Origin of the sequence: Bifidobacterium apri (assembly GCF_009299485.1) — a bacterium.
GTDB classification, from domain to species: domain Bacteria; phylum Actinomycetota; class Actinomycetes; order Actinomycetales; family Bifidobacteriaceae; genus Bifidobacterium; species Bifidobacterium apri.
Map to the genome: position 1 here is coordinate 1 of NZ_WBSO01000002.1, position 115,343 is coordinate 115,343.

Annotated in this window: 85 protein-coding genes, 1 tRNA gene and 2 pseudogenes (1 of these 88 running past the window's edge); 33 read left to right on the forward strand and 55 right to left on the reverse strand. The window is 60.7% G+C overall.

The features are described 5' to 3' along the window. Window positions 1-722: 722 nt before the first annotated feature. Entirely contained in the window at window positions 723-1,859 is a 1,137-nt protein-coding gene (locus tag DSM100238_RS01440; protein WP_152354989.1) for a 4-hydroxybutyrate dehydrogenase, read from the reverse strand. A gap of 300 nt (window positions 1,860-2,159) precedes the next feature. On the opposite strand from DSM100238_RS01440, the gene DSM100238_RS01445 reads away from it, so the two are divergent. Beyond that, window positions 2,160-2,465, forward strand: a complete 306-nt coding sequence (locus DSM100238_RS01445) for a YhbY family RNA-binding protein (protein ID WP_152354990.1) — start codon at window positions 2,160-2,162, stop codon at window positions 2,463-2,465. A gap of 51 nt (window positions 2,466-2,516) precedes the next feature. Here DSM100238_RS01445 and DSM100238_RS01450 read toward each other — a convergent pair whose 3' ends face one another. The 10 genes from DSM100238_RS01450 to hisS all read right to left on the reverse strand — a co-directional run bounded on the left by DSM100238_RS01450 (window position 2,517) and on the right by hisS (window position 16,089). Next, entirely contained in the window at window positions 2,517-4,049 is a 1,533-nt protein-coding gene (locus DSM100238_RS01450) for a replication-associated recombination protein A (protein ID WP_152354991.1), read from the reverse strand. Window positions 4,050-4,111: 62 nt separating this feature from the next. Continuing rightward, window positions 4,112-6,712: a DEAD/DEAH box helicase gene (locus DSM100238_RS01455; RefSeq protein ID WP_152354992.1), complete on the reverse strand. Its 2,601-nt coding sequence runs from the start codon at window positions 6,710-6,712 to the stop codon at window positions 4,112-4,114. 340 nt (window positions 6,713-7,052) lie between these two features. After that, entirely contained in the window at window positions 7,053-8,090 is a 1,038-nt protein-coding gene (locus tag DSM100238_RS01460; protein WP_152354993.1) for a PPK2 family polyphosphate kinase, read from the reverse strand. Between the two features lie 51 nt (window positions 8,091-8,141). Continuing rightward, entirely contained in the window at window positions 8,142-8,720 is a 579-nt protein-coding gene (locus DSM100238_RS01465; protein ID WP_152354994.1) for a YbaK/EbsC family protein, read from the reverse strand. A 280-nt stretch (window positions 8,721-9,000) separates the two neighbouring features. After that, window positions 9,001-10,185, reverse strand: coding sequence for an amino acid ABC transporter permease (locus tag DSM100238_RS01470; protein WP_152354995.1), 1,185 nt, complete (start codon window positions 10,183-10,185; stop codon window positions 9,001-9,003). 5 nt (window positions 10,186-10,190) lie between these two features. Continuing rightward, the gene (locus DSM100238_RS01475; protein ID WP_026502166.1) at window positions 10,191-10,868 is read right to left on the reverse strand and encodes an amino acid ABC transporter permease; all 678 of its coding nucleotides are present in this window, start codon (window positions 10,866-10,868) and stop codon (window positions 10,191-10,193) included. Beyond that, window positions 10,865-11,713, reverse strand: coding sequence for a glutamate ABC transporter substrate-binding protein (locus DSM100238_RS01480; protein ID WP_167510977.1), 849 nt, complete (start codon window positions 11,711-11,713; stop codon window positions 10,865-10,867). Before DSM100238_RS01480 ends, DSM100238_RS01475 begins: the two co-directional genes overlap by 4 nt. Before the next feature lie 79 nt (window positions 11,714-11,792). Continuing rightward, complete coding sequence (locus DSM100238_RS01485; protein ID WP_152354996.1) at window positions 11,793-12,587, reverse strand: amino acid ABC transporter ATP-binding protein; 795 nt, start codon at window positions 12,585-12,587, stop codon at window positions 11,793-11,795. A 241-nt stretch (window positions 12,588-12,828) separates the two neighbouring features. After that, a complete protein-coding gene (gene aspS, locus DSM100238_RS01490) occupies window positions 12,829-14,628 on the reverse strand; it encodes an aspartate--tRNA ligase (protein ID WP_152354997.1) in 1,800 nt (599 codons plus the stop codon). 69 nt (window positions 14,629-14,697) lie between these two features. Further along, window positions 14,698-16,089: a histidine--tRNA ligase gene (gene hisS, locus DSM100238_RS01495; RefSeq protein ID WP_152354998.1), complete on the reverse strand. Its 1,392-nt coding sequence runs from the start codon at window positions 16,087-16,089 to the stop codon at window positions 14,698-14,700. Window positions 16,090-16,179: 90 nt separating this feature from the next. On the opposite strand from hisS, the gene DSM100238_RS01500 reads away from it, so the two are divergent. Next, entirely contained in the window at window positions 16,180-17,631 is a 1,452-nt protein-coding gene (locus DSM100238_RS01500; protein ID WP_152354999.1) for a DUF349 domain-containing protein, read from the forward strand. 417 nt (window positions 17,632-18,048) lie between these two features. Here DSM100238_RS01500 and DSM100238_RS01505 read toward each other — a convergent pair whose 3' ends face one another. After that, on the reverse strand, window positions 18,049-20,649 hold the full coding sequence (locus tag DSM100238_RS01505; protein WP_152355000.1) for an ATP-dependent Clp protease ATP-binding subunit: 2,601 nt from the start codon (window positions 20,647-20,649) through the stop codon (window positions 18,049-18,051). Window positions 20,650-20,787: 138 nt separating this feature from the next. On the opposite strand from DSM100238_RS01505, the gene DSM100238_RS01510 reads away from it, so the two are divergent. Then, entirely contained in the window at window positions 20,788-21,768 is a 981-nt protein-coding gene (locus tag DSM100238_RS01510) for a universal stress protein (protein WP_152355001.1), read from the forward strand. A 182-nt stretch (window positions 21,769-21,950) separates the two neighbouring features. On the opposite strand, the gene DSM100238_RS01515 is transcribed toward DSM100238_RS01510, so the two are convergent. The 5 genes from DSM100238_RS01515 to DSM100238_RS01535 form a co-directional block, all read right to left on the reverse strand. Beyond that, window positions 21,951-23,321, reverse strand: coding sequence for a DUF3027 domain-containing protein (locus DSM100238_RS01515; RefSeq protein ID WP_338071664.1), 1,371 nt, complete (start codon window positions 23,319-23,321; stop codon window positions 21,951-21,953). Window positions 23,322-23,326: 5 nt separating this feature from the next. Next, a complete protein-coding gene (locus DSM100238_RS01520; protein WP_152355003.1) occupies window positions 23,327-23,716 on the reverse strand; it encodes a cold-shock protein in 390 nt (129 codons plus the stop codon). Between the two features lie 102 nt (window positions 23,717-23,818). Next, window positions 23,819-25,741 (reverse strand): sensor histidine kinase, encoded by a 1,923-nt coding sequence (locus DSM100238_RS01525; RefSeq protein ID WP_152355169.1) that lies wholly within the window; start codon window positions 25,739-25,741, stop codon window positions 23,819-23,821. Between the two features lie 98 nt (window positions 25,742-25,839). Then, window positions 25,840-26,586 carry a response regulator transcription factor gene (locus tag DSM100238_RS01530; protein ID WP_152355004.1) on the reverse strand — a complete coding sequence of 249 codons (747 nt, stop codon included), beginning with the start codon at window positions 26,584-26,586 and terminating at the stop codon, window positions 25,840-25,842. Continuing rightward, window positions 26,579-27,652 (reverse strand): TPM domain-containing protein, encoded by a 1,074-nt coding sequence (locus DSM100238_RS01535; RefSeq protein WP_152355005.1) that lies wholly within the window; start codon window positions 27,650-27,652, stop codon window positions 26,579-26,581. Before DSM100238_RS01535 ends, DSM100238_RS01530 begins: the two co-directional genes overlap by 8 nt. Window positions 27,653-27,749: 97 nt before the next feature. Between DSM100238_RS01535 and DSM100238_RS01540 the strand changes: the two genes are divergently transcribed. Next, entirely contained in the window at window positions 27,750-28,043 is a 294-nt protein-coding gene (locus tag DSM100238_RS01540) for a WXG100 family type VII secretion target (protein ID WP_152355006.1), read from the forward strand. Between the two features lie 304 nt (window positions 28,044-28,347). Here the strand turns inward: DSM100238_RS01540 and groL are convergent, their stop codons facing one another. The 3 genes from groL to DSM100238_RS01555 all read right to left on the reverse strand — a co-directional run bounded on the left by groL (window position 28,348) and on the right by DSM100238_RS01555 (window position 31,484). After that, window positions 28,348-29,973: a chaperonin GroEL gene (groL, locus tag DSM100238_RS01545; RefSeq protein ID WP_152355007.1), complete on the reverse strand. Its 1,626-nt coding sequence runs from the start codon at window positions 29,971-29,973 to the stop codon at window positions 28,348-28,350. A 547-nt stretch (window positions 29,974-30,520) separates the two neighbouring features. Beyond that, a complete protein-coding gene (locus DSM100238_RS01550) occupies window positions 30,521-30,724 on the reverse strand; it encodes a cold-shock protein (protein WP_015450658.1) in 204 nt (67 codons plus the stop codon). A gap of 103 nt (window positions 30,725-30,827) precedes the next feature. Beyond that, window positions 30,828-31,484: a LytR C-terminal domain-containing protein gene (locus DSM100238_RS01555; protein WP_152355008.1), complete on the reverse strand. Its 657-nt coding sequence runs from the start codon at window positions 31,482-31,484 to the stop codon at window positions 30,828-30,830. 178 nt (window positions 31,485-31,662) lie between these two features. Here DSM100238_RS01555 and DSM100238_RS01560 point away from each other — a divergent pair. From DSM100238_RS01560 to DSM100238_RS01615, 12 genes and pseudogenes are all read left to right on the forward strand, one after another. Next, window positions 31,663-32,361, forward strand: a pseudogene (locus tag DSM100238_RS01560) (uracil-DNA glycosylase); the annotation flags it as partial. 229 nt (window positions 32,362-32,590) lie between these two features. Continuing rightward, window positions 32,591-33,664: an AAA family ATPase gene (locus DSM100238_RS01565; RefSeq protein WP_152355010.1), complete on the forward strand. Its 1,074-nt coding sequence runs from the start codon at window positions 32,591-32,593 to the stop codon at window positions 33,662-33,664. Further along, the gene (locus tag DSM100238_RS01570) at window positions 33,661-34,629 is read left to right on the forward strand and encodes a DUF58 domain-containing protein (protein WP_152355011.1); all 969 of its coding nucleotides are present in this window, start codon (window positions 33,661-33,663) and stop codon (window positions 34,627-34,629) included. The genes DSM100238_RS01565 and DSM100238_RS01570 overlap by 4 nt, the downstream gene beginning before the upstream one ends. Continuing rightward, window positions 34,626-35,195 carry a hypothetical protein gene (locus tag DSM100238_RS01575; RefSeq protein ID WP_152355012.1) on the forward strand — a complete coding sequence of 190 codons (570 nt, stop codon included), beginning with the start codon at window positions 34,626-34,628 and terminating at the stop codon, window positions 35,193-35,195. The genes DSM100238_RS01570 and DSM100238_RS01575 overlap by 4 nt, the downstream gene beginning before the upstream one ends. Further along, window positions 35,192-36,277, forward strand: a complete 1,086-nt coding sequence (locus DSM100238_RS01580; RefSeq protein WP_152355013.1) for a vWA domain-containing protein — start codon at window positions 35,192-35,194, stop codon at window positions 36,275-36,277. The genes DSM100238_RS01575 and DSM100238_RS01580 overlap by 4 nt, the downstream gene beginning before the upstream one ends. Then, the gene (locus DSM100238_RS01585; RefSeq protein ID WP_152355014.1) at window positions 36,274-37,293 is read left to right on the forward strand and encodes a VWA domain-containing protein; all 1,020 of its coding nucleotides are present in this window, start codon (window positions 36,274-36,276) and stop codon (window positions 37,291-37,293) included. Before DSM100238_RS01580 ends, DSM100238_RS01585 begins: the two co-directional genes overlap by 4 nt. Then, a complete protein-coding gene (locus tag DSM100238_RS01590) occupies window positions 37,290-37,889 on the forward strand; it encodes a DUF6466 family protein (protein ID WP_152355015.1) in 600 nt (199 codons plus the stop codon). Before DSM100238_RS01585 ends, DSM100238_RS01590 begins: the two co-directional genes overlap by 4 nt. 112 nt (window positions 37,890-38,001) lie before the next feature. Further along, window positions 38,002-38,292, forward strand: a complete 291-nt coding sequence (locus tag DSM100238_RS01595; RefSeq protein ID WP_152355016.1) for a hypothetical protein — start codon at window positions 38,002-38,004, stop codon at window positions 38,290-38,292. After that, the gene (locus DSM100238_RS01600; protein ID WP_152355017.1) at window positions 38,289-39,833 is read left to right on the forward strand and encodes an alpha/beta hydrolase; all 1,545 of its coding nucleotides are present in this window, start codon (window positions 38,289-38,291) and stop codon (window positions 39,831-39,833) included. The genes DSM100238_RS01595 and DSM100238_RS01600 overlap by 4 nt, the downstream gene beginning before the upstream one ends. 60 nt (window positions 39,834-39,893) lie before the next feature. Continuing rightward, window positions 39,894-41,339: an adenylosuccinate lyase gene (gene purB, locus DSM100238_RS01605; protein WP_152355018.1), complete on the forward strand. Its 1,446-nt coding sequence runs from the start codon at window positions 39,894-39,896 to the stop codon at window positions 41,337-41,339. A 107-nt stretch (window positions 41,340-41,446) separates the two neighbouring features. Further along, the gene (locus DSM100238_RS01610) at window positions 41,447-44,011 is read left to right on the forward strand and encodes a lysylphosphatidylglycerol synthase transmembrane domain-containing protein (RefSeq protein ID WP_152355019.1); all 2,565 of its coding nucleotides are present in this window, start codon (window positions 41,447-41,449) and stop codon (window positions 44,009-44,011) included. A 127-nt stretch (window positions 44,012-44,138) separates the two neighbouring features. After that, window positions 44,139-44,420, forward strand: coding sequence for an HU family DNA-binding protein (locus tag DSM100238_RS01615; protein WP_015450672.1), 282 nt, complete (start codon window positions 44,139-44,141; stop codon window positions 44,418-44,420). A 223-nt stretch (window positions 44,421-44,643) separates the two neighbouring features. Here the strand turns inward: DSM100238_RS01615 and DSM100238_RS01620 are convergent, their stop codons facing one another. The 6 genes from DSM100238_RS01620 to DSM100238_RS01645 form a co-directional block, all read right to left on the reverse strand. Then, the gene (locus DSM100238_RS01620; protein WP_152355020.1) at window positions 44,644-46,164 is read right to left on the reverse strand and encodes a proteasome accessory factor PafA2 family protein; all 1,521 of its coding nucleotides are present in this window, start codon (window positions 46,162-46,164) and stop codon (window positions 44,644-44,646) included. Next, a complete protein-coding gene (locus DSM100238_RS01625; RefSeq protein ID WP_152355021.1) occupies window positions 46,164-46,358 on the reverse strand; it encodes a ubiquitin-like protein Pup in 195 nt (64 codons plus the stop codon). Before DSM100238_RS01625 ends, DSM100238_RS01620 begins: the two co-directional genes overlap by 1 nt. A 156-nt stretch (window positions 46,359-46,514) precedes the next feature. Continuing rightward, complete coding sequence (locus DSM100238_RS01630) at window positions 46,515-47,348, reverse strand: inositol monophosphatase family protein (RefSeq protein WP_152355022.1); 834 nt, start codon at window positions 47,346-47,348, stop codon at window positions 46,515-46,517. Window positions 47,349-47,459: 111 nt separating this feature from the next. Further along, the gene (dop, locus tag DSM100238_RS01635; protein ID WP_167510978.1) at window positions 47,460-49,067 is read right to left on the reverse strand and encodes a depupylase/deamidase Dop; all 1,608 of its coding nucleotides are present in this window, start codon (window positions 49,065-49,067) and stop codon (window positions 47,460-47,462) included. Between the two features lie 44 nt (window positions 49,068-49,111). Further along, the gene (arc, locus tag DSM100238_RS01640; RefSeq protein ID WP_167510989.1) at window positions 49,112-50,752 is read right to left on the reverse strand and encodes a proteasome ATPase; all 1,641 of its coding nucleotides are present in this window, start codon (window positions 50,750-50,752) and stop codon (window positions 49,112-49,114) included. Between the two features lie 51 nt (window positions 50,753-50,803). Next, window positions 50,804-51,544: a DedA family protein gene (locus tag DSM100238_RS01645; protein ID WP_152355172.1), complete on the reverse strand. Its 741-nt coding sequence runs from the start codon at window positions 51,542-51,544 to the stop codon at window positions 50,804-50,806. Window positions 51,545-51,581: 37 nt separating this feature from the next. Between DSM100238_RS01645 and serB the strand changes: the two genes are divergently transcribed. Next, the gene (gene serB, locus DSM100238_RS01650) at window positions 51,582-52,265 is read left to right on the forward strand and encodes a phosphoserine phosphatase SerB (RefSeq protein ID WP_167510979.1); all 684 of its coding nucleotides are present in this window, start codon (window positions 51,582-51,584) and stop codon (window positions 52,263-52,265) included. An 80-nt stretch (window positions 52,266-52,345) separates the two neighbouring features. Here the strand turns inward: serB and fmt are convergent, their stop codons facing one another. Together fmt and DSM100238_RS01660 are read right to left on the reverse strand one after the other, a co-directional pair. Continuing rightward, entirely contained in the window at window positions 52,346-53,314 is a 969-nt protein-coding gene (gene fmt, locus DSM100238_RS01655) for a methionyl-tRNA formyltransferase (RefSeq protein ID WP_152355173.1), read from the reverse strand. 119 nt (window positions 53,315-53,433) lie between these two features. Further along, entirely contained in the window at window positions 53,434-54,141 is a 708-nt protein-coding gene (locus DSM100238_RS01660; RefSeq protein ID WP_152355024.1) for an HAD family hydrolase, read from the reverse strand. Window positions 54,142-54,339: 198 nt separating this feature from the next. Here DSM100238_RS01660 and DSM100238_RS01665 point away from each other — a divergent pair, with 198 nt between their 5' ends. Further along, window positions 54,340-54,639: a DUF1805 domain-containing protein gene (locus DSM100238_RS01665; RefSeq protein ID WP_152355025.1), complete on the forward strand. Its 300-nt coding sequence runs from the start codon at window positions 54,340-54,342 to the stop codon at window positions 54,637-54,639. A gap of 45 nt (window positions 54,640-54,684) precedes the next feature. On the opposite strand, the gene DSM100238_RS01670 is transcribed toward DSM100238_RS01665, so the two are convergent. From DSM100238_RS01670 to rpoZ, 4 genes are all read right to left on the reverse strand, one after another. Continuing rightward, a complete protein-coding gene (locus tag DSM100238_RS01670; protein ID WP_152355026.1) occupies window positions 54,685-56,919 on the reverse strand; it encodes a primosomal protein N' in 2,235 nt (744 codons plus the stop codon). Between the two features lie 165 nt (window positions 56,920-57,084). Then, window positions 57,085-58,371 carry a class I SAM-dependent methyltransferase gene (locus tag DSM100238_RS01675; RefSeq protein WP_152355027.1) on the reverse strand — a complete coding sequence of 429 codons (1,287 nt, stop codon included), beginning with the start codon at window positions 58,369-58,371 and terminating at the stop codon, window positions 57,085-57,087. A gap of 183 nt (window positions 58,372-58,554) precedes the next feature. Continuing rightward, window positions 58,555-59,766 carry a methionine adenosyltransferase gene (metK, locus tag DSM100238_RS01680; protein ID WP_152355028.1) on the reverse strand — a complete coding sequence of 404 codons (1,212 nt, stop codon included), beginning with the start codon at window positions 59,764-59,766 and terminating at the stop codon, window positions 58,555-58,557. Between the two features lie 175 nt (window positions 59,767-59,941). After that, window positions 59,942-60,226 (reverse strand): DNA-directed RNA polymerase subunit omega, encoded by a 285-nt coding sequence (gene rpoZ, locus DSM100238_RS01685; RefSeq protein ID WP_015450687.1) that lies wholly within the window; start codon window positions 60,224-60,226, stop codon window positions 59,942-59,944. A gap of 236 nt (window positions 60,227-60,462) precedes the next feature. On the opposite strand from rpoZ, the gene ilvD reads away from it, so the two are divergent. After that, complete coding sequence (gene ilvD, locus DSM100238_RS01690) at window positions 60,463-62,325, forward strand: dihydroxy-acid dehydratase (RefSeq protein WP_015450688.1); 1,863 nt, start codon at window positions 60,463-60,465, stop codon at window positions 62,323-62,325. Between the two features lie 311 nt (window positions 62,326-62,636). Here ilvD and gmk read toward each other — a convergent pair whose 3' ends face one another. The 10 genes from gmk to rpsL all read right to left on the reverse strand — a co-directional run bounded on the left by gmk (window position 62,637) and on the right by rpsL (window position 74,772). Further along, complete coding sequence (gene gmk, locus DSM100238_RS01695; protein ID WP_152355029.1) at window positions 62,637-63,257, reverse strand: guanylate kinase; 621 nt, start codon at window positions 63,255-63,257, stop codon at window positions 62,637-62,639. Between the two features lie 119 nt (window positions 63,258-63,376). Further along, window positions 63,377-64,300: an orotidine-5'-phosphate decarboxylase gene (gene pyrF, locus DSM100238_RS01700; RefSeq protein ID WP_152355030.1), complete on the reverse strand. Its 924-nt coding sequence runs from the start codon at window positions 64,298-64,300 to the stop codon at window positions 63,377-63,379. Next, window positions 64,297-67,683, reverse strand: a complete 3,387-nt coding sequence (gene carB / locus DSM100238_RS01705; RefSeq protein ID WP_152355031.1) for a carbamoyl-phosphate synthase large subunit — start codon at window positions 67,681-67,683, stop codon at window positions 64,297-64,299. The genes pyrF and carB overlap by 4 nt, the downstream gene beginning before the upstream one ends. Then, entirely contained in the window at window positions 67,676-68,896 is a 1,221-nt protein-coding gene (gene carA / locus DSM100238_RS01710) for a glutamine-hydrolyzing carbamoyl-phosphate synthase small subunit (RefSeq protein WP_152355032.1), read from the reverse strand. Before carA ends, carB begins: the two co-directional genes overlap by 8 nt. A gap of 78 nt (window positions 68,897-68,974) precedes the next feature. Continuing rightward, window positions 68,975-69,604 (reverse strand): transcription antitermination factor NusB, encoded by a 630-nt coding sequence (gene nusB, locus DSM100238_RS01715; RefSeq protein WP_152355033.1) that lies wholly within the window; start codon window positions 69,602-69,604, stop codon window positions 68,975-68,977. Window positions 69,605-69,624: 20 nt separating this feature from the next. Next, window positions 69,625-70,188, reverse strand: coding sequence for an elongation factor P (efp, locus tag DSM100238_RS01720; RefSeq protein WP_015450694.1), 564 nt, complete (start codon window positions 70,186-70,188; stop codon window positions 69,625-69,627). A 203-nt stretch (window positions 70,189-70,391) separates the two neighbouring features. Further along, on the reverse strand, window positions 70,392-71,591 hold the full coding sequence (gene tuf, locus DSM100238_RS01725; RefSeq protein ID WP_152355034.1) for an elongation factor Tu: 1,200 nt from the start codon (window positions 71,589-71,591) through the stop codon (window positions 70,392-70,394). A gap of 170 nt (window positions 71,592-71,761) precedes the next feature. Beyond that, window positions 71,762-73,891: an elongation factor G gene (gene fusA / locus DSM100238_RS01730; protein WP_152355035.1), complete on the reverse strand. Its 2,130-nt coding sequence runs from the start codon at window positions 73,889-73,891 to the stop codon at window positions 71,762-71,764. A gap of 33 nt (window positions 73,892-73,924) precedes the next feature. Next, window positions 73,925-74,395, reverse strand: coding sequence for a 30S ribosomal protein S7 (rpsG, locus tag DSM100238_RS01735; protein WP_015450699.1), 471 nt, complete (start codon window positions 74,393-74,395; stop codon window positions 73,925-73,927). 5 nt (window positions 74,396-74,400) lie between these two features. Beyond that, on the reverse strand, window positions 74,401-74,772 hold the full coding sequence (gene rpsL / locus DSM100238_RS01740) for a 30S ribosomal protein S12 (protein ID WP_004269067.1): 372 nt from the start codon (window positions 74,770-74,772) through the stop codon (window positions 74,401-74,403). Window positions 74,773-75,682: 910 nt separating this feature from the next. Between rpsL and istA the strand changes: the two are divergent. Continuing rightward, window positions 75,683-76,468 (forward strand): annotated as a pseudogene (istA, locus tag DSM100238_RS09505) (IS21 family transposase); the annotation flags it as partial. Between the two features lie 260 nt (window positions 76,469-76,728). Here istA and DSM100238_RS01750 read toward each other — a convergent pair. The 7 genes from DSM100238_RS01750 to DSM100238_RS01780 all read right to left on the reverse strand — a co-directional run bounded on the left by DSM100238_RS01750 (window position 76,729) and on the right by DSM100238_RS01780 (window position 86,024). Next, a complete protein-coding gene (locus DSM100238_RS01750) occupies window positions 76,729-77,931 on the reverse strand; it encodes a hypothetical protein (RefSeq protein ID WP_152355036.1) in 1,203 nt (400 codons plus the stop codon). A gap of 831 nt (window positions 77,932-78,762) precedes the next feature. After that, window positions 78,763-78,838 (reverse strand) — tRNA-His (locus tag DSM100238_RS01755). A 546-nt stretch (window positions 78,839-79,384) separates the two neighbouring features. Beyond that, window positions 79,385-80,761, reverse strand: a complete 1,377-nt coding sequence (locus tag DSM100238_RS01760) for an aspartate aminotransferase family protein (RefSeq protein ID WP_152355037.1) — start codon at window positions 80,759-80,761, stop codon at window positions 79,385-79,387. A gap of 783 nt (window positions 80,762-81,544) precedes the next feature. Continuing rightward, the gene (locus tag DSM100238_RS01765) at window positions 81,545-82,630 is read right to left on the reverse strand and encodes an ABC transporter substrate-binding protein (RefSeq protein WP_167510980.1); all 1,086 of its coding nucleotides are present in this window, start codon (window positions 82,628-82,630) and stop codon (window positions 81,545-81,547) included. 171 nt (window positions 82,631-82,801) lie between these two features. Next, window positions 82,802-83,827 (reverse strand): ABC transporter permease, encoded by a 1,026-nt coding sequence (locus tag DSM100238_RS01770; protein ID WP_240812282.1) that lies wholly within the window; start codon window positions 83,825-83,827, stop codon window positions 82,802-82,804. Window positions 83,828-83,847: 20 nt separating this feature from the next. Continuing rightward, window positions 83,848-84,849, reverse strand: a complete 1,002-nt coding sequence (locus DSM100238_RS01775; protein WP_152355039.1) for an ABC transporter permease — start codon at window positions 84,847-84,849, stop codon at window positions 83,848-83,850. Next, the gene (locus tag DSM100238_RS01780; RefSeq protein WP_240812283.1) at window positions 84,846-86,024 is read right to left on the reverse strand and encodes an ABC transporter ATP-binding protein; all 1,179 of its coding nucleotides are present in this window, start codon (window positions 86,022-86,024) and stop codon (window positions 84,846-84,848) included. The genes DSM100238_RS01775 and DSM100238_RS01780 overlap by 4 nt, the downstream gene beginning before the upstream one ends. Window positions 86,025-86,281: 257 nt before the next feature. Between DSM100238_RS01780 and DSM100238_RS01785 the strand changes: the two genes are divergently transcribed. Continuing rightward, window positions 86,282-86,821: an Lrp/AsnC family transcriptional regulator gene (locus DSM100238_RS01785; RefSeq protein WP_240812284.1), complete on the forward strand. Its 540-nt coding sequence runs from the start codon at window positions 86,282-86,284 to the stop codon at window positions 86,819-86,821. Between the two features lie 644 nt (window positions 86,822-87,465). Here the strand turns inward: DSM100238_RS01785 and DSM100238_RS01790 are convergent. The 3 genes from DSM100238_RS01790 to purT all read right to left on the reverse strand — a co-directional run bounded on the left by DSM100238_RS01790 (window position 87,466) and on the right by purT (window position 91,723). After that, window positions 87,466-88,812: an NAD-dependent succinate-semialdehyde dehydrogenase gene (locus tag DSM100238_RS01790; protein ID WP_240812285.1), complete on the reverse strand. Its 1,347-nt coding sequence runs from the start codon at window positions 88,810-88,812 to the stop codon at window positions 87,466-87,468. Window positions 88,813-89,134: 322 nt separating this feature from the next. Further along, window positions 89,135-90,337, reverse strand: coding sequence for a glycosyltransferase (locus tag DSM100238_RS01795; RefSeq protein ID WP_152355176.1), 1,203 nt, complete (start codon window positions 90,335-90,337; stop codon window positions 89,135-89,137). Window positions 90,338-90,391: 54 nt separating this feature from the next. Further along, window positions 90,392-91,723 (reverse strand): formate-dependent phosphoribosylglycinamide formyltransferase, encoded by a 1,332-nt coding sequence (gene purT / locus DSM100238_RS01800; protein ID WP_152355177.1) that lies wholly within the window; start codon window positions 91,721-91,723, stop codon window positions 90,392-90,394. 195 nt (window positions 91,724-91,918) lie between these two features. Between purT and purC the strand changes: the two genes are divergently transcribed. The 4 genes from purC (at window position 91,919) to DSM100238_RS01820 (ending at window position 98,622) form a co-directional block, all read left to right on the forward strand. Beyond that, on the forward strand, window positions 91,919-92,671 hold the full coding sequence (purC, locus tag DSM100238_RS01805) for a phosphoribosylaminoimidazolesuccinocarboxamide synthase (RefSeq protein ID WP_152355041.1): 753 nt from the start codon (window positions 91,919-91,921) through the stop codon (window positions 92,669-92,671). A gap of 125 nt (window positions 92,672-92,796) precedes the next feature. Beyond that, window positions 92,797-96,531 carry a phosphoribosylformylglycinamidine synthase gene (locus DSM100238_RS01810; RefSeq protein WP_152355042.1) on the forward strand — a complete coding sequence of 1,245 codons (3,735 nt, stop codon included), beginning with the start codon at window positions 92,797-92,799 and terminating at the stop codon, window positions 96,529-96,531. 565 nt (window positions 96,532-97,096) lie between these two features. Then, window positions 97,097-97,717 (forward strand): hypothetical protein, encoded by a 621-nt coding sequence (locus DSM100238_RS01815; RefSeq protein WP_152355043.1) that lies wholly within the window; start codon window positions 97,097-97,099, stop codon window positions 97,715-97,717. A gap of 356 nt (window positions 97,718-98,073) precedes the next feature. Next, the gene (locus DSM100238_RS01820) at window positions 98,074-98,622 is read left to right on the forward strand and encodes a hypothetical protein (protein WP_152355044.1); all 549 of its coding nucleotides are present in this window, start codon (window positions 98,074-98,076) and stop codon (window positions 98,620-98,622) included. Between the two features lie 69 nt (window positions 98,623-98,691). On the opposite strand, the gene DSM100238_RS01825 is transcribed toward DSM100238_RS01820, so the two are convergent. Continuing rightward, a complete protein-coding gene (locus tag DSM100238_RS01825) occupies window positions 98,692-99,225 on the reverse strand; it encodes a hypothetical protein (RefSeq protein ID WP_167510981.1) in 534 nt (177 codons plus the stop codon). Window positions 99,226-99,618: 393 nt separating this feature from the next. Between DSM100238_RS01825 and DSM100238_RS01830 the strand changes: the two genes are divergently transcribed. The 3 genes from DSM100238_RS01830 to DSM100238_RS01840 all read left to right on the forward strand — a co-directional run bounded on the left by DSM100238_RS01830 (window position 99,619) and on the right by DSM100238_RS01840 (window position 103,668). Next, complete coding sequence (locus DSM100238_RS01830; RefSeq protein WP_152355046.1) at window positions 99,619-100,461, forward strand: hypothetical protein; 843 nt, start codon at window positions 99,619-99,621, stop codon at window positions 100,459-100,461. Between the two features lie 228 nt (window positions 100,462-100,689). Next, a complete protein-coding gene (locus DSM100238_RS01835; RefSeq protein ID WP_152355047.1) occupies window positions 100,690-102,783 on the forward strand; it encodes a cellulase family glycosylhydrolase in 2,094 nt (697 codons plus the stop codon). Window positions 102,784-103,176: 393 nt separating this feature from the next. Next, window positions 103,177-103,668: a hypothetical protein gene (locus tag DSM100238_RS01840; RefSeq protein WP_152355048.1), complete on the forward strand. Its 492-nt coding sequence runs from the start codon at window positions 103,177-103,179 to the stop codon at window positions 103,666-103,668. 173 nt (window positions 103,669-103,841) lie between these two features. On the opposite strand, the gene galE is transcribed toward DSM100238_RS01840, so the two are convergent. Next, window positions 103,842-104,843, reverse strand: coding sequence for a UDP-glucose 4-epimerase GalE (gene galE / locus DSM100238_RS01845; protein WP_152355049.1), 1,002 nt, complete (start codon window positions 104,841-104,843; stop codon window positions 103,842-103,844). Between the two features lie 608 nt (window positions 104,844-105,451). Here galE and purF point away from each other — a divergent pair. The 3 genes from purF to purD all read left to right on the forward strand — a co-directional run bounded on the left by purF (window position 105,452) and on the right by purD (window position 109,469). Next, on the forward strand, window positions 105,452-106,981 hold the full coding sequence (purF, locus tag DSM100238_RS01850; RefSeq protein ID WP_152355050.1) for an amidophosphoribosyltransferase: 1,530 nt from the start codon (window positions 105,452-105,454) through the stop codon (window positions 106,979-106,981). A 145-nt stretch (window positions 106,982-107,126) separates the two neighbouring features. After that, window positions 107,127-108,161 (forward strand): phosphoribosylformylglycinamidine cyclo-ligase, encoded by a 1,035-nt coding sequence (purM, locus tag DSM100238_RS01855; protein ID WP_152355051.1) that lies wholly within the window; start codon window positions 107,127-107,129, stop codon window positions 108,159-108,161. Between the two features lie 33 nt (window positions 108,162-108,194). Then, the gene (gene purD, locus DSM100238_RS01860; RefSeq protein ID WP_152355052.1) at window positions 108,195-109,469 is read left to right on the forward strand and encodes a phosphoribosylamine--glycine ligase; all 1,275 of its coding nucleotides are present in this window, start codon (window positions 108,195-108,197) and stop codon (window positions 109,467-109,469) included. A gap of 710 nt (window positions 109,470-110,179) precedes the next feature. Here the strand turns inward: purD and DSM100238_RS01865 are convergent. Beyond that, entirely contained in the window at window positions 110,180-112,306 is a 2,127-nt protein-coding gene (locus tag DSM100238_RS01865) for an LTA synthase family protein (protein ID WP_376831009.1), read from the reverse strand. 317 nt (window positions 112,307-112,623) lie between these two features. On the opposite strand from DSM100238_RS01865, the gene DSM100238_RS01870 reads away from it, so the two are divergent. Further along, on the forward strand, window positions 112,624-114,006 hold the full coding sequence (locus tag DSM100238_RS01870) for an alpha/beta hydrolase (RefSeq protein ID WP_152355054.1): 1,383 nt from the start codon (window positions 112,624-112,626) through the stop codon (window positions 114,004-114,006). Between the two features lie 174 nt (window positions 114,007-114,180). Then, window positions 114,181-115,343, forward strand: partial view of a bifunctional lysylphosphatidylglycerol flippase/synthetase MprF gene (locus tag DSM100238_RS01875; RefSeq protein WP_152355055.1) — the 5' end (the start) only. Its footprint extends 1,504 nt past the window's final position; only the first 1,163 of its 2,667 coding nucleotides appear in the window; its start codon is at window positions 114,181-114,183; its stop codon lies beyond the right edge, outside the window.

Genomic DNA, 115,343 nt, shown 5'->3' on the forward strand with positions numbered 1-115,343 from the left:
TTCTCAAACCACCACCACACACCCACCAACCAAACCCCCCGAAGGAAGCCGGCCGGCGAGCGGCAGCAAGAGAACAACATACACCACCACCACCAACCACGCAAACCAACCCCACACCACACACCCCCAAAACCCCACAAAACCAACCAAACACCGGCGTGTCGAAAACACACCCAACAACCACACCAGAACACCAACACAACCCAAATACAAACCACAACACACAACCCAAAACACCAAAAACACGGCAACAACTCGGCGAATCACACACGACCAGCCACCAAGCATCGCAGCCAACAGCACGCGCAAGCCACTACGCTCTCAGGCGCGAAACACGTCACCGCCCTTCAATCTCGGGCAACACACCACCGCAGCCCCGATTGTGCAATCTCCGCAACGCAATCATCCCGACTTGATCCCCCACCGCGAGAAACACGATGCGCACCCCAACGCATGGAAATATCGCAAGCACGGCAATACGCCATCATCTCCGAACACACAGGCCAAGAGAGCTGAGTCTTCCGCGCGGCGTCGGCCCCGGCCAAATCCCCGCGAACACCGGGCGCGCTGAGACTTCCGTCACACCGCGCCCGGGAATCTTCTCCAGTACTGCCCCCGCAATCCGCCCAACGCCAAGGCTTCGCCGCGATGCCAATCAGCGACATCAGCACCCCATCAACACCACTGACGTCGCCGCTACACCACTGCTACCGCCGCAGCAATCAATACAGTTCGGTGAAAATCTTCAGCACCCGGTCATAATCCAGCGGTACAAAGTTGTTGCGCATCAGCCGCTCCTGGGTGGTCATCACCCGCTCGGCGAACTGGGGCAAATCCTCACGGGTCACGCCATACTCATGCAACGCTTTCTTGGGCAGCAGCTTGTTGATCAGCTCCTCGAGCCGGTCGTAGACCACGCCGGTATCGCAGCCGAGAATCTTCGCGAGGAAAGCATTCAACGTGGCGATTTCACCATCGGATTTGATTTCCATATAGTTGCGCAGCACACCCGTGAACATGGCATAGTTCGATTCACCATGAGGCACATGGTATTTGCCGCCCAGCTGATAGCTCAGCGCATGTACCGCAGCGCATCCGGCGGTATCGAAGGCAATGCCCGCGAAATCGGAGGCGATCAGGAAATCGTTCATCAGCTCATTGCGCTTCGCCCGCCGTTCAGCGGATCCTGCCTTACCCGCCTCCGTCACTTGCTGATAGCCACCGACGATCATTTCAATCGCCTTATAGCTGAACATCTTCGTGTACGGGGTGGCATTCGGCGACAACGCCGATTCGACCGAATGCACGAGCGCATCCATCGAACTCGTGGCGAACACATGGTCAGGCAGACCTGTGAGCAGTTCCGGAATCAACACGGCATCATCCGCATACATCTCAGGACCGGCGATACCAGCCTTGCAACCCAGACGCGTGCGATTCACGGCGGCGATCTCCGTGACTTCGCTGCCCGTACCGCAAGTGGTCGGCACGAGCACCAGACGCACCTTGCGATGATGATCAGCCAAATGGTCGATGACGTCGTCGATACCGTCACCGCCTGCCACGGCAACGATTTTCGACATATCCATCACGGCGCCGCCGCCAACGGCGATGATACGCGAATACTCGAATTGGGACGCGTCTGCGATAAGCGCGTCAATCATCTCATCAGTGGGCTCCTGGCTGCCGTACTTGTCGACAGTGAGCACGGCAGCACCGTTGGTCAGTCCCTTGAACAAGCCGTCGCGCATCACGTCCATCGTGATGAGCAGGTCGCCCAGGCCGAGTCCGAAACCCTCGGCGAATGCCGCGACAGTGGGGAACCCGTGAATCACCGGACCAACGGTAAGCTGCTTCATACATGCCTTCTTTCAACGGCCGCCTGCACACGAGCATCAGGCGGATGCGATATGTGGCATTATCGTGCTGGACATTACCGCTGATGTGTCTGGCATGTTTCGTCCACATGTCGGCAGTCAACATTCATCCGCTTGTGTTGAATTCATGTTGAATTCATGGAGCACCGCCGGAACCGGTGATATGGGCAGATCCACGATGCGCGCCGGCAGGCATGTCACATGCGGACCGAGGCATGCGGTATGGTAGGTTCACGCGCATGCGGGCGAACCAGTTGACCCGCAATCAATACGGAGGATGTCATGGCACTGACCAAGAAACAAGTCAAACAACTGAGAGCGATGGCCAACCAGCTCAACCCGCTGCTGTGGATCGGCAAGAACGATGTCACCGACGCCTCAATCAAGCAGGCAGATGAGACGATCGACAAGCATGAACTCATCAAATGCGCGGTCCAGGACGGTTCAGGTCTGACGGCTCGCGAAGCGGCAGATCAGCTCGCCCAACAGCTCGGAGCTGACGTCGTGCAGGTGATCGGCAACCGTTTCGTGCTGTACCGCGAATCACGCCGGGACGACGTGAAGAAAATCGTGCTGGTGCGCGAGTAGGCGTTCCCGCCCTGCATCACGTCAATCAATCATCAATTCAACCAACCTCAATCAATCTGCCGGAGACGTTGCATCCGACGACGTGTGCGGCGTCCCAGGAGCGGATTGCGGTGAGCCCCCATGGTGTTCCTGCGATGCCTCCTGCTTGGATTGCGCAGGAAGCCCGGGTTCCGTTGATGCCGGACGCGGGTCGGTTCCATGGAGCATCGGCTTGATTCGTGCCATGCTTTCCTTCACTTGGCGCTCATAGCCGCGATCGTTGGGATGGTAATATTCACGACCGACCAGTTCATCGGGCATATATTGCTGCGGCGCCACCGCCCCCGGGTAGTCATGGGCATACTTGTAGCCTTCATGATTGCCCCAGCTTTTCATCAGTTTCGTCGGCGCATTGCGCAAATACAGCGGAACTTGACCGATATGCCCGGCATCGATATCCGCGAGCGCCTCGTTGATGGCATTGTAACTGGCATTGGATTTCGGCGCGGTGGCCACGGCGATAGTCGCTTCGGCGAGAATGATCCGGGCTTCCGGCATACCGATCATGGCGACCGCTTGCGCGGCGGCGACCGTGACTTGAAGGATTTGCGGGGCGGCCATGCCGACTTCCTCTGCGGCGGCGATCATAATGCGCCGGGCTATGAATCTCGGATCCTCGCCAGCCCTGAGCATCTGGGCGAGATAGTGGATGGCGGCATCCGGATCAGAACCGCGCATGGATTTGATGAACGCGGAGATGACATCGTAATGGTCGTCACCGTGCTTGTCATAGCGCACAGTCGCCACATCCATGACGCTGCCGACAACATCCGAAGTAATCATGGGAGGCTTGGCCTCGTCGGCATCACCGCGATGGATTGACTTGTCCGAGCGGTTCCGGCCTTTCTCGCCGGTGACTGCGCCAGCAGCCGCCTCAAGGATAGTCAAGGTTTTGCGCCCGTCTCCCCCACCCATACGGATGATCTCATCGCGGGCGTCATCGTCAATGGCGACGGTGCCTTCCAATCCGCGCGGGCTGGCAATCGCCCGGTCGATAAGCGTGCCGAGATCGGCATCGTCCAAGGATTCGAGTTTGACGACAACCGAACGGCTGAGCAACGGTTTGATAATCGAAAAGCTCGGATTTTCCGTGGTCGCGCCAATGAAGGTGACATCGCGGTTCTCAACGCTGGGCAGCAGGGCGTCCTGCTGCGATTTCGAGAACCGGTGGACTTCGTCGATAAACAGCACGGTTTCCTTGTGGGAAGCGACCAGCCGTTCATGGGCGCGTTCAAGGACGGCACGGACATCTTTCACGCCCGAAGTGACCGCCGACAATTCCTCAAACGCACGGCCGGACTGCCTCGCCACGATATAGGCGAGTGTGGTCTTGCCCACGCCGGGAGGGCCGAACAGGATGATCGAACTCGGGGCAGTCAGCGAGCCTTGCGACTGCGGGTCGGCAAGCCGACGCAATGGCGAGCCGGCCCCCAGCACATGCTCCTGCCCCACCACCTCATCGAGGTGTTCAGGGCGCATACGCACGGCAAGCGGACGCAACACGTCATCAGGCGCGGCGGCTGCGGCGAACAAATCATCGGTCATGCTTACACCCTACACCAATTCGAACAAGCGTTCGACTACCGCGATGCGCAACCACCGCCCGGTCAGTCCTCAATCTGGCCGTCGGAGCCGATCGGGCCGACATGGTAGTCGACAAACACCGTTTCACCGGTTTCCTGCGTGGCATCAAGATCAACCGTGCCGCCGATCGCCCAGTCATGGTCGCCATCGGAATCATCGATGATCTGCCTGACCCGCCATGTATGCTCTTTGCGCTCATTCGCATCATCGACGATGAACAGCTCCGGTGATCGTGCAGCTGCATCGATACCGACATACTCATGCTCATCGTAATAGTCTTCGAGTGCGTCCTCCCATTCATGCACGCCGTACCCCCAATCATGGTCGAGGTCACCGAGATCCTCAGGACGGTCGAGATCCATGAGCTGGATGCGGCGGAACATCGCGTTACGGATAAGCACAGTGAGCCCACGACGGTCGGCGACCACAGCGTCACGGCTTGTGGGCGCGGTCGCGTCAAGCGCTGATTCGGCATCCGTTCCGGCATGCTCCCATTCGTCCACGAGACTGGAATCAACAGATCGGACGACAAGCCGCAACCAAGAGATGACGTCACGCAACTGGTCATCAAGCATGTCCTGCGGAACGGTACGAGCGAGCGAACGGTAGGCGTCCGACAGATAGCGCAACAACGTGCCTTCACAGCGCGCGATATTGTAGCGGGCGATATACCCGTTGAAATCGGATGCCGTTTCGACCATGTCGCGCAACACCGATTTCGGGCTCAGCATATAGTCGCCCGCCCATGGCACCGATTGGCGGTATGTGTCGAACGCCTGGTCCAGCAGATCCTCAAGCGGCTTGGGATAGGCGATCTCCTGGAGACGCTCCATGCGTTCGTCATAGTCGATGTCGTCGGCTTTCATCTCCTGCATCGCCTTGTCTCTGGCTTGCCGTTGCTGTGCTTTGAGCACCGGCATCGGATCGTCGAGCGTCGCTTCGACCATCGAGATGACATCAAGCGCATAGGTGGGCGAATCCGGGTCGAGCAAGTCGAGCGCGGCGACAAGGAACGGGGACAACGGCTGATCGAGCGCGAAATCATCGGGCATATCGACATCAAGCACATAATCCGTGGTGTCGTCGTCGCGCGGGACGGCTTCGATGAAATGCTCGTCAAGCATCGTGCGGAAAATGTCATCCGCCAACTGGTGCAGATGCGCTTTCTGCTCATCGGTTTGCGCGGAATCATCGATAAGCTTGTCGACACGGGCGCGGGCGTCACCGCCTTGCGCGACCTCGTTAAGCACCATCGAATGGGTGATCTTCAAATGCGGGACCAACGTCTCCGGAGCCGCTTCGATGAGCTTGTCGAAGGTGTGCTCGTTCCACGTGACAAAACCCTCCGGCGGCTTCTTGCGCTTGACTTTTTTGAGTTTCTTCGGATCGTTGCCTGCCTTGGCCAATTGATGCGCGTTCTCAATCTCGTATTCAGGGGCTTCGGCGACCACCAGCCCTTCCGTGTCAAACCCCATGCGACCGGCACGGCCGGCGATCTGGTGGAATTCGCGGGCACGCAGACGACGGGTTTTGACCCCGTCGAATTTCGTCAGCGCGGTGAGCACCACGGAATGAATCGGCACATTGATGCCGACGCCCAAGGTGTCCGTACCGCAAATCACAGGGAGCAGGCCTTGCTGGGCAAGCTGTTCGACCAATCGACGGTATCGCGGCAACATGCCGGCATGATGCACGCCGACGCCGGTACGCAGCAGACGTTGCAGAATCTTGCCGAACGCCGTGGTGAACTTCGTGCCTTTCATCGCCTCGGCAATGGCCTGACGCTGCTGCTTGGTGGACACGCTGCTGTTGGCGAGCGCCTGCGCGGTGGCCAACGCGGCGTCCTGTGAGAAGTGGACGATGTAAATCGGGGTGTCGCCGTTGCCGACCAGCAGTTCGATGGTCGAAGGCAACGGTTTGTCGGTGTATTTGTAGGTCAGCGGGACCGGGCGCGGCGCGTCGGCGATGATGTCGACATCCGTGTCGGTAGCGTCCTCAAGCCGGTCGGCGATCGCATCGACGTTGCCGAGGGTCGCGCTCATGAGCAGGAACTGCGTGTGGGGCAGCGTGATCAGCGGGACCTGCCATGCCCAGCCGCGCTCGGCGTCACCGTAGTAGTGGAATTCGTCCATCGCCACACAGCCGATGTCAGCCTGGTCACCTTCCCTCAACGCCTGATTCGCAAGGATTTCCGCGGTGCAGCAGATAATCGGCGCGTCGGCGTTGATATGCGTGTCTCCGGTGATCATACCGACATTGTCTCGTCCGAATACCTCGACCAAATCGAAGAACTTCTCAGAGACCAAAGCTTTGATCGGCGCGGTGTAGTACGAACGGCGACCGGTGCATAGCGCGGCGAAATGCATGCCGAGCGCGACCAGCGACTTGCCGGAGCCGGTCGGGGTGTTGAGGATGACATGGTCGCCCGAGAGCAGATCCATGATGGCTTCTTCCTGGTGAGGCCATGGGGTGATGCCCTTGGTGTCCTCGACCCAGCCGAAGAAGCGATCGAATATCGCGTCGGCGTCAAGATTGCGCCGCTCGCCCTCATGCGGGGCCAATACCCCGAGCGATCCGTATCCGTTCGTCCTGTCAGCTTCCAGCTGTTGCTCGTCCTGCGTCATACCCCTGAGTCTAACGCGTGCCGTGCCTTGCGGGCGTGAGTGCAGCGCAAGCTCGGCGCGCAAGAGGGCTATATGCGATGTGATGCTCTGCTTCGTGCGATCGGAGAATCACATCAGAGGCGAATAGCGGATGACGACCCGCGGGACAAGCGGGCATCGCGACGACATGCTACTAGAGAGTCGCACGGCGGGCGGGATACCACAGGAACCGGCAAACGGACAGAAGGCGTCCAGTTGCCATGCCACCAGACAGTCACACGACAGCCAGGTTACTGGGGATGGCAACTGGGATGGCGACCACGGCGACAGATGCCAACACCCCGAGCGGCCGCGCCGGCGTCTACTCCTCGTCCAGCCGACGGCGCATCGCGTCGGCATCGCAGTTCAGCGGAGGCCAGCTCAGTCCCATGTCGCGCAGCGATGTGCGCAGCAGTTCGCTGACCACCGCCCGGGAATACCAGCGGTTGTCCGCAGGGATCAGATACCACGGCGCCTCCGGGGTGCTGGTCTTCTCGAACACTTCCTGCCACGCGTCCATATACTCGTCCCACCGGGCACGCGCGTCCAAGTCACTGACATCGAACTTCCAATGCTTGGTCGGATCGCTCAACCGCGTGAGGAAATGCTCCTTCTGCTTGTCCTTGGTGATCACCAGGAAAATCTTGATGATCGTGCAGCCGCTGTCCACGAGCTCATGTTCGAACTCGTTGACCTGGTCGTACCGCGCCCGCCACACAGCCTCCGGGAACGTGCCGTAGATATGCGGCATGACGATGTCTTCATAATGGGAACGGTCGAACAGCGAAATCCAGCCCGGTTTCGGCAATTCCCGACGCACTCGCCACAGATAATCGTGAGCTTGCTCCTCTGTGGTGGGGGCGCCGAAGCCGTGATAATGAATGCCCATCGGGTCGGTTTGACTGAAGACATGGCGGACGATGCCACCCTTGCCGGAGGCATCCATACCTTGCAACACGATGAGCATGCGCCTTGGGGACCCCTTCGTCCCGTTCGCATACAGCAATTGCTGATACCGTGCGATTTCTCCGGAACTGATGGCGATGAAACGCTCGCCCTGCGCCTTGTTGCCAGGGAATCCCGGGGTCGCGCCGCCATCGACATCGGTCAGTCGATCCCCCGGATGGAATCGCAGCAGCTGCGCCGGCGGCTCGTTCCACACCGAACTGAGCAGTTTGGACGACGCGTCGGCACGTTCGAGGCGATGCTCGATATCATCGTCATGCCGTTTCTCCAGGATTTCCATCCCATGTTCGGCTTTGCGCAGCGCTTTGCCGATCTGCTTGGCTTCGGACTTCTTCTTGTCTTTGCGGTCGTTCCTGTTGGCGCGCTCATCCGCGTGTGGCGTTGTGTCCGTCATCGTATGCCTCCTGATGCATGTGAAAGCAGGCATACCGACGATATGCCGCGCTTATGCGCGAGGTTTGCCGAGCCCTTCGATGACACGCACACCGGGAAGGTATGCGAACAGTGCGCCGTTGACGACCAGTTTCGAAGGACGTATGCCACTTCCTATGAACAGTGTAGGCGTTTCCAGAATGCGCGCGTCGACCAACACGGGCCATGCCGGCGGCAAACCGATCGGCGACATGCCTCCGGATTCCATGCCGGTCGCGGCTGTGGCATCGGCGACCGGAGCGAATGAGACTTTGCTGACTTGCAGGGTGTGTTTGACCAGACCGTTGAGATCCGCCCGGGTGTCGCCATTGACCAGTGCCGCGGCGAACTGCGGGGGCGCTTTGCGCGTCTTATGGGTGTGGACGATGACGACATTGCCCGCTTGTGCAAGATCGAGGCCATGCCTCGGGCAGAAGATATCCGTGTCCGATTCCTCGTCGAGATTCTCACTGACGCCAAGAATCTGGTCGGGATTGATGATGCCTTCCGAAGTGAACCGTGTCAGTGCGTCAACAACAGGCTGGGCGAGCAGCTTGCTGCCGTGCCAGTCGTGGAGTTCCAGATCACCGGTCGTCGTCGTGAAATCAGCCATACGTCCTCGCTTCCGTCTGCACCCTGTTCCGGGCGATTGTGGTTGTGAGCATAGCGCCGGAATATGGCGGGAAACGCCTGTGAGAGCGCTCGACGTATACGAGTTGGTTATGACCGGTGTTCACGACCGGGAAAACCGCGGCACGCCCCTGTGGGCGACGTACGACAATCAAAGGACAGCCGGACAAGCGCAACACGACATTGGTCCGGACGAGGGAATGGTTCTCCGTCGCCCGGACCAATGTCGGTATGTCATCACGCTTGCCAAGCCCTACCGGGCGTCAGCTGAGGTCCTTGTGCCCATCATGATGCTCATCATGGTTCCCGCTGTCATGGCGCTCCCCGTCAGCACGCTTTTTTCGCGTGCCGGGGACGCCGGGAAGCGGGACTTCGAGATGATGGCGCTGTTCGGGCACATCCGGGTGTTTCTCGTCATACCCTTGCATGTACCGGGTTTTCTGCCATTCATGGATGGACGCGTTCGACCCGCGGTGATGCTCATGATAGGTTCGCGGCGCGCCGCCTCGCGGCAGTTCGTCCGATTCCTTCGCAACCGCGATCTGATTGACATTGGACGGGTCCATGATGGCAATCGGGGCAACCGCCTCCGGTTCGGCTGGCGCCGCGGTGTGACGTTGCATTCGCGAAGGCAGCCATTCAGCCAGTCGGGACAACAGCCAGCACAGCACGAAGTAGATGACCGCGGCGACCACGAGCGTCTGCAGGATATTGAAGTACATCGAACCGAGACGACGGGATTCCTGGAGCAAATCCGTGTACATGATGATCGAGCCGAGTGCGGTGTCCTTGAGGACGACGACCAGCTGGGTGACCGCCGCAGGCAGCATCGCGTAAATGGCTTGCGGGACTTCGACTTGCATCAGGGATTGAGTGCGGGTCAGACCGAGGGCGAGCGCCGCCTCATGCTGGCCGTTCGGCAGGTTGCCGACACCGGAGCGCACAAGTTCGGCGACCACGGAGCCGTTATAGAGTACCAGGCCGAGAACGACCGACCAGTACGCCGGATCCTCCATGCCCATGAAGGCGAACAGACGCCAGAAGAAAATCATCATCATGAGCACCGGCACGGCACGGCAGAATTCGACGATCACCGCGGAGACCCAACGCACTGGTGCCGCCGGCAGCAAACGTCCGACGCCGAAGAGAATGCCGAATGCCACGGAACCGATCACCGCGACGAACGCCGCCTTGACGGTCATCCACAAACCCGGCAGATAGAAGTCGGTCCACGCTTCTGCGTCGAGCGCAGGTTTCCACAAATCCCATGCAAGCTGGTTTTCACCCTCGGGCGGGTTGTGCAGCCGCATGAGGATGAGAACGAGGACGATGGCGAAGATGACGATCGCCACCGCGTTGGCGATGCGGATGCGTTGGCGGCCGCGCGGGCCGGGCGCGTCGAACAGTACCGAAGTGTCAGTGTCGTTGTTGGTTGTCGCTTTCGCCATGACGGTCACCTCCGTACCGCAAGCTTGTTGGACAGATACGTGGTCAGCGCGCCGAACGGAATGATCAGGATCACATAGCCGAATGCGAAGGTCAGGAAGATCGGCACGATCAGATCCGCGTGATATTCGATCATTTCGCTCATCATGGTCGATGTTTCGGTCGCCACCGATGCCGCCGCAGCGACGGTGGAGTTCTTGAGCAGCGCGATGAACGTGTTGCCCAGTGGCGCGACCGATCCGCGAATGGCCTGCGGCAGGATGACCTGCGTGGCGGCCTGCCAGAAGTTCAAGCCCAACGCGCGCGCGGCTTCGGCTTGCCCGATCGGCACGGTGTTGATGCCCGAACGCAATGACTCGCATACGAACGCCGCCGTGTACAGGGACAGACCGGTGATGGCGAGCCAGAAGAAGTTCGTTGCGAAAGTCGTGGAGAAGCTGAGCTTGAGCTGGGCATACACGCCAAGCACCATGAACACCATGATGATCGTCAACGGCATGTTCTTGAACAACTCCACATACCCTCTGGCGATTCGACGCAACGATGAAATCGGTGAAATCCGCATGAGCAGCAGCATCACACCGAGAATCGTGGAGAACAACGCCGACCACAAGGTCAGCTCGATGTTCACCAGGAAAGCCCCCGGAATGTCATATTGGCTGAACAATTGTGCGAACGCGTTCATTTCTTCTCCCCTTCCGTTGGCGTCGGCGGGTTGTATTTCGCATTCGGCGTGTACGCGACACCCTTCGTATTGTCGTCGATCGCGCGCTTCCAAGAACCGTCCTGGATCATTTCCGTGATGGCGTTGTTGATTTGCGCCGCGAGTTTCGTATTGCCTTTCTTGATGCCCACGCCATACTTCTCGACCGTGAACGGCTTGCCCACAACCCGCAGCCTTCCGCGAGAAGCCGAAGCCAGACCCGCCAAAATGATGTCGTCGGTGGTGACCGCATCGACGATACCGGACAGCAAGGCGGTCGCGCATTCGGCATACCCGGGCTGCTCCATAAGCTGCACCTTGCTGGCGAACTGCTCCTTGACCGTGACCGCGGACGTCGAGCCGGTCACCGAGCACAACCGCTTGCCGTTGAGATCCTGCGGCCCGTTGATGCTCGTCTCGCCCTTGCGCACCAGTAAGTCCTGCCCGGCGACGAAATACGGGCCGGCGAAGGAGACCACACGCTTGCGGTCATCGGTGATGGAATACGTGGCGAGGATCATGTCGACATCGCCATTCTGCAGCATCGCCTCACGCTGTTTGGACGGGGCTTCCTTCCAGATGATCTGGTCTTCGGAATATCCCAAGCTCTTGGCGATGTATTTGGCGACATCGACATCGAAGCCGACATACGTGCCGGACTTTTTGAAGCCCAAACCAGGCTGGTCGAATTTGATGCCGATGCGGATCTTGCCCGCTTCGTCGTCAGCCCCGCAGGCGCTGACGGACAATACACACGCAAGCGCGCACACCACCGCGCAAGCAGTGCGTATGAGACGACCGGCCGTACTGCTCAATCTCTTGTTCATAACGCTCTTTTCTGATCAAACCCGGGTGCCGATTCGGTCTTCGTCAAAAACTCGGGGCACCGGCGGAAGATGCTGACGGTCAGTGGGTGAGGATCTTCGACAGGAAGTCCTTGGCACGGTCAGTCTTGGGATGTTCGAAGAATTCGTCCGGCATACCTGATTCGAGGATCTTGCCGTCCGCCATGAACACGACGCGGTCCGCCACGTTCCGTGCGAATCCCATCTCGTGGGTCACGCAGATCATCGTCATGCCCTCGTGGGCGAGTTCGGTCATCACATCAAGCACCTCGTTGACCATCTCCGGGTCGAGCGCCGATGTCGGCTCGTCGAAGAGCATGACTTTCGGTTTCATCGCGAGAGCGCGGGCGATGGCCACACGCTGCTGTTGGCCGCCGGACAGCTGCGCCGGCATCTTCTCGGCCTGGGAATCCACGCCGACGCGCGCGAGCAGATCCATGGCCAGATTCTCCGCCTCATCCTTGGGCATATGGCGCACTTTGATCGGCGCGAGCGTCACATTCTCGAGAATCGTTTTATTGGCGAACAGGTTGAAGGATTGGAACACCATGCCAACTTCGGCGCGAAGCGCAGCAAGCTCCTTGCCTTCTTGCGGCAACGGCTTGCCGTCAATGCGGATATCGCCCGAATCGATGGTCTCGAGACGGTTGATGGTGCGGCACATCGTGGATTTGCCCGAGCCTGACGGCCCGACGACGACCAGCACCTCCCCCTTGTTGACGGCGAGATTGATGTCCTTGAGCACGTGCAAATGACCGAAATGCTTCTCGACATGGGTCAGCTCGACCAGCGGATGCGTGTCCTGTCCCTGCGAGACGGCGATCTTCGCTGCTTGTTGTTCTTGTTGTTCAGACATGCATGACAGTCTAACCGGTTCGAGCAGACAATGGCGAACCTATCCCGTCATACGCGCACTCGCACGGAAACCGCGGTATCATGCGGCAATATGCATATGCCCTGCTCCGCAGTACATTGCGAAGCAGGGCATATGTTTCTTGGAGGTTAATTTTTCGTGTTCACGGCACGTGCCGATCACACATCCAAGGTCTGCGGATGTTCACATCAACAGACCCCGTAGGCAATCACCCGGATCCGGCTCAGTCCTCGTCTTCTTCGGGATCATAATCGACACCGGTTTCAGCGCGCTGCTCATCCGAAATCGGAGCCGGAGCGCCGGTCAGCGGGTCGCGGCCGCCACCAGCCTTCGGGAAGGCGATGACATCGCGGATGGAATCAGCGCCGGCGAGCAGGGACACGGTACGATCCCAGCCGAGCGCGATACCCGCGTGAGGCGGAGCGCCATACTTGAACGCCTCGAGCAGGAAGCCGAACTTCTCTTCGGCTTCTTCCTTGCCGATGCCCAGCACGTTGAGCACGCGATCCTGGATATCCACGCGGTGGATACGCACGGAACCGCCGCCCATCTCTTCACCGTTGCACACGATGTCATACGAATCGCTCATCGCATGCTCAGGATCCTTGTCGAAGTTGTCGATCCAATCGGCGCTCGGCATGGTGAACGGATGATGCATCGAGGTCCACTTGGAATGGCCGACAGCCACATCATCGTCATCCGGGTCATCGGTCGGCTTGAACAGCGGGAAGTCGACAACCCAGGTGAAGGCGAACTCGTCAGGGTGCAGCAGACCCGCACGACGGGCGAGTTCGACACGCACCGCGCCCAACAGCAGCTGGGAGGATTCGCGAGCGCCAGCGGCGAAGAACACCGCGTCGCCATCCTCAGCGCCGACAGCCTCCTTGAGACCGTTGCGCTCCTGCTCAGACAGGTTCTTGGCGACCGGGCCCTTCAACTCGCCGTCTTCGGTGAACTGCACATAGGCCAAGCCCTTCGCGCCACGCTGACGAGCCCACTCCTGCCATGCATCGAACTGGCGGCGAGGAGTCGAAGCGCCACCCTTGAACAGGACGGCACCGACATACGGCGCCTGGAACACGCGGAACGGCGTGTCCTTGAAATAGTCGGTCAGCTCGATGAGCTGGTTGCCGAAGCGCAGATCAGGCTTGTCGGAACCGTACTTGTCCATCGCATCCTTCCACGAGATGCGCGGAAGCGGAAGCTTGATGTCATAGCCGCGGGTCTTCCAGATCGCCTGGATGACCTTCTCGGCCATCGCGATGACGTCCTCCTGGTCGACATAGCTCATTTCCATATCGAGCTGGGTGAACTCAGGCTGACGGTCCGCGCGGAAGTCCTCGTCACGGTAGCAGCGCGCCAGCTGGTAGTAGCGCTCAACACCGCCGACCATGAGCAGCTGCTTGAGCAGCTGCGGGCTTTGCGGCAGCGCATACCAGGAGCCCGGCACCAAGCGGGCAGGCACAAGGAAGTCGCGGGCGCCTTCAGGAGTGGACTTGATGAAGGTCGGGGTCTCCACCTCAGTGAAGTCCATGTCCTCAAGCGCGTGCCGCGCGGCCTTCGTCATATCGGAACGCAGCTTCAGGTTGCGCTGCATCTGCGGGCGGCGCAAATCGAGATAGCGGTACTTCAGGCGCACGTCCTCGCCCGGAAGCTTGTTCTCGGACTCGTTCTCGAGCGCGGTGGACACCTGGAACGGCAGGGCGTCGGCCTTGGCGAGCACCTTGAGATCCTCGACGACGACCTCGATCTTGCCAGTGGCCAGATGCGTGTTCTCATTGCCGTCCGGGCGCAGGCGGACCTCGCCAGTGACCTGGATGACGAATTCGCTGCGCAGCGGGCGGGCGATCTCCTCGTCGTAGATGACGATCTGCACAAGACCGGTGTTGTCGCGCAGATCGATGAACGCCACGCCGCCGTGGTCGCGGCGACGGTCGACCCAACCGGCGAGCGTGACCTTTTGCCCGACCAGAGCCTCGGTCACTTCCGTGGCATGATGTGTTCTGTAAGCCGTCTGGCTCATGCTTCCTCTATTCTTGTCAAGTCCTCAGAAATCGGCGGAAAACCGGGTTTTCCAAGCATTTCAGTTTATTTACAGGTTGACAGTTTGCCGGGCATACACAGTATCCGGCTCCCACGACTTGGCATCAGCCGGGCATTGATCGCCGGTGATGATGTTCTTCACCTCGTCGCCCTTGGCCTCGCCGTCTTCACTTGCCGCCGCCGGGAACCACACGTACGGGATGCCCAGCTTGTCGGCGTATTTGATCTGTTTGCCGAGCTTCGCCGCGGTCGGGGCGACATCGGCGGCAATGCCACGAGATCGCAGCTGATTGGCGATGGCATTGGCCGCAGGGCGGTCGTCCTCGTTCCACACGGCAACCATCACCGCAGCCGGGGAGATGCGTGAGGCATGCGCGCCCGCGGTATGCAGCATGTAGGAGACCAAGCGAGACAGGCCGATGGACAGGCCGACGCCCGGGTAACGTTTGCTGCCCTGCGATGCGAGATTGTCGTACCGGCCGCCCGAGCAGATGGATCCCAGCGAATCGGCGCCCTCAAGGAACGTCTCGTAGACGGAACCGGTGTAATAATCCAGGCCGCGGGCGATCTTCAAATCAGCGATCACCGAACCTGGGCGGATGCGAGCCGCCTCGTCGACGATCATCGCAAGTGTGTCCAAGCCCTGACGGGCGAGCGCGTAGGCATCGCTGTCGGTCGCGATGCCGTGCTTGGCGCACAACGCGTCGAATTTCACGGCGAGTTCCTTGCCGTCAGCCGCAGTCAGCTCAGCGAGTTCGAGGCAGGCACGTGCCTGGGTCTCATTCGCGCCACAGCCCTCGACCAGCAGACGGGCCACCTCGTCGGCGCCGATCTTGTCCAGCTTGTCGATTTCCCGCAGCACACCTTCGATATCCGTCAGTCCGAGCCCACGATAGAACCCTTCGGACAGCTTGCGGTTATTCGCGTGGACCGTCGCCTTCGGCAGCCCAAACTCACGCAACTGTTCCAACGCGCTGACCATGACCAACGGCAGCTCGACCTCGTAATGCTCAGGCAGATCGCCATTGCCTACCACGTCGATATCTGCCTGCACGAATTCACGGAACCGCCCCTCCTGGGGACGTTCGCCACGCCAGACCTTCTGGATCTGCCAACGCTTGAACGGGAACGCCAAGGTACCGGAATGTTCGACGACATAACGGCTCAGCGGCACGGTCAAGTCGAAGTGCAGACCGAGACGTTCCTCCACCGGCGTGTCGGATTCGTGACCGACTTCCTGCAGACGCGACAGCAGGTAAATCTCCTTGCTGGTCTCGCCCTTCTTCAGCAGACTCGCGCCTGTTTCAACGGCTCTCGTCTCGATACCGATGAACCCGTTGAGCTCGAAAACCTTACGGAGCGTGTCAATGACACGCTGCTCCACAACACGTTCAGAGGGGAGCCACTCTGGAAATCCTGAAATCGATGCGCCTTTAGCCACGATTCTCTATAATAAGTGAAGTTGCGGAAAACATGCGGCACCGTCTCATGCGACCGCAACCCCTCACTACATGAGCTTAAGGAGCTGGCCATGGCCGACGAAAACGTCACCGAACCAAAGAACACCACCGAGAACGCCGGGCAGACGACGAAGACTGCCTCGCAACCGCTCACCGGCGCCAAGCCGTCAGCGGTCCCCTCTCCTGCCAATATCAAGCATCACGCGCCGTCGCCTGCGGCGTTTGCCAAGAAGAAGCCTGCACATCGCAACGCGGCGCCTGCGGCACACGTGGCATATTCGGATGCGGATGTCAAGCAGGCTGAGTCCTTCGGCCGTGTCGATGACAATGGCACCGTGTACGTCAAAGATGCAGAAGGCGAACGTGAGGTCGGCCAGTTCCCCGACGCTTCCAAAGAAGAGGCGCTCGCCCTGTACGCCCGCCGATTCCTTGATCTCAAGGAGAAGCTCGACGTTTTCGCCAACCGGCTGAAGTCCAACACCATCAAGCCCCACGAGATCGACGAATCAGTCAAGCTGTTGGGCGAAGAAACCAAGGAGCCGGCGGTCGTCGGCGATGTCTCCGCACTGCGAGCACAATTCGAACAACTCCAGAAAGACGGCGAAGCGAAGAAGGAAGAACTCGCGAACCGCCGCAAGGAGGCCGTCGCCAAGGCGGTTCAGGAACGCACTGCGATCGTGGAGAAGGCAGAAGCCCTCGCCGCCGGGCTGGGCGACAACACCAACTGGCATTCAACCGCCGACAAGTTCCGTGCGCTGTTCGACGAATGGCAGGCACACCAGCGCAATTCCGTACGCATTGACCGTGCCGACGCCGACGCGCTGTGGAAGCGTTTCTCCGCTGCACGCACGACGTTCAACCAGCAGCGCCGCAAGTGGGCGCAGGCCCGCGACAACGAACGCGCGCACGCCAAGGCGGAGAAGGAAGCGATTATCGCCGAAGCCAACGAGATCAAGGATTCCACTGAGTGGGCGGAGACTTCTCGCAAGTTCAACGAGCTGATGGATCGTTGGAAGAAAGCCGGGCGCGCGGGACGCAACGATGACGATGCCCTGTGGGCGAAGTTCCGTGAGGCGGCAGATACCTTCTTCAACGCTCGTCAGGCCGATCGCGACCAGATTGACTCCTCCGAGAAAGAGAATCTCGCGAAGAAGGAGGAACTGCTGAAGAAGGCGGAAGCGCTTGTGCCGGTCGCCGACGCGAAAGCCGCGAAGCAGGCGCGTCAGAAGCTCGCGGAAATCCAAGGCGAATGGGATCAGATCGGCTATGTGCCACGCGAAGACGTGCGTCGCATCGAGGATCGTCTCGACGCTGTCGATCGCCAGATCAAAGCGGTGGAGGATGCCGCCTGGAAGAAGAGCGACCCGGAAGCCGACGCCCGCAAGTCCAGCTTCGAGGAGCAGCTCAACGCACGGCTCAAGGAGCTTGACGACCAAATCGCCGCCGAGTCCGACCCCGACAAGAAGGCCAAGCTCGAAGCCGAGAAGGCGACCAGGGAGCAGTGGCTGAACGCCATCAAGTAGTCGGCCGCAGCCGTACATCGATATGAATCGCCGGGGTCTCGCACATAACGAGGCCCCGGCGATTCATTTGCCAGTCGCTTGAGCAGACCTTCACCCGTATCGCCGGTCTCCGAACGCAGTGAGACGCAGGCGATGAAGGGACGCCGATGCAGAACACTGCACCGCCGGGCATGTACACCACCATAATCATGCTCCCCCGCCCCTTCAGATGGCTTGTGTTGCTTGGCTCCTCGGAGTATTCGCAGAACATCGAGGACAGTGCCGTGAATGATCTGGATTGCGGCATCTCACACGCATGTCCCACGTGCCCTGATCAGGGAAAACAGCCCTGCGTCAATCAGAAAAGCCGAAGGGGTGACCCTGCACGATTCGCAGGGCCACCCCTCAACACAGTGGCGGCATAAGCGATGTCAGCCCTTATGACAGCGACGGCATATCCCCGTTGTCTCCGGCATCGCCGGATTGGGCAGGCGCATCCGCTGCAGGCGTTGTGCTGGCGCCGACCAGCGTCGCGTCCTGCTGCCCGGCATCGTCGCCCTCAGTGAATTCCTCACCGGTGAAGGTGAAATCGCCGAGAATGCCTTCACCCTCGCCGTCCACGATCACACGCTGGCCGTCGTGCAACTCGCCCAGCAGGATCTTCTCCGAGATGGCGTCCTCGATGTCACGCTGAATCACACGCCGCAACGGACGTGCGCCCAGCAACGGGTCGAAGCCCTTCTCCGCCAGCAGATCCTTGGCCTTGTCGGTGAGTTCGAGCGACATATGACGGTCGAAGAGCCGATCATTGAGCTGCTTGACATCCAGATCGACGATCTGGCGCACCTGCGGCTCAGTGAGCTGACGGAACACGATGATGTCATCGAGACGGTTGAGGAACTCAGGACGGAACTGTTCCTTGAGTTCGCTGTACACCTGTTCCTTCATGCGGTCATAGCTCGTCTCGGTGTTCGATCCGAGGTTGAAGCCTGTGTTCGCAGCCTTCGCGATATCGCGCGTGCCCAGATTGGTGGTCAGGATGATAATCGTATTCTTGAAGTCCACCTTGCGGCCCTGCCCATCGGTCAGATGACCGTCGTCAAGCACCTGCAACAGCGTGTTGAAGATGTCGGGATGAGCCTTCTCGATTTCGTCGAACAGCACTACGGAGAACGGCTTGCGACGCACCTTCTCGGTGAGCTCGCCACCCTCCTCGTAGCCGACATACCCCGGAGGCGCGCCGAACAGTCTGGATGCCGCGTACTTCTCGGAGAACTCGGACATGTCGACACGAATCAACGCATCCTCGTCGTCAAACAGGAACTCTGCCAGCGTTTTGGCGAGTTCCGTCTTGCCGACGCCGGTAGGACCGGCGAAGATGAAGGAACCCGCCGGACGCTTGGGATCCTTGAGACCGACACGAGTACGACGAATCGACCGGGCGAGGGCGGATACCGCCTCATCTTGGCCGATAATGCGCTTGTGCAGCTCGGATTCCATGTTGAGCAGCTTCTTGGATTCCGCCTGGGTGAGCTTGAAGACCGGGATGCCCGTCGTGCTGGCCACGACCTGCGCGATGACCTCCTCGTTCACTTCCATCTTCACGTTGGATTCGCCTTCACGCCATGAGGATTCCTTCTCCTTGCGCTCGGCTTCCAGCTTCTCTTGGCTGTCGCGCAGTTCCGCCGCCTTCTCGAAGTCCTGCTTCTTGATGGCTTCGTCCTTCTCTGCGGACACTTTGGCGACCTGCGCATCGAGATCCTTGAGCTCGGGCGGCGCGGTCAGACGCTTGATCCGCAGGCGGGCACCCGCCTCATCGATCAGGTCGATCGCCTTGTCCGGAAGATGACGGTCCTGAATGTAGCGCGCGGACAACTCAGCCGCAGCCTGCAACGCACCGTCGGTGATCGTCACATGATGATGGTTCTCATACCGCGAACGCAGACCCTTGAGAATCTCAATGGTTTCTGCGATTGACGGCTCATGGACCTGAATCGGCTGGAAACGGCGTTCCAGCGCCGCGTCCTTCTCGATGTACTTGCGGTATTCCTCGGTCGTCGTCGCGCCGATGGTCTGCAGTTCGCCACGCGCAAGCATCGGTTTGAGCATATCGGAAGCGCCCAAAGCGCCGTCCGCGCTGCCCGCGCCGACAATCGTGTGGATTTCGTCGATGAACAGGACGATGTCACCGCGCGTCTTGATTTCCTTGAGCACTTTCTTGAGGCGTTCCTCAAAATCGCCACGATAGCGCGAACCGGCCACCATGGAGCCCAAATCAAGAGAGTAGACCTGCTTGTCCTTGAGGGTTTCCGGCACATCGCCCGCGACGATCTTCTGCGCGAGCCCCTCGACGACGGCGGTTTTGCCGACGCCCGGCTCGCCGATCAGTACCGGGTTGTTCTTGGTGCGGCGGGACAGGACGACCATGACGCGCTCGATTTCCTCGGAACGGCCGATCACCGGATCCAGCTTGCCCTCGGCGGCTTCAGCCGTCAGATTGCGACCGAACTGGTCGAGAATCGCAGAACCGGTCTGCCCGCGCTTGTCCTGAACGCCGCCGGCATTCGCCAGCTCGCCTTTGTTATCGGTATCCGGGCCGGTTGAATTGCCGCGGATCATATCGATAACCGTGCTGCGCAGCTCACCCAGATCGACATCCATCTTGATGAGCACCTGTGTGCCGACGCCTTCGCCCTCGCGAATCAGGCCGAGCAGGATGTGCTCCGTACCGATGTAGCTGTGCCCCAACTGCAATGCTTCACGCAGACTCAGCTCGAGTACCTGCTTGGCATGCGGGGTGAATGGGATGTGGCCGTTGGGTGACGCATTGCCCTTGCCGATCATCTCCTCAACCTGTTTGCGGGTGTCCTGCAGATTCACGCCCTTGGCGGCGAGCGCCTTTGCGGCGACGCCTTCGCCCTCGCGAATCAGGCCGAGCAGCAGATGTTCGGTGCCGATGTAATTGTGCTGCAGGGAGCGAGCCTCTTCCTGAGCCAACACGATCACGCGCCGTGCACGGTCTGTAAACCGTTCGAACATGCTTGTCCTTCCACTGTTGTTTGTCCACTTCACTTTACAGATTCGCGGTGACGTTTCTTCCCGTATGCGTGGCAATTGCGCTATCAACGCAAACAAGAGGATATGCTTGGCAGTGTAAGCTGCCTCAAGGAGGATGAAATGACGGACAATCTTGGACAGGTCACCGGCCGGCAGGCCGACATCGTCGTCGGCGTGGACGGTTCCGACGAATCGTTCGCCGCGTTGCGCTGGGCCATGAACGAAGCCTCGCTGACCGGCCAGCATGTCAATGCGGTGTTCGGCTGGACCCATTCGTGGGATATGGGTTCACAGCCCGAGACTGAAAGCGCGTGGAAAGATGTACGCGAGCAGATGACCGCCCGGCTGCGTGATTGGGTCGATCAGGCCGGCGCCGACATGGATTTCAATCCTTCGACGCTCAAACTCACCTCGGTCCGCGCCACCGGCACGCATGCACTGCTCGAACTCGGATCGAATGCGCAGCAAATCGTTGTTGGCCGTCGATCGCTCAATCGTGTGGCCCGTTGGTTTCTGGGTTCGCTGTCTGCCTCTCTTGCCGAAGAGGCGAAGGTTCCGGTCACGGTCGTGCGCTTCGCCAGCGATGAGGAGGCGAATGTGCAGGACGCCATTGCCAATTCGCTGACGCCGGGCGATTCGACGGTGCATTACGCACAGCCGCCGGTGGTCGCAGACGCAGGGCGCAAGCCTATCGTGGTGGGGATTGACGGTTCGGTGATTTCCAAGCGCGCCTTGACCTTCGCCGTCGATGAGGCGCGTATCCACCATGCGCCGCTGCATATCCTGTTCTGCTGGCAACTCAAGGATCTGGACACGGTCCCAGGCTATGAGAACGCCGTCGCCCCGATGTCGGTCGATCAGCAACGTGCGCAGCAGCTGCTTGACGACGTCGTCGCCCAAGCTCATATTCCTGATGCGGTGGACGTCCATGCGAACGCGTTCCACATTCCTGCGGCGAAAGGGCTGATCAGCGCTTCGCGATACGCCAGCCATTTGGTGGTCGGGTCGCGCGGGTTAAGCGGGCTCGACGCTCATTTCCTTGGCTCGGTCTCCCGACAGCTGGTCAATTTCGCCGAATGCACGGTGACGGTTGTGCACTGAGCATCTCCACGGTTTCGACTCGCCGCCCCGGCTTTAGCCGGCTGGCAGGTCACGGCGGCGACAGGCGGAACCTGAAACGGGACAATATCAACGATATCAACGATATACAAGAGACCGCCGGTTTGCTCAAGTATGCACTTGAGCAAACCGGCGGTCTCTTTCGGTATCGAGGATCCGTCAGGTCATTCGCCGCTTTGGCCGTCTCCTTCGGCAGTGTCCGCCGCATCCGCGACGACGGCTGGATCCGCTGCATCCGAGGTTTCCGAACCATCCGTGGAGCTGCCGTCAGTCTCAGCAGCCGTATCGTCAGCTTGGCTCGCATCCGTCGTGCCGCCATCTTCATCCGCCGCTGGAGCAGCGGGATCCTCACTGCGGTCGGGATCCTCCGTGTGCGCCGGGCCAGTCTGGCCGGCTGCATTGTCCGTACCACCGTCACCGTCGTCATCGCGGTCGATGGCATCGTCATCGGGGAATCCGGCCTCATTCAGGTCATCCATGGTGATCACCGATTCAACCGGCGGAATCGTTTGAGTCTGGCCGCTGTCCTCGGTTTCCGTCTCATCGTCTTCGACGGTGTTGTCGTCGATATCGGCCTCGCTGGCCTCTTCGAGCAGCTCGATCTGGCCGCGCTCCTCACGCGGGGACTGGGCGATGACGTCGATGTGCACGTCATCGTACGCGGGCTTGGACTGCACCCACAAATGCGACGGTTCCGGTGGATCGATTTCGGAATGTTCCCCGCAACCATGGTCAAGCGAAACCACACGGCCGTCATCCGGGCTCCACTTGTTCGCGCACACGCCGAACATGCGGTCGAAATCGCCTTTCAGCGGCACGAAGAACCCACAAGTCGAGCACAGATTGCCGGCGGCGGTTTTCGTTGACAGCGCTTTGGGACCATGGGGGCCCTCATACCAACGTTTCGCGGTCTGGTCCCGTCCCAATGGGCTGAGCACGTGACGGCGGGACAGCATGAACTCCTCGACTGCGTCGTCAAGATCCTCCGACGAGGTGACCGGCGCCGCATCTTCCGGGGTGTCCGGCGCGCTCTCCATCGACGACTCGTCGCCATCGGCTTGGGTGCGTGCCTGTTCGCCGTCAGCTTGGCCTGCGTCGAGCAGGGCGGCATCCTGTGCAGATGCGGTGTCCCTCGGCTCCGTACGGCGGAACCCGTCTTCCAGCCGGGAATCGTCCGGTTCGGTCCCGATTGAATCGGTCACTGACAAGTCGGTGGGCAGCAGGCGATCCTTCCACGGCACCCAAGCGGGAGGCATCAGAGCCTGATCCGTCGGCACCAGCGATGACTCATTGACCGTCCATTCGTCGATGTCCGTGTCATGATACAGCGTCACCGACCATTCCCAGCCTTCGTACCCCCGCTTCTTGGATTCGAAACGGAAATCCGTGACATGATCGTCCTCTTCGATCGAACGGGTCAACTGCCCGACCTGATCCGGCTCGTCTGCCACAGTCATCGCCACCGACCGGGCAAGCGACTGAGGGTCGATCCGTGGCGCCTCAGACCCGTCCTGCGGATTCTCACCTGTTTGCATGCTCATCATTCCTGTACGTCGAAGTCGTCGGCCAACGCGCGCATCACCGTTGCGAGTTTCTTGCTGTCCGCCGGCGAGGGGTAATGGTGCCGCCGCAGGTCGTTGCCTGCCTTGTCGAGCAGCTGAATCAGATCCTCGACGATGGCGGCCATATCGTCAGGCTTCGGGCGGGTGGCCTTGACCAGTGACGGCCCCGCGGCGATCGGCTTGACGCCCATCGCCTGCGGTCCTTTATGCCCATCGATGACAGAGAACTCGACCTTCGTGCCCTTGCGCAGCGTCGTCGTACCTTGCGGCAGCGCCGCGGCGGGCAGGAACACGTCCTTGCCCTGATCCGTGGCGATGAAGCCGTAACCTTTGTTCGCATCGAACCAACGCACCCGTCCCGTGGGCATAACTACACCTCTCATACTCCATACCAAGGCAAGCGGCGCCTGCCGTCATTGAACCAACATATCAGTCTACCGCATAGCCTTCCGTATCGGCTGTGGGCAATGTCACTTCTTGTCCGACGCAGGCGGCAGGCCTGTGCGACCTTTTGACGACTTGCGATCCTTGCCACGTTCACGCCCCTGCACCCGCTGTTCCAAGGGTTGCACGGGCACGCCGGTCTGCTTGGGATCGATCGGCAGGACAACCGTCAGGGTCAGGCCGCCGCCAGGTGTCGTGGTCGCACTGATCAGGCCGTGGTGCGCTTTGACGACCGATTGCGCGATCGCCATGCCGAGTCCGGTACCGCCCTTCTGCCTTGCCCGAGACGGATCAGCCGTGTAGAACCGCTCGAAAATCTGCAATTGCGAGGCTTCCGGCACACCGGGACCATGATCGGCGAAACGGATGACCGCATAAGGCATCCCCGATTGCAGGCTTTGCCCAACTTCCGCCGCCTCAAGGAAGGAGGTCAGCCCCTTGGCGTTCGACTGCAACCGGGCGAGCTGCTGCGGGTTGATCGACGCCTGCAGTACGCTCAGCGCGACTTCCACGGGTGAGTCAGCAGGCGTGTACCGATGGATGTTGCCGACGATATTGGTGATGACCTGCCGCAAGCGCGAGCCATCTCCGGTGAGCGTAACCGACGGGATATCCCCGGGACTGAACGCGAGCCACGTACCTTGCTGGCCGCCTCCGTGCCGCAGCGTGAGCACGCCTTTGGTGATGCCACGCTGGGGGTCGAGCGCATGCAAGTCGTCACACGCATCATTGAGCTGCGACGTGATCTGCACCTGCTGGGTGACATCGATGCCACGACCTTCATCGAGCCGGGCGAGGGACAGCAGATCTTCCACCAACACGGTCATACGCGCGCTCGAAGCCTCGATATGGCTGATCGACTCGTCCGCGCGTTCCAATGCCCCCGGCATGTCGCGCTGAAGCGTATACAGCTCGGCGTATCCGTGGATCGCGGCGAGCGGAGTGCGAAGCTCATGGCTGGCGTCGGAAACGAACCGTTTCATCTTCTCGGTCGTCTCCTGCTGCTCGTTGAAGCTTTGCTCGATCCGCGCGAGCATGGCGTTCAGCGATGCGGCCAACGAGCCGACTTCAGTGTTCTCCGGGGCGCTCGGGACACGCTGGCTCAAATCTCCGGCAGCGATTTTCGCGGCGGTTTTCTCGATACGCTTGAGCGGCGCGAGCGTACTCTGGATCAGGATGGTCGCAATCACCGCACCGATCAATACGATGGCGATGCTGACCAACGTACAGTATTTCGTCAAGGTGTTCACGGTATCGATCTGGTCACTCAACGACAGACCGATATAAATCACGCCCTTGATCTGGGCGCTGCCGTCCTCGGCTTTCTTGCCCCACGACAAGGCGAGCACCCGCCATGGGGCGTTAGCCGCCTGCAGCGTGGCGCGGCTCACCGAGCTCGTGCTCGTGCGCACGATGGCGGATGTGGTGAACGGCTGGCCGATTTTCACGTCGCCCATCGACCCGTCCGCCGGCAAATCGGGGACGGAGATGACGTTCTCACGCATGACCGGCACCAGCGGCGTGTTGAGGACATGGTAATTCGTGTCACGGATCTGCATGAAGTAGTCGTTCGGCCCGACACTGCCCTGTTCGCTGCTGTCTTTGCTGCGTAGCACATCGATATTGTCGTACACCAGCTGCGCTTGTTCGGCGAGCTGGTTATCGGTTTTCTGCAGCAGATAGTTGCCGACAAGCTCTTTGATCGAGAAGGTGATGCCTGCTGCGCACACAGTCAGCAGCACCATCATGCATGCCAGCAGTTTGGTACTCAGCGGGATCGCGTCAAAACGGTGGATCACCATGCCGCGCAGGGCATCCATGCCGCGCGCGATGGCTGCGATCGGCCGCGGGAGCCTGCCGTATCGGTTCTGGGTTGCGGGCTGCTTGCCGTCTTGGGATGTACCGGAGGCGCCACCAGACGCGTCCGGATGTGCTGAGGTTGCATGCATGTCAGGCGCCTCCCGTGTTGTCGTTGACGCGGAATCCCCGCCTGCGGTAGCGTCGCATTGCGGGGATTCCTTGGATGTGTTTCCTGGATGGAGCGGCATCAGGCGTCTTTCTTCGCCGTCTTCGGCGCACGAATCATGTATCCGATGCCTCGCTTGGTTTCGATCAGCGGGGCGACCTTGTGCTTCTCGCCGTTGTCATCTTCCACGACCACGCCGTCGACCTTCTTGCGCAGGTAGGAGATGTAGGATTCGACGATTGCGGCGTCGCCGCCCCAATCGTACTGCCAGACGTGATCCAAAATCTGGGTTTTGGACAGCACGCGTCCTTCGTTGTCCATGAGGTAGCGCAGCAGCTTGTACTCGGTGGGGCTCAGGTCCACTTGCACCCCGGCGCGAGTCACATCGTGGGAGTCCTCATTGATTTCGAGGTCGCCGACGCGGATGATCGGGTCATCGGCCTCCTGGTGGCTGGTACGGCGCAGAATCGCACGGATGCGCGCCACGACTTCTTCGAGGCTGAACGGCTTGGTGACATAATCGTCGCCGCCCACGGTCAAGCCCATGACCTTGTCCTGCGTGTCGTCGCGCGCGGTGAGGAACAGCACCGGCGAATCGATGCCTTCCTGCCGGATGCGCCGCGTCACGGTGAACCCGTCGATGTCCGGGAGCATGACGTCGAGCACGATCAGGTCTGGCCGTACCTTCTCGATAACCTCAATCGCCTCGGATCCCGAAGCTGCGGTGTTCACCTCGAATCCTGCAAAATGCAACGATGCCACGAGCAGGTCACGGATGGACGGCTCGTCGTCGACAACTACGATGGATGCTTCAATTGGTTTACTCATGCTTCCTAGCATTCCTCTTTTGTCTTCGTGTTTCCTGAGAATGTTCTGTAACTTGCTGAGAGAATCGCTTCAGATATTCGTCGACGGCCGCGGTATGCCGCTCATCGCTTGCTGACGCGCCCGTATCGGCAAGGTCAGAAGCGCTCCCCGAAGAATCGTCATGCTTGCTCTTCTGCTCTTGCCCAAATGTACCATCCGCCTTGTCGGCATGGTCGGCATGTGCATGCTTCGATGCGCCGCCCGTATGCTGTGTCCGCTTGGCCGAGCGGCGAAGCGCCTTACGCGAACGATCCTGCTTGCCGCCCTTGCTATGGGCGCCGCGAGCATTGCGCGCCAGCACAATGATGGCGACGACCAGAGCGACCAACAACACAAGCCCGGCAACGAGAACGACAGTGGATACTGTTGTAGCGCCTTTCGACGTCGAGGTTTCCTTGAGCTTGGCGATCTCGTTCATCATCGCTATCGCCGAGCCCGACCAGTCAGGCGACCCCTTCTTGGTCAAGGGCTCGGAAGCGGCTTGAGACAGCTGGTCGACGGCTTTCTGATCTTTGAGCCACTCATCGGAATTGTTGGACACCGCCACAACGAGGTTGCCGTCAGCGCTGGCGACCGCCAGCAACACGGTGTTCGGCTGCGGACTGGTCGACTGCAACAGGGTGCTCGCCCATGTCGACGGTTTGACTGTCGTCCCGAAACTGTCAAGATACAGCAACCGCACCGAAACGCCGTACTTGTTCTTCGTTTTCGTGATCATGTCAGTGACACTGGTGACATTGTCCCCGAGGAGGTTCTCCGGATCGGTGATATCGGCGCTCAGGGTCGCGCCGGTTGACGTGTCCGATGAAGACGAGGACGATGACGAAGACGATGATGTGGAAGGGCTGGGGCTCGACGCGTCGTCCGCATCGGCGTGTACCGGCAACGCCGCCACTGCGAAGATGCAGAACAACGCGATAAGAACCGCGAGCATGCGCTGCCATAAGATGCCAGACGTCTGCTGCGGCTGCCGCCGTCTTTTGACCACATATGCCGTACGGACGTGAGACATGTTCAAAAACCGCATATTGTCCACTGTAGCGGTCGGCTGCACCAAACGGGGGACGTGCGGTCAGCGGTCCGCGACGCCAACCGGCGACAACACCGTTCAGAAAGGAACACCAATGGCACAGTATCAAGTCGATTCGGAACACATCCAGTCCTCAAGCGCTGCGGTGCGCTCGTCCATCGAACAGATCAGGCAGGCGGTCCAAGGCATGTACGCGAACCTCGAGGGGCTCAACAGCGTATGGAGTGGCTCGGCATCCGCGCAGTTCTCCGGAGTCATCAGACAATGGCGAGCCGCGCAACAGCAGATGGACGCGTCGTTGGAGGCGATTGGGCTGTCACTGACCCAAGCGTCGAATGTCTACGCGGACGCCGAGGCGCAGGCTTCGCGATTGTTCACCATGTCGTGACGGCGTAGGGCGATCGCGGCAGCTTACGTTGCAGCAGTTGGCATTGCATCATCTCGCGGCGCGAAGCCCGATGCCGTCGCCTGCGCGCCTGCCTTGCCGATATGTGGCGGAACGCATGAACGCGGAGTATCGAAGGCATATCAGAAGACATTCGCCCGTGCATTCGCCGATTGTCTGCATACCTTCGACAGTCGCTCCATAACGCCAAGGGGCGCCGACGGTTTCCCGTCGACGCCCCTGAAGCATCCATATGAGTCACATGCGTCGTTTCACGCGAATGTGAGACGAATCAAGGTCGCATGGATCAGTAGCCCATGTCAGCGCCCTGAGCAGGAGCCGCAGTCTTCGGCTCCGGCTTGTTGGCAACCACAGCCTCGGTGGTCAGGAACAGGCCGGCGATGGAAGCCGCGTTCTGCAGTGCGGAGCGGGTGACCTTGACCGGGTCGGTGACACCCGCGGCCATCAGGTCTTCGAAGGTGTTGGTGGCAGCGTTGAAGCCTTGGCCTTCCGGCAGCTCACGCACCTTGTTGAAGACCACGTCACCGGAGACGCCGGAGTTCTCAGCGATCTGCTTGATCGGAGCTTCGACGGCACGGAAGACGATAGCGGCGCCAGTGGCCTCTTCGCCGGTCAGCGAAGCCAGAGCCTCGCTCTTCTCAGCCTTCTTGGCAGCCTGCACGAGCGCCACACCGCCGCCGGGCACCAGGCCCTCTTCGACAGCGGCCTTCGCGTTGCGCACAGCGTCTTCGATGCGATGCTTGCGTTCCTTGGCCTCGACTTCGGTCGCAGCGCCGACCTTGATGACGGCCACGCCACCGGCGAGCTTGGCGAGACGCTCCTGCAGCTTCTCGCGATCATAATCGGAATCGGTGTTGTCGATCTCGGAACGGATCTGGGCGACGCGGGCAGCCACGTCTTCCTTCGAACCGCCGCCGGAGACGATGGTGGTCTCGTCCTTGGAAACGATGACCTTCTGAGCGGTGCCGAACACGTCCATGTCAATGGAATCGAGCTTCAGGCCCAGCTCGTCGGAGACGACCTGGCCACCGGTGAGGATGGCCATATCCTGCAGCATCGCCTTGCGACGATCGCCGAAGCCAGGAGCCTTGACCGCGCACGTGTTGAAGGTGCCACGAATCTTGTTGAGAATCAAGGTCGGCAGCGCTTCGCCGTCGACGTCCTCAGCCACGATCAGCAGCGGACGGCCGCTCTTCATGACCAGGTCAGCCAGGTGAACGATGTCCTGCTGGCTGGACACCTTGCCCGAGGTGAGCAGGATGTACGGGTTCTCCAGCACGGCGGTCTGGTCGTCAGCGTTGGTGACGAAGTACGGGGCGATGTATCCCTTGTCGAAACGCATGCCCTCAGTGAACTCGAGATCCAGGCCGAAGCGGTTGTTGTCCTCGACGGTCACGACGCCATCCTGGCCGACCTTGTCGAGCGCTTCCGCGATCTTCTCGCCGACCTCAGGGTCAGCTGCGGAAATCGTCGCGGTGGCTGCGATCTGGTCCTTGGTCTCCACGTCCTTGGCGGAGGCGACCAGTTCCTTGACGATCTCGTCGGTGGCCTTTTCAATGCCACGGCGCAGGGCGATCGGGTTGGAGCCGGCGACTACGTTCTTCAGGCCCTCGTGGACCAGAGACTGGGCGAGCACGGTAGCGGTCGTGGTGCCATCGCCTGCGACGTCGTCGGTCTTCTTCGCGACTTCCTTGACCAGCTCAGCACCGATGCGCTCATACGGCTCCTCGAGGTCGATCTCCTTGGCGATGGAGACGCCGTCGTTGGTGATGGTCGGAGCGCCATAGGTCTTGTCGAGCACAACATTGCGGCCCTTCGGACCAAGGGTGACCTTGACGGTGTTGGCGAGCTTGTCGAGACCCGCGAGCATTCCCTGGCGAGCTTCCTCGTCGTATGCAATGATCTTTGCCATTGTTCCTCCACATATGGCTACACGGTATGTTCTTCCACCCGAGACTTTGAGTTTGCCCGACCGTCAGCTGCCGGTTATCACTCTCGGCTTCCGAGTGCTAATTGGGAGATTAGCACTCTCAGCCGTCGAGTGCCAACATCGGGTGCGGTATTGCGCTGTTGGCATGAAACGCGTGTCGCGGGCGTCGAACGGGAATAATCCCGGCACGCCAATGCCCAGCCGCTTGGATTCCAGATTGCAGCCGCGTTCATGACAGGAATCATGCGCGATGCGGGGGCTGCAGCCCATCCAACATGTCGGGCATCGTGCCCGGGCAGCGCAACAGCAACAGGATGGCCTATGCCGCGTCGCGCCATCGCATCAAACGCAGCTTTTCGCCCCTCCCCCAATGGCAGGCCAAACCGCCGGATTGCCGCACGACATGCTGATACGCAGACAAAACAACAGGCGCCCGCCTAGGACGCCTGGATGGAAAGCGCGAATGATGGTGACCGGCAGCGCCGATCAGGATGACACGCGCGGACTCAACGACAACAGGATCGCCGGATCACAACTTGGTGACCGTAGTCGCCTGGAAGCCCTTCGGCCCGCGTTCTGCCTCATATTCAACGCGGTCGCCCTCATCCAGCTTTTTGAAGCCTTCCTGCTGAATCACGGAGTAATGCACGAATACGTCATCCCCACCCTCATCCGGGGCAATGAATCCATATCCCTTACCTGCGTTGAAGAATTTCACCGTTCCTTGTGCCATATCAATCATCCCTCACATGGGCCGGTCCGCCGCAACCATTCACGCCGGCAACCGCCCACTTGGTGCCCCATTGTAGCGGGACGATGCTAAGAAACGCCGAAGCTCAGTTCATCAGCACAACGACGACCGGCGCAGACAGATTGGTGACCTGGCTGACATTCGAAATGCCCAGTTTCGCGGCGACATCCTGTGCTGTGGCAAGATCGGACTCATTCTGATACCACACCACCGATGCGCTCGGCAAATTCCCTGAAGGATTGGCCGCCACGACGTTGGTATACCCGGCGCCGCTGAGCACCGCCGCCTGCTTGGCGGCATACCCGTTCTTACGCGTGCCGTTGACCACACGAACTTGGGTGGACAGATTCGCCGACGCCGACGAGGACGCCTGCTGCGTTGCGGATTGGGACGGCGACTGAGACGCAGACGCAGAGTCGGATGCCGACGCGGACGCGGAAGACGTGTCGCTTGCGGACGCCGAAGATGAGGCGCTCGACGACGCGGACGCGCTCGACGAGGCGGACGCACTCGTCGATGACGAGGCGCTGTTCCCGCCGGAGAACAGCTTGGAACCTTCGCCGGACATGGCGGCCCACGTACCGATACCCGCGGCGGCGGCAATGACAACGACAATCAGGAACGGCACAAGACGCGATGCAATCGACCGATTGCCGCGATGCACACCGATCGGCCCCTGCGGGGGGTTATCGAACACGTCCTGCGCGTACGACTCATCAGTGTTCCGGTCTTTGCGTGCCATATGCCGTCCTTCCGAATAAATCCATTATCGAGTGTACATGCTCGACTGGGCAGCACCGGCACAAATACCGTCCGCGATGCCGGATATCCACAGCTTCGTCACGACATACGGCGTCCACAGACGGCGCCCAGACGCCCGAATCCATGAGAACGTCCATCAACGCCATAGAGTAGAAGGCATGGAACATGCTCATGTCAAACCGTTGTCCGAAATCATCGACCCGGGGTGGGCTCAAGCGCTCGCCGACGTGGAGCCGGATATCCACCGGATGGGTGATTTCCTGCGGGCGGAAATCGCTGCGGGTCGACACTACTTGCCCGCAGGCCGCAATGTCCTACGGGCATTCACCATCCCCTTCGACAGCATCAAGGTGCTGATCGTAGGACAGGATCCATATCCGACACCTGGCCACCCGGTCGGCTTGAGCTTCTGCGTCGCGCCCGACGTCCATCCGCTGCCGAAAAGCCTGATCAATATCTACAAGGAACTCAGCGACGATTTGGGCGTCCCCACCCCAATCAACGGCGACCTGACCCCGTGGACGCAGCGCGGTGTCATGCTGCTCAACCGATGCCTGACCGTCCAGACCGGCCGTCCCAACAGCCATCAAGGCAAAGGCTGGGAGCACATCACCGACCAGGCGATCCGCGCGCTCAACGCCCGGACCGACCAGGAGGGCAAGCCGAAGCCCTTGGTCGCGATTCTTTGGGGCCGCAATGCGCAGACACTCAAACCGTTGCTCACGAACGCGGCGATCATTGAATCCCCACACCCCAGCCCATTGTCGGCCTCACGCGGCTTCTTCGGGTCACGCCCGTTCTCACGCGCCAATCAAGCATTGACAGCCATGGGGGCACAACCCGTGGACTGGGCGCTCCCACCGGCGACGTCCCCCGCCTACGGTCAGCTGCAACCGGTATCCGCCAAACCGGTACCGCCGCTCGTCGCCCACACCGACACCGACACCCCGACGACCCCGGCGCCAGCACAACCCACCATGACGCCTCTGCTGTGAGCGAGGCATCCCAATCCGCTACTATGCTGGGATACCGGTCTGCGGCCAGTGCGGCCGCCAACCGACCAGCCACCAATCGTTGGAGCACACCATGGCACTTTTCCCACCACAACCGAACGTCCCGCAACCGATGCCGCCGATGCCGCAACAACCGGCGACCCCGACATCCGCGGGCCTGTCACCCGACGATCTCAACCACGCACGGCAGCTGGCCGACCGCATCCGTGCACGCTTCGCGCAGACCCTCGTCGGCCAAGACAACCTGCGTGAAGAGCTGATCGTCACCATGGTCGCCGGAGGGCACATCCTCATCGAATCCGTTCCCGGTCTGGCCAAAACAACCGCCGCACAGACACTGGCGACATCCGTGTCCGGCAGTTTCAAACGCGTGCAATGCACTCCGGACCTCATGCCCTCCGACTTGGTCGGCACCCAGGTCTTCGACTTCTCCACACAACGGTTCAGCACACAAATCGGCCCGATCCACGCCAACTTCGTGTTGCTCGACGAAATCAACCGTTCCAACGCGAAAACCCAGTCTGCGATGCTCGAAGCGATGGCCGAAGGGGCCACGACCATCGGCGGAGAACGCATCGCCCTGCCGCAACCCTTCATGGTGATCGCCACCGAAAATCCCATCGAAGAAGAAGGCACCTTCAATCTGCCCGAAGCGCAGATGGATCGATTCACCATGAAAGCGGTGATGAGCTACCCGAGCGCGGACGAAGAACAGCGCATGCTCGCCATGCTCACCCGACGCGGTTCAGACACCATCGACACCAAACAGCTTGAAGGTGAAGTCCTCTCGCTGTCCGATGTCGAATTCCTGCGCGCCGCCGCACGCCGGGTCCACGTCTCCGAAGCGATCATGGGCTATGCGGTCGATATCGTGACGACTTCACGAGGAGCCGGCACCCACCCCATCGCCAACCTGTCCGCACGCGTCCGGCTCGGTGCCAGTCCTCGCGCCTCCATCGCGCTCATCCGCGTCGGGCAAGCGGCGGCGCTGCTCGCCGGGCGCGACTATGTCATCCCCGAAGACATCAGGATGTTCGCGCACGAGATCCTGCGCCACCGCATCCTGCTGACCTTCGAAGCGCTCGCCGACGGCGTGACCAGCGACCAAGTGGTCGACTCCGTCGTGGCGACGGTGCCAGTGCCATGACCGGCCGCATGACGGGCGACGACGCCATCCGCAGGAAAATCGAGGCGCTCGCCACCACACTCACCTTGCCCACCGTAAAACGGGCGTTGGGCACCCTCGAAGGCGAACACCCCTCCCATCGACGGTTCGGCAGCGATGACATCATGGATATCCGCCCATACGAGCCCGGGGACGAAGCGCGACGCATCGATTGGCGTACCAGCGCGCGCAACGGCAGACCGATGGTCGTCCACAGGCAACGCCAAGTCACGTCACGGGTATGGATGCTGATGGACACCGGTCGGGAAATGACCGGATCGTGCGAGTCAGGCGAAATGGCCTGGCAGGTCGCGGCAAACGGGTTGCGTATGTTCGCCGCGTTGAGTTTGCGCCGGTCCGACGATATTTCACTGGTATGCGCCGATTCGGCGAGCATCACCAGAGTGCCGTTCCATGGCGGGTTCGCCCAGTTCGAGCACACGCTCGACCGGGCGCTCGAACGCCCGTGGAACCACGCGCGCAATATGGATGCCCTGTTGGACTATGCGCGGCGTATCAGCGATCGTAACGCCTTGATCGTGCTGGCCACGGATGAGCATGCGCTCGGCGAGCCGCAACTTGCCACGATGCGCACCATCGCACGGACCCACCCCATGGTAGTCATCGACGTGGCGACCATCAACCCGTTCGTCGCCCGTCGACGGGCAGTCGCCGACGCCGACACCGGCAGGAGGTTGCCGGCGCTGCTCATCAACGCTGTCAGTGCAAGCGAAGTGGACACCCACCGAAGCTATCTCGCAGCCCAGCTCGAAGCTGAATTGCAGGCAGGCGGTTCGACACTGATGCGCGCGTCATCGAGCGAAGCCATGTTCCGCACCTTCGTACACACAGTGTCCATAAGCCTTGCACGTACCGGTTTCTCGACCCGCCCCGCAACCGTTGTGCATACCCGTGACACCGCAGGCAAGGCAGGAGACCGCGCATGAGCATCACCTTAGCCGCAATCGACGGCATCGTCGCAGGCATCAAGCTCGACGACCTCAAACCCGCCCAGCCATTCGACGGCGCCGGCATGATCGTCACCGTCCTCGTAGTCGCACTCGCCTTGGCATGTCTGCTGACGGTCCTCGCCATCATGCTGTCCAAACCACGCCGGCCCCGGTCACAGCCTGCGCGTCCCCATCGCGGTGTGCATCACGAAACCAGCGGCACCAAGGCATGGCACCGGCGCATCGACGATGTGGTGGATCGGTTCCATGCCGGCGAAATCAGCCGCGATCAGGCTTTCGCGCAGCTCGCCGCATTGGCGCGCGCATACGCGTCCGGCATGTCGGAAGACACTATGGAGACCCAGACCCTGTCTGATCTCAACCGCACGGTACCGACATCCACAGGGCGCGCGAAAGCCGGATTCATGCTGTTGCGCCAGACCATCGCCGCGCTGTATCCGCCGGAATTCGCCGATGAACGGTACAATGACGCCGCCCGCACGACAAGCGTCGAGCAGGGCGCCGAATGGGTATCCACACTGGTTGAAAGGTGGCGCCGATGAGATGGCAATGGCCTTGGGCAGCGCTGATCGCCCTGTGCGGCGCCGGTGCAATCGTGGCGCTCGTATCAATGCTCGCCGCATGGCGCGAACGCCGGGCGGCAGAACGCAACCCCGACCTCAAATCGTACAGTCTCGACGAGGATCTGAACACTGATCACGCCTCCGAGCTGTTCCGCCAGTGGAGGACCTTCAGCCGGATAGCGGCAGGCGCGCTGGTCGTAGCCCTCGCGTTGTCCGTTTCGCTCATCGCGCGCCCCTCGCACATCGACGAAGGGCAGGAACGCTCGGCAAGCCGAGATATCGTCCTGTGTCTCGACGTGTCCGGCTCCACGCTTCCCTACGACCGGCAGATCATCAACACCTATCTCAAACTCGTGTCGAATTTCCAAGGCGAACGTATCGGCATGACCATCTTCAACTCGACATCACGCACGGTGTTTCCGTTGACCGACGACTATGCGCTGGTGACCCGTGAGCTCAAATCGGCTGCATCGATCCTCAAAGACGTGCAGACGCAGGATGACATCGACAAGATGAGCGATGCGGATTATCAGAAGGTCTCCGATTGGCTGGACGGGACCCAGAACAAAACCAACGCGACGTCCTTGATCGGCGACGGGCTGGTCAGCTGCGCCGCGATGCTCCCCGGTTTTGCCTATGGCAATGCTTCGCAATCGACGTCCTCCACGTCGGACACCGCGCGGCGACGTTCGTCGTCCATCGTGCTGGCAACGGACAACGTCGTATCAGGCCAGGAGACCTACACGCTCAAGCAGGCGCTCGATCTGGCCCATACCGCATCGATCAGCGTGGACGCGGTGTATGCGGGAGCCAAGGAAAGCCTGAGCGACAAGACGACCACCGATCTCAAACGCCAGATCGAATCGCACGGCGGAACATTCATGTCCCAGGCTGACGGCTCATCCATCGAGTCGATGGTCAAAACCATCGAACAGCGGCAAAGCGCGCAACACCAGCGTAATGCGCAATCCGCCGTCGATGATGCGCCCGGATGGTGGACGCTCGCCCTTGCGGCGTGCATCCTGGTATGGCTCGTATTCGCTTGGAGGCTGAGACGATGAACGGATGGACACTATCCCCCGCACTCGGCTGGCCCGCCGGTATCGCGGTCGCGGCGGTCATGACGGCATGCGCCGTCGCTGAAGTCGCCATCCATATACGCCACCGTGCGTGCAGCGATGAAACCGTCGCGTCATGCGTACGACGAACGCTGATCTGCCTGTTCACCGCCATCGCGGTGTTGACGCCGAGCACCGTCGCAAGCACCACCAGCAAAGCGGTCAACGCGACCGATATCGTCATCGCCATCGACACGACCAGTTCCATGGCGGTCAAGGATGCGACCTACGGCAGTGCGACGACGATCAGTCGTCTCGATGCTGCGAAACACGCTGTCCATGATCTGACCAAAGCCTATCCTGCAGCCAGTTTCTCCGCGTTGAGCTTCGGGGCGAGCGCCTCGCTGGATGTTCCTTTGACGCCGGACACGCTCGCCATCGACAACTGGGCAGACGCATTGGCAGTGGAATCCTCGGCGGCGTCCTCGGGATCGTCGCTGGACACTCCGCTGGACAAACTGCTGCTCACACTCAAAGATATCCGCCAACGGCACACGGATGACACCATCGTTCTGTTCCTGATCAGTGATGGCGAACAAACCTCGACCACCACCCGCAGAACCTACTCGTCGCTGCGGCGATATCTCGACGATGCGGTCGTGCTGGGTGCCGGCTCGACCACTGGCGGGAAGATTCCCGCGGACGGCTCAGATGACAGCGCCGACGACCAGGAAACCTGGGTAACCGACCCGACTACCGGGCAGCCCGGTATTTCAACGCTCAGTCCTGACACGCTGAGCACCATCGCCGACGAACTCAGCGGCAGCGCCATCATGCTGGATGCATCCCACACCGCAACCAACTCACTGCCCAAAGCGTCCAAGGCATGGCGGACCACCGCCACCGCCAAGACGCGGCAACGCACCACGCCCGTGGTCTGGCCGATCGCCATCGTCATCGCAGTACTGCTGGCATGGGAGTTGGGCGCATGGATAGCAATGTCAAGGAGACTGCTATGAACGGCACACCGTCATCACTGCCGACCCCGCCTGCCATGCGGGCGAAGCGCGCCCCGCTCGCAATCCGCATCATCATGGTCGTGCTCGCTTGCTGCGCGCTGGCCTTGGCGTTGGCGGCAGCCGCCAACCTGCAAGCCCAAAGCGCATACAACCAAGCCACTGCGAGCCTTCAAGCCAATCTGTCAGCGTCGGCGAAGAGCACTGCCGACTGGTCGACGCTCGCGGCCCGGCAGGAACAGACCGACGAGCAGTTCGCCGAGGCGCAGACGTGGAATGCTGTGCTGCTGCCGCAGCTCAAACAGCTGATTGCAGCCAACAGCGCGACATCACGGACACTGACCAAGCGCATCACAGCGGAACTCAAACAGCAGCAGGGGGCGTCGTCTTCCACCGGTTCCAGTGACGGCTCGACGCAACAGCCGTCCGCTTCAGCATCGTCGTCCTCCTCGCAGGACGGATTGAACGACGAGCAGCGCCAACAGGTGCAGGATCTGCTCAAATCCAACCAGTCCGCCTCTCCCTCGCCATCGACGAGCTCCACGGCGGGAACATCGACGCCAACCCCATCGTCCGGCTCGAGCGTCAAACCGTGGTGATTCCGTGGTGATGTTCGCCCGCAGGAACGGCTACGCCGTCGAGGGAATCAACTTTTGACCACATTGACGCGTGCGACGTGCATGCAGACACGTCATACGCTTCGATGGACGTATGACTTCATACCTATCATGCCGTGTATTGCCAACCATGGGCGGCCCGGACACATGCACATGCCGCAGGGCCGCCAACGACGCCATCGACGCGCTGGAAACCGCATATTCGCATACGCGCGGCAGTACTGCGGCACTCGACGACAGCGCGATGACCGCAACGGCCACGCCATGGCACGGCCAAGCCGCAACGCTGATGAGGCAATCCCTTGACTCGCTTATCGCCCGGAATGACGCCGTCAGGCGACGCGCGCAGATCATGCTCACCCAGTGTCGTCAGGACCGGCCATGACCTGGCACGTCACATCCCGCATCGCAGGCGGCCCCGCGTTGAGCGTCGCCGAAACGCAGCAATTCCAAGCGCTCTGCGCGTCCCTTGCTCAAGCTTCGCGGCAGATGACAATTCAGGCACGATACTGGTCCGAGGCCCGCGAACGCATCGTCTCTTACCAACTCCAATCCGGGTTCTATCCGGCGAATCAGCAGGTCAGCCCGTTCAACGCCGGCACCGCGACCGGGCATATCCCCTTGCGGTATCGCGCGTTGTCCGCCTGGTGCGACGAGCAGACCCGCGACTGCCATGCGATCGCCGAGCGGCTGGACACGCTCTGCCGGCTTGTGGCTCGCGCCCATGGTCTGTACACGGATGCCGAACACCGCGTTTCAGCGTATGGTGCGTCAATTCCTACGAATCCGTTGGCGACATCCTCACCGAGCTTGAAACAGTTCGCCGCCTCGATCCTGCAATCCATCGGATGTATCCCCGAAAGCGACGACAAGCAGCAGGCCGCGCTCGAAGCGCTGCACATCACCGCCCCGTATCATGAGGCGATCATGGCTGGGTTCAGCGCCATGGTCCTCGGCGGCATCGCGGCGTCACGGACGAGGCGCGGCATCGGCACCGGTGCAGGCGGCGTTCGGCGGGCCGACGACCTGTTCCAAGGCATGCTCACCAAGCAACGCGTCAACATCGCCGCCGGACAACTCGCCTCAATCACCTCCTCACTGAACGACCGCAGGCAAGGCAACTGCATCGATCTGACCCGACGGCACCCTTCACGCCAGATCGCGCAACCGGTCGACGGCATTACCGACGCCATCGCACAACTGCGATCCGTTGCCGAAAGCCAATATGGCACCGGCGAAGACAACGGCCTGTCATACGCGACCGTCGCCATTCAACGCTACCGGCGAGATGATGGGGGCACGGGCTGGCTGGTCATTGTGCCGGGCACTGACGGTCATGCGGATTCCCCATTCGGCTGGGCGCAGAATATCGAGCTGATGAGCGACGACGCAGACACGCGGCTTGCAGCCGACAGCGCACGCATGGTCATGGACGCCATGCATCGCGCAGGCATCAAACCAGACGACCCCGTCGCTGTCATCGGGCATTCCCAAGGCGGCATCGTGGCGGCGACACTCGCAGCAGACAGCCCGTACAACATCAGGCATATCGTCACCGCCGGCTCCCCCGTGGCGAATCATCCGATTCGAACAGGGGTCTGGGCGACAAGCATCGAAATGGATGATGAACTCGTCGCGGCGCTGGATGGGACGCCCAATCCCGCGAGCGCATCATGGCTGACCATCCATGGATCGGTCGCCCAAGCGCCGCACAATCTCGAGGCCGGCACGGATATCACCACACCAGTGCCGCAGAGCACACAAGCGCGTGAGATGTCCCACCATCTGAAATTCCATCAGGCCGCGTATGCCAACGCGCACGCGCTCGGATCGGAAGCGGTGGACTCGCACAACCGGCATTTTCGTGAGGTCATCGCCGGCACCTTGGAGGAAACCAGCTACTGGCAGGGACGCATGGCACGATGACACCGGCGTCGGCAGGAACATGGCCGCCGCCGGTTCACGGTAGGAAGTATCCTGAGCAGTATGAAGCTTACTGACATCACCCCAGCAATCGCACTGACCCCGCTCGACGGACGCTACCACAAGCAAACCGCCCCTCTGGTGGAATATATGAGCGAACCGGCGCTCAACCGGGAACGCATGCGCGTGGAAGTCGAATGGATGATCCTGCTCGCCAACGGGTTCGCGGGCAACGGCAACCAGCCGATCGTCCCGGGTGTCAAGCCGTTGACCCAAGCGGAGCAGGATTATCTGCGTGCCATCCCCGAACAGTTCGGCGCAGAAGGCATCGCGCGGCATGCGGCGCATGAGGCGATCACACATCATGATGTGAAAGCGGTTGAATACTACATCGATGATGAGCTTGACCACGCGGCTGACGCGCTCGGCGCGGACACCCAACTGACCCATCTGAAAACCCTGGTGCATTTCGCCTGCACCAGCGAGGACATCAACAATCTGTCCATCGCCCGGTGCGTGAAGAACGCAATCGAACAGGTGTGGCTGCCAGACGCGCAGGCGATCGTCGACCTGCTCACCGAGAAAGCGGACCAATATCGCGATATGTCGCTACTCGCCCTGACCCACGGCCAGCCTGCCACGCCGACCACGCTCGGCAAGGAGCTCGCCGTGTTCGTCCACCGGCTCAACCGACAGCTCAAGCATGTGCGCGAACAGGAGTACCTTGGTAAGATCAACGGCGCCACCGGCACATTCGGCGCGCATCTGGCGGCGCTTCCGGACGTCGATTGGATCGCGGTGTCCAAGGAATTCGTCACCAACCGTATGGGATTGACGTGGAACCCGCTGACCACGCAAATCGAAAGCCACGACTGGCAGGCGGAACTGTACGGGACCATCAGCCACACCAACCGCATCCTGCACAATCTCGCCGTCGATGTGTGGATGTACATCTCCCGCGGCGTGTTCGCGCAAGAACCTGTGAAGGGTGCCACCGGTTCGTCCACCATGCCGCACAAGGTCAATCCGATCCGTTTCGAGAACGCCGAAGCCAATCTGGAAATCTCCTGCTCCCTGTTGGACACGCTCTCCGCCACGCTGGTGGAAAGCCGCTGGCAGCGCGATCTGACTGATTCCACCACGCAGCGCAATATCGGCTCCGCGCTCGGCTACTCGGTGCTCGCGCTGACGAATCTGCTCGGAGGTCTCAAGTCCATCCATCCCAATGCCATCGTTATCAGCCGCGAACTGGACGAGAACTGGGAAGTGCTCGGGGAGCCCATCCAAACAGCGATGCGCGCCGGGGAACTCGCCGGCGAACCCGGCATGGATCACCCGTATGAGAAGGTCAAGGAGCTCATGCGCGGGCACAGCATCGGAAAAGCGGATGTCGAACGGTTCATCGACGAGCAGTCCTTCGACCCTGCCACTGCGGCACGGCTCAAGGCACTGACACCGGCCACCTACACCGGGGCGGCTTCGAAGCTGGTCGATTTCGACCGCCAGTAAGTCCATGTCATGTATGGCAATCCCTACTGGGGCTTCGCCATACGTGATCCCGACATGAAGGCGCGTCACGGCCTGAAACGGCTGTGACGCGCCTTCGCCACGTTCATATGCGCAGGTCCAGCGAACCCGCGTATGTCACCATCCTGGAAAGACAAGCCGTGCATCACAACCCAGCATCACCGACAGAGGGCATCGAGTCCAAGGACGCCGACGCGCGCCAGCATCCCGAGCAAGCCTGTCAGCCAGAGCACCAAGAGACACGACAACCTGTCATTCATGACGTCGCGCCCCGCAGAACCCGTGATTTCACCGATCTGACCCACGCGTTCGCCGCGCTGCTTGGCATGGTGGCAGTCCTGCTGATCGCCGCCTATCTCAACGGCATGACCAAAGGCGTGGAAACGGACGCGCGGAACGCCGGGCAGGCGCTCGACTGGCTTATGGACGTCCCCACCACCCTACTGCAGCAACTGACCGCCGTATGCATCGTGCTCAGCGTGCTCATCCAGATTCTGATGAACCGTGAATGGCTCCACTCGGTCGTTTCGATTCTCGCGCTGCTCAGCGGTTACGGTTGTTGCGCAGCACTGAGCGCCGGACTGCACGCGACCGGCAGCATCAACCTCATCTCCGCGCTCGCATCCAACGGAACAGGCGCCTCTCCCCTCTCATTGCTGCCGGACATGTATGCCGGGCTTGGAGCGTTCCTCACCGTCGCCGGGCCGAGACGCATCCATTCCACCGTGCGCTGGGGCTGGAACACGTTGTATATCGTCGCGGCGATCCTAATCATCGTCTCGTGGCATTCCGTGCCCGGCGTGCTCGTCTCATTCGCCTTGGCACGCGTCGTCGGTATGCTCATTCGATTCGCCGCCGGCAGCGAGAACAAAGGTATCTGGGGCAAGCACTTGGCCGAAGCCCTGCACGGGATCGGCATCGACGTCGCAAGCCTGACCCGCCGCATCGATGCGAATAATGAAAACGCGGTCATCCAAACCTGCGTGGATGACGACCTGATCGAGAATTCACGCATCTACGACATGACCGACACCGCTGGCACTGCGTATGTGGTTTCCGTACTTGACGACCAAAAACACAGCGCCGGCTATTTCAGCCAGCTCTGGCAGTGGATCAAGCTCAACGGGGTTGTCGTGCGGCGTGACCGTTCCGCTCAGGACGCGATGCATCATCATCTCGCCATGATCCTCGGCTTGCGCAATACCGGCCTGCAAGTCCCGTCGGTATATGGAGCGGCGGATGCCGCCGAATCCTCCATTCTGGTGTTCAACTCCACCACCCGGCTGACGCCGTGCGATCTGCACCATCTCAGCGACGCCCAGGCACGAGAGCTGCTCGCCTACCTCAAGCACGCCAACACGCGCGGATACACCCACCGGCGCATCACCCCGTCCACCATCGCGATGCTGGATGGCAGCACCCCGGTTATCGCAGGATGGCAGAACGGTGATTGCGCCAGCAACACCGCGAATATGGCTCTTGACAAGGTCCAGCTGCTCGCCCTGTTGTGCGCGTGCATCGGCGTGGAGCGCTCCGTCGCCGCGGCACGTGACGTCTGGGGGGATGCCACCTTGATCGATATCGCCCCATTCGTGCAGAAAGCAGCCGTACCTGCAGCGACCCGCGCACTGGACGGCTGGGACAAGCATCTGCTCGGCGCCTTACGCGACCGGCTGAAAACACTGTTGCCTGAAGACGCCGACGAACAGTTGGAAACCGTCACACTCTCGCGCTTCAGCCTGCGGTCCTTCATCGCATTGACCCTGACCATCGTCGCCATCGCGGTGATTTTCACCCAGCTGCGCCCTGACGCGATGATCCAGGCGATCCGCAACGCGAACCCGTGGTGGGCGTTGTTGTGCATGGTCTTCAGTGTGGTCGCGTGGATAGGCACCGGCGTGACGCTCGCCGCCTTCATGGACCGTGGCAAACGCCATCCCTTCGGTATCTTCTGCTCACAAGCGGCATCCGGCTTCACCGCGGTATCCATGCCTGCCGGTGTCGGACCAGCGTTTGTGAACCTGCAATTCCTGCGTAAAAGCGGCTACAAGAACACCGCGGCGACCGCAATCATGAGCGCCGTCGTCGTCTCCCAGGCGCTCACCACGGTTGTGCTGCTGCTCGGCATCGGCGTTTTCTCAGGCCGCAACACCCTGACCGGCATGGTGCCTACGAACACGTTGATTATCGCCATCGCCACCGTGGCTTTGGTCATCTCCTTGGCAATGATCATTCCGCCGGTGCGCAAGACCATCATCACCACATATCTGCCGATTATCCGCTCGTATGCCCGGCAGCTTATTGAAATGCTCACCAAACCCAAAGAGTTCGGCGTCGCCATCGCAGGCGCGATTATTCTGAACCTCGCCATCGGCATGGGGTTCTGGGCGGCGCTGCTCGCCTTCGGCTACAGGACGAATCCCATCGAGACCATGTTCATCTTCATCCTCGCGAACACCTTGGGTTCGGCGGTGCCTACACCGGGTGGCCTTGGTGCCATCGAAGCGGCCCTCACCTTCGCATTCAGCTCTGTCGGTGTGCCTGCGGCGGTGGCGTTGTCGGCCACACTGCTCTACCGGATTTGCTTCTACTGGCTGCGTATTCCGCTCGGCGCGCTCGCCATGCAGTGGCTGGACCGTCATAATCTGATCTGAATGTGCCGATTTGCCGAAAAGTGACGAAAAACCCTGAAAATAGCCGCGTTTCTCTAGAACCTGCGGTATTATCTACAGTTGACACGGCCTTCGTAATGTGGAAGGCCCCCGACAAGAAGGATGCTTTATGGCATACAACAAGTCTGATCTCGTCTCGAAGATCGCTCAGAAGTCCAACCTGACCAAGGCTCAGGCAGAAGCCGCCGTGAACGCGTTCCAGGATGTGTTCGTTGAGGCAATGAAGTCCGGCGAAGGCCTGAAGCTCACCGGCCTGTTCTCCGCTGAGCGTGTGAAGCGCGCTGCTCGCACCGGCCGCAACCCGCGCACCGGCGAAACCATCAAGATCCCGGCTTCCTACGGCGTGCGCATCTCCGCAGGCTCCCTGCTGAAGAAGGCTGTCGCCGAGTGAGCTGACTTAGGCTTCACCCTGTGATTCAGGACAACGAAAACCCCGACCATCGACGGTCGGGGTTTTCGCATATACGGGGGTATCACACCGTTCAGCACGATGACGGCGATGCCCACCATTCGAATCGCGGACGCTCAGCATCCGGCACCGGCATACGTGAACCGCGAAACGTCGAAAACCGTGAAACGTCCAACATCGAGGCAGTCCAACGCCGCTCGCCGCATCACTGCGTTTGACCGGCAGCGTCCTCGAGTTGCGCGAGCATATCATCGAATGCTTCACTGGGACCGGCGTCGAAAGGATCAAGCATAACCACCTCGCCATGGACCGGCTCCGTAAGCGTCAGGCGAGTCCAATCACAGGAAAAACGCGCGCCATGCCGTTGCGCCTCCCGGATGAACCGCCCGCGCATCGCCGCACGGGTATCAGCCGGCGGCTGTCCGACCGCCCGTTCGACATCCTGCTCAGACGCCAGTACCCGCATCATGCCGCGGCGCACCAAGGCGGGATACACGCTGCCGTTGACGATATCGTGATAATCCATATCGAGCTGCTGCGCACGCCACGCATCAATCCGCTGGCCACGTCCACGCAACGCGGAAAACAGCCGGTATTTCGCCGCCCAATCGAGCTTGTCCGCGAGCGCATCCACATCGTTCGCCCTGAGACGGTCAAGCAGCTCCTGCCAATCGTCCATGACGCGAACCACATCCGTTCTGGGCAGTGAAGCGGCAACAGCATGCGAATCGGCGGCCATGGCTTGCCTGACGATATCCAGATAATGCTGCTGGATATCCAACGCGCTGGCGACACCTTGCGGGTGCCATGCCATTCCCTCGTCGCCACGGTCCTGGGCAAGCTGCACCAGTGCAGTACCTGTGATATCGCGACTGATCGCCCGATTGGCGATACTTGGATCGGCAAGCGCGCACGCTTGGAATCCCGATGCTCTGCCGGCACGCACACTGGATTCGATCGCGCCGAGAACCAGATGCGTCGTCGCCAGCTTCATGAACGTGGCGAACTGAGAACGGTTGGAATCCCCAATGATGACGTGCAGTCTGCGGAACTCCTCAGGGTCGGCGTGCGGTTCATCCCGCGTGTTGACCATGGGACGGGCCCTCGTGGTCGCCGAGGAGACGGCTTCATCAAGATAATCGGCACGTTGCGACAGTTCGAATCCATGATCGGTGATCCGTCCTGCACCGGAAAACAGTTGCCTGGTGATCAGGAACGGAAGCAACTCACGTTCGATGACCGGCAGCGGCACGTATCGGCGCACCAGATAATTCTCATGGCAGCCGAAGGCATGACCTGCAGAATCGACGTTGTTTTTGAACACATGGATGATGGCGTCGTCTCCGACCGTAGACCGAATACGCTGCTGCGCCTGAAGCGCCAGCCGCCGTATCACCGATTCGCCGGCAAGATCCTGCACGAGTGCGTCCAGAGGGTCACGCGTCTCGGCGGTCGCATATTCCGGATGCGCACCTACGTCGAGATACAGCCTCGCGCCGTTGCACAGATACGTGTTCGTCGATCGGGCTTGAGCGACCACCGGCATGAACATCGTCGAAGCGACTTGTCTGGCATCCCCGTGGCGCTCGCCGCCTGTCATGGAGACACCGTATTCGGTTTCGATGCCGAAAATCCGTGCGCCGGTCTCGTATTGCGGTGAACGGGGCACCTTGGCGGCGTCGGAACCCGTGAGCGCATGAGTACCGCTGTCGCGCAGCTGCGGCATCACTGACCGCCTTGCTGTACGAAGCTGCTCACATAATCTTGAGCGTTGGTTTCCAAGGTGGCCGCGATATCGTCAAGCACCTGATCGAGCGCATCAGCTTGGGGTTGCGCCTGTGCGCGTTCCACCGGCTGGTGTTCTTCATCGGCGCGACGTTCCTGTCGCGCTTGGCCTTGGGCTGCGTATTCCTGCGGCATGGCCCGCTCCTTTCGATGCGACCGATTGTTCACAATCCTTACCAGCCTACCGCGTTCGTGGGTCGATTGCCTGCTGCCGGCCGAAACGCAGAAGACAGACCGTACGGCATGCCGACGCTGCGGCTGTCGCAGCACCATGGACAGCACGCCGGCCGGTTAGTGCAGATATGGACGCAATTGGTCGATCAACAGGCCATTGCTGGCGACGACATCGTTCTCCTCACGCCAACGGATATCCTCACCATCCCACCGGGATACTTGGCCTTGTGCCTCGCGTACGACCACGGTACCGGCGGAGACTGCCGGGATGTCCCAAGGATGCAGATGAGGTTCGAAATACGCGTCATACGTCCCGTCGGCGACGCGGCACATATCCAACGACACCGGCCCGACCCGCTTGATGTCCGCGGGCTTGCCGGCGAGTGCGGACACCACGTGCAAGGCACGCTCCGATTCCGACGGCACGTAGGACATGCCGTAGCTGATGACCGAGCCTTCAAGGCTGGCACGTGTGGTGGGGATGATTTTCTGCCGTTTATCGCCGAATGGCGTGCGCCAGATGCGGATCGCGCCCTTGCCGCGCGCGGCAAGATAGGTCAACTCGAGCGCCGGAGCATGGACGATGCCAAGCACCGGGTTCGCGCCCCCGTGTTCATCGATCTCGAACAACGAAATCGTCACCGTCCACTCGGACATGTCACGGACGAAATTGATGGCGCCATCGATACGCCCGACGCACCAATATCGCTCCCCCGGCTGGCAATGTTCAGGACGATCGTGCCAGAAGCCGTTGAACCGGTCAAGATACGTCAACCGGTTTTCGATGAACGGCACCAGTCGTTCGTTCACCGGCAGTACGGGAGGTTCTCCTGGAACATCAGGAATATGCGCCTCGACCATATTGGATGGGTTCGCTTGCGCCTGGAACGCATGCTTGCCTACGTCCTGTGCCACGCGTGCTGCTTCCAGCGCCAGCTGTTGCAGATCCATGTTCCTCCACCTTCACCTGTCGTTCGCCGGATCCTGCCGGCTCGGACGTGACGCGACGCCGTTCAGACCAACCGTTGCCACGCCACGCATCACGAAACTTTCTTGGATATCTTACCTGTCAGCGATGATGTCACGCAGCACGTCCGCCGCCGATTCGCCCTGAGCCAAGCCGCGACGCACGGCGTGTTCGCAACGCTGACGCGTCCACACCAGCGGATCGGACATATCGAATCCGAACAATGAGCCGTCTGATTCACGTACCGTCACATGCGACCATGACGCCGCGACGACCTGCGCCGTGAACTCCCCCACGATATGCGCCCGCAACCATGCGCGCGTCGTATCCGGCGCCTGTGAAGTCGCCTGCGCGACCATGGCGTCGGCATCCGACCCGTCAAGTCGCTCGGTATGGGTCTTGACCGCTTCGAACAGCGAAACGTTCGGATCCAATGCCGCCCAACGCAAGTCAAGCGCGACGATTCTGGGATCCAACCAGGAAATCTCCTGTCCTGAAACGGCAAGGCGGCGGCGCATCCGTTCCAACAGCTGCCATTTGAGCAGCCATTCCAAGCGTGAGCCCTCATCGGCCATCGTCAGGCGCGTCTCATCGTCCGCATGTCTGACCGCGGCGACATCAGCGAGCGCCCGGCGCCACATGCCGACGATTCGGCGCGTCTGCGCGTCAGGCCACACGGGAGTGCCCTGACTGTCGGTGCCATACCGCATCGCGGCGACTTCAAAAACCGCGGTGAGCAGCCGTGTCTGGATCTGCCATGCCGTCAACGTTCCCCCATCGGCAAGTCGCAACGGAGCAGCCAATGTCAGATCATGCGAAACCTCATGCATGGCTGTCACCGGATCGTCCAATGCCACCGATGCAAGCAGCGCGTCCACGTCATAGGAGACTTCCGGCGCCGTCTCCAGCAGCCACAACAGCAGGCTCGTCGTGCCGAGCTTCAACGCCTGCGGCACATCCATGCGGTTGGCGTCCCCGACGATCACATGCAGACGGCGGTACGCATCGGTGCTGTGCGATTCGTCGCGCGTGTTGACGATCGGCCGGTCGAATGTGGTCTGCAAACCGATGCGCATATGGATGTAATCGGCGCGCTGGCTGAGCTGGAAGCCCGCATGTTCGCAACGTTCTCCCAATCCCACGCGGCCCGAGCCCGCATACAGCTGGCGGGTGACCAGATGCGCAGTCATCAGCGCCGCAACCTGGCTGAACGGTACGGAACGCAACATCATGTAATTCTCGTGCGTACCCCAGCTGGCACCCTTGCCATCGACATTATTGCGGTGCAACACCACCGGCTTGCCGGTGTTCCGTGACGCTTCCTGCGCGGCGTGGCCCATGATCACGTCACCGGCATGGTCGTAGCGGACAGCCTCGAATGGATCGGTCGTCTCAGGCGCGGAATACTCGGGGTGTGCGTGGTCGACATACACCCTGCCACCGTTGGGCGCGATGATATTGGTGATGTGCAGCTGAGGCGCGTCCGTGAGCATGTCAGGACGCGCGGCGGCACGCTCCAACCGGTGTCCGCGCGCATCATTGACCGGATCCTCCTGCCGGTAATCCCAGCGGATATCGCCGCGCGTACCGTCGTCGGCGGCGGCGACCACGTCGAAACTCAGTCTGACCGGATTTGCGCGGGCGTCGCCCGGCCGACTGACCGCATATTCGGTTTCCGTTCCCATCACCCTGCGAACGCTCATTCGTCCTCCTTGGCCTGCCTCACGTGGCGCACTATGCGATACGGTTATGCACCGTGCGCGGCGGCTCCCTCAGTATCGGCATCATAACCCGCCGTATAACCCGCCGCAGGCCGGATACGCACCACCCTGCCACCGGCGATGCCATTGATCCGCGACCACTGTGCCGGATCGGCGTCAAGTACCGCATCACGCGTCTCCCGGAATTCGCCGTCCACCGCACCGGCGAGCATCTCAACCGTCAGCGCGACATCCGCCCCGGTTTCGATGGACGCCTTGACCGCCCGGGTCTTGGCGCGATCGACGATGTTCTTGAGCATCGCACCCGATACAACATCACCCAGATACAACGGGGACCACACCCCGGAATCGTCAAGGACATCCGCCACATGCCGATGTTCACCATGAGCGAACAGGTCATGCACCAGCACCCCGACCAAGGCGGCAGTGTCAACACCGGGCTCAAACGGCAGATCATCGGTCAGATAATGCCGCACAATCTGACAAGCCTGTGCTTCGCGAGGCCTGTCGATGCGGATCTTCACATCCAGACGTCCCGGCCTCAAAACCGCCGGATCGATCATATCCACACGATTCGAAGCGCCGATCACCATCACATTGTCCAAACGTTCCACGCCATCGAGCTCAGCGAGGAACTGCGGGACGATCGTCGTCTCCACATCGCTGGAAACCCCCGAACCGCGCGTGCGCAGCAGTGAATCCATCTCATCGATAAACACGATGACAGGGCGCCCGTCCTGGGCACGCTCCCTCGCACGCCGGAATATCAAGCGGATCAGCCGCTCAGACTCACCCACATACTTGTTGAGCAGTTCCGGCCCCTTGACCGACAGGAACACCCCGGAACCGGCGTCCGTCCCCTCGGCAAGCGCATGGGCGACCGCCTTGGCGATCATCGTCTTGCCATTGCCGGGAGGGCCGTACAGCAGGATGCCCTTCGGTGCGCTGAGATGATATCTGCGATACAGTTCCCGATGCTGGAAGGGCAGTTGGACGGCATCCCGGATGCGGCCGATCTGTTCATCAAGACCGCCGATATCGTCGAAGGTGACATCGGGGACCTCCTCCAGCACCAAATCCGCATGCTCCTCAGGCGCAAGCACATCGAGCGCGAACCGGCACGCAGGGTCGACCAACACCCGGTCGCCCGGCTCAACCGCCGTGTCCAGCGACGCGCCCGCCTGACGGATGACCTGTGAGGAGCCGCCGGCATCGGCGACCAGTATTCTGCCATCGGCGAACACCTGCTTGACCTGCCGCACAGCGCCGAGCTGGTCGGCATCCCTGCGCGCGACCAGCACCATGTTCTCGTTGAGCAACACCGTATCGCCAGGTTTGAGACGCGACGCGTTCAACGTCGTAGCAACCGGCACAATCAGGCGGCGGGCACCGGAGAGGACTTCCGCACTTGCATGCTGGACACCGAAATCATCAGTGGTGCAGGATTCAAGAGCGACCATCGTCGCGAAATTCAGCGGCGGCTGAGCGAACTGGCCGAGCTGGGACTTGGCTTTCGTCAGCTCCTGGCTCGCCCGGGTAAGCGCCGCCGCCAACGCATGGTTCTTCGCCATAAGCTGGTCATTGGCTTGGGCGAGCTCATCCAGCGCACGGTCGCGCGCTTTCAACGCGTCGGCTTGGGAATCCTCCGCGTCACGCTCCTGCGGCATCCTCATCTCATCATCGCTCATGGTCGTCTCGCTTTCCTGCGATGGCTCGCGTCACCGCTCCTGCAGGTCGTCCCTCGTCGTCGCCACATGGTCAGGTTCGTCCGTCTCCTGTCCGCGCGCACGACGGCTGGCAACCAGCTTACGCGCCCGAAGCACGATGAACGCGAGCACGATCACGATGACGACCCCGATCACGACATCTTCGAACACATTGAGCACGCCCAGGATCGAGCACCAGTTATCGCCCAGCACATAGCCGGAAGTGACCAAGATCGTGTTCCAGACCGCCGAACCGAGCAGCGTCCAGCCGCTGAATTGCACCAGGCCCATGCGATTGAAACCGGCAGGAATCGAAATCAGCGAACGGACGACGGGAATGACCCTGCCGATCAGCACGGACCATGTGCCGTACCGGTTGAACCAATCACCGGCACGATTGACATCGTCACGGCTCACCCCCGGAATGATGTCGGCGGCGCGATGGATGCGATGCAATCCGACCCATCGCGACACGCCGTACAAGGCCAGCGCGCCGATCAGCGAGCCGGCGGTCGCCCACACAATGGCCGCCGCCAGGGACATCGTGCCGCGTGAGGCGGTGAATCCGGCGAGCGGAAGGATGATTTCGCTGGGAATGGGCGGGAATATGGATTCGAGCGCGATGGCAAGCATCACGCCGATACCGCCAATGGATTCCATCAAATCCACCAGCCATGTGGTGATGGTGCCGATGAGGCCGCCGTCGGATGTATCGCACATGGGGGCAGTGGTCGCAAGAGCATAAACACGCATGACGGCATTGTCCCAGTATTTTCCGACAATCGAAGGCATGATCGATGAACCTTTGCAAGCTCCGAACGAATCCGCCCCCACACTCGCCCGCCCCGGCATCCTGGTGATGGACGTGGATTCCACGCTCATCGATCAAGAAGTGATTGACGAACTGGGGGTCGCCGCAGGTGTCGGCGAGCAGATCGCCGCCGTCACCGCACGCGCGATGGCGGGTGAGCTGGAGTTCTGTCAGGCGCTGCGCGAACGGGTCAAACTCCTTGCTGGCTTGCCGGTGAGTGTGTTCGACGAGGTGTATCACAGGGTCACCTTCACCAATGGCGCGCTCGACTTGATCGATACCTTGCACCAGCATGGCTGGACAGTCGGTGTGGTCAGCGGCGGATTCCACGAGGTGGTGGACCGCTTGGTCGAAGACGCGCATATAGACCACGCGCTGGCGAATCAGCTGGAGGTCGTCGACGGCCGGTTGACCGGCAACGTCCTCGGTGAAATCGTATGCAAAACCACGAAACTCCATGCGTTGCAGGCATGGGCGCGGATGGACGGCATGCCGGTCGATCAGACGGTTGCCGTCGGTGACGGCGCCAATGACATTCCGATGATTCAGGCGGCTCAGCTCGGCATCGCGTTCTGTGCGAAACCGAAAGTGCAGCTTGCCGCCGACGTTGCGATCAACGAGCGGGATCTGCGCCACGTACTCGATCTGCTGTCAGGCGACTGAGCGTTCCGATCTGCTTGTGCCGACGCTGACGGTGTTTCCAGCGCCGGCACAAGCGGATGGCCGGAACGGTTGTCCCCGGTCTAATCGCAGTATGCTTCCTCGCTCAGCCGGGCGCCCCTCGCCCAGTCCGCCGCGCGCATCGCTTTCTTGCCTTGCGCTTTGACTTGGATCAGTTCCAGGGGCTGGCTTTTCGTGCCGATCCACACATGCTTCTTGCTCAATGCGAGTTTGCCCACGGCCAGCGCCCCCGGCAGGTTCGGGTCGCCCATGTCGGCGGGCGCGGCTTCGAGCACGTGCAAGGTTTGGGATTCGTCGCGCGTTCCCTCGGCATACAGCGTGCACCATGCGCCGGGATGCGGTGTGCATGCGCGGATTTGCCGGTCAGCCGCGAATACCGGCACATCGAAGCGGATATGCGCGTCTTCGGTGCGGATCTTGTCAGCGATCTCATACGCGCCCTGAGGCTGCTCCACCGGGCTGATACGCCCTTCCGCCATCGCCTCAAGCGATGCGGCAAGCAGGTGCGAACCATCCTCGGCAAGACGTTCCAGCAGTTCGCCGGCGGTCTCATGCGCGCCGATTTCGACCGTGGACTGGGCGAGCACCGGCCCCTCATCCATACCACGGGTGATACGGAACACCGTCGCCCCGGTAATCGTATCGCCCGCCCAGATCGCGCGCTGCACCGGAGCGGCTCCACGCCATTGCGGCAACAGCGAGAAGTGAAGGTTATACCAGCCCAAAGGCAGCGCATCCAATACCCGCTGTTTGAGGATTTTGCCGTAAGCGACCACCGCCGCGGCCTCAGCGCCGGTGGCGGCAAGCTCGGCGACGAAGCATTCCTCCGACGGATCGGATTCAATCACCGGCAGTCCCAACGCCAATGCGGCCTGTTTGACCGGGCTCGGCGTCAGCTTGCGGCCACGGCCTTGCGGCGCATCCGGGCGGGTCAGCACCGCCACGACCTCAAAATGCTCCGTGTCGGCAGCCAGCAGCTTCAACGAAGGCACCGCCACATCAGGCGTACCCGCGAACAAGACCTTGAGCATAATCCTCGATTCTTTCCATCCACTCGCCATACAGGAACCGGCATGATCGCCGTCCATATTCAACTGCACAGCACCTTACCAGAGACGCCGCATGGCTGTCGGGCCGGCGCGATCGGCAATCAATCCAGCACCGGCGCGATGGGCACGCCCGCAGCGATCAGGCAGGCGCGCAGACGCCTCGGGTCGCTAAATCTGATGCCGCGGATTCCCGCCTGATTCGCCCCGACGATATTCATCGCCTTATCGTCGATGAACACACTGTCGCAAGCCTGAATGCCAAAAGTCTGCAACGCGTATTCATAGATATCGCGTTGCGGTTTGCGCATCTTCACCTGACCGGAGACGACCTTGCCATCGAGCATGCCCAGCAGGTCACACCCCTCTTCGGCGATACGGTAGAGGTCCTGCTGCCAGTTCGACAGTCCCCATACTCCGATTCCGGCGGCATGAAGATCCTCGATCAGCACGCGGGCGCCGGTTACGACACCGGTCAGGGAGTCACGGAAGTTGTCCACGTAATAGCGCATCATCGACGCCCACGGTTCGCCTCTGTGCTCACGGACATACGCGACACCCTCCTCAAGCGAGGCACCCGCGTCCATCAGATCGTTCGCATCGTAGAAGGAAGAGACATCGTTGTCGAGGAATCCGTCGACGAGCCGCTGGCTGTACCGCGGGATCATCACCGCTTCGGGATCCCAATACAGCAATACATTGCCGAAATCGAAGATCACCTGGGTGATCGGAGCTCCGTCGGACGCCGCGGCGGCATCCAGCGCCATCAGCTCGTCATATGCCATCTGCGGTTCTCCAGGCCAGCCTTTCATATCCACCTCGCTCGGTTATCATCGCGCAACACCCGTCGGCGCGATGCTCCCTGTTCCTGACACTCCAAGCATAGCCGGACGGCAAGCGTGCAAGACATGGCGCATGGCGCATGGCGCGTGACATGCTCGTGCTAAGACTGGAGTGATGGCATCAATTCTGCGTCTCATCGCTTGAGACGCCCAACGTATGGAGGAACCATGCTGAATATCGAACAGCTTGACGCCAACGGCAAGTCCGTGCAGGGCACGATGGTGGTCGCCCCCGGCGGCGAAGGCCACCCGAATATGATTCTGGTACAAGGCAGCAAAGGCTACCTGATGTGCGGGTATCTCAATCTTGCCGCCGCCGAGAAATTCGGCGACGCCGCGGTGCTCGTGGGCGGCGCGGATTTCGCCGCAGTGCTCGCCAACCCGATCAAGGGCATGACACAAGCCGCCCGCCAGGCCGGCGTCAAAGACGGTATGACCGGCGCCGAAGCCGCGGCAGTACTCGCCTGAGACGACAGCCTGACCGGGATTGACCGTAACGGGTCCAATCCCGACTCAGATCAGGTCCTTCGGATCGAGTTGGAAGCGCAGCTCGCCGGGTTCGCGTGAAGCGACATGCCGGGCGCTTTCCCGGTGCAGACGCTCAGCGAGTTCGGCGCGTCTCGATGGAGTTACGCGTACCACCGCTTTGACCCGGTCCGCCATGGTTTCAAGCTCACGCGCATCAACCGTCCGCGGCGGTGCGATCGGCACCGGGCCCAGCACCGCCGGCATCGGGCCGAACGCCGTATCCAGCAACGCCCAATCGCCTCCCGCCAACAATCCTGCCCCTTGAAGCATCATCCGGACCGCAGGACGCGACCCCCATACGCACGCCGAAGCGAATGCAGGCGGCAATCCTGTCTGTGCGCGCTCCTCAAGCTCCTTGGCGGCAAGCAACCGCGCATTCCAAGTCATCAACGACTGGGCGACCAGCGGATCCGCCTCCCCGATCAGCATCGCCTGACCGCCATCAGACCGTGGCGCGCACCATTGCACGGCTCGCATCCACGAATCCAGTGCATCGACCCGGGCATCGACCCCGGGAGCGTACAAGCTGGTCCAGGCGTCGAGAATCGCCACCGCCCGGTATGCCCCCACGCCGCCATCGTCGGAACGCACTCGCGGCTCGGCGCCCGGAGTGGACACGACAAGCATCGGTGCATCCGCAATATCCGCAACTACCCCCTGCGGCTGGTGCGGCGAGGACACCACCATAGGGACATTGCGGAACAGGCCGCGCAACTCCTGCACGGTTCCCGCAGCACCTACCCGTACAACACGCATGCGTTCACCGTGGCAATGCGGGCACACCCAATTCACCGCGGCGGCGGCGCACCAACGGCATCTGGGCTGTGACACCCCCGGCACCATTTCCAACGGGCCGGTGCACCGCGCGCACCGCGCCTGCCTGTGGCACGCCGCGCAACTGAGCGTCTGCGCAATGCCATCCTGAGGAATGGACAACAGTACGGGACCAGTTTTCAACGCCCGCGACAACACAACGACCGCGGTGTGCGGGACCCGCGCACCGATCGTGGGGTCGGCGAGCCGTGCAAGCTCCTCACGATTAAGCCACCTGATCCAAGGCGAATGCTCCTTGAGCGCCGCCTGCAACGGCTGAACGGACGTGCTGTACCCGCTGACCGGCGTTTGAGCGACATGCCCGCCATCGGTCTCCCACTGGCTCAACGGGCTTCGTGCATTGCCGAGCGCGACGAACACCCCGTCATGCGACCTGGCCCTCAGACGCAGCACGCCACGGGCATTCGCGTACGGCATCATGCCGTCCGTCTGCTGATAGGCGGTATCGTCGACGATGACGAACATCGCGTTGCCATCGATCGGAGCATACATGGCGGCTCGCGTACCGATGACGCAACGCACCTGCCCGCATGCGACAGCAAGGTAGGAACGATACCGTTCCGCCGGGGACATCGAAGCGCCAAGCACCGCGATATCGCCCATGTACCCGCCCTGTTGCGAAGCGCGCGGGCCGAAAACCCGCAAACCGAACGACCGCAATTGCCGCACGGCATCGTCAACGGCGCGCATGGACGGCATAACCGCCACAACCCCACGGCCCGCGGCGAGCGCACGCAACGTCATCCACGCGAACACCACAGCCCAATGTCCGGGCCCTGGCATGGCGTCGACGACGAAAGCTCCTTTGCCTCCTGCAGACAACGTATCGCCGAGCATACGCAGGTTCTGATAATCAGGCTCGAGGACTTCGCCCAGATCATCCGCATGCTGGGTGCACATCGTCTGCTTCTCTCCCGCATCCCTGTCGAATGAGGCGGCTAGCCGTTGCTCATGTTCGACGCGCGCCACGCGTGGCGGGACGGCGAGTCTGACGATATTGGCGCGGGTGCCGCCGTATGCCTGTGCAATCAGCGTGATGTCGTCCCGCAGCTTCGCGGGCACGAGAATCTCGCCGCCGAGCACTTGCTCGAGATATCGCAGTGAGGAATCCGGCGTCTCGCTGTGTTCCGCCCGTTCCCAGATGATGCCGTTGACACGTCTGCCGCCGAATCGCACGCGCACCAATGTGCCCGGCAACGCTTGCGCGTCTTGGTTGTCTTGTACGAGATAGTCGAAGGTCTGTCCCAAGTGCGTGGCCTGCACGTCCAGTACGACGCGGGCGATCGGCGCATGCGCGGCACGTTGCCGCTTCGCCGTCGTGCGCTTACGTCTGCGCCGCGGCTCAAGCCCGTCGAAGGCGGGCTGTTCAGCGTCTGGGATAGTCATGGTGTTCACCATATCACCTGTGCTGCGGGCGTGCCGCCGGAGAGCGGAAGGACGCCGCATAGGCATACTGAAGGGGCGCGGGATGCGGCTTGTCTTGCCGCCCCACGCCCCTGGAAACGCATGCGATGCGATCGACCGGGCAAACGCCCGATTCAGCATGCCAGATCAGGCCTGATGTACCCACCATGGCCGAAGCGGATAGGTGTCGGTTCCTTCCTCATTCGGTTTGACGCACAAGTACTGGTGAATCTGGATGTTGTTCATCTCGAAGTTGTATGCGCACCCGGCCATGTACAAGCCCCACAGACGCGCCTTCGGCTCGCCGACCAGTTTGACGGCCTCGTTCCAGTGGTCCACGAGATTGCGGTTCCAATGGTGCAAGGTCAGCGCGTAATGCTGGCGCAGGTTCTCCTCATGAATCACTTCGAAGCCGGTATCCTGGATATTCATCTCGATCTCACCCGGGGACGCGAGCTGGCCGTCGGGGAAGATATACCGGTCTATGAACTCCCCCGCCGCATGCCCGGCATGCGAGTTGATGCGGGTGATCTGATGGTTGAGCAGCATGCCGTTGGGCTTGAGCTTGTCAAAAATCTCACGGAAGTAGGACGGATAGTTCTTGACGCCGACATGCTCCATCATGCCCAGAGAGCAGATGCCGTCGAATCCGGCTTCCGGCACGTCGCGATAGTCCATCAAGCGGATTTCAGCGAAGTCTTCAAGCCCCTCGCGTTTGATCCATTCCTTGCCCCAGGCGACCTGTTCGTCCGCGAGGGTCACGCCGATGACGTGGATGCCGCGCCGGGCGGCGACGACCTCCATCGATCCCCAGCCGCAGCCGATGTCAAGCAGCCGGTCGCCTGCTTTCAGACCGAGCTTGTCGAGTACCAGGTTCAGCTTGGCCTCCTGCGCGGCCTCCAACGTGTCGGTCGGCTTGTTGAACACAGCGCATGTGTACGTCATGGTAGGCCCGAGAATAAGCCGGTAGAAGTCGTTTGACTGGTCGTAATGGTAGCTGACGGTGGCCGCATCCCCCGCTTTGCTGTGCGGAAGCAGACCTTCAGCGGCACGACGCAGACGGCTCGGTCCTTCAATGCTCGGCGCCTTCGGATGCCGGATGCCATGCGAAGCCACCGAGGCGAGCGCTTTGGCCACTCCGACCGGATCGGGCTGATGGAAATAGGGCTTGACGTTGACCAAGTCTTTGAAGACCTCGTACGGGTCGCCCGGGATCATTTGCGGCGAGGAAATGTCACCTTGCAGATATGCGCGAGCCAGCCCCAGCTCATTGGGGTGGTCGACCATGTAGTACACCGCCCTTGAATTGTTGACCTTGATGCATATGGGTGCATCCGCCCGTCCGAATACCGACCCGTCGAACGCCTCGACGCGCAACGGCGCATTCGGTTCGACGAAAAGCCCTATCATCTGTGCAACGGTCATACCTGCCATGTGTCCTTCTCCTTCTGAGGATCGCGATGTTCCAACGTGCTTCCCATTCCAATCGCCGGCGAACTTCGTTCCGGCGAACCTATGGAAACGTGCCGGGCAGCATGGTGCGCCCGGCACGTTTCGGTCATGACAGTCGACATCGGCTCTGCGGCCGATACAGCGGCGTCATCATGGTGTCATCGCTCATTTGATGGCAGCCTTCAACTCGTCGACTTTGTCGGTCTGTTCCCATGTGAAGTCCGGATCGTTGCGGCCGAAATGGCCGTAAGCCGCGGTCTTGGAGTAGATCGGGCGCAGCAGGTCGAGCTCATCGATGATCGCCGCAGGCCGCAAATCGAAGACCTTGCGGACGGCCGCCTGGATCTGGTCGCGGGTTACACCGCCGATTTCGGTGCCGAAGGTTTCGACATTGACGCTGACCGGATCGGCGACACCGATCGCGTAGGCGACCTGGACCTCGACTTTGTGTGCGAGACCGGCGGCGACGATGTTCTTTGCCACCCAGCGGGCCGCGTACGCCGCGGAACGGTCGACCTTGCTCGGATCCTTGCCGGAGAACGCGCCGCCGCCGTGGTGGGCAGCACCGCCGTAGGTGTCGACGATGATTTTGCGTCCGGTCAGACCGGCGTCCGCGGCAGGCCCGCCCAGCACGAATGATCCGGTCGGGTTGACCAGGATGCGATAGTCGTCGTGGCGGACGTCGGTGCCCAGCACTTCGGCGAGCACCGGCTCGATCACATGCTCTCGCAACTGGGCGAGCAGCCAATCATGATCGACTTCAGGGTCATGCTGGGTGGATACCAGCACGGTGTCCAGACGAACCGGCTTATCTTCCTGGTCGTATTCGATGGTCACCTGCGTCTTGCCGTCCGGACGCAGATGCGGGACTATGCCGTCCTTGCGCACTTGAGCCAGGCGGAAGGCCAGCCGATGCGCCAGATAAATCGGCAGCGGCATCAGAGCCTCGGTCTCGTCGGTCGCGTAGCCGAACATCACACCTTGGTCGCCGGCACCCTGCGCCTCATAGCGTTCCTCACGGGAGGCCGCGGACTCCTGTTCGCGGTTGAGCCGGGCGACGCCCTGGTTGATCTCCTTGCTCTGCTCGCTGAGTGACACCACCACGCCGCAGGAATCGGCGTCAAGTCCGATATCGGAGCTGGTGTAGCCGATGTTGCGCACCACATCTCGCACGATGCGCTGGATATCGCTGTACCCTTCGCTGGTCACCTCGCCGAAGACGAAGAACTGGCCTTTGGTGGCAGACGTCTCCACGGCGACGTGCGAATGTGGATCCTGCCGCAGCATGTCATCGAGGATTGCGTCCGAAATCTGGTCGCAGATCTTGTCAGGATGTCCTTCGGTGACGGATTCCGCCGAAATCAGGCGACGCTCCATATTCCCCTCACTGTCTTTCCGCCGTTATCCGCCCTACGACGGCGACGGAAAACCGAGGCAGGTATCACAACACAACATGCAACTGGTTAGTAAGAATAATGCCCCCGGCCGAATTTCACCATACCTATATGGCAGGCGAATCCGGCACAGGGGCATATGCAGACGTGTCCAGCGATCAGTTGCCTTCGCTCAAATCATCCTCACCCAGCGTCTCCTCCAGAAGACCGCTGTTGATTTCGCGGAAAGCGATAGACAGCGGCTTCTCCTGGTTCTCGTATTCAACCAGCGGGCCGACATTCTGCAGAAGACCCTCATTGAGCTGCGTGAAATACGAATTGATCTGACGGGCGCGCTTCGCGGCGAAAATCGCCAGCGCGTACTTGGAATCAGCGTGCTGCATCAGGTCGTCGATAGGCGGATCCGCGAGTCCCTGCGGATGCGGCTCAGTGCCAAGTGCCATAGGTGTCAATCTCCCATCATGCGCATGGCCACACCCATTGCGGGCGTGGTACTTCAAAATCATCAGTATAATGTGAGGCCACGATATCCCGATTCCGCCGTATATACGGCGTCCGGCGTCACATCGGCTGTTGCCGTCCAACGAGACAACGTCAGGCATCACGCTACTCTCTTAGCGTAATTTCATTATTCGGCCCTTGACAGCCGCCTGTCCCACCAAAGCACTTGAATGGAACCATGGCAGAAATGAGATCCGCAAAATTGATGAACGGGCGAGTGTTTGCGGGCGCTCGCGCTCTGTACCGCGCCGCTGGCGTTGACGGCAAGGACTTCGGCAAGCCGATCGTGGCCATCGCCAATTCCTTCGATGAATTCGTCCCCGGTCATGTCCACCTGAACAAGGTCGGCCGACTGGTGTCCGAAGCCGTGAAGAAGGCCGGCGGCATCCCCCGCGAGTTCAACACCATCGCCGTCGACGACGGCATCGCCATGGGGCACACCGGCATGCTGTATTCGCTGCCGAGCCGCGACATCATCGCCGACGCCGTCGAATATTCCGTCAACGCGCATTGCGCCGACGCTCTCATCTGCATCTCCAACTGCGACAAGATCACCCCAGGCATGTTGATGGCCGCGCTGCGTCTGAACATTCCGACGATCTTCGTCTCCGGCGGCCCGATGGAAGCCGGCACCACGGTGCTGTCCGACGGCACGGTCAAGGAGCACACCGACCTCATCGATGTGATGTACGCGACGGCGGATGACAACTGCTCCGACGAGGACCTGCTCGCCTATGAGAAGACCGTCTGCCCGACATGCGGTTCCTGCGCCGGCATGTTCACCGCCAACTCCATGAACTGCCTCACCGAGGCGATCGGCCTGGCCCTGCCGGGCAACGGCACCACCCTCGCTTCCCATGTCTACCGCAAGAAGCTGTTCGAACGCGCCGGCGAGATGATCGTCAAGCTCGCCCACCGCTATTACGACGAAGACGATGACTCCGTGCTGCCTCGTTCCATCGCCACCAAGCACGCGTTCGAAAACGCCATGACCATGGATGTGGCCATGGGCGGCTCCACGAACACCGTGCTGCACATCCTCGCCGCCGCTCAGAGCGCGGACGTCGATTTCACGCTTGACGATATCGAGCGTATCTCCCACACCGTGCCGTGCATCTGCAAGGCCGCGCCTTCAGGCGAATGGGAGATTTCCGACGTGCACCGCGCTGGCGGCATCTGCGGTATCCTGGGCGAGCTCGATCGTGCAGGCAAACTGCATCGCGACACCCATTCCGTCGATTACCCGGATCTCGAGTCCAAGCTCAACGACTGGGACATCATGCGCGACACCTGCAAGCCCGAAGCCAAGCAGCTGTTCCACGCGGCCCCCGGTCACATCGTCTCCCCCGAACCGTGGACGCATGAGACCCTGTTCGATACGCTTGACACCGACCGCGTACACGGTGCCATCCACGACATCAACCATCCTGAAATCGCAGAAGGCGGTCTTGCCGTGCTGCGCGGCAACTTGGCCCCTGACGGCTGCGTTGTCAAAACGGCGGGCGTGCCTGAAAGCATCTGGAAGTTCCATGGTCCGGCACTGGTGGTGGAATCCCAGGAAGAAGCCATCAAGGTCATTCTCAACGACACGCTGAAGCCCGGCCAAGCGCTGGTCATCCGCTACGAAGGCCCGAAGGGCGGCCCGGGCATGCAGGAGATGCTGTACCCGACGTCCTTCGTCAAGGGCAAGGGTATCGGCAAGGATGTCGCATTGATCACCGACGGCCGCTACTCCGGCGGTTCCTCCGGCCTCGCCATCGGCCACGTGGCGCCTGAAGCAGCGAACAAGGGACCGATCGCGCTGATCAAGAACGGCGACATGATCGATATCGACATCCCGAACCGTTCCATCAACGTCGAACTGACCGACGAGCAGCTCGCGCAGCGTCGTGCGGAACTCGAGGCGGGCGACGGCTACGTCGCTCATCGCGACCGTCACGTCAGCCAGGCGCTGAAGGCATACGCAGCCTTCGCACGCTCTGCTGATAAGGGCGCAACCCGCGATCCTGACCTGATCAACAAGCTCAGCGGCCTGAAGTGATAACCATCTGAAACGCCTAACGCCTCTTGAGACGCGTGTGGCCCCTGCAGTGATTGCTGCAGGGGCCACACGTTTTCCCGGACGGCAACCGACGCAACGGTAGTACATCGGATCAGGACGTACCCCAAGAACATGCCCGACGATGTCACCGCTTCACTCGCAGCGATGACATTCCCCATTCCCACGCCATGTCGTCATCATATGCAAAAACCGGTGACGCTGATGTCAACGCTCAGCATCACCGGTCACCAAGTGCAAGGAGCACCCCACCGCGCACATTCCACAAGCCTTGCGACGCGGGCGAGGAAGCGTCAATCCGTGTCGATGCCATACTCCTGCGCGATGACCTTCCACAGATCATCCGCCGCCTGCTCAACCGTATTGTTGACGATAGTCACATCGAACTCCGGCTCCGCGGCAAGCTCGACTTTCGCGGTCTCGAGCCGCTTCTTGCGCTGCTCTTCAGTCTCCGTGCCGCGTCCGACCAGACGCCGCACCAGCTCGTCATAACTTGGCGGGGCGATGAAGACATAGACGACCTCAAGCCCCATGGCGGCAGCTTGCTGTTTGACACGGCGAGCGCCTTGCAAATCAATTTCGAGAATGGTGGGGATCTTCGCCGCAAGATGGTCCAACACCGGCTGGAGCGGGGTGCCATAATGCGCCATGCCGTGAACGACCGCTGTTTCAAGAAACTCGCCTGCCTGCTCTTTGCGCAGGAATTCAGCCTCGCTCATGAACCAGTAATTCACGCCATTGACTTCACCGGGACGCGGGTCACGGGTGGTCGCCGATACGGACACCCAGACTTCAGGATGCTTGGCAAGGAGGGCCGTCTCCACCGTTCCTTTGCCGACCGCCGTCGGCCCGGTCAGAACGATAAGACGTCCGCCTGTACTCGATGCCGAGCCGTTGTGACCCGCGATTGTCATCCCTATGCCGCCTTTCTGCTGTGGTATGTCTGTGACGTGTAATGTGTATTCCGATTCCTGCCCGCCGTACAACCGTCACGTTGCGGCGAATCCTCAATCGATACGGTGGATTGTGTTATTCACGCATCGGCATCGACTTCAAGCGTCGCATCCATCAACGCCTGCCGAATATCAAGAGCGATCGATTCCGTCGCCGCACTCAGGCTGGAAATGTCCGGCCCGTTCTTCGCGATGAAGCGCGACACCGTGACGAGGACGTTGCCTTTGGTCCCTTTGAACACCGTGCGCAAGTCATCGGCCTCCGCGCCTTGCCACCCGTATCCAGGCGAAAGGATCGGCCCGGTGAACTGGGAAGGATCGATACCGCTTTCGTCAATCCACTGGCCGATGGTCGCGCCGATGATCAGTCCGACCGATCCCATGCCGGGCATGGTGTCATTGAATTTCTGAGCGGTGCTCGCAATGCCGTAGGCTACGGTTTTGCCCGCATACTCGCCTTTCTGACGAATCGCCGTTTGCAAGCTCGCACCTTCAGGATTCGATGTCAACGATGCGACGAACACCCCTCGCCCATTGTCAAGCGCCTCATCAATCAAGCCGCTCAACGAACGCGCCCCGTAATACGGCAGCAACGTAATCGCATCGGCAAGCAAGGGTGCGCCCGGCTTGAAATAGGCATCCGCGAGGGCGGAAATCGTGGTCGGAAGACCACCGTGCAGGCAGTCGACGATGGTGATGATGCCCATCTGCCGCGCCGCGAATAGCACACGTTCGAGCGCCGCAATGCCCTTGGAACCGTACCGTTCGTACATCGAGCCTTGGAATTTGACCGCAGCGGCGCGACCATTCGCAGCTTGAAGCATGCGCATGGAGAACATTTCCGCGCCGCTGGCGTCAACATTGTAGCCCCAGTCGGTCAACAGCTTACGATGCGGGTCGATGCCTACGCACAACGGGCCGTAATTGTCCATGGATGTGCGCAAGCGCACACCGAACTCCGATCTCGTTGCTTTGCGTTCGCTGGAGGTGGGGCTGCTGGTCATTGGTTGTCACGCTTCTCAATCGCGAACAGCTGACGGGCATGCTCCTGAATGCTCATCACCTGATAGTCGTTCTTCTTGACAGCCTCAATCGCCATGAGGACTGCGGAGAACTCGGTCATCGTGGTGAATTGGGGCAGATCCGCAGCGATTGCCGCAGCGCGAATCGAATAGCCGTCAGCGCGTGAACCACGCGAGTTCGGAGTGTTGAGCACCATGTCGATGGTGCCGTCCTCAATCAGCTCCACAACGTTCTTGCCGACGCTGCCCGGGGCGTGCACCACTTGGGTCTGCGCGTTGCCTTCACCGTCAAGTCTGGTCGACAGCTTGTCGACGATCTTCGATTCGATTCCGTAGCGGCGAAGCACCGATGCGGTGCCCTCGGTCGCCCAGATGCTGAATCCAAGCTCGACCAGCCGGCTGGCGAACAGGGGCAGCTGACGCTTGTCCATATCGTTGACCGAAATGAACACGTTGCCGCCTGTCGGCAGACCGCCTTCATACGCGGCCAGCTGGCTCTTGGCGAAGGCGTGCGGGAAGTCGCGGTCGAAGCCCATGACCTCGCCCGTGGAGCGCATCTCCGGTCCGAGCAGAATATCCACGGTGCGACCCACCGGTGTGCGGAAGCGTTTGAACGGCAGCACAGACTCTTTGACGGCCACTTGCTGACCGGGGTGGATGTCCCCACCGTCGCCCTTGGGCAGCAGCAAGCCGTTGGCGCGCTGCTGGGCGATGGTTTCACCCACCATGATGCGCGCGGCGGCCTTGGCGAGGGATACGCCGGTGGCTTTGGACGCGAACGGTACGGTACGCGAGGCACGCGGATTGGCTTCGATGACGTACAAGGTGTTCGCCATGAACGCGTACTGCACGTTGATCAGGCCGCGTACACCGCAGCCCTTCGCGATGGCATAGGTGCCTTCACGCAGGCGGCGGATCTGGTCGTCGCTCAACGTGCTCGGAGGCAGGGTGCATGCAGCGTCGCCGGAATGCACGCCTGCTTCCTCGATATGCTCCATGATGCCGCCGATGTAGAGTTCTTCGCCGTCAAACAGCGCGTCGACATCGATTTCGATCGCGTCCTGCAGGAACTTGTCGATGAGCAGCGGAGAAGGCAGGCGGCCGGAGACCACCATATCGGCCTTCGCTTCGTTGAGCGCACGGCTGACGTACTTTTCGAGCTGGTCGTCGTCATACACGATTTCCATGCCGCGTCCGCCGAGCACGTAGCTTGGCCGCACCAGCACCGGGTAGCCGATGCTATGGGCGGCGTCACGCGCTTCGTCAAGGCTGAGCGCCGTGCCATACCGCGGAGCGTTCATATGTTCCTTGCGCAGCACCTCGCCGAACAGTTCGCGGTTCTCCGCCAAATCAATCGATTCTGGCGACGTGCCCAGAATCGGAACGCCGGCAGCCTTCAGACGAGCGGCGAGGGACAACGGGGTCTGTCCGCCGAGCTGGACGATGACGCCCTTGATCGGGCCCATCTTCTTCTCGGCTTCGTAGATTTCCAGCACGTCTTCGAATGTCAGCGGCTCGAAATACAGACGATCGGACATGTCGTAGTCGGTGGACACGGTTTCGGGATTGCAGTTGACCATGATCGTGTCATAGTCTTTGCCGAGCTCCTGCACGGCATGCACGCAGGTGTAGTCGAACTCGATGCCCTGTCCGATGCGGTTGGGGCCGGAGCCGAGGATGATCACGGCTTCGCGGTCGCGTGCGCGCAGTTCGGATTCGTCCGCGTAGCAGGAGTAATAGTACGGGGTCGCCGCGTCGAACTCCGCGGCGCAGGTGTCGACCGTCTTGTACACAGGGCGGATGCCGTAGCTCCAACGCAGTTCACGGATGGTGTTCTCACCCTCGTCGCCCAGCCCGCGCAAATGCGCGATCTGCACGTCGGAGAAGCCGGACTGCTTGGCTTTGCGCAGCAGGCGGGGCGAAAGCGTCTCCGCTGCCCTGATCTGCATGGCGGCACGGTTGATCAGCGCGAACTGTTCAAGGAACCATGGATCAATCTTCGTGGCTTCATACAGCTGGTCGATGCTCGCGCCGCCCCACAGTGCCCGCATAATCTGCAGATACCGCTGTTCCGTAGGAATCTTCGCCTCGGCGAGCAGCTGGTCGACCTCCTGCTGGTCTGGCTGGTCGCCGTCCCAATTGAAGCCCATATGACGCTTGTCGATGGAACGCATCGCCTTGCCGAGCGATTCCTGGAAGTTTCCGCCGAGCGCCATCGCTTCACCGACGGATTTCATTGATGTGGTCAGGGTCGGATCGGCTCCCGGGAACTTCTCGAAAGCGAAGCGCGGGACCTTGGTCACCACGTAGTCGATGGTCGGTTCGAACGATGCCGGCGTGGACTTGGTGATATCGTTCTGGATTTCATCGAGCGTGTACCCCAACGCCAGCTTGGTCGCGATTTTCGCGATCGGGAAGCCCGTCGCTTTGGATGCCAAAGCGGAGGAACGCGAAACGCGCGGATTCATTTCGATGACGATGATTCGTCCGGTCTTGGGATGGATGGCGAACTGGATGTTGCACCCGCCGGTGTCCACACCCACGCCGCGGATGATCGCGATGCCGATGTCACGCATCCGCTGGTATTCACGGTCGGTGAGCGTGAAGGACGGCGCCACGGTGATGGAATCGCCGGTGTGCACACCGACCGGGTCAACGTTTTCGATCGGGCAGACGACGACGACATTGTCCTTGCGGTCGCGCATCAGCTCGAGCTCGAATTCCTTCCAGCCTTCGATGCCTTCCTCAAGCAGGACTTCATCTGTCGGTGAATAGTGCAGGCCCGCGCCGGCGATCCGGTGAAGTTCTTCCTCGTTGTGTGCGATGCCCGAGCCGAGGCCGCCCATGGTGAAGCTCGGCCTGACCACGATCGGGTAGCCCAGTTCGGCGACGATGTCGTCGACTTCCTTCATGGAGTGGGCGATGGCTGAGCGTGCAGATTCAGCGCCGCAACTGTCGACGACCTTCTTGAACAGTTCGCGGTCCTCGCCGCGGTCGATCGCTTCGAGGGACGCGCCGATGAGCTCGACGTTGTACTTCTTGAGGATACCCGCTTCGCCGAGCGCCACAGCGGCGTTCAGTGCGGTCTGCCCGCCGAGGGTCGGCAGCAGGGCGTCAGGACGCTCCTTGGCGATGATTTTCTCGAGAATCGGTGTGGCGATAGGCTCGATGTACGTGGCATCTGCCATTTCCGGGTCGGTCATGATGGTTGCCGGGTTAGAGTTGACCAGGATGACCCGGATGCCTTCTTCGCGCAGCACGCGGCACGCCTGGGTGCCTGAATAGTCGAATTCAGCGGCTTGTCCGATGACAATCGGGCCAGAGCCGATGACCATGACGGATTTGATATCGGTGCGCTTAGGCATGGGCGTTTTCCTCCTTGGCGGAACGCATGAGCTCAACAAATCGGTCGAAGAGGTAGGAGGCGTCGTGCGGTCCGGCAGCAGCCTCAGGGTGATATTGCACGGAGAATGCCGGGATGTCTTCGCACTGCAGGCCTTCTACGACATTGTCGTTGAGATCGATATGCGAGACGAAGACTTTGCCGTACTTTCCGTCTTCATACGGAGCATCGACAGGATGCCCAACCGGGGCGTCGACCGCGAATCCGTGGTTATGCGCGGTGATTTCAACCTTGCCCGTGGTCAGGTCCTTGACCGGCTGGTTGACACCACGGTGGCCGAATTTGAGCTTGTATGTGCCGAAGCCGAGCGCTCTGCCCAACAGCTGATTGCCGAAGCAGATGCCGAAGAACGGGTAGCCTGCATCCAGCACCTGACGCAGCAGATTGACTTCAGGCTCGGCCTGCTCAGGATCTCCCGGGCCATTGGAGAAGAATACACCGTCTGGATGGAGCTCTTCAAGCTCTTGGAAGGTGATGGTGGAGGGAACGACATGCACACGGCATCCGCGTTCCGCCATACGGTGCGGGGTCATGCCTTTGATGCCCAGATCCACCGCGGCGACGGTGAACAGCGGGGTTTTGCCTTCGAATGCCCCGCACGGCTCGATGGTGTACGCCTGTTCGGTGCTGACTTCGTTGTACAGGCTCATGCCTTTCATCTGCGGAATGCCGCGCACTTCGTTCATCATCGACTCGATGGTGCGAGGTTTACCGGTTCCGCTGTCGATCAGTGCATCGCCCGAGAAGATACCGGCGCGCATAACGCCTGCGGAGCGCAGGTGACGAACCAGCTTACGGGTATCGATATTGCTGATGCCGACGATGCCATTGTCGGTCAGATCGTCGTCAAGACTGCCTGTGGCGCGCCAATTGCTCACGTTTGGGCTGGGGTCGCGCACCACGTATCCGGCGACCCAGATACGGGAGGATTCCGGATCCTCCTTGTTGATTCCGGTGTTCCCGATATGCGGGAACGTCTGCACCACAATCTGGCGATCGTAGCTCGGGTCGGTCAGCGTCTCTTGATATCCGGTCATGCCGGTCGTGAAGACGATCTCCCCGTGGGTCGTACCGATTGCGCCGTACGGCTCACCGACATACACTTGTCCGTCTTCAAGGACAAGTACTGCATCATCAAGTGAGAAATCCACGGCTTCGGAATCGTACTGGTTCACCAAAACCCCCTTATTCTTTGGGTATTCGTACCAAGGATACCGGCCGGCTGGGACTCTCACGCCGGCCGATACCCGGTGTCAGTTGGTCGTGTGCTGGTCTTGCGGCGAGTCCTGATGCGATTCATCCGATCCGCCGGGTTGTTGCCCTGTATCGGCAGGAACCGAATCGGCTGGTTCGTCATCAGACGTCTGGACAGGCGTGGGCGGCTCGATATCTGGTGAGGCGTCTGACTCGGGAGCCTCGCCGTCATGCTGTGACGAGGATTGCTCATGCTGCTGCTCCAACTGAGCCTGATGAGCAAGATGCTCCTCTTTCACGCCGCATATGGCGCTGAGCAATCCGTGGATGAAGGATGTCGAACCTTCGTCGCTTAATGTCTTGGCGAGGCTGATCGCCTCGTCGATGGCGACCTTGTCCGGCACTTCATCGTTGTACAGGATCTCCCACGTGGCGATACGTAGGACGTTCCTATCGACCACAGCCATACGCTTGACTTTCCAACCTGTGGAATGTTCGTCAAGCAGGTGGTCAATCTCGCCGCGATGTTCGGCGACGCCGCGGACGATGTCGATCGCATAGTCGGGAAGCGGTGTCTGCGTACCGGGGTTGGCGATGCGCTCAGCAAGAAGGGACAGGATATCCTGTCCCTTCTCGTCCGCTTCGTACAACGTGTTCAGAGCCCTCTTACGGGCGGTGGAACGTGCCATGAAGCCTCAAATCCTCGCTCTCAGTTCTCACGGCCGAGGTAGGAACCGTCGCGCGTATCGACCTTGACTTTCTCGCCTTCGTTGATGAACAGCGGAACCTGGATCTCTGCGCCGGTTTCGACGGTTGCGGGCTTGGTGCCGGCATTGGAGCGGTTGCCCTGCAGGCCAGGCTCGGTATGCGTGATGGTCAGGATGACGGATGCCGGCAGTTCGACGCTCAGCGGGGTGCCGTCGTGGAAGCTGACGATGCAGTCGGTGCCTTCAAGCAGATACTTGCTCTGCTCTCCGATGAGTTCCTTCGGGATCATGATCTGATCGTACGTGGTCATATCCATGAACACGTAATTGTCGCCGTCCTCATATGAATACTGGAGGGTGCGGTTGTCTACGGTCTCGAATTCCATCTTCATGCCGGCGTTGAAGGTCTTGTCAACGATCTTGCCCGACAGGACGTTCTTGATGGTGGTGCGCACGAAAGCGGGTCCCTTGCCCGGCTTGACGTGCTGGAACTTAATGACCTGCCACAGCTGGCCGTCGAGATTCAGAACAGAGCCGTTCTTGATGTCATTGGTAGTTTGTGCCACGTGTATTCACCTATTCTTCAGTTACTAGAGGCAAAACAAAAAATGCCTTGCCTATTATGGCACAACGAGTTGACCACTGCATGACGAGGGCGGTTCCATCATGATCATGGTGTGATTGTGCATACAAAAACGCCCCCGAGGCGAACCTCAGGGGCGTTTCCACTCAGCAGTTCTGCTGGTTCGTAAAATCTACGACACGCAGACTACTCGATGACCTTGGTCACACGACCGGAGCCAACGGTGTGGCCGCCTTCGCGGACTGCGAAGGTGAGGCCCTCTTCCATGGCGACCGGCTGGATCAGCTCGACCGTGAAGGTCGCGTGATCGCCAGGCTGGACCATCTCAACGCCTTCCGGCAGAGTGATCACGCCGGTGACGTCGGTGGTGCGGAAGTAGAACTGCGGACGGTAGTTCGAGAAGAACGGCGAATGACGGCCGCCTTCGTCCTTGGTCAGGACGTAGACTTCGCCTTCGAACTTGTGGTGCGGGGTCACGGTGCCCGGAGCAGCCACGACCTGGCCACGCTCGACCTGGTCACGGTTGATGCCGCGGAGCAGCAGACCGGTGTTGTCGCCAGCCTCGGCCTCGTCCATCTGCTTGTGGAAGGTCTCGATGGAGGTGACGGTGGTGGACTGGGTGTCGCGCAGACCGACGATCTCCACGTTGGAGTTCACCGGGAGCTTACCACGCTCAACACGACCGGTCACCACGGTGCCACGGCCGGAGATGGTGAAGACATCTTCGATCGGCATCAGGAACGGCTTGTCGAGATCGTGGACCGGGGTCGGGATGTACTCGTCGACGGCATCCATAAGATCCTTGACGGTCTGGACCCACTTCTCGTGATCCGGAGCGTCGTCGTGCAGGGCGCCGTACGCGGAGGTACGGATGACCGGGCAGTCACGGTCGAAGCCGTTCTCGTCGAGGAGGTCGCGGACCTCTTCTTCGACGAGGTCGATCAGCTCTTCGTCGTCAACCATATCGCACTTGTTCAGAGCGACCAGGATGCGCGGCACGCCGACCTGACGAGCGAGCAGCACGTGCTCGCGAGTCTGAGCCATCGGGCCATCGGTGGCAGCCACAACGAGGATGGCGCCATCCATCTGAGCAGCGCCGGTGATCATGTTCTTCACGAAGTCGGCGTGGCCAGGGCAGTCCACGTGAGCGTAGTGACGCTTCGCGGTCTGGTACTCGATGTGGGCGATGTTGATGGTGATACCACGCTGCTTCTCTTCAGGAGCGGCGTCGATCTGGTCGAAGTCATACTCCGGGTTGAGATCCGGGAACTCCTCGTGCAGCACCTTGGAAATAGCGGCGGTCAGGGTCGTCTTGCCGTGATCGACGTGGCCGATGGTGCCGATGTTAACGTGCGGCTTAGTACGCTCGTACTTTTCCTTTGCCATGTGTGTCCTCCTGGACGTCTCGTAGTTTGCTCGTGCGATCTTCGCACAAGGCACTCGCTACATATTACTGGGTTTCTGGGTTGTGTGCCACATCAGAGCCCGAACCCAGTCAACGCTTGTCTATTCTAGCGCTGACTGGGGACAGGGCAAGTCCGATGCGGCACAGTGTGTCACTCGCCGCGCTGGGCCTTGATGATCTCGTCGGAGACGGCCTTCGGGACCTCTGCGTACGAATCCATCTGCATGGTGAACATGGCGCGACCCTGCGTCTTGGAACGCAGATCGCCGATGTAGCCGAACATCTCGCTCAGCGGAACCTTCGCGTCGATGACCTTCACGCCGGTGGCGTCGGTCATGGACTGGATGGAGCCACGACGGGAGTTCAGGTCGCCCATGACGTCGCCCATGTACTCTTCCGGCGTACGGACTTCGACGGCCATAATCGGCTCGAGGATGACCGGCTTGGCCTTCGGAGCGGCTTCCTTGAAGCACATGGAGCCGGCGATCTTGAACGCCATTTCCGAGGAATCGACATCGTGGGTCTGGCCATCGGTGACGGTCGCCTTGACGCCGACCACCGGGAATCCGGCGAGCACGCCGGACTGCATGGCTTCCTGGACGCCAGCGTCGATTGCCGGGATGAACTCCTTGGTGATGTGGCCGCCGGTGACCTCGTTGACGAACTCGTAGGTCTTGCCGGAAGCCGGATCGATCGGCTCGAAGTTCATGAGCACCTTAGCGAACTGGCCGGAACCACCAGTCTGCTTCTTGTGGGTGTACTCCTGGTTCATGACGGCCTTGCGGATGGTCTCGCGGTACGCGACCTGCGGCTTGCCAACATTCGCCTCAACCTTGAACTCGCGACGCATACGGTCGACGATGATGTCGAGCTGAAGCTCGCCCATGCCGGAAATCAGCGTCTGGCCGGACTCTTCGTCGGTCTTGACGCGGAAGGTCGGATCCTCGTCGGACAGCTTCGCCAGAGCGATGCTCATCTTCTCCTGATCGGCCTTGGTCTTCGGCTCCACGGCGACCTCGATCACCGGGTCGGGGAAGGTCATGGAGGTCAGGGAGATCGGGTTCTTCTCATCGCACAGCGTATCGCCGGTCGTCACATTCTTCAGACCGACGAATGTGTAGATGTTGCCAGCTTCTGCGGCGTCGACCGGGTTCTCCTTGTCGGCGTGCATCTGGAAGATCTTGCCGACGCGTTCCTTCTTGTCCTTGGTGGAGTCGAGGACGGTGTCGCCGGGCTTGACGGAGCCGGAGTAGACACGCACGAACACGAGCTTGCCGTAGAACGGGTGGGTCGAAATCTTGAAGACCAGCGCGGAGAACGGATCGTCCATAGTCGGCTTGCGGTCGATTTCGACGGATTCGTCGCCAGGCTTGAAGCCCCTGATGGCCGGGATGTCCTCAGGGCTCGGCAGGTAGTCGACGACTGCATCGAGCATCGGCTGCACGCCCTTGTCCTTGAACGCGGAACCGCAGGTCACCGGGAAGGCCTCGCGGGCGATGGTGAGCTTGCGAATCGCGGTACGGATCTCATCCTCGGACATTTCGCCGGATTCGAGGTACTTCTCGAGCAGATCCTCATCGGTCTCAGCGCACGCGTCGAGCAGTTCGGCGCGATACTGTTCGGCCTTGTCCTTGAGATCATCCGGAATGTCGACGGTGTCGTAGTGCGCACCGAGATCGTCCTTGACGTCGTTCCAGACGTAAGCCTTCATACGGACCAGGTCGACGACGCCGGCGAAGTCGTTCTCAGCGCCGATCGGCAGCTGAATGACGAGCGGCTTGACGCCCAGCTTGTCCTTGATGGTCTGCACGGAGTAGTAGAAGTCGGCGCCGAGCTTATCCATCTTGTTGATGAAGCAGATACGCGGAACCGAATACTTGTCAGCCTGACGCCACACGGTTTCGGACTGCGGCTCAACGCCTTCCTTGCCGTCGAAGACGGCGATGGCGCCATCGAGCACGCGCAGCGAGCGCTCCACCTCAGCGGTGAAGTCCACGTGGCCAGGGGTGTCGATGATGTTGATCTGGAACTCATCGTTCACGTCGTGGGTCTGGCGATGCCAGAAGCAGGTGGTTGCAGCGGACTGAATGGTGATACCGCGCTCCTGCTCCTGAGCCATGAAGTCCATCGTCGAAGCGCCATCATGCGTCTCACCGATCTTGTAGTTCTTGCCGGTGTAGTACAGGATGCGTTCGGTGGTGGTTGTCTTACCGGCATCGATGTGAGCCATGATGCCGATGTTGCGGACCTTATGCAGGTCGGAAAGCACGTCCAGTGCCATAAGTGTTCCTTAGCTCTTGTTCTCTTCAGTCAATTACCAGCGGTAATGAGCGAACGCCTTGTTGGCCTCCGCCATCTTGTGGGTGTCCTCGCGACGCTTCACTGAAGCACCGAGACCGTTGGACGCGTCGAGAATTTCGTTGGCGAGGCGCTCGGCCATGGTCTTCTCGCGACGAGCGCGGGAGAAGTCGGTCAGCCAGCGCAGCGACAGCGTGTTCGCGCGAGCGGGCTTCACCTCGACCGGGACCTGGTAGGTCGCACCGCCGACACGGCGGGAACGAACCTCGAGGCTCGGACGGATGTTGTCGAGAGCACGCTTGAGCACGGCCACCGGCTCCTGATCAGTCTTCTCCTTGACCATATCAAGAGCGGAATACACGATGTCCTCAGCGATCGACTTCTTGCCGTCGAGCAGGATCTTGTTGATGAGCTGCGCCACAACGGTCGAACCGTAGATCGGATCGGGCAGCACCTGATGCTTCTTAGCGGGTCCTTTACGTGACATATCTCTTACTTCGCCTTCTTTGCTCCGTACAGGGAACGACCCTGCTTGCGGTCCTTGACGCCCTGGGTATCAAGTGCGCCACGCACGATGTGGTAACGCACGCCCGGCAGATCCTTCACACGGCCGCCGCGCACGAGCACGATGGAGTGCTCCTGCAGGTTGTGGCCTTCACCGGGGATGTAAGCGGTGACTTCGATGCCCGAGCTCAGACGCACACGAGCGACCTTACGCAGAGCCGAATTCGGCTTCTTCGGGGTGGTGGTATACACACGGGTGCACACGCCGCGGCGCAGCGGGCTTCCCTTCAGGGCCAAAGTCTTGGACTTCTTCGGCTTGGCCTTACGTCCCTTGCGGACAAGTTGTTCAATCGTAGGCAACTTCAGTTCTCCGATTCATTGATATTTCTGTTCAGGTGAAGCCGCCGCCCTGCAGCCCCATGAATCCGCAATCGGAGACAAGAAACAGCCACAGTCCACCGGCCCGATGGCCCGTCCTCCTCCTGCCGCCACGTTACCGTGCGCAATCTGACAGATTCCGGGATATCCCAACGCCCATACCTGTTACATAAGGCATGCCGCTGGCACACACGAATTCCTACTATATCATCCTCTCTTGCCCGACACGCCTATCCGCACGCCCTCCCTGAGCGCAAGTCCAGGGAATACTCGGTATGCGAGCGCCGACGGGAATATCGAGGAAACGGCACCACCCATATGCCATGACCGCTCCGACATAAGACGGCAGCAGAGTCATGCAGAATCTGACCCCAAGCGGCCACCGCGCACCGCAGAAGCGGGAAACGCCGCGCCTGACTTCCGTACACGCCCATGCCCGCATTCATGTATGCCGCGACATACGTTGCGCGCCGAACGGCAGGCGTCTCGCCCAATCCAAGAGCCGTAACACCACATCATGCATACCCAGACATACGCAACACACCGAACAGCAAACGCCCCACTCAGTCCAACCCCCATTACATTGGTTAGTGGGTCCCGCGCCGCGGAGCCCGATCGCCGAGTGTGGTATGGCCGGATCGCCCTGTCGTCCATGATCCGGGGTGTTGCCGCCGCACGCGGGGCGCCCCCCGACCGCTGATAGGGACACGACCCATCCGAAGGAATGTTTGTGTTCGCTCAGATGTGGACGGTTTCGTCACTATTTCCGGACAGTCGTGGCGTTCATTTTGGACGGTGTGGTCGGTTGCGGAATAGGGCATCGATGCCGTCCGGTTTCCTGATAGATTCCCGGGTGCCGGTAACCGTTTTCGAGGTTCCCGGGAGGAAGGGATTGACGACATCGATGCCTGTGCGACAGCGTATCAGGCAGTTGGAGGGACAGGGCACAGGCTCACGCGCGGATCGCACGCGGGCTGCATGTGTCCCGGACGACGGTGGCGGAGGTACGCCTCGGGGGAGGATTTCTCCCCTCGTCCTGCCGGCAGGGCTGGCCGGACGCCGGTCGATTCGGGGTACGCCGAAATCGTCGAGGGATGGTCGGCCGCCGATCCCGGGCTCCCGCGCAAGCAGCGGCATACCGCCATGCGGGTGTGGCAGCGGTTGCGCGAGCCACGGGTTCGAGGGTTCGCATCCGTCGGCGCGGAGTCGGGTCAAGCGGTGGCGGGAACGGCATCGCGCGGAGTCGGAGGGGTATGCGCGGCTCGCGTGGGCGCCGGGGACCGCGCAGGCTGGTTTCCGGCCAGGCGCGCGCGTCGATCGCGGGCATGGAGCGTGTGGCGCGTTCCATGGTGGTCTCGTACCCGTATCCGGACATGCGGTATGTCGCGACGTTGCCGGGCGGGACGTCGGGGTGTGTGCCACGGGCTGGGCGAGGTGTTCGCGCGTGTCGGGATGGCACCGCGCGTGGCGGTGTCCGGGCAACGCCACGGGCGTGGGGCACCGCAACGCGGACGGCACGGTCACGCAGACCGTGATGTTCCAGCGGTTCTGCGCGCAGTACGGGTTCGAGGCGAGGTTCTGCAACCCGTACTCGGGCAACGAGAAGGGCAGCGTGGAGAACGCGGTCGGGTTCGTGCGCCGTAACTTGATGGTGCCGGTCCCGTCGGCGGAGGGTTACCAAGCGTCGGCGACGCGCGTGGTTCGACGCGTGCGAACGGCTCGCGCAGGCCGACCATTACCGGCTCGGCGTGCCCGTCGCCGGCCTGTTCGAATCGGAGAAGAAGCATATGCTCCCGCTGCCGTCCGCCGCGTTCGACCCGGTCGAGTGGCGTTCGGTGAAGGCAGACCGCACCGGGATCGTGCCGGTCGACTCGAACCGGCACCTCGCCGGCGCGGGAAAAGCGTCACGAAGCATGAAAACAGGAAGCGTCATGCCATTCAGGGTAGCACCGTGCTCTGCGTCGTCGCGCTGTGGACGTATGTGCGTTTGCCCAATGTGCGCACCAGTGTCGCATTGCCGCCCACGACGATCGGCGGCCTGGAGCCCTGGGGCAGATACGACTCACGCTCCTCGGGGTCGCCCATCGCCCACACGATGTCACCAGACTGCGTCCTGAGCTTGGCCAGGTAACCGCATCCACAATACGCATCCTTCGAAAACAATGGAACGATCACAATGTCAAGGACTTGTGCGAATTCGTCCTGATGCAGACGGGGCTTGCCCACGCCACGCATCGTGTTCTGTGCATGGCCGTAGCGCAGAACATACATGATCGAGCTTGCAAGAAACACCATGAGGAAGAATGCCACGAACGGCCATGAACTCGGAATCGTCAGCTTCATCCAGGGGATAAGCTCTTGCGTTTGCGGTATCGGCTGGAATCTGGCCCCGCCGAGCGTCAACATGAATGCGAGAGCGGATACCCCCATGATCGCCCTAAGCGCACGGGCATTATGGGTCGATTCCCGTGCCACCTTCCCGTCATTCGCATCCTGCGGCTGCGACGAGGCGCCGAATGCCCTGTAGCCATCCATTCCGCTCGTCGCATAGCGTTCGCGCCATTCGGCATGACGCCACAGGCTGCCGAAGGAACGCGGGTCCTGATAATCGTCGGCTCCCGACACGTGATGCAGACGACTGCCGCCCGGCACGCCCGGCACGGTACCAGGCATGGACACGTTGAAATCCCGATAGGTAAAAATCCGGCGGATGCGGACGTCGTCGGCGCTGTCTCTGTCCGCATACTCCACCACGACACTGCTGCCAAGCGCAAGGTCACGTGCGGAATACGTCACGTCGCCGGACCACACACGCACCTGCCGGCCGCGCACGTCCGTGAAGGCCACAAGGAAGTAATGAAGCCACTCCCAGTCGTCAGTGCTGCTGTCCACGCCATGGGGAATCTCGCAGCGCAGCGCGTTGGAATCCACGACGATGCCCTTGGCATATCTGAGATTCTCATGGAGAACTCTGCCATACACGCCACCCGATCCCATGTTCAACTGAGCAATGCGCTCGTCCAGCTTGATGGCAGCTGCCAGCTCCTCATCATTCCACTGGCCGCCCCATTCGGAGGAGCCAGGGACCGAAGAAGCAGGAACAGAGGCACCAAGATTGTAATAGCTCTCCATATCACTCATTTCTTCATTGTTGCATGTTTCTCCGATTGACACAACTGACACCCCTCCCCCGCGCACACCCGTCTGACACGCATGATGTCCCATACCCCATAACCCGTGTCGCCCACTCAATCCGATACCCACAAGCGGCGTGCGGAAACCGGTATCCCGCTCCGGCACGCATCGCTCTCCCCCAATCCCCAAACGAGGGTGGCCCCGGCGGAATCAATCAACACCGCCGGGGCCACCCGAATGGAAGGAGGTAATCATCATGTTCAACGCCGCGCCACCTTGCGCGGCAACCTAAACCTTGTGCCATTGACCAACACAACATATCCGGCGCTTCAAGCGCCCGTTACGCCAGCTGGCTTCAGCGGCCCGGCCTACTATTGCCGTACTTCCTGTGCCGCACATGACCATTACTCTTACCTGTATTCAATTATCGCGAAGGCGTTGCACCGGCTTATTGCTCCAGCCAAGTGCTTCATTGGATTCTGCCGACTGCTCGACTGAATCCAACTCCGGCCTTCACTTGGGATTATACCGGATTTCCCCGTCCTGCGCGGAAACGAAACGCCGGCTGACGCCCGGAATGCCGGGCGCGCCACTAACTGCAGCCTCCGATCCCTGCGCACGGCCAACTGCAACATCGCCCTCAACCGCCAAACACTTCCGGACACACATTCTGACCTGCACCCCGTTTCTGCCGACGCTGAGGTGGCTCCGAGCGTCGGCAGAAGGTCGGACATGGTTCGCGAGACCGGATTCACGCCGTTGTCGGCCACACATGTTGGCCGATAGCTCCAACGGCACCGGCACGAAAAAACAAAACCCCGGGCGAACCCGGGGTAATGGGGTGGATAACGCGGCTCGAACGCGCGACCTTCTGAACCACAATCAGATGCTCTACCGGCTGAGCTATATCCACCATGTGGTGTCGAACCGAGGAAACCTCGTTTCGCACAACAGTGAAAGACTATACACGATGTTCGGGACGTATGCTTCCCGGCGCGTCGTTTTTATCCGCAGCCCCAGAAATCCTCGAGAGCATGTGATCCACGCGGCCGGAACCACGTCGCCGCCATCAGCAACCCGCGGCCGATATCGTTTGATTCCCGCGACGGGCGCTTACCATAGCCCCGCCGTGTACCAGCCGTTTACCCGCCGCCCCAGAAACGCTTCATAGACCAGGAACTTCCGGCACTTCGCGTATCGACAAACGCTCCCCCGTCACCGTAAATCCTGACATCCGACATTCGTGTTCACCACCATCGGTGAAACAGCTTGCGGAACCACAGCTATGCCAACACGAAACAACACGAAACAACGCAGCAGACCGCAAAACAGTGGAACGACCGTGGCCAAACAGCACCGCATATGCAATGCCGTCCGACCACGGTCGCGAATGACATCCCAAGCCGGGCAAGAGGAGTGCAGTGGATAAGAGCCCGGCTATGGGGAGGTATCAGCAGACTCACTCAGCGGTCACGTCGTGCGCCATCTCAGCGAAGGCGTTGATGTACGCATCGCACGCAGCATCGTCGTGAGCCACGGACAGCGTCCATTCCTCCTCGCGCCCCGGAGTCATGAACACACCGCGGTTGGCTGCGTACAGCCAGCACAGCTGGTTGAGGTCGGTGCGCTGGCCTTGCTTGAAGGTCACATAATCCACGATCTTGTGCGGGGAGAAGGTGACGCAGCCCTTGGCTCCGAAACCGATGGAGTAGCCCGGGAAATCATACTTCTTGATGACCTCGGTGCAGCCTTCCATCAGTCGGTTGTTGAGATGATCGAACAACTTGTAGGCTTCAGGAGTGAGCACTTTCTCAAGGTTGGCGCGGGCGGCGGCCACGCACAGCGGATTGCCGGAGTACGTGCCGACCTGATAGACTTCGCCGGATTCGACAACGCTCATCACTTCATCCGTGCCGCCGATGGCGCCCATCGGCAGACCACCGGAGATCGCCTTGGCCATGGTGACCATATCCGGGGTCACGCCGAACAGCTTGGTGGCGCCGCCAGGTCCGATGGTCAAGCCCGTCTTGACCTCATCGAAGATCAGCACGATACCGTGGCGCTTGGTGATTTCGCGCACCTTCTCCAGGTAGCCCGGCTCCGGCGGCACGATGGACATGTTCATCAGGCAGGCTTCCATAATGAGGCAGGCGGGAGCCTCGTCATCGGTTTCCATTTCACGGATGCGGGCTTCAAGCGCGTCGGCGTCATTGAACGGGACTGGCACGGTCAGCGGAATCAGGGACTTCGGGATACCGGCGCCGTACGGGATCTTCTTCAAGTGGTTCTTGTCACCGATATTCTCGTAATCACCGACGATGGAGATCATCACCGCGTCATGATGACCATGGTAGGAGCCGAAAATCTTCATGATATGATCGCGGTGCGTGTATGCGCGGGCGATACGGATCGCATCCATGGTGGCTTCGGAACCGGAGTTGGTGAAACGCCACTTCGGCAGGCCGAAACGCTGGGTCAGCTCATCGGCGACGACGAAATCATCCTCGTCAGGGAGCGCGAAATGCGTGCCCTTCGGGAAGCGTTCGGCGATGGCTTTGCCGATCTCAGGGTTGCCGTGGCCTTGCACCATGGCGCCGTAGCCGTTGTGGAAATCGTAGTATTCGTTGCCATCCACATCCCACAGCTTGGAACCGCTGCCGTAATCGACGTAGATCGGCCACGGGTCACGCAGCTGATAGGAGGATGCGACACCATTGCACAGGTGTTTGCGTGCCTCGTTGTACATCTCACGGGACTTGCCGAGTTTGGCGTTGAGTTTCTCACCTTCCTTGGCGGTGAGTTCCTTGATTCTGGCTTCACTGATGCTGGCAGTCATGCTCAATCCTTTCCTGCGGTAGACCGATGATGCGTTTTTCGTCGCGTTCCATCATCTTGACTACGAATTTCGTACATTCTTAGGTAAAACCAGCATTATTTCGTTGTGATTTCTGATTTCGGGACTGTTTTTCCGCTCGTAACAATCAGTCAACATGGATGTTCGCTTTCGATGGGGTGCTCATGGTTGCGGAGGTGATTGCGTTGCCGGCACACCGTGTGAGCCAATCCTCACAAACCCCAACCCCACACCCGGGAAATCCGGCAAATCCGACCACCAGCCACGCACTTTGTGAGCCAATCCTCACAAACCCAGCACCGCACACCCAGAAAATCCGGCAATACCAACAGCCAAACCACCCACTTTGTGAGCCAATCCTCACAAACCCAGCACCACACCCCCGGAAGCCTGGCAAACCCAACCACAAACCACCCACTTTGTGAGCCAATCCTCACAAACCAGTACGCAGAGACTGCCAATCGGCGAATCGCTACACCAACCAACGTGACGCTCGCGCCCCCGACACGATCCCCCGACACGATCCCCCACCACACCACCGACGCGCAGCCTCTGCGCAAACCGATACGCCCCAACACGCAACGACGGGCCGTCGCTCAGACTGGCCTCGGGGATGAGGATGCGGATACGCCCCAACGCGCAACGGCGGGTCATCCGGAGACGTTCCCCAGATGACCCGCCGTCTTACGCCACGTGCACCACGCGCACCACACACACCAGCGTGTCACGCGCAATCACACCCAGGCAAACCGCCCGGCCGCACGCTCACTGCTTGAAATTCTCAAACAGCTGCGTGTAATTGTCGTTGATGGCATTCGAGCAGGCTTGCTCCGTCACCGCATGTTTGAGCTCTTCCGCGCTCGGCACAATCGTGTTGGACGACCGCATCTCGCTCGGCAGCAACGCATTGCCGCCCTTGAGCACAGACCCCGCGCCGGCGGACTCGTCAATCGCCTCCTTGTTTTTCGGATCCAACATGTAGTTGATGAAGGTCTTGGCCTGATCGATATTCTGCGCGCCTGCCGCAATCGCCATATTGTCCACGAACTGGGTGGTGCCGTCGGACGGGTAGATGAACTCGAGATCCTTGTTCGACTGCTGCGCCTGATACGCGTCATAGCTCCAGATCATGCCGACCACCTGTTCGCCGGAAGCCAGGCGATCCGCCACGCCTTCGGAACTGACGACCCCGACCTTCGACCGGTAGGACTGCAACAGGTCGTTCGCATGCTGATAGGCGTGCGCATTCGTGGTGCACTGATCGGAACCGACCGCGCGCAACGCGGCGTTCGTCACTTCGATGGAATCGTTCAGCAGCTGCGATTTGCCGTATTTCGACGACAACGCAAAGAACTCTTTCCAACTGGTGGGAATCGCCGACTTCGGGATTTTCGCGGTATTGACCATGAATCCCGTGTATCCCACCACGTAGGGCGCTGAATACTCAAGTTTGGGATCGTAATACGGGCTGGAGAATTCCTTCGAAATATTCTTGCCGTTGGGCAGTTTGGACACATCGAACTTGACGAGCATATGCTCTTTGATCAGTTGGTAGACCATGTAGTCGCTCGGCATGACGATGTCATAGCCCGATCCGCCGGTCGACTGCAGCTTGGCCTCAAGCGCCTCGTTGCTTTCAAACGTGTCAACGGTAAGCGAGATCCCCGTGTCTTGTTCGAATTTCTTGATCACCTCATCCGGCATGTATCCGGCCCACGTGTAGATATGCAGCTGTCCGCCATGCGCCTCGTGGTACGCACCGTTGGCGATGACATCAGTCGTACGCGCGGAATCCGAGATACCCCCTGAGCAGGCGGCGGTGGCAAGCAGGCTTGCCGCAGCAAGAACCATGCAAGCCGTGCGGCGAAGCATGGCGACGCACCGCGCGCGCCCGCTTCGGACGGATTGGCGTGAGCGTGACGAAACGGAGGCAACAGATGGTGTAAAGGCTGGTGACGTGTTCATCATCGGCTCCTTTCTTCGATATGACGGCACATGCGCCGACGTACGTGCGAGTGTCGGTCAGTCGTCCTTGCGGTTGGTCAGGACCGAGGAGATGACGGTCACGATGACGGCGAGCAGAAGCAGCAGCGTGGCGACAACGTTGATGCTCGGATTCACCCCCTTGCGAATCAGGGAGAAGATGTAAATCGGCAATGTCGTCGTTCCGGCTGAGGTGAGGAAGTTCGAAATCATGAAATCATCCATCGAAATCACGAACGCCATCAGCGCACCGGAGACAATGGCCGGCGCCAACAGCGGCAAAGTGACGCGACGGACTGTGGTGATCGGCGACGCGCCGAGATCCACTGCAGCCTCGAAACACGAAGTGTCAATGGTTTGCAGCCTCGCACGCAACGGCATGACGACAAACGGGATGCAGAAGGTGGTGTGAGCCAGAATCAACGGGAGCATGCCGGGCTTGAGACCGATCATTCGAATGAACCCCATGGTCGCGACGCCAAGCACGACTTCCGGAATGATCAGCGACGCATTGATCAGCCATCCGGCGAGCGCCGAACCCGCCCGCGACATCTGGCCGGCGGCAAGAATGAACAGCACGCCGATGACCGTGGACAGCACCATCGCGATGACGGCGACCTCAAGCGATGTCAGAGTCGCCGAGATGATAGCCGGATCATGGAATACCGTCCCATACCAGGAGAAGGAGAATCCTTTCCACAACAAGGCTTGGCGGCCGCCGTTGAACGAGAAGATCACCACCATCAGCATCGGCAGGTACAGGAACAGGATGACGAGCACGCTGATGAACGCGACCCCCGGGAAGGTTTTCAGCCGGTTGCGTCCGGAACGCCGTGTACTCAGCGCCCGGTCAGGCTGCTTGTCCTCCAGCCATTGCGGCATCTGCGCAGACGCGTGCTCGCCACGTTCGTCGATGTTGCGTTCCACGATGGCGCCGAATTCCGCCGCCGTGCCGTACTCCATATGAAGCACCGGCACTGTTTCGCCATTCTCGGCGACACCTGCGTTCAGCGCGGCATTCGCCTCGGAATCGGGACGCTTGTTGAGCTTGTTGTTGTCACTCATTGCACTCACCTCGTTCTGTCTCATACCGCCATGCCGGCATCCCTGGCCGCTTTGCCGCCGCCGATGCTCGCCGCCACGCCGCATAGCAGCGTAATCAGCAGAATCACCGTGGACAATGCCGCGCCGAACGGCCAGTTGCGCGCTTCAGAAAACTGAGATGCGATCAGATTGCCGACCATGAGGACACGGCCGCCGCCCAAGAGAACGGGTTGTACGTACGATCCGAAGGCCGGGATGAAGCATAGTGCGACTGCCGAGGTGACGCCCGGCTTCGCGGCGCGCAGGATGATCCGTCGCATCACGGTGAGTTTGCGGGCGCCCAGATCGTATGCCGCTTCGACCAGACGAAAATCGAATCCGGACAGCGCCGAATACATCGGCATGATTGCGAACGGCAGGAACGTGAAAATCAAGCCGATCAACGACGCGCCGGACGTATACAGCAACTGTTTGCTGCCCGCGCCAATGAATTTGAGGAACCCGTTGATCGGTCCGTTCTCGTTGAGGATCAGCATCCATGCGTAGGTGCGGACGATGAGATTCGTCCAGAACGGGATGTTGATCAGCAGGACCAGCAGCCGCTGGGTCGAGGGCTTGCGCAGCGACATCCACAAGGCGATGAAGAAGGACAAGACAATGCAGATGAACGTGGTGACGAGCGCCTGCCACAGCGATGTGCCGAACACCTTGAGATACCGCGGATCGAAGGAGGTGCGTCCCAGGAAGTCTGTGGTGAACAGCAGTTTCTTGTAGGCGTTCGTGGAGAACTTGTAGACGACGCCGCCGCCGACGTCCGGCTGGCTCATGAAGGAGAACGCGACAATCACACAAATCGGGCCGAGCGTGAACAGCAGACCGACGATGATGGCGGGAATCGCATACCAGTGCGACAGCATACCCGGCTTGATGCCGCCGGATGCGGAAAACAGCGTGCGACGACGATGCGGACGTGCAACCTCGCCGCGCTGCGCCTCGCCGATGGGAGGCTTCTGACCGTCCAAGGTGGAAGACTGCTCACTCATCGTTCCACCACCCTCATATGGTCGGGGCTGACGGTCACGCTCACGGTGGCGCCGACCGTAAGCAATGCGGCGTCAAACGGCGGGTTGACCCGAATCTGCACAGGCGTGCCGTCGGCGAGGCGGACATGGCAGCGAATGTCAGAACCCATATAGGTGACGGTTTCCACGCTCGCCTGCAAGCCGCCTTCGTCCGCCGCGCCAAGCGTGATGCGTTCAGGCCGGACCGCGGCGCTCACCGCCGCCCCCTTGCCGTACTTGCTCAAGTCTTGCGCCACCGGGAGGATCTTGCCTTCGACCTCGACCGATCCGGCGTCATGCACAGCAGCGTCAAGGAAGTTGATATCGCCGATGAAGTCGGCGACGAAACGGTTAGCGGGCTTGTCGTAGATTTCTTCCGGAGTGCCGACCTGCTCAGGCTTGCCCTTGGAGAACACGGCGATATGGTCGGCCATCGACAATGCTTCTTCTTGGTCGTGCGTGACGAAAATGAACATGATGCCGGTTTCGCGCTGCAGACGCTTCAACTCGACCTGCATCTGGCGGCGCAGCTTGAAATCAAGAGCGGAGAGTGATTCATCGAGCAGCAGGACTTTCGGACTTTTCGCAAGCGACCGGGCAAGCGCGACGCGCTGCTGCTGACCGCCGGACAACTGGCTGGGCAACCGCTTGCCGATGTCGCTGAGATGCACCAAGTCAAGCATCTCCTGCGTCTTGCGTTTGATATAATCTTTCGGCTTCTTTTCCATCTCCAAGCCGAATGCGATATTCTGCTCCACCGTCATATTGGGGAAAAGCGCGTAACTTTGGAATACGGTGTTGACCGGGCGTTCGTACGGCGGCATCTCGTCGATGCGCTGGTCGCCCAGATAGATCTCCCCGGCATCCAGTGTTTCCAGTCCGCCGATGGAGCGCAGCAGCGTTGTTTTGCCGCAGCCGGAGGGACCGAGCAGCACGAAGAACTCGCCGGCTTCGATATTGAGGCTCACGTCGTCGATGGCGTGTACCAGGTTGCCTTCCGCGGATCGGAAGGTCTTGCGGGCACGGTTGATGGTCAGGCCGCTTTCTCTCAGTTCCACGCCCTTGTTGCGGCCGATGCGGACGCCGGTATCATCCGGCCGATGCGATTGGGCCGCAGATGATGACGGGGCCGCATCCTTGACAGGTGATTGAGTCATGGTCATCGCTCCTCCTTGGTCATTCGTCCGGTCGTCCTGCGTCGTAATCCCGCGGGACGCGTCACGTTCATGCGTGACTTGCGAGAACTTCGAGTTCGATAGCATGCATGCCGTGCCTCTGCCGTTTTCGTTGTGATTCATCAAAGGTGCCGATGATTTCAGTTGCGTAAACGCAATATTGCGACTAAAAAAGCGGCGTAACGCGAAATTTTCCCCACGGTCTCGCATCGTGAACAATGACCTGCTGTGATGGTCGCATGAGAGTTCAACATGACATACGCGAGCCGTTTGCCGCGGGAGTATCCGAACCATCGAGCGGTGACGTCGCCGGCGCCGAGCAGCGCAGGACACCGTCGCTGCTTGACGACACCAACAAGGCGATCATCCGCGAGTTGCAGAAGAACGGACGCAAGCCATACGGGGCGATCGGCAAAGTCGTCGGCCTGTCAGAAGCGGCAGTACGCGGCCGTGTCCAGCGACTGGTCGAAGCAGGGATCATCCAGATTGTGGCCGTCACCGACCCGATCCAACTGGGGTATCGCAGGCAAGCCTTGATCGGCGTCAACACAAGCGGAGATTTGGATGCCATCGCCGACCGGCTGCGCGAAACCGACGGCATCGATTACATTGTGGCGGCCGCCGGGCGTTTCGATATGCTGCTGGAAGTCTTCACCGCCGATGACGATGATCTGCTCGACCTGGTGATGCGCATCCGCCGGATTCCGGGCGTCGATCATACTGAAGTGTTCACGTATCTGCGGCTCATCGAGCAGCGCTACGACTACGGCGTACGGTAATCACGCAGCCGGTACACCGCGCGGCGATTGCACACGACGAGCGGGCGGGACGCACAGAAGCACACAAGCGCGTGGGCGCGATCACGGGGACGCTCACGTCCACGCGCAGGAAGCGGAATGTGCCCCGGGCGCACAGCGCAGGAACGACTGCTGGAGGTCGAACCGGCGACACGCGTCGGCGCGCCCCGGGCGCACAGCGCAGGAACCGCGCGATATCGGCCTTTCTCGGGGTTCGCGTATCCATACCCGCGCAGAACATGCCCGAAGACGCCCCAATCGGCACAACTTGACGACGTTGCCCGCATTTCCGCCGATTCATGCGCAGCCTGGGCCTCGGGGACTCGGAGTTATCCACGCATCCGACAGACACCGAGAAGAGCCGCACGCCTCAGCGTCCAGCATATGAGACACACAATCATATCGTGGAATATTGCCGGATATTGCCCGCCGATTCCATTGTGACGAAGCGGTCGGAAACCGATGGGCGGAATACCCCGGAACCGTGGGAACAATGGCGTTTGCCGACGCCGATAGGCATGACAGCGAACCAGACCGCTGATACGCAAACGCGCCAGCACGCAAGCGGCCGGCCGCCAGTGGTACGGCGACCGGCCATCATGCTGATTTATCGAACTGCGTCCGGCTCAGCGCGCGGCTTCCGTAATCAGCTTGTAGTTCGCGAACTCGCGGATGCCGAGCGGGCCCATTTCGCGGCCGAACCCGGAGTTCTTCACGCCGCCGAACGGCAGTTCCGCCGAATCTGCGCCGGATTCGTTGATATAGGTCATGCCGGATTCCAGACGGTCCGCAAACCGCAGCCCCTGCTCACTATCGGTGGTGAACACGTAGGAGCCGAGACCATACGGCGAGTCGTTGGCGACCGCAATGGCCTCATCCTCGCTCGACACGCGGTAGAACTGGGCGACCGGGCCGAAGAATTCCGTATGGCGTGCGGCCGAGCCTTCGGGAATATCGGTCAGAATGGTCGCCGGGTAGAAGGCCCCGTCATGTTCGGCGCCGCCCAACACCACCGTCGCCCCGTCATCGATCGCGGCTTGCACTTGGGCTGCCAGGCCGTCGGCGGCTGACGCAGAGCACAGGGGCGCGAGTTTGCGTTCCTTGGACACCGCGATGAACCGCTTCAAGAACTCGTCGTACAGCGAATCGATAATGATGAATCGTTTGGCGCCGTTGCAGATCTGACCGCTGTTCTCATACCGGGCGTTCGCGCCGGCCTCAACCGCCGCATCCAAATCGTCAGTGCTCATGACAATGAACGCGTCATTGCCGCCCAACTCACACACGACCTTCTTCAACGCGGCACCGGCCTCTTGGGCGATCGCCTTGCCGGCACGTTCGGAGCCGGTCAGGGACACACCGCGGACGCGCGGATCGGCGATGACCTTGGCGATCTGCTCGTTGGTGGCGTACATGTTGACGAACGCGCCCTTCGGGAAGCCCGCCTCGAGGAAAATCCGCTCCATCGCAGCCGACGACTTGGGGCACAGGGACGCGTGCTTGAGCATGATGGTGTTGCCAAGCATCAGATTCGGGCCGGCGAACCGGGCGACCTGATAATACGGGTAGTTCCACGGCATGACGCCGACCAGCGGGCCGATCGGCAGATGCCGGATGAACGCCGTGCCCGCCGCAGCGCGGTCAATCGGCTCGTCGGCAAGGAATTCGGCGGCATGATCGGCATAGTATTCGAGGATCTCCGCCGAGAATTCGACTTCGACAAGCGCCTCATCCATCAATTTGCCCATCTCATGGTTGATGATGGTGGCGAGCTCCTGCTGCTGGTCGCGGTACGCCGCCACCGCCTTGCGCATCAACGCCGCACGCTGCTCGATAGTCGTGGTCCTTCCCCACGTGCGATAGGCTTCGTCGGCGGCATCCACCGCCGCGGCGACCTGCTCGTCGGTGAAGGTTTCAAAACTTTCCTCGACCTGCCCGGTCGCCGGATTGGTCACTGCATATCTGCTCATCATGTCGCCTTTCGTCGTCATAACTCACGCAATACGCACCCCGACAGGCAATCCCATGCGTTTTTCGTTGCACGGGCGCCTTTGGGATGCGTTTTTCTTCGCGTTTGGCGGCATGGTATGCGCTTTTCGTATCATCGGCGTTACCGCGACATTGCGAAATGCAAATCAGCGGGCTGAATGACACGATTCCGAGCATGATGTCATACCCGCGCTCCCGAAGCGCGTCTGGCAGAAACGGTCAAGGTGTGGCGGGCGCAACGCTCCCACGCCCGACCGCATGAAACCGCTCGAACCGGCAATGCGCCGATTACGGCGGATTCATCGTTCACAACCTGCCGTCGAAATCAGCGATCGCTTCGCGCTCCATGGCGACGAACTTTCGCACGCATGATGCAATCGAATACTCCTCACGCGTGTGCTCAGCATATATGGCTCCCCAACGGCTCAACTCGTCCGGATGGTCAATCCACCAATCGATACGCTGGGCGAGCATGGCCGGGTCTTGGGCCTCGAACAGCGAATGGTCATTGAGCGCGAACTGTCCGGCGGCGCTCTGCGCGGACCTCGCAATCACCGGAACCAAGCCGGACGCCATACCCTCAAGCACGCTCAACGATTCAATATCCACGATAGAGGGGTGGACCAGCAGATCGCATGAACGCAGCAGCTGAGGCATCTGCGCGTTGTCATGGAAGCCAATCGACCAACGGCCCGGCAGCAACTTCCCTGCCATCCGCCGCAACTCATGCTGCAACGGCCCGGTACCGCAGATCACCAACTCGATATCCTCGGCATGCCGGCTCAACGCAACCGCCCGGATCAGCGTCACGTGGTCCTTCTCACTCGCCAAGCGCCCCGAAGCGACGATCCGGAACGGCCTGGGAACAGGTGAGCCGGGTTCACGTTGCCGTTTGGCGGTGAACCGCGGCGCATAGCCGTTGGAGATCACATGCAACCGCTGGCGGTAGCCGTGCGCACGCAACTGCGCGGCAATCATATGCGAGGGTGTGTGGATATGCCGGATATGCCGGTACAACATGCGGTCGAACAGCCAGTAGATGAACGCCGAGGCACCGGGAATATACCGCAACGGCCCCGCCGAATACAGGACGTTCTCCGGCTGCAGGTGGAATCCGGCCGTGGCGGGGATGCCCATCTCATGCGCAGTACGCACCGCCACGCGGCCGTATTTGAACGGCAAATACACGTGGACCACATCAGCACCCGCAAACGCCTTGCGGAACATCGACCGATCCGGCTGCGCGAACTGCATCTGCTGCTTCGCGGCGATCCAGGAGACCAGCGGGACATGATGCACGCGAATCGGATACTCAGGCGAACCGATACCGACCAAACGGACCGTATGCCCTTGCCGGCGCAGCTCCTTCGCATACTGCAGCGCCGAATTCGACGTGCCGTTGCCCTCATTGCCCGCGGTGTCGACCACCAGCGCGATGACCAGCGGGCGACCGGCATCAGCAATGTTGCCGGCCGCCACAGACCCCTGATTCGATCCCTGATTCTTCATGCCCATACCGGTATCGTAAGCCCGAAGCCCCACGAATTCCGGATGCCGCGCCGATTACCGCACCGTGACAGCCAGCGCGTCGGCGACGCGACCGGCCTTGGCACGAGCGTCATCAGCGCTGTTCCCGATGGCGAGCGCCACCGCCATGCGGCGATGCCCGTGGACTTCCGGCTTGTTGAAGATACGCAGGTTGGTGTCCGGTTCGGCAAGCGCCTGCGGTACATGCGAAAAGACCGCGCGTCCGTCGCCTTCGACGACGATGGCGTGACTTGCACCGACCTGCCCGTCGCCGAGCGCCAGATCGACGTGCCCTTCGCTGACCGGGATGCCGAGAACCGCCCGTGCGTGCAGCGCGAATTCGCTCAACCGCTGGGAAATCATGGTCACCATGCCGGTGTCGTGCGGACGCGGGGAAACCTCGTTGAACAGAACCGAGCCGTCGGTAAGCACGAATAATTCGACACCGAACACGCCCCAGCCGCGCTCACCGTGTGCATGGGCATCAGCGACCAGCCCTTCGACGCAACGACGAGCGAGATCCTTCGCGGTGCGCAACGTATCCGGATCGACCGCCGCCGGCTGCCAGGACTCACGATAATCACCGCTTTCCTGACGCTGCCCGATCGGCGTGCACGTGACCACACCTGCGGACGAGCTGACGGTCAACACAGTCAACTCATAATCAAGCGGTGCAAGCGCTTCGACAATGACACGGGAGATACCGCCTTCGCCCGCCGCACGACGGCCGACCTGCGCTTCATGCCACGCAGCGTCGATGGCATCCGGCGTGCGCACGATGGACTGACCGTGGCCGGAAGAGCTCATGATCGGCTTGACAACGCACGGGTAACCGACCGTTTCAGCGCCGGCACGCAGTTCCTCGAGCGAACCGGCGAACCGGTAGGGCGTGGTCGGCAAGCCGAGCTTCTCATGGGCGAGAACACGCAAACGCTCACGATCCATGCAGATAGCGGCAATGCCGGCGCTGGGCACGACTTGCACACCAAGCGCTGCGACGGCGTCGAGCTCCGACGTGGCAATCGCTTCGACTTCGGGGATGACGATATCCGGCTTGACCTCAGCGAACAGCGCGTCCAACTGTTCAGGATTGGCCATATCGAGGACGCGGTACTCGTGTGCGACCTGCTGGGCCGGGGCGCCCTCGTAGCTGTCTGCCGCGCACACCCAGGCACCGAGGCGCATGAGTTCGATGGCGATCTCGCGGCCAAGCTCGCCGGAGCCGAGCAACAGGACCTTGGTGCGCTCGGCGTCGACGGATGGGTCGAGCGGGGTGCCGAGCCGCGGATTGGCCGGCGCAGCGGCGGATGTGGATGATGATGTATTGGACTGGCTTGCGTGGACTGTGGCTTCGGCGTTAACACTCATACCGTCATCTTGCCATCGGGGGTTGTCAGAAGCGGTGACGATGGTGTTGCCAGGCCCCTGACCGAAGCCGCTCTCCGTCATGTCATAGCCGACTCATCCCGACCCCACGCCGTGCCGCCCGATGTAGCCGGCGCTTGGTATCCTTTCCACCGTATACACCCCCAATCCATCTCGTGCTTACGAGGAAGGCGAGTCATGCAGAAACTGGAAAAGCTCTATGAGGGCAAGGCCAAAAAAATGTATGCGACCGACGATCCCGACGTTCTGTGGGTCGAATACATGAATCAGGCGACGGCCGGTAACGGCGCGAAGAAGGCGCAGATCGCCGGTAAGGGCAACCTGAACAACCACATCACCTCCGTGATTTTCGAACTGCTCAAGGCTCGCGGCATCGACAGCCATTTCATCAAGCGCCTGTCCGACACCGAGCAGCTGGTGCGCAAGATGACCATGTACCCGTTGGAAATCATCATGCGTAACACCGCAGCCGGTTCGTTCGCCAAGCGGTATGGCGTCAAGGAAGGCACGCCGCTGAAGAAGCCGATCCTCGAATTCTGCTTGAAGTCCGACGATCTGGGCGATCCGTTCATCAACGATGACGGCATCGTCGCCCTTGGGCTCGCTTCTGAGGACGAGCTCGCGGAGATCTCCCGTCAGGCGCGCGCAGTCAACGAAGCGCTCAAGGACATCTTCTCCAAGATCGACGTGCAGCTTGTCGATTTCAAGATCGAGGAAGGCAAGACCTCCGACGGCACGATTCTGCTCGCCGACGAGATCACGCCCGACACCTGCCGTCTGTGGGACCTGAAGGATCACAGCGGCAAGATCGAGCATCTTGACAAGGACCTGTTCCGCCGCGATCTGGGCAACATCATCCCCGCATATGAGGAGATCTACAGCCGTCTCAAGCAGCTCGCCGATTCCGAGGGCGTCAAGGACGCCGAGTGACCCCGGGCCCGCACCGGTTTTCCGATGCGGGCCACATTTTTTGGATGCGCCGCGGTTGGCGAACGAACCCACGCGACCACCTGCATCACCCAGACAACCGCCATACCAACAACAGAAGGAATACCGTGGTTTTTCGCGTTTATGTCGAGAAGAAGCCGGGCTTTGACGTCGAGGCCAGGCAACTGGAGAACGAGCTGAAGACGATTCTCGGGATCAAAGGGCTGACCGGCCTGCGTATCGTCAACCGTTACGACGTCGAAGGCATCAGCCGTGAGCTGTTCGAACAGGCGACCACAACCGTGTTCAGTGAGCCGCAGGTGGACAACGCCAGCGAGGATATGCCTGATTTCGGCGACAGCGCGGTGTTCGCCGTCGAATTCCTGCCGGGGCAGTTCGATCAGCGTGCCGATTCCGCCAGCGAATGCATCCAGTTGATCAGCCAGGGTGAACGCCCGACCGTGCGCAGCGCCAAAGTCTACGCGCTGGAAGGCGATCTGGGCGAACAGGCAGTAGATCAGATCAAACAGTACGTGATCAACCCGGTCGAAGCCCGCGAAGCCTCCCTCGAGCCGAAGAGCACGCTCAACGTGCAGGTCGCCAAACCCGCCAAAGTCGAGGTGATCGCCGGATTCGACGAGCTGGACGACGAAGGCCTGCAGCGGTTCATCGACGAGCGTGGGCTGGCGATGGATCTGGCGGATGCGAAGGTGTGCCAGGAGTATTTCCACGGCGAGCACCGCGAACCGACCATCACCGAAATCAAGGTGATCGACACCTACTGGTCCGACCACTGCCGTCACACCACCTTCGGCACGCAGCTCGACGAGGTGGATATCGACGACAGCGTCGTCAAAGCCGCATTTGACAAGTATCTGGCCATGCGTCACGAGCTCGGGCGCGACAACAAGCCGGTATGCCTGATGGACATGGGGACCATCGGCGCCAAATGGCTCAAGAAGAACGGCATCCTGAAGAACCTTGACGAATCCGAGGAAATCAACGCCTGCACCGTCAAAGTGAAGGTCGATGTGGACGGCGAAGACCAGGATTGGCTGTTCCTGTTCAAGAACGAAACCCACAACCATCCAACCGAAATCGAGCCCTTCGGTGGCGCGGCGACCTGCATCGGCGGATGCATCCGCGACCCGCTGTCGGGGCGTTCCTACGTGTATCAGGCGATGCGCGTGACCGGCGCAGGCGATCCGCGCGTCCCCGTGTCCGAAACGCTCAAGGGCAAGCTCCCCCAGCGCAAGATCGTCACCACCGCAGCAGCCGGATACTCCTCATATGGCAACCAGATCGGTCTGGCGACCGGTCAAGTCGATGAGATCTACCATCCGGGTTATGTGGCCAAGCGCATGGAAGTCGGCGCTGTTGTGGGCGCGACCCCTGCCGACCATGTGCGCCGCGAAACCCCGACCCCCGGCGACAAAATCATCCTGCTGGGCGGACGTACCGGCCGTGACGGCATCGGCGGCGCAACCGGCGCTTCAAAGGCGCATGATGAGGAAAGCCTCGAAAAGGACGGCGCCGAAGTCCAGAAGGGCAACGCTCCGGTCGAGCGCAAGCTCCAGCGTCTGTTCCGCCGTAAGGACGCCTGCCGTCTGATCAAGCGGTGCAACGATTTCGGCGCAGGCGGCGTGTCTGTGGCGACCGGCGAGATTGCCGACGGCCTGACCATCAACCTCGACCTGGTACCCAAGAAGTACGAAGGCCTGGACGGCACCGAACTGGCGATTTCCGAATCCCAGGAACGTATGGCTGTCGATGTGGCAGCCGATGACGTGGACGAGTTCCTTGGCTACGCGCGCGAGGAGAACCTCGAAGCCACCGTCATCGCGACGGTCACCGAGGAGAAGGTCATGCGCATGACCTGGCAGGGCGACACGATCGTGAATCTGAGCCGTGCCTTCCTCGCTTCCAATGGTGCGCCCAAGCATCAGACCGTCCATGTCGAACAAGGCGGCTCGTACACTACCCCGTGGCGTGACGGCTCGTTCAAGGACCGGATGCATGCGCTCGTCACCGATATCAACGTGGCGTCCAACAAAGGTCTGTCCGAACGATTCGACTCCACGATCGGCGCCGCCACTGTACTCATGCCCTTCGGCGGCAAGCGTCAGCTGACCCCCGCCATGGCGATGGTCGCCAAGCTCCCGGTGTTCGGCAAGACCACCACCGCATCCGCGATGGCATGGGGCTTCAACCCGTACATCATGGAGAAGAACCAGTTCACCGGAGCCTATCTGTCGGTGGTCGAATCACTCGCCAAGCTCGTGTCCGCAGGCTTCCGCCGCGAGGACGCGTATCTGAGCTTCCAGGAGTATTTCGGCAAACTGCGTGATGTGCCTGAACGCTGGGGCAAGCCGGCTGCCGCGGTGTTGGGCGCGTTGATGGCGCAGGTCGATCTTGGCGTCGGCGCAATCGGCGGCAAGGATTCGATGAGCGGCAGTTTCGAGGATCTCGACGTACCGCCGACACTTATCTCCTTCGCTGTGGCGGTCGGCAATATGCATCGTGCCACCTCTCCCGAGTTCAAGAAGGCCGGTCATCGGATCGCACGCATCGCCCCGCGGTATGCGGCCGATGGGCTCACCCCCGATAAGGATGGGCTGCTCGAGACGATGGACGTGGTCGAGTCGCTCACCGAATTCCATGACGCGCTCGCCGTGTCCACCCCAGGCTACGGCGCAAGCGCCGAATCCCTGTTCAAGATGACGCTCGGCAATCGTATCGGCGTGAAACTCGCCGACAGCATCGCCGTGGATGACCTGTTCACTCCAGCGTATGGCTCATTCCTCGTCGAACTTGACGACAATGCGAAACTCCCCGCGGTTTCCAACCGCGTCGAAATCGGTGTGATCGGCGAGACGACCGACGACTACGCCTTCGTCGCCGGCGGCGAGCGCCTCGATCTCGACCACGTGCAGGAGGACTGGGAAGGCGCGATGGAAGGCGTCTTCCCGTATCGTTCCAAGGGAGCGGAACGCGGCAGCGTCACCGAAACCGAGGAATTCCACGCACCGAAGAAGACCGTGTACACCGGCGCTCCGGTCGCCAAGCCGCACGTGGTGATCCCCGTGTTCCCGGGCAACAACTGCGAGTATGATTCCGCCGCCGCGTTCGAACGTGCCGGAGCAGACGTGAGCACGCTCATCGTGAACAACCTCACCCCGCAGGCCGTCGCCGAATCCACACAGGCGCTGGTTGATGAGATTCACCGCAGCCAGATCATCATGATCCCGGGTGGCTTCTCAGGCGGCGACGAACCCGACGGTTCCGCGAAGTTCATCACCGCGTTCTTCCGTGCTCCAGCTGTGCGCGACGCTGTGCGCGACTTGTTGAAGAACCGCGACGGGTTGATGCTCGGCATTTGCAACGGCTTCCAGGCGCTCATCAAACTCGGCTTGGTGCCGTTCGGCGATATTGTGCCGATGACTGAGGCCTGCCCGACGTTGACTTTCAACACGATCGGCCGTCACCAAAGCCGTCTGGTGCGCACCCGCGTGGCGTCCAACCTGTCCCCGTGGCTGGCGGAAAGCTCGGTCGGCGACGTGCATACGATTGCGATTTCGCATGGTGAAGGACGATTCGTGGCATCCGACGACGTGCTCGCCAAGCTCAAGGCCAATGGCCAAATCGCAACGCAGTATGTGGATGCCGAAGGCGTGCCCGGCATGGATCTGGATGTCAATCCGAATGGTTCGATGCTCGCCATCGAAGGCATCACCAGCCCGGACGGCCGCGTATTCGGCAAAATGGGTCATTCCGAGCGGTACACGGACGGCACCTTCGTCAATGTGCCCGGCGACAAGCTGCAGCCGTTGTTCACCAGCGGCGTGAGGTACTTCACCGCCTGACATCGCCCGGATTCGCCACGAGGATCGTTCAGGATCATCTACCACGGCGATCATCGTGGCGAGTGTGAGTCATAAGACCGGTCGTTTCCCCCTGGGGGAGGCGGCCGGTCTTCTGCGTATCTGGCATGTTGCGCAATAATCATTCTTCCGCCGCCATCCATCTCAGCGTCGGCAGAAGCGTCTGCCGACATTCACGGCACACTCAACGTCGACAGAGACAGAACCACAGCCTTCTGCCGACACTCACACCCGCCGCAGCGTCGGCAGAAGTATCCACCGACACCCACCGCACACTCAACGTCGGCAGAAACAGAACCTTGACCCTCCACCTCCGCAGCGTCGGCAGAAGCGTCTGTTGCGTAGCGCTGTTGCAGCACAGCGTGGGCAACTATAATGGAAGCAATGCGAACCAACGGCGGTTCGTCAGGCGACGGCCATGCACCTGCGAAGACGTCAGGCAAACGCATCGACGCAGACCGGCAGAGCCTCGTCACCGCATGACGCGTCGTCCCCACCGGCGAGGGCATCGCGACAGCGTGAAGCGAGTTCCGTGAAAGGAGCGGATATGATCGACACAGACGGATCATCCATCAACGGATCTCTTATCAACGGCTCTTCCATCGACAATATCGTCATGATTCCGCCATACGATCCGATTGAGCAAACCACTCCGCTGCATCCGATAGGACCAGTCAGCGCCCGTGTCGTCGAACGCATCGAAAAGGAACCTGACGAACGCACACAGGCGCGGTACCGCATCAGCATCCGCACACTCGCCGCCCTCACAGCGATAATACTGTCCTTGGCCATCGGCATACCCGTCTATCGCACAGTGCAACGCAATCGATGGGAGAACGCCGTCGCCGATGATGTCGTCTCCTCCGCGGACGTCATCGATGACATGTTGTTGCAACACCATGGATCCGCCAGGTTCATCAACGGCGATATCTCCTGTCCAAATCCTGCCGCCTGTTACCTGACGGTGGACAGCGACATCATCGCCAAAGACCCGCTCAACGCCGGAACGCGAATCCCGATGCATAAAGGTGATGCCATCACCATCCGGCACAACAGCCGAAGCGGCGCAGCTGCCGATGCATATATTGTGATCGGTGAGAGCGTCCACTTACCCGGTTCATGCACGTACTATTCCTCGTCAGATGAGATGACATGCGATTGGCGATGATCGTCCCCCATACCTGTGATGGTTCATGCGTTGCCAACATCCGTGTCGAACCGGTTCGACACGCCCGACACACCGCTTCATTTCAATCGTTTCGGCAATGATGATTGCCACATTCTGGACTTGACCGCCAGCGGCGCATAACCTAGGAACCGAACAGACACAGGCGTGTCGTCAGGTTGAACGGGGACGGCCGCTTCTGCGTCACCCCGAGCGGGAACCGGGGCCCGACGCGATTCCATCAATGCATCATTCCCTGACCGCGGTTCGCATTGAAACCGCATACAACAACCGTCCACAGCCAGCATGAAACACCACAACAGACATCACGCTTGAAGGACTTGAAAGAGAGAAGCATCGTGCATCAACCAACCACGTTCGAAATCCCATCCATCGGATATACCATCGTCGACAACGGAACCGATTCAGCCGTCCCCGGCACTTCACCATCGAAGACGACGGCAACCGTTCGGCGCTTCATCTTGAGCACCGTCGCTGCCATCGCCATCGTCGCCGTAGGAGCTTTCGCCGCCACCCACATCGACGAGTACATGCAGGAACGCCAGTGGAAGGCGGATATCACAACCGATATGGCGACGACCGTCGATGCCATAGACACGATTGACCTGCAACACCACGGCAATATCGGATTCAAGGACGGAGATATTTCCTGCACCGACACCCGCGCCTGCTACCTGAATGCGGACACCGACGTCGTGACCACCGATCCGCTTGATTTCGGCCAGAAGATTCCGCTGCACGCCGGCAATTCCATCACCATCAGGCACGTCACCGGCGATGGGCATGTCGCCAACGACTACGTCGTCATCGGCGAAAACATCCATTTCCGCGGCTCGTGCATCTACTCCTCACGCAGCCACGAAACGAGCTGTTCCCTGGAACAGTAACAAACCTCACGCAATCGCGGCGCCTCGCCCTCCAACGCCACGAATATCGCATGGCATTCCTGACAGCCGTCATGCGGTGCGTTCATGGTGCCGCACATCCGGGACGACAACCGTCTCATGGCACGCGACACACTGTTGCATCAACGGCCAATGCACATCCCGCGCCAACGGCGGGACATCATTGAAGGTCTGGCACAACGGGCACTGCCACTCCACAGCGCCGGTCACATAATGCTCACGCGGCGCCGCGACCGGATACCGCAGCGCATTGCGCCCCTTCTGAGCGCGCTTTTCGTCATGCATCGCCGCCCAATCCACAAGAATCGCGAAACTGATGGCACCGCTGATGGTTTTGAGCAATGCGTCCTGCGAGCATTGGCCGTCAATATACGCAATCGTGTATGCAACCACCATCACGATATCCAGCGAATACAGAATCGCCAGACACACCCGCTGGATTTTCCTGTGATTGGCGGCACGGCGATCGCGCCGCAACTTGTTGCGCAATCCCGGATTGTGATCGGGATCATCAGGCGCTCCTGCGGCGACCACAGTGCCACCCGGCGGATTCGGACCGCCTGGAGACGCCTGAACAGCGGTCATACTGGTGGTTGTCTGTGTCCCACGCCCACTATCGCCGGTATAGGGAGATGCCCCTTGCCTCCATTGGTCCATCTGTCGCCTCCATGGTGATCCGGCCGAATACCATCGTCGTCACATCGCCCTACTGGCGTGCATCCGGGCAATCGCAACGACCGCTCCGTCGTCCGGTGTGCGGTATGTCCGCAGACTTACGAACACCGGCCTGCATATCGTTGCTGTGCCTTCCCCTATGCTAGCGCGTCACGCGCAGGAACCTGCACCGCCGGACGAACAATATTGATAACGTTATCATCGCGTGCATGTCAAGCATTTGAGTGCGGTATGATACGAAAAAGAGACGCTTCGATTGCCACCGATGGCATCGAAGCAAGGTCATAGGAGGAAGGACGCGGCATGGCCGACGATATCGTCATCGACTTCGACATAGCTCGCATTAACGGCATGGCCGCCCGCAATTGCATCAAGGACTATATCGCAGCCAATGACTGGCAGTTCAACGGGGATGACGAGGAATCGCTGCAAAGCAATTTGAACAGCGCATCGCGGGCGATGGTCAATCTTGCGCTCGACAAGCATTATCGCAGCTTCGGAGAGATGAAGGACGATGAGTTCGTAAGCATTTTGCGACAGTACGCCCATCCGGTTGTCCATGACGACGAAGGCGATTCGCCCCATACACCGGTTGACACGCCGATTCCCAGTCGGCAGCCTGCCAGCACGCAGGGCACCGCCATCGCGCAGGCAGACGAGCCAGGCACCACTGAGACGCCTGCCATGACATTCCCATCCATCGCAAACGAGAGCACACCAGAGATGACATCACTGCAGCCAAGCCGGGCACGGCACCGGGCAACATCATCCACGCCGTCATCATCACCCACCCGTATCGCGCAAAGCGACGCTCGCACGCCAGCGGCACACGCCGCATCAACGACAACAGCCGTGGACGCGCCAGGACAGCTTACCGGGTCCTTCCTGAAAACCGAACTCGACGCCGCCCCAGTCAACCGAGGCGTGGTCGACCGGTATATCTACAGCATCCAATGGTCCTCGGAACACCACACCTACGTCGGCACCGTGCTTGAGCTGCCGGGGCTGAGCTGGGTCGCCTCGACTCCCCTGCAAGCCCTGCAAGGCATCATCGATGCCTCCGAGCGCTGGGTGAACAATATGCTCAAACGCGGCGAGCAACCGCCTACGCCATTTGGCGAGCGCGTGCACAACGCCACATCCTGACACATCCTGAGCTGTCGATGCCGGCGGCCTGACCGGCCTGCCTCGTGCCGTCTGAACGTCTGAACAATCTGGCCGCCGGGATTGTCGCCAACCCGCTCGGTACACGGTCGAGCAACCTGTGGGATTCCACACCGGCTTGCGCAGCATCAGTCCAAGCGTCGCGCGTGCTGAGCCTTCAGGTTCACCGCTTCGAATCAGCCTTATCCCCTCACTGACGAAGGAATCATCATGGACACTGACGATATCGGGCAGCAGCCGGACGAACGGCGTGAATCCGGAAATCCGGACGAGGCAACTCGCAGCGCCGCGCCCACCCCACGCGCAATCGGCATGTATAACGATGCGGCGACCGTCGATTTCACCGTCAGTCAGACGCGACAATTTCCACCAGCCGGCGATGCAGCCCAGCCGATCAGCGGAATGCCAGGACACGCCGTCGCTTCCGACGCGTCAACAGGCGCAGACGAAGCGGACGTGAACGGAGCGCATCCAGCGGATCCAGACCAACGCCAACAGGCGGATGCTGCGGCGGAACAGAACACACCACAGGACGCGCAGAACATACCGGATGTGCAACACGGAAAACGCGGTTCCAAACATCGGGGGAAGACCGGGAAGACCAAGAAGACCGACAAAACCGGGAAAACCAGCGCATCCGGGAAGCCAGGCATGAGCAAACCTGCCCGGCGCATCATCGCAGCCCTAGCCGCCATCGTGATCTTCCTCGCAGGAGCGGGAACGGCGATCGCCATCACCACATATCGGCAACACCAGGAGGGCGCGCGGCAAACAGGCACCGAAAGTGGCACGAGCACAGCGACACCTTCGGGGGCAAGCTCCTCCGGCACCGCGACCCCGGCGGATTACATCAAAGCGATGCAATCATTCACCGCGAATGCCGACGCCGGCACACTCGCCTACGATGTCACAGGCAAAACCACCACGCTCGCCGCCAAGGACACCCCATACGGCAAACACGGCAAGCTGTCCGTAGGCAAGGTGGACGGCTTGTCCGCACCGACAATACTCGACGCGCACGGCATGCCCTTCCAGCTGCGCGGCGCAAGCACCCACGGCCTGCAATGGTTCCCGCAATACGTCAACAAGGACGCTTTCCAGTCGTTGCGCGACGAGTGGGGCATCAATATGGTGCGATTGGCTGCGTACCCACGGGAAAACGGGTATCTGCAGGGCGCCCAAGCCCAGATGGATAGCACCATCGAACAAGGCATCCAGGCGGCGACCGATCTGGGCATGTATGTCATCATCGATTGGCATGTGCTCAACTACAATCCCAACGGGGACGCCGATCAAGCCGAATCATTCTTCAAGACATACGCCCAGAAATACAAGTCCTACGGCAACGTGATCTTCGAAGTATGCAACGAGCCCACCGGCACCCCATGGTACGACGGCTCAGGCAATGATATCTACAGCTATTGCAGCCGCATGGCCAAAGCCATCCGAGACGCCGGCAGCGACGCGATCATCCTGTGCGGAACCAACACCTGGTCGCAAGAAGTTGACGCGGTCGCCAGCAAACCGCTGTCCGCGGATGGATTCGACAACATCATGTACGTGCTGCATTTCTACGCCGCCACTCACAAGGACGATCTGCGTGCCAAACTCGAAACTGCGCTGAAGTCAGGCACACCGGTGTTCGTCAGCGAATTCGGACTGTGCGACGCGTCAGGCAACGGCGCAATCGACCAAGCCAGCGCGAACGCATGGATGACGCTGCTTGCACGCAACAATATCAGTTACGCGGCTTGGGCGCTCTCCAACAAGGCGGAAACCGCCGCCTTCTTCAAGCCGTCCGTCACCGCGACTTCCCGATGGACCGGCAATGATCTGACGCCAAGCGCAATCTGGCTGATCAACACGAGCCGAACGCTCGCGGATGCCACCAGCAAGGCGGCCGCAGGCGATTCGACCGCCAACGGGTCGAACGCCTCCTCGGCCACGGCGAAAAAAGACAGCAAGAAGCCATCGGCCTCCGCATCATCTTCGGCAGCGGAATCCGCCGGATTACAAGCGACGGCAACGATACGCAACCAATGGAATTCCGGAGCGACCTACGCAATCACCGTGAGCAACACGTCCGGAAGCAAGCATGAAGGCGCCTGGCAGGTCGCGTTCGATCTCGATGCCGATATCGCCGACATCTGGGGCGGCAGCATCGTCAGCCATGAAGGCACACACTACGTGGTCGCGCCCATGGATTGGAATACGGCGATCGAAGCGGGTGCGAGCGCGGAGATCGGATTCAATGCTTCCAGCACCGGACAAGCCGCGCAACCGCAACATCTCAGCGTGCAGTGACGGCCTCGGGGGGCGATTCTTCGCGGCGACGCAGGGTACGATGTCGTGGGCGGTTATTGCATATTGCGCCGCGGTGATACCGCCTTTCATGCGGTTTTCATGCGGAGTCAGCGGAGTCAGCGGATTCAATGGATTCAATGGATTCAATGGATTCGACAGGTGCACAGGTTCAACAACTTCCACGCACTTCCAGCGACGTCCAACGATTTCCTTTGGAATCTGTCTTGAAATTCCGCATCAGAAGCCCCACTCGACAGGGCTTCGTCATACCATGGATATGACAACCGTGGAATATATCACGGATAGATCGCGGCTCAGCACGGGGACGAAGCGCCGGGGCGTGGCCGCATCCGCGTCCCGACCACGGCCGCCAGACGAGTCAAGGAGCATGTCATGACCGACTACCAATCACAACCGCCGCTGCCACAGCCGCCACAATCTCAGCCGACGCAGCCTCAGACACCGCAATACCCCAATGCCCAGCAGCAGACGGACGCCCCGCAGTATGCCTCGCAATACACCGCGCAGCCGGACGCCCCACAATACGACCAGCAGTACGCCGCACCGCAATACCCCACCGGAACGCCGTACCCGCCGACGCCACAGTACGCCCCGCAGGCGCAAGCTCCCATGCCCGCCTCCGCCCAGCCATACGGCGTCACCAGCCTCGGCGGATGGGTCGGCACGATCATCCTGTCCGCCATCCCACTGGTCGGTTTCATTCTGCTGATTTGCTGGGCAGCCGGCATGGGTGGTGAAGAGCATCGCGATCGCCGCAACTGGGCGCTCGCGCAACTCATCATCGGAGTGGTGGCGTTCCTCCTCGTCATCATCATCACCGCGGCGACAGGCTTCTCCCTCACGCAGATGTTTGATCAGTACTGATCCGCGAACCCGCGATTCGGACAATATATGAACATATGGAAGGGGCGCCGCACGAGCCAGTGTGGCGCCCCTTCCATATGTTGTCTATCAGCTCTGTCGGCTCGTTAATGCCGGTCAGACTGATTCACCGATGGCAGCCTGGCCGGTATGCCGACCGGTACGACGGCGACGCGTTACTTGCGATCGCCATAGCCTTCCGGATGGCTCGAATGCCAAGCCCATGCGGAAGCAATGATCTTGTCGATATTGTCGAACTGCGGCTTCCAGCCGAGCACCTCACGCGCCTTGTCGGAGGCTGCGATCAACGTATCCGGGTCGCCGGGGCGGCGCGGCGCCATTTCAGCGGGGATCTCCTTGCCGGTCACGCGACGGGCGGCCTCGAGGATCTGCAGATTCGAGAAGCCGGTGGACGAGCCAAGGTTGAACGCCGAAGACTCATTGCCCTCGCGCAGGTACTTGACCGCCAGGATATGCGCGTCCGCAAGGTCATACGGGTGCACGTAGTCGCGCACATTGGTGCCGTCAGGCGTGTTGTAATCATTGCCGAAAATCTTGAGCATATCGCGCTTGCCCTGCGCCACCTGCAGCACGATCGGCAGCAGATGCGTCTCCGGATTGTGATCCTCACCGATCGAGCCGTCAGGCTTGGCGCCGGCGACATTGAAGTAGCGCAGCGCGACAAACTTGATGCCGTAGGCGAGGTCGGACCAGTGCATGATCTTCTCCATCATGAGCTTGCTCTCGCCGTACGGGTTGATCGGCTTTTGCGGGTCAGTCTCGCGGATCGGCATTTTCTCGGGGATGCCGTAGGTGGCGGCGGTCGAGGAGAAGACGATGTTCTTCACGCCCACTTCATTCATGACTTCAAGCAGCTTGATCATGCCTGCGGTGTTGTTGTCGAAATATTTGAGCGGCTTCTTCATCGATTCGGCCACCAGCGAGTATGCGGCAAAATGGATGACCGCGTCGACATCCGGGTTCTCCTTGAACACGGTGCGCATGAAATCCTGATCGGCGATGTCGCCCTGATAGAACTTCGCCGCTGGATTGACGGCGGCACGATGACCAGTGACCAGGCTGTCAACGACCACGACCTTCTCATCCGTGGTGTTGACCAGACGGTCGACCATATGCGAGCCGATGTAGCCGGCTCCACCGAGGACCAATACTGCCATAGTTGCTCCTTGTACGTCATGTTCGCAACCCGCATATGCGGGAAACCAACCACCAGTGTACGCCGTAAGGCCTATTCCGAGACGGCGCACACGGGGAATGTTGCCTTCACCGCGGTATCGCACACGGACGATGTCAACATCCCGGCGCTGTGCGACACGCAGTCGCACAGCGGACAGATATCCGCCACCTCCCCACAAACCATCTACGCAAAATCCACCACCACCCCTCACAAACTGTCTACGCAAAACCCACCCCCAGCGTAGACAGTTTGTGGAGGATGACAACCAGACAAACAACCACACCGCCATACGACCCGACAATCACACCGCAGACGAATATCCGTCACCTCCCCACAAACCATCTACGCAAAACCCACCACCAGCGTAGACAGTTTGCGGAGGACGACAACCAGACGGGCGAGAGCTGCGCAGACAGCCACGCACCCGACCACCCCAACCGGCCGGATACCCACCCAGCCTCTCCACCGGATACCTGCCCAACCCCGCCACCGGATACGCGACGACCCTGACGCCGCGATGTAGCCGGCGGTTGATATGTTGGTTACTAGCGAATCCCCCGTTTCCACGGTTTTGGAAGGAGCTTTGGCTTGTCAGCTGAACTCGAAGACATCCACGAAGAGTGCGGTATTTTCGGCGTCTGGGGACACCCGGATGCTGCCCGTCTCACCTATTTCGGTCTGCACGCATTGCAGCACCGCGGCCAGGAGGGCGCCGGCATCGTTTCCAACGACAACGGCCATCTCATCGGACATCGCGGGCTCGGCCTGCTCACCCAGGTATTCTCCGACGAGCATGAAATCGAACGGCTCAAAGGAGACAAGGCCATCGGCCACGTCCGTTACGCGACCTCCGGATCCGGATCGGTGGACAACATCCAGCCGTTCCTGTTCCGTTTCCACGACGGCGACGTCGCGCTCGGCCACAACGGCAACCTCACCAACTGCGTGAGCCTGCGCCGCAAATTGGAGGACGAAGGCGCGATCTTCCACTCCAATTCCGACACCGAAGTGCTGATGCACCTGATCCGCCGTTCCAACGCCCCCACGTTCATGGACAAGCTCAAGGAAGCGCTCAACAAGGTTCACGGCGGTTTCGCCTATCTGCTCATGACCGAGCACGCGATGATCGGCGCACTCGACCCGAACGGCTTCCGTCCGCTGTCGTTGGGCCGCATGAAGAACGGTGCATACGTACTGGCGTCCGAAACATGCGCGCTGGACATCGTCGGAGCCGAATTCGTACGCGATATCGGCCCGGGCGAAATCATCGTCGTGGATGACGAAGGCTACCATATGGACCGTTACACGACCAACACCCAGCTGGCGATCTGCTCGATGGAGTACATTTACTTCGCGCGTCCGGACTCCAACATCTACGGCGTCAACGTGCATTCAGCCCGTAAGCGTATGGGCGCGATCCTCGCCAAAGAGTCCCCTGCCCCCGCCGACATGGTCATCGCCGTGCCGAACTCCTCGCTGTCCGCGGCATCCGGCTTCTCAGAAACCAGCGGCCTGCCCAACGAAATGGGCCTGATCAAAAACCAGTACGTGGCTCGAACCTTCATCCAGCCGACGCAGGAATTGCGTGAACAAGGCGTCCGGATGAAACTGTCCGCCGTGCGCGGTGTCGTCAAAGGCAAAAGCGTCGCGGTAATCGACGATTCCATCGTCCGTGGCACCACATCACGACGAATCGTCCAACTGCTGCGCGAAGCCGGCGCCCGCGAAGTGCATATGCGCATCTCCTCACCGCCGCTGAAATACCCCTGCTTCTACGGCATCGACATCCAGACGACCAAAGAACTGATCGCCGCGAAGAAGTCAGTCGAGGAAATCCGTGAATATATCGGCGCCGATTCGCTGGCGTTCCTGTCATTGGACGGTCTGGTCGAAGCCATCGGTCTGCACGCGGACGCTCCGTACGGCGGGTTGTGCGTCGCATACTTCAACGGCGACTACCCGACCGCGCTCGACGATTACGAAGAGTCGTTCCTCAAGTCCCTGACCCCTGAGGACCGCGTGAGGATCGCCAAGTTCGCGCATGATAAGAGCCACTATCAAGGCAACGAGTTCAGCGCGGACATCACCACGCTGCAAGCACAACTGGCGAAGGCCTGACATGATGCCGCTGCAATCGTTCGCGGATGCAGCGGCATCGTCATGCCTGCACCGATCGCCGGTACGCGGTGCCGTGCATAACTCAGTCAACCCCAATACCCCAAACCCGGATACGTATCCAAGAAACATCCAAGAAAGGTAAGTCATGCCAGAAGCGTATGAGAAGGCAGGAGTCAGTGTCGAAGCCGGCTACGAGGTGGTCAAGCGCATCAAATCGCATGTCGCGCGCACGAACCGCCCCGGCGTGGTCGGCGGCATCGGCGGTTTCGGCGGCCTGTTCGATCTGGCCTCCCTCGGCTACCGCGAACCGGTGCTGATTTCCGGCACCGACGGCGTCGGCACCAAGCTTATGGTCGCGAAGATGGCGAACAAGCACGACAAAATCGGCATCGACTGCGTTGCCATGTGCGTCAACGACATCGCCGCCCAAGGCGCCGAGCCGCTGTTCTTCCTCGATTACATCGCGTGCGGCAAGAACGATCCGGCGCTGCTCGAACAGGTCGTCTCCGGCGTGGCTGACGGCTGCGTGCAATCCGAATGCGCGCTCATCGGCGGCGAAACCGCGGAAATGCCAGGCATGTATGACCCGGACGAGTACGATCTCGCCGGTTTTGCCGTCGGTGTCGCCGAGAAATCCGATATCGTTGACGGATCGACGATCACCGAAGGCGATACGCTGATCGGTCTGCCGTCCACCGGCGTGCATTCCAACGGCTTCTCGCTGGTGCGCAAAGCACTGTTCGAACAGGCCGGTTACACGGTGGACACCACGCTCGACGAGCTCGGCGGCAAAACCGTAGGCGAGGTGCTGCTCACCCCGACCAAGATCTATGTCAAGGCGCTCAAGCCGCTGTTCGCGGAGCATCTCATCAAGGGCGTCGCCCACATCACCGGCGGCGGATTCATCGAAAACATCCCTCGCATGATCCCCGACGGCCTGGCCGCGAGCATCAATCTGGACGCCTTCCCCGTCCCGCCGATTTTCGATGTCATCGAACGCGCGGGCGAGGTGGATCATATGGAGATGTTCAACATCTTCAACATGGGTATCGGCATGGTACTCGCCGTGGACTCCTCCAAAGCTCAAGCCACCCTCGACCTGCTCAAGGCCAACGGCGAGACCGCCTATGAAATCGGCTCCATCGTCGCCAAGAACGACAGCGACGTCGAACTTCACTGAACATCAACGTCCGAACGAAAGGAACGCGCAAACATGGGAATGAAGGTTCTGGTCATCGGTTCAGGTGCACGCGAACACGCCATCGCGCATGCGCTGCTCAGCGGTCCAAGCGTGAGCGAAGTGACGGTCGCCCCCGGCAATCCGGGGATGCGGCTCGACGGCATCAACACCACGCAGCTTGACCCGTCCAATCACGCAGCCCTGATCGACTTCGTCAAAGACAACCAGGTCGATTGGGTGTTCGTCGGTCCGGAAGTGCCGCTGATCCAAGGCATCGTCGATGATTTCGAAGCGAACGGCATCAAAGCGTTCGGCCCGAGCAAAGCAGCCGCACAGATCGAGGGATCCAAGGATTTCGCCAAACAGCTGATGGAACGCCACGGCATCCCGACAGCGAAATACCACACCTTCGACGAGCTTGCCACGGCCGAAGCGTACGTGCGCGACCATGGCGCCCCGATCGTGGTCAAGGCCGACGGTCTGGCCGCCGGCAAGGGCGTGACGGTCGCCATGGATCTCGACACCGCCCTCAAAGCGCTGGAGGATATCTTCGTGGATCACCGTTTCGGCGCCGCGGGTGCGAAGGTAGTGATCGAGGATTACCTCGAAGGCCAGGAATTCTCGCTGATGAGCTTCGTGAATGGCACCGAGTTCTGGCCGATGCCGATTTCGCAGGACCACAAGCGCGCCTTCGACGGCGACAAGGGGCCGAACACAGGCGGTATGGGCGCGTACAGCCCTGTGCCTCAGATCAGCAAGGATGTGGTCGACACCGCGATCGAGACGATTGTCCGCCCGACGGTTCAAGCGATGGCCGACGAGGGCACGCCATTCACCGGTATTCTGTACGCCGGGCTGATCGCGACCGCCGACGGTCCGAAAGTCATCGAATTCAACGCGCGATTCGGCGACCCGGAAACCGAAGTGGTGCTCCCCCGCCTGACCTCCGATTTCGGCGCAGGAATCAACGCAATCCTCAACGACGAAACCCCGACCTTCACGTGGGAGGATGACAACAAGACGACGCTCGGTGTGGTGCTCGCCTCGAACGGCTACCCGACCAACGTGATCAAGGGCGCAGCAATCCCCGAAATCCCGGTCGACGAATCCAGCCACGTGTATTACGCGGGTGTCACCACGGATGCCGACGGTAAGCTGGTCGCCAATTCCGGGCGCGTCCTGCTGCTGGAGACCACGGCAGACGATATCCGTGCCGCACAGGACAAGATCTACGGTGTGCTCGACACGCTTGACACCACCGGCATGTTCTACCGTCACGATATCGGAGCCAAGGCCCTGAACGCGTGAACGGCTGAATGAGCGGGCGCAAGATTTCGCAGACTCCTGCATGAGCGGGCGCGATTGTACAAACGCCTCAGCTCCTGAACAAACGAGCGGCCAATCTACACCCCAAACACCTAGACTGACCTAGGCTGACCGCTCTCGCCTTCTATACAAACTGGCTACGCTAGCAACCCGCTCAGCGTAGCCAGTTTGTGTATCTGCTCGCGTATTTCCGGGCGACTGCCATCGACATCAGTTGCCTGAGCGAAATCCCGGCGCGATATATCGCAGCCCTCATCACAAACTAGCTACGCTAACAGTCCACCCAGCGTAACCAGATTGTGATGAAGGACGAGAGCACCCACCTACACAAACCACCTACACAAACCAGCTACACAAACCAGCTACGCTAACAGCCCACCCAGCGTAACCAGATTGTGATGAAGGACGGGAGTGCCCACCTACACAACCCACCTACACAACCCACCTACACAACCCACCTACACAACCCACCTACACAAACTAGCTACGCTAACAGCCTGCTTAGCGTAGCTAGTTTGTGAGAAGAGGCTCGGGGACCCCGGAGACGCCAGAAGCCCCAGAGACACCAGACGCCAGAGACCTCTGCGGACTACATGCGCACATCAGTACATCAGTGCTGCACTGCCCCGCTACCCGAGGGTCATGGGTACACAACCCGTACGCCAAGACTGGTACGCATAAGCACTGTCCCGCTACCCGAGGGTCATGAAGCCGAGTGACTTGAGATACCCCTTGCCTGCCGTGATGTCGTACTGGATGAGCTTGTAATCCTCCATCAACTGCTTGGTGTCACTGTCGAAATCGGATTCAGCCATCGGGTTGCCGTTCGAATCCAGATAGATGTCTTGGCCTTCAGGGATACGGTCCCAGCCTTGGATCTTATTGGCAACCGGCGGTTCCATCGCGGAGATCTTCTCATGCATGAGCGTGAGGAACGCGATATACGGCGACACTTTCGCGTTCATATGCTCCGCCGTTTGCGCAATGAAGAAGTTCGGCGAAGAATACTCGCTGTTGCTCACCTTGGTGCCTTGGGTACCGGAAGCCTTGTTCGACCAGATGAAGTAATCGGTCTCATGCAGGACGACCGAATTGTCGGTATCCTCGCTGGCGGTTTTGTAAATGCCGGGCAGATGATCACCGTAGAAGACCACGGTGACCGGCTTGTCCAGCTTGTCCAGCTTGTCGAGGAACTCCTTGGTCGCTTTGTCGGTCAGGCTCACGCCCTTGGCATAGGTTTCGATGGATTCAGTCTCCGTCTTGCCAAGCCGGCTATCGGGATCAGTCGACTTCACCTTGTACTGGTTGTTGGAATACCATTTCTTGTACGGCATGTGGTTCTGCATGGTGATGATCTGCACGAACTGGTTGCTGTCCGTCGCGGAAATCGCCTCATACGCGCTCTTGTATGTGGATTCGTCGCTCACATACGGCGATTTGCCGATCTTGCTCTGGTATTTGATGATGTCGGAACCTTCAAGCGCATAGAAATGTGAGAAGCCGAACTTCTTGTAGTTCGTCGCACGCGAATACATGGACGGCTCATAGGGGTGGAAGGCGATGGAGTTCGCCGACGACCCCCACAACTGGTTGATGGTCGGCGTCCACGATTCACTGGGCACCAGCTGTTGGTACGGGCTGGTCAGCGAGGAGCTGAAGTTCGCCATGCTCAAACCGGTAAGCCCCATGTATTCAAGGTTCGCCGTGCCGCCGCCATAGCCGCTGGACAGCATCAGTCCGCTGGTGGTGCCTTGTTTGATTGAGCGGATGTTCGGCATGGTGTCCTCGTTGAGTTTGATGCCCGGGACACGCGAAGGGTCGGAGAAGGATTCCGACAGGATGTACACGACTGTGCTGTCGGTGAGATTGTTGGAACGGCTTGCGTTGATGGTTTTCGCCTCGGCAGCGTATTTCGCCGCGAGTTTCTTCATCGTCGCTTCGCTGTAGTTCTTCGGCTCTTCCATGACGTCAGGGTTCATCTGACGCAGGAACGAGGTCACGACGCCATTGCGCTGCGCGTCATAGACCGAATCCCACATGGACGGGGTGTCGCCGAGCCATGAGGAGAAGTTGCGCGCCCACGAGCCCACGGTGCCTGCCTGGGCGGTGTACAGCCCCAAGAACATCACCGGCAGCACGATGAGCAGGATGCGCGTAATCGCCCCGAGGGACGCTTCACGCGCCGAGCCGCCGCCCCGGATCATGCTGCCGTGGCGCCCGTCGATATGGCTGAGGAACACGAACAGCGCGATGAACACGACGATGCCGATGACGACACCGGCGATCAGTCCTGTCGATCCGGTGGGGATGAAGCTGACGATATCGCCCGTATTCGACTGCAGGAAGTTCATATCAGACGGCAGAATCGCTTCATACCGTGATTCGACCTTGAAATGGTCCGCCACGGCGATGACCGAGGCGAGCGCGAGCACAATCGGCGACGCGACCCAGATCCGGTTGGTGAGCATGAGCAGCGCGAGGTAGAACAGGCCGACCAGGATGAGATTGAGCACGAAGACGAAGTTCAGGTTCGTGAACATCTTGCCGACGATGCTCCACGCACCCAGGAGCGGGCTGGAGAGCTTTACGCGCGTGCTGTTTTCCGTGACGCCCGTCTGCATGATGAGCACCGCGGCCATATCGACCACGATGAACACCACGGCGTACAGCCAGTTCGCGAAGGGTTTGCGCGGTTTGCCGTTCTTGTCGCGCGGGCCGCCGTTGAGCAGGTCGTCGTGGCTGGTGGTCTCGATCTTGAGTTCTTCGATCGGTGGCGTATCCGGTGTCGCCGCGGTGTTGTCCGTGTCACCGCCCGTCATGCCGGTCGTATCGTGTGGTGTTGTGCTTGTGGCGAAATCATGGTCATCGTTGGTACGAGTCATGTGGCCTTTCCTTATCTCGCCCCGGATGCGTCGTGCGCGTCGGGGTGCCGTCTGGATGCAAACGACGGTCCCGTTGGACCAACCTAGGACATTGTCCACGGTAGAAGCGACAAAACGCGCGCTCTACCAGCATTTGTACAGGCTTCGACGAGCCGTCCCGGGGGGTCATCCTCACGAATGATTGCACTTTGCCGGAAGCGTTATTATCGTGGCGGTGTTCCAGCCAAACCAACCCCGGAAAGGAAGCGGTTGCGGTGAAATCACTCATCAATATTCATCTGCTCAACGGCTGGTTTCCTCCTACCCTCTTCGCGTTGACGGCGTTGAGCATCCTGCTGGTCGTCGTTCTGCCTCCAGCGCACCACGGAACCCCACGACGACGGGTGCCCGTACGCCTACGTGAACTCATTGCCGGCTTGGCAGGATTCTGTGTCGGCGGGCTGGTCATCTGGCTGTTGTCTGATGTCTTTCTCGTCTTTGGTGTGAGCCTTGGATGGATGGTGATGCTCATCATCGCCATCGGTATCGGCGCAGTCGCATTCGCCGTATGCGCGGCTGTGGGCTCCCACGGATTGAGACGCGCCACCGCCTGCGTGATGGCGGTGCTGTCCCTGCTCAGTTGCGCTGTACGCGTAGACATGGTGTACGGCGAATACACCACGCTCGGTTCGTTGTTCGGTATGGCCGCGTTCAAGGAAATCTCGTCCTCACACATCAGCGGCAAAGCATCGATGACCGTCAACGAATGGAAGCGGCTCGCCGAACGGGGCTCGCTGCCGTCCATGCCGCACACCGGCGAAATCAGAACCGTTGACATTCCAGCGACCGCCTCGCATTTCAAAGCGCGCAAAGCCGACGTGTATCTGCCGCCCGCCGCGCTGAGCAGCAAACCGCCGGCGCTGCCGGTCATGGTGATGCTCGCAGGCCAGCCGGGAAGCCCAGACCGGTTCTTCAACGCGAGCGGCATCGCGACGACGCTCAACGACTATGCGGCGGCACATCACGGGCTGGCGCCGATTGTCGTCTCCCCCGACCAGAACGGCGCGGCGACACAGAACTCCCTGTGCGCGGACACCCCGGTCTACGGCAAGGCCGAAACCTACCTGACCGTGGATGTCACCAGATGGATCCGCAGAACCTTGCCGGTTTCAACGTCCCCGAGCGACTGGCTGATCGGCGGATTCTCGCAGGGTGGAACATGCAGCACCCAGATCGGGCCGGCGCATCCGGGCATCTACGGGCATATCTACGCGGCGGACGGCGAGCTCGCCCCCACCGATCATGACCGTGCGACCACCATCACACGGTATTTCGGCGGCGACGAAAAGCTGTACCAGCGGCATGTGCCGACCGACATCATCAAACGCAACGCCCCGTCCACGCAAACGTTGTTCAGCATCGCCGGCGAATGGGATGCTGCGTCGCAACGCAATGCCGCCATCATCGCCAAAGCCGCGAAACGCGCCGGCATGACCGTCCATCTGGCTACGGCGAAAGGGTCGGGACATGACTGGCATACGGTGAATACCGGGCTTGCCGCGGTCATCGACCGGTTCTGCGCACAAAGCGGCATCGGTACGGACCGACGCGGGCTGAGCACCTACCCGAATCTTCAGATGCTCCCGGTGGATGGCTGAGCGCGGGCGGCGGGCACCGTGAACAAACCCGCGGATTATCGGATTATCGGATCATCCGCAATCGGCAATCGGCACCAATCTTCATCGGACGCCTGATCGCAAACAACCCACCCAACAACAAACAACCCAATCGGAAATAATCCAACAACAAGCAATCCAAGACGAGCGACCACTATGACCCAAGCACAGCAACACACACCACAGACCAAACCGGCACCGCATCAAACCAAACCGACGCCACATCAAGCCGGCTGGAATGCACTCAACATCGACGCCCGCGACTGGTGGGCGAGCCATTGGGCGGGACCGATCGCGGCCATCGCGCTCGTCGCACTCAATATTGCGGTATGGATCTGGCAGTTCGCCCACCATGTCATCCGCCGTCCGCAAGACATGACCATGCTGCGCATGTTCGGCAACCATCTGCGCCCGGGGCAACACGATACAACCGGGCAGTTCCTCAAACTGTTGTCGTCCATGGTGCTTGTGCGGGGACCGTTCGCGCTCGTGCTCTACACGTTCGCGGTTCTCGTGATCGTCTCGGCGGCGCAAGCAGCGCTCGGCGTCGCCCGAACGCTGGCCACTTCGCTGCTGGGGGCAATCGCCGGATCGGCGCTGGGACTCGGGTTATGCGTCATCATCACGAACCTGTGGGATGCCGAATCATGGTATGCCGTGCAACGTCTGCCGTTCTCGCTGTCCCCGCTGACCCTGTTCATTGGCGCTCTCATGGCTGCCAGCGCGTTCGAATCACTGCTGTGGAAGCGACGCATCCGCCTGATCGGCTACGCCTTCGTGCTTGCAGGACTGCTGTTCAGCGGCAATCCGGGCGATTACTGTACGCTTGCCGCCGCACTGGTCGGGCAGGCCGCAGGAGCGCTTATGGCCCGCCGTCAGGGCCACGCCCAGCCTTCGGCACGCGAACAATGGTGGCATGGCACTGATTATGAGGTACGCCGGCTGATCGCCGCCATCCAGCTGATATTCGCGTTCGGTCCGATCCTCGCCCTCGTGTCCAGCTCGCATGACGGTCCGCTGTCCACCTTCGGATTCTTCCTGTCCGGGCTCGTCGGCGACGAGGATCTTGCCGGCGTATGCGCCGACAATATGCGTGCAAGCAGCTGCGTGTCGATGGCGAAGCATTACCATTTCGCGATGACCGGCATATGGACCCGTACCATCCTGCTGGTGGTCGCTCTGTCCATCCTCGCGTGGGGCCTGTATCGCGGCCGCCGGCTCGCCGCGCATGTGAGCATCGTGCTCAACGGCCTGACCGTAGCCCTCTCGCTCATCTATTGTGTGGTGTTCCCGCTGCTCGACAGCGCCATCATGCCAAT

Coding starts and splice junctions, on each gene's coding strand:
- DSM100238_RS01775 (WP_152355039.1), bottom strand. CDS start 84,849: ATGAGTGAGCAGTCTTCCACCTTGGACGGTCAGAAGCCTCCCATCGGC.
- metK (WP_152355028.1), bottom strand. CDS start 59,766: ATGGAGCGTCGCCTGATTTCGGCGGAATCCGTCACCGAAGGACATCCT.
- DSM100238_RS01550 (WP_015450658.1), bottom strand. CDS start 30,724: ATGGCACAAGGAACGGTGAAATTCTTCAACGCAGGTAAGGGATATGGA.
- purD (WP_152355052.1), top strand. CDS start 108,195: ATGGGAATGAAGGTTCTGGTCATCGGTTCAGGTGCACGCGAACACGCC.
- DSM100238_RS01830 (WP_152355046.1), top strand. CDS start 99,619: ATGGCCGACGATATCGTCATCGACTTCGACATAGCTCGCATTAACGGC.
- DSM100238_RS01780 (WP_240812283.1), bottom strand. CDS start 86,024: ATGACTCAATCACCTGTCAAGGATGCGGCCCCGTCATCATCTGCGGCC.
- DSM100238_RS01645 (WP_152355172.1), bottom strand. CDS start 51,544: ATGCGTGTTTATGCTCTTGCGACCACTGCCCCCATGTGCGATACATCC.
- purM (WP_152355051.1), top strand. CDS start 107,127: ATGCCAGAAGCGTATGAGAAGGCAGGAGTCAGTGTCGAAGCCGGCTAC.
- DSM100238_RS01485 (WP_152354996.1), bottom strand. CDS start 12,587: ATGTCTGAACAACAAGAACAACAAGCAGCGAAGATCGCCGTCTCGCAG.
- arc (WP_167510989.1), bottom strand. CDS start 50,752: ATGCCGCAGGAGCGTGACGCGGAGGATTCCCAAGCCGACGCGTTGAAA.
- galE (WP_152355049.1), bottom strand. CDS start 104,843: ATGGCAGTATTGGTCCTCGGTGGAGCCGGCTACATCGGCTCGCATATG.
- DSM100238_RS01660 (WP_152355024.1), bottom strand. CDS start 54,141: ATGAAAGGCTGGCCTGGAGAACCGCAGATGGCATATGACGAGCTGATG.
- fmt (WP_152355173.1), bottom strand. CDS start 53,314: ATGCTCAAGGTCTTGTTCGCGGGTACGCCTGATGTGGCGGTGCCTTCG.
- DSM100238_RS01570 (WP_152355011.1), top strand. CDS start 33,661: ATGACCGGCCGCATGACGGGCGACGACGCCATCCGCAGGAAAATCGAG.
- DSM100238_RS01865 (WP_376831009.1), bottom strand. CDS start 112,306: ATGACGGGCGGTGACACGGACAACACCGCGGCGACACCGGATACGCCA.
- fusA (WP_152355035.1), bottom strand. CDS start 73,891: ATGGCACTGGACGTGCTTTCCGACCTGCATAAGGTCCGCAACATCGGC.
- DSM100238_RS01790 (WP_240812285.1), bottom strand. CDS start 88,812: ATGATGAGCAGATATGCAGTGACCAATCCGGCGACCGGGCAGGTCGAG.
- DSM100238_RS01460 (WP_152354993.1), bottom strand. CDS start 8,090: ATGACGGACACAACGCCACACGCGGATGAGCGCGCCAACAGGAACGAC.
- DSM100238_RS01515 (WP_338071664.1), bottom strand. CDS start 23,321: ATGCAAACAGGTGAGAATCCGCAGGACGGGTCTGAGGCGCCACGGATC.
- DSM100238_RS01580 (WP_152355013.1), top strand. CDS start 35,192: ATGAGATGGCAATGGCCTTGGGCAGCGCTGATCGCCCTGTGCGGCGCC.
- DSM100238_RS01670 (WP_152355026.1), bottom strand. CDS start 56,919: ATGACTATCCCAGACGCTGAACAGCCCGCCTTCGACGGGCTTGAGCCG.
- serB (WP_167510979.1), top strand. CDS start 51,582: ATGATCGATGAACCTTTGCAAGCTCCGAACGAATCCGCCCCCACACTC.
- DSM100238_RS01770 (WP_240812282.1), bottom strand. CDS start 83,827: ATGAGTGACAACAACAAGCTCAACAAGCGTCCCGATTCCGAGGCGAAT.
- DSM100238_RS01750 (WP_152355036.1), bottom strand. CDS start 77,931: ATGAGTGATATGGAGAGCTATTACAATCTTGGTGCCTCTGTTCCTGCT.
- ilvD (WP_015450688.1), top strand. CDS start 60,463: ATGGCAGAAATGAGATCCGCAAAATTGATGAACGGGCGAGTGTTTGCG.
- DSM100238_RS01470 (WP_152354995.1), bottom strand. CDS start 10,185: ATGGCGAAAGCGACAACCAACAACGACACTGACACTTCGGTACTGTTC.
- DSM100238_RS01835 (WP_152355047.1), top strand. CDS start 100,690: ATGGACACTGACGATATCGGGCAGCAGCCGGACGAACGGCGTGAATCC.
- DSM100238_RS01825 (WP_167510981.1), bottom strand. CDS start 99,225: ATGACCGCTGTTCAGGCGTCTCCAGGCGGTCCGAATCCGCCGGGTGGC.
- DSM100238_RS01480 (WP_167510977.1), bottom strand. CDS start 11,713: ATGAACAAGAGATTGAGCAGTACGGCCGGTCGTCTCATACGCACTGCT.
- nusB (WP_152355033.1), bottom strand. CDS start 69,604: ATGGCACGTTCCACCGCCCGTAAGAGGGCTCTGAACACGTTGTACGAA.
- purT (WP_152355177.1), bottom strand. CDS start 91,723: ATGAGTGTTAACGCCGAAGCCACAGTCCACGCAAGCCAGTCCAATACA.
- DSM100238_RS01785 (WP_240812284.1), top strand. CDS start 86,282: ATGAGAGTTCAACATGACATACGCGAGCCGTTTGCCGCGGGAGTATCC.
- DSM100238_RS01455 (WP_152354992.1), bottom strand. CDS start 6,712: ATGACGCAGGACGAGCAACAGCTGGAAGCTGACAGGACGAACGGATAC.
- DSM100238_RS01620 (WP_152355020.1), bottom strand. CDS start 46,164: ATGCCGCAGCTGCGCGACAGCGGTACTCATGCGCTCACGGGTTCCGAC.
- carB (WP_152355031.1), bottom strand. CDS start 67,683: ATGCCTAAGCGCACCGATATCAAATCCGTCATGGTCATCGGCTCTGGC.
- DSM100238_RS01590 (WP_152355015.1), top strand. CDS start 37,290: ATGAACGGCACACCGTCATCACTGCCGACCCCGCCTGCCATGCGGGCG.
- purC (WP_152355041.1), top strand. CDS start 91,919: ATGCAGAAACTGGAAAAGCTCTATGAGGGCAAGGCCAAAAAAATGTAT.
- DSM100238_RS01450 (WP_152354991.1), bottom strand. CDS start 4,049: ATGACCGATGATTTGTTCGCCGCAGCCGCCGCGCCTGATGACGTGTTG.
- DSM100238_RS01540 (WP_152355006.1), top strand. CDS start 27,750: ATGGCACAGTATCAAGTCGATTCGGAACACATCCAGTCCTCAAGCGCT.
- DSM100238_RS01625 (WP_152355021.1), bottom strand. CDS start 46,358: ATGCCGCAGGAATACGCAGCCCAAGGCCAAGCGCGACAGGAACGTCGC.
- DSM100238_RS01575 (WP_152355012.1), top strand. CDS start 34,626: ATGAGCATCACCTTAGCCGCAATCGACGGCATCGTCGCAGGCATCAAG.
- gmk (WP_152355029.1), bottom strand. CDS start 63,257: ATGACAATCGCGGGTCACAACGGCTCGGCATCGAGTACAGGCGGACGT.
- rpsG (WP_015450699.1), bottom strand. CDS start 74,395: ATGTCACGTAAAGGACCCGCTAAGAAGCATCAGGTGCTGCCCGATCCG.
- DSM100238_RS01440 (WP_152354989.1), bottom strand. CDS start 1,859: ATGAAGCAGCTTACCGTTGGTCCGGTGATTCACGGGTTCCCCACTGTC.
- DSM100238_RS01475 (WP_026502166.1), bottom strand. CDS start 10,868: ATGAACGCGTTCGCACAATTGTTCAGCCAATATGACATTCCGGGGGCT.
- DSM100238_RS01840 (WP_152355048.1), top strand. CDS start 103,177: ATGACCGACTACCAATCACAACCGCCGCTGCCACAGCCGCCACAATCT.
- aspS (WP_152354997.1), bottom strand. CDS start 14,628: ATGAGCCAGACGGCTTACAGAACACATCATGCCACGGAAGTGACCGAG.
- dop (WP_167510978.1), bottom strand. CDS start 49,067: ATGAGCGTTCGCAGGGTGATGGGAACGGAAACCGAATATGCGGTCAGT.
- pyrF (WP_152355030.1), bottom strand. CDS start 64,300: ATGACCAGCAGCCCCACCTCCAGCGAACGCAAAGCAACGAGATCGGAG.
- groL (WP_152355007.1), bottom strand. CDS start 29,973: ATGGCAAAGATCATTGCATACGACGAGGAAGCTCGCCAGGGAATGCTC.
- tuf (WP_152355034.1), bottom strand. CDS start 71,591: ATGGCAAAGGAAAAGTACGAGCGTACTAAGCCGCACGTTAACATCGGC.
- DSM100238_RS01585 (WP_152355014.1), top strand. CDS start 36,274: ATGAACGGATGGACACTATCCCCCGCACTCGGCTGGCCCGCCGGTATC.
- DSM100238_RS01465 (WP_152354994.1), bottom strand. CDS start 8,720: ATGGCTGATTTCACGACGACGACCGGTGATCTGGAACTCCACGACTGG.
- DSM100238_RS01595 (WP_152355016.1), top strand. CDS start 38,002: ATGACTTCATACCTATCATGCCGTGTATTGCCAACCATGGGCGGCCCG.
- DSM100238_RS01815 (WP_152355043.1), top strand. CDS start 97,097: ATGATCGACACAGACGGATCATCCATCAACGGATCTCTTATCAACGGC.
- DSM100238_RS01565 (WP_152355010.1), top strand. CDS start 32,591: ATGGCACTTTTCCCACCACAACCGAACGTCCCGCAACCGATGCCGCCG.
- DSM100238_RS01615 (WP_015450672.1), top strand. CDS start 44,139: ATGGCATACAACAAGTCTGATCTCGTCTCGAAGATCGCTCAGAAGTCC.
- DSM100238_RS01500 (WP_152354999.1), top strand. CDS start 16,180: ATGGCCGACGAAAACGTCACCGAACCAAAGAACACCACCGAGAACGCC.
- DSM100238_RS01610 (WP_152355019.1), top strand. CDS start 41,447: ATGCGCAGGTCCAGCGAACCCGCGTATGTCACCATCCTGGAAAGACAA.
- DSM100238_RS01765 (WP_167510980.1), bottom strand. CDS start 82,630: ATGGTTCTTGCTGCGGCAAGCCTGCTTGCCACCGCCGCCTGCTCAGGG.
- DSM100238_RS01520 (WP_152355003.1), bottom strand. CDS start 23,716: ATGCCCACGGGACGGGTGCGTTGGTTCGATGCGAACAAAGGTTACGGC.
- DSM100238_RS01530 (WP_152355004.1), bottom strand. CDS start 26,586: ATGAGTAAACCAATTGAAGCATCCATCGTAGTTGTCGACGACGAGCCG.
- rpoZ (WP_015450687.1), bottom strand. CDS start 60,226: ATGGCACTTGGCACTGAGCCGCATCCGCAGGGACTCGCGGATCCGCCT.
- DSM100238_RS01630 (WP_152355022.1), bottom strand. CDS start 47,348: ATGGATCTGCAACAGCTGGCGCTGGAAGCAGCACGCGTGGCACAGGAC.
- DSM100238_RS01525 (WP_152355169.1), bottom strand. CDS start 25,741: ATGCATGCAACCTCAGCACATCCGGACGCGTCTGGTGGCGCCTCCGGT.
- purB (WP_152355018.1), top strand. CDS start 39,894: ATGAAGCTTACTGACATCACCCCAGCAATCGCACTGACCCCGCTCGAC.
- DSM100238_RS01510 (WP_152355001.1), top strand. CDS start 20,788: ATGACGGACAATCTTGGACAGGTCACCGGCCGGCAGGCCGACATCGTC.
- DSM100238_RS01555 (WP_152355008.1), bottom strand. CDS start 31,484: ATGGCACGCAAAGACCGGAACACTGATGAGTCGTACGCGCAGGACGTG.
- DSM100238_RS01665 (WP_152355025.1), top strand. CDS start 54,340: ATGCTGAATATCGAACAGCTTGACGCCAACGGCAAGTCCGTGCAGGGC.
- DSM100238_RS01600 (WP_152355017.1), top strand. CDS start 38,289: ATGACCTGGCACGTCACATCCCGCATCGCAGGCGGCCCCGCGTTGAGC.
- DSM100238_RS01675 (WP_152355027.1), bottom strand. CDS start 58,371: ATGGCAGGTATGACCGTTGCACAGATGATAGGGCTTTTCGTCGAACCG.
- DSM100238_RS01445 (WP_152354990.1), top strand. CDS start 2,160: ATGGCACTGACCAAGAAACAAGTCAAACAACTGAGAGCGATGGCCAAC.
- DSM100238_RS01535 (WP_152355005.1), bottom strand. CDS start 27,652: ATGCGGTTTTTGAACATGTCTCACGTCCGTACGGCATATGTGGTCAAA.
- DSM100238_RS01760 (WP_152355037.1), bottom strand. CDS start 80,761: ATGACTGCCAGCATCAGTGAAGCCAGAATCAAGGAACTCACCGCCAAG.
- DSM100238_RS01505 (WP_152355000.1), bottom strand. CDS start 20,649: ATGTTCGAACGGTTTACAGACCGTGCACGGCGCGTGATCGTGTTGGCT.
- DSM100238_RS01795 (WP_152355176.1), bottom strand. CDS start 90,337: ATGAAGAATCAGGGATCGAATCAGGGGTCTGTGGCGGCCGGCAACATT.